This window comes from Caulobacter sp. AVps18, assembly GCF_058681425.1.
On the sequence record NZ_CM178737.1, the window covers coordinates 621,387 to 733,186 of the forward strand.

The window sequence follows — 111,800 nt, forward strand, 5'->3', positions numbered from 1 at the left end:
GAGGCGAGAGGGTCCCTGCCCTCCGCGCCTCACCAGATGATCGGGACCGAACGTCAGGTCTGCTCTTCGGTCACGGGGTCTGCGGCCGAGACCGCGCCGTCCTTGTTGCTGTCGTGGGTCACGAACATCCGCCAGCCCGAATATTCGAACTCGGCCAAGGTGATCCCGCCGCTCTTGTCGGTGTCGAGCACACCGAATCGAACCTCGGCCTGGCGCAACTGACGGACGCGCTCCTCTTCCTTTTTCTCGGCCGTCTGGGTCGAGGCGGCCAGGCGCTGGGTCAGCCGGGCGGTGAACTCGCCGACATATTCGTCATGCGACAGGGCGCCGGACGTGTCGGTGTCGATACCGGCGAACTGCTTCGCGCGGCCGGTCTTGAACTCTTCCTTGCTGACCGAGCCGTCGCCGTTGAGATCCTGCTCCTTGATGAAGGTGTCGCGGGCGTGCGAGGCGGCGAAGGCGGGCGCGGCGATGCAGAACATGGCGGCGGCGAGGAGGGTGATCTTGGTCTTCATCGGGCAGGTCCTTAGCGCAGGGATTCGAAGGTGAGGGCGTAGGTGTAGGAGTGGCCGACCGGATCGGCGGAGCTTGGCGCGACGCGGTAGCGAGCCTGGATCTGGTAGATGCCCGAGCGCTCGACCTTGATCGCGAAGCGGCCCTGGTCGTCGCTGACCACGGTGGCCGGCGGGGTCTTGGTCTCGGCGTAGCGGTCGTCGCCGGCGTGCAGGGTGACGGCCTGACCCTTCACCGGCTTGCCGTCGAACAGCACCACGAACCTGGCGTCCTGGCCGGTGAACACGCTGCTGGGATGGGTGACGGCCACGAACTCAAGGCCCCTGCCGATCGGGGACAGGGCAGCGGCGCTGGGCGCGCCCCGGGTGACATAGACGTCGGCCAGGGTCAGGCTCTGCATGTCGACAACGGTCGTTCCGGCCGGAGCCTTGCTTGGATCCTCCAGAAACTCCCACTCGCCCTTGACCAGGACCGCCTTGGCGGTGCGACCCACGCGCTGGCCGCTGGTGACGCGATAGGTGCCGGCCTGCTCGGTCGAAACCTCAACCAGGGCCAGCTCGCGCAGATTGGTCGCGGTCAGGGGTTTACGGACGCCGTCGGGTCCGATCACGGCCCAGGCGTCAGACTTCATCACCACCTCGGGGCTGAAGAAGCTCTCGGTGAAGGCGCCCTGCACCGTCACCAGCCTGCGGTCGCTGACGTCGAAGGCGCTGGGCAGCAAATAGGGCGAATGGGCCTGGGCCACGCTCGCAAGAGCCAGCCCTGCAAACAAGGCGGTTGAAAGGATCGAGCGGCGCATGGCGGTCTCCGGATCGGGGTAAAAGCGACCCCGCCTCTCTATTGATAATGATTCTGCGAATCAATCTCAAATAAGCTTGACCAAGCTCGCCAATATCCCTAGCTCGGCGGCGAAAGATGCGAATGGTTCGCATATTCTGCCGGCCCCGGGGTCTCGATGTCTCGTTCCAAACTCGCCTGTTTCGCTGCCGCTTCGGCAACCGCCGTGCTCTCCGCAAGCGCAGCCTTCGCCACCGAGGTCACGACCGACGCCACCGAGATCGACAAGGTCACGGTCACCGCCACCCGCTCGGAGAAGGCGCTGGGCGACGCGCCGGTGACGGCCAGCGTCATCTCCAGCGACGAGATCGAGGACGGGCTGGTCAAGGACATCAAGGATCTGATCCGCTTCGAGCCTGGCGTCTCGGTGCGTCGCGCTCCGGCCCGCTTCACCGCCGCTGGATCCTCGACCGGCCGCGACGGCAATGCAGGCTTCAACATTCGAGGCCTGGAAGGCAATCGGGTGCTGCTGATGGTCGACGGCGTGCGTGTGCCTGACGGCTATGCCTTCGGGGCTCAGAACATGGGGCGCGGCGACTATGTCGACCTCGACCTGCTGAAGTCGGTCGAGGTCGTGCGCGGCCCGGCTTCGGCCCTCTATGGCAGTGATGGCCTGGCCGGTTCGGTCAGCTTCTTCACCAAGGATCCGTCTGACCTGCTGAAGGGCGGGCAGGCCTTCAGCCTGAGGGCCCGCACCGCCTATGCCTCGGCCGACGAAAGCACCACCGGCAGCCTGCTGGCCGCCGGTCGGCAAGGCCGCTGGGAAGGCCTGCTGGCCTATACCCGTCGCGACGGCGAGGGCCAGGAGACAGCCGGAACCAACACTTCCGCCAATACCGATCGCACCACCGCCAATCCTGAGGACAACCACTCCAACGCCGTGCTCGCGCGAGCGGTGTTTCACTGGAACGACCAGAACCGCGTCCGCCTGACCTACGACCACCTCGACAGCGGGACAGAGTGGACTGTGCTCAGCGCCATCGCCAAGCCGCCCCTGGCCTCGACCAGCGTCGTGGGCCTGACCGCCTTCGACAAGATGAGCCGCGATCGCCTTACCCTTGATCACCGCTTCAGCGGCGGGGAGGGATTGATCCGTTCAGCGACGACCACCCTCTACTACCAGGACAGCGAGACACGGCAGGTCTCGGCCGAGGACCGCAACACCGCCGTCGATCGCACCCGCAACGCCACCTTCGACAATCGCGTATTCGGTGCGGCCCTGGAGCTCAACAGCCAGGCCACCCTGGGCGGCCTTGTCCATAAGCTGGTCTGGGGCGGCGACGCCTCGATCACCCGCCAGGAGGGGCTACGCGACGGCACGGTCCCGCCGGCCGGCGAGGTCTTCCCTGCCCGCGCCTTTCCAACCACCGACTACACCCTGGCCGGTGCCTATCTGCAGGATGAAATCGCCGTCGGCCCGGTGACCCTGTATCCGGCCGTCCGCCTCGACTATTTCAAGCTGGAACCCAAGCGCGACGCCCTCTTCACCGCCAATGTCCCGGCGAGCCAGAGTGATTCCCATCTGACGCCCAAGCTGGGCGTGGTGTGGAAGGCGACCGACCTGGTCACCCTGTTCGCCAACGCCGCCGCAGGCTTCAAGGCCCCGGCGCCCTCGCAGGTCAATAACGGCTTCGCCAACCTGGCCTCCAACTACATGTCGATCTCCAACCCCGACCTGAAGCCCGAGACCAGCCAGACCTTCGAGGCCGGGATCCGGTTGCACGGCCCGACCTGGCGGATCAGCGCCACCGGCTTCACGGGCCAGTACGACGACTTCATCGAGCAGGTTCAGGTGCGCGGTGCCTTCACCCCGACCAATCCAGCCGTCTACCAGTATGTGAACCTGTCGCGCGCCGAGATCGCCGGCGCCGAGGCCACGGTCGCCGTCACCCTGGGCAGGGGCTTCACCGCGCGGGGCGCAGCCTCCTACGCCCGTGGCCATTCGGAGAGCGCCGGCGTCCAGACGCCGCTGACGTCAATCGATCCGGTCAAGCTGACGGCGGGTCTGGCCTATCGCGATCCCAACGGCCGGTTTGGCGGTCAACTCAGCGCCGTTCACTCTGATCGCAAGTCCGCCGGGCGCGCGGGTGTCAAATGCTCGACGACCGGCACGACCGTCACCGCGTCGGACTATTGCTGGATGCCGGCGGCGTTCACCGTCTACGACGTCACCGCCTATTGGAACCTCACCGAGGCGGTCACCGTACGCGGCGGGATCTTCAACCTGACCGACGAGACCTATGCCTGGTGGAGCGACGCGCGAGGGCTGGCCGACAACTCGCCGGTCAAGGACGCCTACACCCAACCGGGCCGCAACTACGGCGTTTCGCTAGCCGTGAAGTTCTAAAGCGCGTTCCGAAAAGTGGGGACCGGTTTTCGAAATGAAACGCGCGTGAAAACGAAAGACTAGAGCGGGCGATCTGATTCCATCAGATCACCCGCCCTAGTCGACAATACCCCTTGATCGGTTCGAGGTGCGGACCGTGACTGTTGTCGGCGGTTGCGGTCTGCATTTCTAGAGCTATGCGCCGCTATGGTGGGTTGCAGCACAATTCCAATATTTCAATCCGGCCAGAGGTCCTGCACATCGCCCTTGCGGTTGAGCATGTGCGTGGCGCGCTTGATCACGGCCAGCAGGCGGTCGCGGCGGCCGTCGGCGTCGTAGGTCAGGGTCGAGCGGGCCAGGCCTTCCAGCATGAAGCGGGCCAGGTCGCGGCTGGCCTGGAAGCGGGGGCCGGCGCCGGCGTGGAGGATCTTCAGGAAATGGTCGCCGGCCTGGGCGCGGTCGAACTCGGCCTGGGCCGGGGCCAGCAGGGCCTGGATGGCCGGGTCGGTGCGGCCGGCGGCCTCCAGCTCGGCAAAGGCCAGGAAGGGGATGCTCTGCAACAGCTCAAAATAGCTGTCGATGGCGTGCTCGGTCACGTCGGCCCCGGGCGGCAGGGTGTCGGCGGCGGCGCGGAACAGGGCCGAGCGCTCGGCCTGGACATGGGCCACGGCGGCCTCGACCAGGGCCTCACGCGTCGGGAAGTGATAGAGCATGGCACCGCGGGTCAGGCCCGCCGCGTCGGCGATCACCGGATTGGCGGCAGCGTGATAACCGATCTGCGCGATCAGCTGCATGGCGCAGTCGAGAATCCGCGCCCGGGTCTTCAGGGATTTGGGCGTGTCTTTGGCGAGGCGGGCGGCGTCCATGACTCTGATCTAGTGCGCCCCATGTTGCGTCGCAACAGCAGTTCGCCCCGCGAGCAGGCCCGGCGGGCGCTCGCAGGGTGTGTCGGCCAGCCGACATGCCCGATCACCGGGCACCCTGCGCGCTTTTGCGGCTGACCCTTGGGGAACCCTGAAGGGGCGGCTTGCCGGGTGAGGCGAGGGGCGGTCTGAAGGGCCCGGTTTCATCAAAGCGACACGCAATCAGCCTAATCCCCCGTGCATTCGCTTCAGGTCGCGACCAATCCGGGGGCGGATCGATCAGGCGAACAACCGGGGGCCCGTATGAGCGCCGAAATCGCCGTCCGCCACTATCGCAGCATCTTCATCAGCGACCTGCACCTGGGCACACGCGGTTGCCAGGCCGAGCTGCTGCTGGACTTCATCCGCCATGTGGAATGCGAGCGGCTGTATCTGGTGGGCGACATCATCGACGGCTGGAAGCTGCGCAGTGGCTGGTACTGGCCCCAGAGCCACAATGACGTGGTGCAGAAGATCCTGCGCCTGGCCCGCAAGGGCACCGAGGTGATCTATGTGCCCGGCAACCACGACGACCGCATCCGCGATTTCTGCGGCGTGCATTTCGGCGGGGTGGTTGTGGCCCGCGACGTGATCCACGAGGCCGCCGACGGCAAGCGCTATCTGGTCGTGCACGGCGACGAATTTGACGGCGTAGTGCAACAGGCCAGGTGGCTCGCCTTCCTGGGCGATTGGTCCTATAGAACCATCCTGATGCTGAACACCTTGCTCAACCGGGCGCGCCGGCGCATGGGGTTTGGCTACTGGAGTCTGTCGGCCTATCTGAAGGTCAAGGTGAAGAACGCATTGCATTTCATCGAAGACTTCGAGTCTGCGGTCGCCGACGAAGCCCGCCGGCGCGGCGTTGACGGCGTGATCTGCGGCCATATCCACAAGGCGGAAATGCGCGATATCGACGGAATCACCTATGTGAACGACGGGGACTGGGTGGAAAGCTGCACCGCCCTGGTCGAACATAACGACGGCCGCCTCGAAATTCTGGAGTGGGCCAAGACCCGCTCGTGGTCCGTGATCGACCGCGCGATCGCCGCGCCCCGTGAACAGCCCCTGCCGGAGCCTGCCGCCGCCTGATGCGGATACTTCTCGCCACAGACGCCTGGGAACCTCAAGTCAACGGCGTGGTTCGCACCCTCACCCGGGTGGTCGACGAACTGCGCGCCATGGGCCACGAGGTCGATGTCGTCAGCCCTGACCAGTTCCCGACCTTCCCCCTGCCGACCTATCCCGAGATCAAGCTCGCGATCGGGGCCTATGAGCCGGTGCAGGACCGCTTCAAGTCGTTCGAGCCCGAGGCGATCCATATCGCCACCGAGGGGCCGATCGGCCTGGCCGCGCGCCGCATCTGCCTGGAGTGGAAGCTGCCGTTCACGACCAGCTATCACACCAAGTTCCCCGAATATGTCTCGGCCCGCCTGCCTTTGCCGCTGGCCGCCGGCTACACCTATATGCGCTGGTTCCACAAGCCGTCGGGCCGGCTGATGGTGGCCACGCCGACCATGCGCGACGAGCTGACCAAGCACGGGTTCCGCAACCTGTCGCCCTGGTCGCGCGGCGTCGACACCGACATCTTCAAGCCCCGCGCCGAGGGCGAGCCCGACCTGTTCGAGGGCCTGGCCCGGCCGATCTTCCTCAATGTCGGCCGCGTGGCCGTCGAGAAGAACATCGAGGCCTTCGCGTGCCTCGATCTGCCCGGCACCAAGGTGGTGATCGGCGACGGCCCCCAGCTTGAAGAGCTGGCCGAGAAATATCCCGAGGTGAAGTTCCTGGGTGCCAAGTTCGGCAACGAACTGGGCCGCTATTTCGGCTGCGCCGACGTGTTCTGCTTCCCGTCCCTGACCGACACCTTCGGCCTGGTGATCCTGGAGGCCATGGCCGCCGGCGTGCCGGTGGCGGCCTTTTCGGCCCCCGGCCCCATCGACATCATCCCCGGCTCCAACGCCGGGGCGCTGGCGCCGGGCCAGACCGACGGCCTGCGCGAGGCGTGCCTGGAGTGCCTGGATCTCGACAAGGCCGTGGTGCGCAAGTTCGCCGAGGGCTTCTCCTGGCGGGCCTGCGCCGAGGAGTTCTTCCGCAACCTGCAGCCCTATCCCGAGCCGGAAAAGACGAGGTTCTGGCGGCGGCTGCGGCGGCTGGCAAGGCTGCGCGGACGGACGGCAGCCTGACCTGACTTTCCATTCTGGAAACTTGTCACTTGACGATATGGAAAGCCATCCTCTAACTTTCCAATATGGAAAGTGAGAGACCCCACATGAACAAGTTCGACCCCGAAGCCGTCCGCATGCTGGCCGAGGTGGAGGCCGCCAAGGCCGAACTGGCGCGGCGCGCCGTGGCGCCGCTCTGGTACCACCCGGCGCTTGGACTGCTGATCGGCGGCCTGGTGGCCGTGCAGGGCGCGCAACTGACCTTCATCGGCGCCTACTACGCCGCCTTCAGCATCGGCCTGGTCCTGCTGGTCGCGGCCTACAAGAAGCATACCGGCCTGTGGGTCAGCGGCTATCGGCCGGGACGCACCCGCGTGGTCGCCTTCGGGCTGGCGGCGACGGTCACGCTGATCGTGCTGGGCTCGCTCTGGCTGCAGCGGACTGCCGGCGTAGCCTGGATCATGCCGCTCGCAGGCGGGATCGTCGCGGTGATCACCACCATCGGCGGCTTTGTCTGGGAGGCGGCCTTCCGCCGCGACCTGCGCGAGGGCGGCGAGCTGTGAGCGCATCCCTCGACCCTGTGATACACGCCCCCAGCCGCCTGAAGATGTGCTGCATGCTGGCGGGCGTCGACACCATAGACTTCCCCACGATCCGCGAGGCCCTCGACGTGAGCGAGTCGGTGCTGAGCAAACACATCAAGCTGCTGGATGAGGCCGGCTACCTGAAGGTGCGCAAGACGCCCAGCGAGGGGCGGGTCCGCACCTGGCTGGCCCTGACGGCGACGGGCCGCAAGGCGCTGAAGGGGCATCTGGCGGCGCTCAAGGCGATGATGGCGAGCGCAGACGGACTGGAAGGCTGAACCCCATGACCCCACAACTTCTTGGCCACATCGCCGCTGTCGCCTGGCCGATCCCGATGGTCGCCGCGCTGCTTCTGGTGGCCTCGACACGGGCGCTGCGGTTTCGCGTCCTGTGGTGCCTGGTTAGCCTGATCGGCGTCGGCGCGTTCTGGATGGAGATCAGCACGGGACGCTGGGGCTTCATCCCGCTGGCGATCAACCTGCTCGGGCCGGGCCACACCCCCGGCTTTCACAAGGCGGTCCTGCCGCTGGGCGCCGTGATCGCCGCTGTGGCGGCGCTGCGGGCCAGAAAGGCCAGACCCGCTAAAACAAAACGCGCGGGTTCATGATCCGCCGCGGGTCGAGGGCGTGGCGGATGGCGCGCAGGGCGGCGACCTCGACAGGGTCCTTGTAGCCCAGGGCCTCGGCGGTCTTCATCGCGCCAAGGCCGTGCTCGGCGCTGATCGAGCCGTGCATGTCGGCGGTAATGTCGTGGACGATCTTCGCCCCCGCCTCGCGCAGGGCCTCATGGGCGTCCTCGTCGCCGCCCACGGGCCGGAGCACGTCATAATGCACATTGCCGTCGCCCACATGGCCGAAGGCGACGATGCGGGTGCCGGGATAGGCTTTGGCGATGGCCGCATTGGCCCGTTCGATGAAGACCGGGATCTTGGAGACCGGCACGCTGACATCGTGCTTCCAGGCCGCGCCCTCGGGCTTCTGGCCGGCCGAGTGGCCCTCGCGGATATGCCAGAAGGCCTTGATCTGGGTGTCGGTCTGGGCGACGGCCGCGTCGCTGATCAGGCCACGCTCCAGCGCCCCGGCCAGTAACCGCTCCAGCGCCGCCTCGGCCGCGCCGGGCTCGCCGCTGGCGATCTCGATCAGCACATACCAGGGATGGATCGACGACAACGGATCGCGCAGGCCCGGGACATTGCGCACCGTCAGCTCAAAGCCCAGCCGGCCCATCAGTTCGAAGGCCTCAACCGCCCCGCCCGTCTCGTCCTTGGCGCGGGCCAGCAGCTGGATGGCGTCTTCGGGCGAGCCCAGACCGACAATGGCCACGGCGCGCGAGGCCAGCAGCGGGTGCAGTTTCAGGCTGGCGGCCGTGACCACGCCCAGCGTGCCCTCGGCCCCGATCAGCAGTTGCTTGAGGTCGTAGCCGGTATTGTCCTTGCGCAGGCGTTTCAGGCCATTCCAGATCTCGCCATTGGGCAGGACGGCCTCGATGCCCAGCACCTGCTCGCGCATCATGCCATAGCGCAGCACCGCCGTGCCGCCGGCATTGGTCGAGATCAGCCCGCCGATGGTGCAGGAGCCTTCCGAGGCCACGCCCACCGTAAACCGCCGCCCGACCTTGGCCGCCTCCTCATGGGCCTGGGACAGGGTGACGCCGGCCTCCAGCACCATGGCGTCGTCCAGGCCGTCGACATCGCGCACGGTGCGCAGCTTTTCGGTGGACAGCAGGATCTCGCCCTGCGGGATCTGGCCCGCCACAAGCCCGGTATTGCCGCCCTGCGGGGTGATCGCCACGCCGTCGGCGGCGCAGATGCCGACCACGGCGGCGACCTCTTTGGTCGTGCGCGGCAGCACCAGCAACGGCGTCTGGCCCCGCCAGCGACCGCGCCACTCCACCAGCTTGGGTTCGAGGCGCGCGGGGTCCTGGCTCCATCCGCCCTCGCCGAGCACGGCTTTCAGGCGGGAAACGACGTCTGCGGGAACGGGCTTGGTCATGGGGGCGGAGGATACGCTTTTGCGAGGCCCCCTGTCAGTATATACTGCGATCTATACGGAGACCGACATGGGCATCCTGATCAAGAATCCCGAAGCCGAACGGGTCGTGCGCGAACTGGCACAGCTGACCGGCGAGAGCCTGACCACAGCCGTTGAGATCGCGGTGCGGGAACGGCTGGCGGCGAAGCGCGGCGAGGAGCGCCCGCATAAGCCTCGTAGCGTCGCGGAGATGAAAGCCATCACCCGGAAATACCTGACCCCCGCCGCCCGCGCCGGACAGCTGCCGCCGATCACAAAGGCGGACTTTGACGCGCTTTGGGAAATCCCCGGCGTCACTGATATCGATTCGTGAAAACGATCATCGTCGACACCTCCGCCCTGGTCGCCATCGCTCTTGAGGAACCCGAGTGCGACACATTCATCGACGCTCTGGAAGCAGGGGGTGAGCTGCTCATCTCGCCGATCAACTATGTCGAGCTCGGCACGGTGCTCGTCGGACGCGACCACTTCCCGTCTCGAGATGTGCTGGACGAGTGGCTGGGCGTTTATCGGATTGAGACGGCCCGAGATCAGGCCATCGACGCCACAGCGCTCGAAGCCTATCTGCTCTATGGCAAAGGTCGGCATCCAGCCCGCCTGAACCTTGGCGACTGCTTCGCCTACGCCCTGGCGAAAACGCTTGATGCGCCCCTGCTCTATAAGGGCAACGACTTTCCGTTGACCGACGTCCGCTCAGCCCTGGGCTAGGTCCGGATCGGGCACGCCACGGATCACGCGCCAATATTCCTCGCGCACGTCCTCATCGATCACCGCCGGATCGCCCGCGCCCTTGTAGAGCCGGTCACCGCCGTCCTTGCGGGCCTTGGCGATCCAGAAGGGCTGGCCGGTTTCCAGGTCGCGGAAATTGGCCTTCAGACCCGAATTGCGCAGGGCCTCGAACGCGCGGCCGGCATAGTAGAGGGTCTCGCCGGTCTTCGACGACCCCACCCTTCCGATGCGGGCCGGGCCGTTCAGGCCCTTGGACTTGTCCTCGAGGTACATGATCTTGAATTTCATCGGCCTCTATCCCACGAACCCGGCCGCGCGTCTCAGCCGGTCATTGATCGCCTCGCCCAGGCCTTCCTGGGGAATGGCCGCTACGGCGATACCGACGGGTTTGGTCCGATCGGCGGCGCGCAGGAACGAAAAGAGATTGGCGGCAGCTTCGCTCAGAGACCCGGCAGGGCTGAGATTGAACACGCCCTCCCCTTCCGGCCACGGCCCAAAGGCCAGAAACGCCTCGCCGTTGAGGGGCGCGGCGGCATCGATGCGCACCGGCGCGTCGGGGGCATAGTGCAGGGCCAGGCGGCCGGGCGAGCGCTTGGCGTCGTCCTGAGCTTCCGCCAGCGGGCCGACCACGGCCTCCAGCTGGGCGCGGGTGACGGCGCCGGGCCGCAGCAGGCGGGGCGGGCCGTCGAGCACGGCCACCACGGTGGATTCCAGCCCCACCGCGCACGGCCCGCCGTCCAGCGTCGCGGCGCAGCGGTCGCCGGTCTCGCCCATGGCGTCGTTATAGGTGGTCGGACTGGGCCGGCCCGAGCGGTTGGCCGAGGGTGCCACCACCGGCCCGCCGAACGCCGCCAGCACGGCGTGGGCCAGCGGATGGCCCGGCACGCGGATGGCCACGGTGTCGAGTCCCGCACGGGCCAGGTCGCAGACGGCGGCCGCGTCGCGGATCGGGGCTACCAGGGTCAGAGGACCGGGCCAGAACGCCTTGGCCAGGGCCAGGGCGCGCGCGTCCAGCACGGCGATGCGGGCGGCCGCCTCGACGTCGGCCACATGGGCGATCAGCGGATTGAAGCGCGGCCGGCCCTTGGCCTCGAAGATCGCCGCGACCGCCGCTGCGTTGGAGGCGTCGGCACCGAGGCCATAGACGGTCTCGGTCGGCAGCAGCACCAGCCCGCCGGACGCCAGGGCCCGGGCGGCCTCGTCTATTTCGTCCTGGCGGTCAGGGCGAAGCTGACCTTCACCTTGGCCGCGATCTGATCCGTACTCGCCCATTCGCCCTGTCCAACCCCGAACACGGTCCGGTCCAGGGTGGTTACACCGCGCGCCGTGGCCGTGTCGCCGTCGATCTTGAGGCTGAACGGCAGGCTGAGCGGCTTCTTGACCCCGCGCAGGTCCAGGGTCCCGTCGGCGATGTAGCGGCCCTCGCCGGTCTTGCGGAACTTGCTGGCGCTGAACACGGCCTTGGGATAGGCGGCGGTGGCGAAGAAATCATCGCCCGGCAGGCTGGCGTCGCGCTGGTCATCGCCCGTCTTGGCCGAGGTCATGTCGATGGAAACGGTCAGTTTCGAGCGGTCCAGAGCCTCTGGCGAGAACAGGATGTCGGCGGTCCAGCGGCTGAAGCTGCCCTCCAGAGCCTCGCCCCCCCAGCTGGCCGTGAAGCCCAGGGTCGAACCCTTGCTCACCGACCAGACGACGGGGTCTTTGAGCGCGCTATCGGCAACAGGTGCCGCCTCGGCAGGCGCCGGGACGTTGGCGGGCATGGCCGCAGCGGCGACAGGTGCAACGGCGACGGGCGCAACCTCGGGCGGCGCAGGGTCCTCGGCCACAGCCGGTGCGGCCTTGGGCTTGGCGGCCGGCATATAGAGATAGCCGGCGGCGACCACAGCCACGAAGCCGGCGGCGGCCAGCCAGGCGCGAGGCTCCTTCAGGCCCGGCTTGGCACCCGGGGCCATGTTTCCAAACACGCCGTCCTTGTCGAGCACCTGATGCTTGGCCACCGCGCCCAAGTGCAGCAGCAGCAGCAGATAGGTGAACTTGACCAGCACCTCGTGACCGATCTCGCCGATCTGGTGCCAGACATGTTTGGCCCCGGCCGCCAGCTCAGGCAGCACGGGCAGATGCGGCCACGGGATCGCCCCGTAAAGCAGGGTCGGGATGCTGGTTGTGCTGGTCGAGACCAGGATCCAGCCCGTCAGCGGCAGGCCGATCATGATGACATAGAAGCCCCAGTGGACCAGATGCGAAGCGGTCTTTTCCCACTTCGGCTGCCCCTCGGGGGCGGGGGGCGGCGGGTTGAACAGCCGCCAGGCCAGCCGTGCCACACTGAGCAGCAGGATGGTGATACCGATGGACTTGTGCAGCTGGTAGAGCGCGAAGGTGGTCGCGCCCTTGGGGCCGTCGCCCGCCCGCCAGCCCAGAATGATCTGGAAGATGATGGCCGCAGCAATCAGCCAGTGAATGACGATCGCTACCGTGGTGTAGCGGGTCCGCGACGCAGCCATGCGGGTCTCCAGACGTCGTGTGATCGAAACGAGGCGGCCGCCGCACGGACGACCGCCTCGCCTTCAGCTTAGGATGGAATGGCCCGGCTTGCAGCCCGAACCGTCACCGGCCCGGCCCGCAGCCCTGCAGTCCTACTTCTTGTCGAACTCGACTTCGATGTTCAGCGTCACGTCGTCGCCGACCAGCGGGACGTACTTGGCGACGCCGAATTCCGAACGCTTGATGGTGGTCGAGGCCGAGAAGCCGGTCTTGACGCTGCCCGGCGCAAAGCCCGAACCCACGCCATTGAAGGTGACATCCAGCACGACTGGCTTGGTCACGCCGTGGAAGGTCAGGTCGCCCGTCACCTTGCCCTTGCGGCCGTCACCGACATCAACCTTGGTCGAGACAAAGGTGATGGTCGGAAACTTGTTGGCTTCAAGCCAGCCGTCGCCGGCCAGTTCCTTGTTGAACTTCAGACCGAAGGCGTCGGCGCCGGTGGACGTGTCGACCGAGGCCGGGTCAACCGTGACCGTGATCTTGGCCGCTTCCGGCGTCTTGGGGTCATAGGTGAAGCTGGCGTCCAGCTTGGTGAAGCGCAGGGTGTAGCCCGAGAAGCCCATATGGCTGAGCTTGGCGGTCAGCGAAGCATGGGTCTTGTCGAGCATATAGTTGCCGGCCGGCAGGTCGGCGGGCTTGGTCGAATTGACACCCGGCGCAGCCAGGGCGGCGGGCGCCGAAAGGAGCGCGGCAGCGAGTGCGGCATAGGCGAAGGGACGGGCCATCAGAAGAAGTCTCCAAACTGTCATAGCAGCGGTTACGGTTTCAACGACTTAGGGCGTCTTCGGTTCAGATAAAGAGGCGCGCGATCACGAAAGCGTGAGACGCAGCCCCTCTCGCCCTCTTCGCCGCCGGTCCGGGGGGCGGCTTGGCGGACGGGGCGACCGCGCCTACAGAGGGGACCGGTACCCTGGAGTTTCGTCGGTCATGACCTTCCGCGCCCCCGTCCGCGACATTGCCTTCTCGCTGCGCCACGCCGCCGGCTTTGACCGCCTGGCAACGGCCTTCCCCGAGGCGGACGCCGATACCGTGGACGCCGTTCTGGAGGCGGCCGGCCAGCTCGCAGCCGACGTGCTGGCCCCGCTGAACCGTCAGGGCGATCTGGTCGGGGCGCGACTGGAAAACGGCGTGGTCCGCTCTGCGCCGGGTTTTGCCGATGCCTATCGCCAGTTTGCGCAAGGCGGCTGGACCGGGCTGGCGGCTGCGACCGAGCATGGCGGTCAGGGCCTGCCCAAGACCCTGGAAGTCGCAACATTCGAGATGGTGCACGCCGCCAACATGGCCTTCGGCCTGTGCCCCATGCTCAGCCTGGGGGCCATCGAGGCCCTGGCCCAGCACGGCACAGACCGCCAGAAGGCCCTCTATCTGCCGCGTCTCGTCTCCGGCGAATGGACCGGAACCATGAATCTGACCGAGCCGCAGTCTGGCTCGGACCTGGCCTCGATCACCACCCTGGCGACGCCGGACGGCGACGGCGGCTGGGCGATCACCGGCCAGAAGATCTACATCACCTGGGGCGATCACGATGTGGCCGACAACATCGTCCACCTGGTGCTGGCCCGCACGCCTGATGCCCCTCCCGGGGTGAAAGGCATCTCGCTGTTCCTGGCCCCCAAGATCCTGGTCGACGAAAACGGCGGTCCAGGTGAGGCCAACGCCCTGCGGGTCGGGGGGCTGGAGCACAAGCTGGGCATCCATGGCTCGCCCACCTGCGTGATGCTGTTCGAGGGCGCAAAGGCCGAACTGGTCGGCGAACTGGGCAAGGGCCTGGCCCACATGTTCACGATGATGAACGCCGCGCGCCTGCAGGTCGGCACCCAGGGCGTGGCCATTGCCGAGCGGGCCTATCAGCAGGCCCTGGCCTTTTCGCTGGAACGCCGCCAGGGCCGCTCGGCCTGGACCGGCGAGGCGTCTGCTCCGCTGTTCGACCATCCCGACATCCGCCGCACCCTTATGCTGATGAAGGCGAGGATCGAGGCCGCACGCGGCATCTGCCTGTCCACCGCGGTCGCTGCCGATCTGGCCGGCCACGGCGCGACCGAAGAGATCCGGGTCGCGGCCAGGCTGCGCGAGGAACTGCTGACCCCCATCGCCAAGGCCTGGTCCACCGACATCGGCGTGGCCGTCGCCTCGGACGGCCTGCAGATCCACGGCGGCATGGGCTTCATCGAAGAGACCGGCGCGGCCCAGCACTATCGCGACGCCCGCATCGCCCCGATCTATGAGGGGACCAACGGCATCCAGGCCATCGACCTGGTCGGCCGCAAGCTGATGCTGGGCGAAGGTCAGGCGATCGGCGACCTGATGGACGACATGCGCGACACAGTGGACCTGCTAAAGACGGCCGGCGGCGACCTGACCGGTTTCGCCCTGCGCCTCGACGCGGCCCTGGACGCGGCCAGCGCCGCCACCGCTTGGCTAATCGAGCGGCGGGCCCGCGCTATGCCCGACGCCCTATCGGGGGCCACGGCCTATCTGAAGCTGCTGGGCGACACGGTCGGCGCGTGGATGCTGGCCAAGGGCGCCCTGGCCGAGCCCCATGGCCTTCGGCTGGCGCTGGCGCGGGTCTATGCCGAGAACGTGCTGGCCACTGTGCCCGGACAGGTCGCGGCGGTGACGGCGGGCGGGGCGGATCTGGAGAGCGTTACTGCGGAGATGCTGGGGGCCTGATACGTCCCCAATGGAAGACAACGGCCTAAAGGTTGAGCTCGAAATCGGTCACCCAGCGATATGCACGGGCTTCAACTCGACCTGGTTTGAAAGTCATGAATTTCACCTGCTTCGCGACATTGCCTATGGCATCATTCCAGCCCCGTTGGGCCATTTCTGTCGCGTGAGCTTTACCCTCCTGAATGATCAGGTCCTGGGCATCTTGCTGGCCACATTTAGGACAGCGCCATACGCCTTCGCCAAGCTCTGGAGCTGGAATAGGCTGCTTCTTGCAAGAGGAGCAAAAGATCATAGCGGTTTGCTCGGTCATTCTCGATCCTGTCTCCGCCGACCAATCCGACGGTTGCGTAGAAAGCTTGAGCGGGTTGAGCGTTAACTTAGGCTCTCTACCATGAACTGATTCTTGGTTTGTTCCATGGGCGGCAAATGACCTGAGCGGGCGCGCAAAGAAAAGGCGGTGGATTGCTCCACCGCCTTTCATTTTGCTTGTCATCCCGGGCGGCGTAGCCGACCCGGGACCCAGGGGCCGGCGCATCGCGGTTGCCCCTGGGTCCCGGCTCTCCGCTTCGCTGCGGCCGGGATGACAAGGCTTTTTGGATCTTTGAACCCTACAGCTGTTCCAGCATGTAGTCCGCCGACGAAACCTTGAATTCCCCGCCTTCTTCGACGTTCAGGGTCTCGACGACGCCGTCCTTGGCGATCAGCGAGTAGCGCTGCGAGCGCAGGCCCATGCCGAACTTGCTGCCGTCGAATTCCAGGCCCAGGGCCTTGGTGAACTCGCCATTGCCGTCAGCCAGCAGCAGCACTTCGCCGTCGATGCCCTGGTCCTTGCCCCAGGCCTTCATGACGAACAGGTCGTTGACCGAGACGCAGGCGATGGTGTCGACGCCCTTGGCCTTGAACTCGGCGGCGTGCTCCTTGAAGCCCGGCAGGTGCTTGGCCGAGCAGGTGGGGGTGAAGGCGCCGGGCACGGCGAACAGGGCGACGGTCTTGCCCTTGAACAGCGCGTCGGTGGTCATCGGCGCAGGGCCTTCGGCTGTGCTGGTCATGAAAGTGGCCGCGGGAAGCGTATCGCCAACCTTGATCGTCATGGGCTTGGTCCTGTTCGTTGAGAGTGCGCAAATCGAATATAGCTCCGGGGACAACGCGCCAACCCCAAGGTTCGACTTGAAACCGTCGCGTTCTGTCACGATCCTGCGGTCATGGACCGCGTGACTCATGAAGAGCCTGATTTCCTGGCCGGGCGGCTGCTGGTCGCCATGCCCGGTATCGAGGACGAGCGCTTCGAGCGGGCGGTCCTCTATCTGTGCGCCCACGACGCCGAGCAGGCGATGGGCATCACCGTCAACCGCCCTGTCGAGGGCCTGACCGTGTTCGAACTGCTCGACAAGCTGGGCGTGCGTTCCGAGATCAAGACCCTGGACGACCTTGTCCTGCTGGGCGGGCCGGTGGAGCTGGAGCGGGGCTTTGTGCTTCACACCGACGACTTCAACTCGCCTGATTCGACCATCCACCTGACCGACGGCCTGGGCCTGACGGCGACCCGCGACGTGCTGGACGCCATCGGCAGCCGCATCCGCCGCCCCCGCCGCTCGATCCTGGCCCTCGGCTATGCCGGCTGGGGTCCTGGCCAGCTGGAGCAGGAGGTGCGCGACAACATCTGGCTGATCTGCGAGGCCGACGAAGGCCTGCTATTCGACGACGACCACGCGCAAAAGTGGACCCGGGCCCTGGCCAAGCTGGGGGTTTCGGCCGATCACCTGTCAAGCCAGGCCGGGCGGGCTTGAAATCCTCTCCCTGAAGGGAGAGGTGTCGGCGAAGCCGACGGAGAGGGTCGTTTGCAAAGGCGGGATGACCTCCCCCTCCGGTCGCTACGCGACCACCTCCCCCTTCAGGGGGAGGATCACCCCCGCGCCTTCACCGGCGCGGCGCCGTCCACATAGGCTTCGTTGAGATAGACCTCGGCCTCCTGCGGCGACAGGGCCGGCGCATAGCCGAAGCCCTGGCCGTAGTCGCAGCCCAGGGCCTGCAGGGCGTGGGCCATCTCGGCGTTCTCGACGCCTTCGGCGACGACCTCGAGATCGAGGTCCTGGCCCAGCTTGACCACCGAGCGGACGATCTTGGACGAGCCTTCGTTGGCCCCCATGGTGCGCACGAAGTAGCGGTCGATCTTCAGGGTGTCGAAGGGCAGGCGCGTCAGATATTGCAGGGACGAGAAGCCGGTTCCGAAATCATCCAGCGCCAGACCCGCACCGGCGTCGCGCAGGGTTTGCAGGATCACTGCCGCGCGCTCTGGGTCGCGCATGATGTCGTTTTCGGTGACTTCCAGCTTCAGGGCGCCACGCGGCAGTTTGTTGACCCGCAGCACCTCGGCCACGTCATCGACCAGGCCCGGACGGTCGATCTCGCCGGTCGACAGGTTGACGCTGACGGTCAGGGCACCGACGGCCGGATGGCTGTGGCGCCAGGCGGCCAGCTGAGCGCCGGCGGTGCGCATCATGTGCTCGCCCAGCTCGCTCATCAGGCCCATTTCGTCGATCAGCGGCAGGAACTCGTCGGGCGGCAGCATGCCCCGGCGCGGGTGCAGCCAGCGGGCCAGGGCCTCGAAGCCCGACAGGGCGCCGGTCGACAGGCGTACGACCGGCTGGAAATAAGGCGTGATCTCGCCGCGGGCGATGGCGCCGCGCAGATCGGCTTCCAGCGCCAGCCGCGACAGGCCGTCGGTCTCCATCGCGCGGCCATAGGCCGCCGCGCCGCCGCGCCCTGCGGCAGACGCAGCCTCGACGGCCAGCTCGGCGCGGCGCAACAGTTCGATGGCCTCAGGCGCATCCTCGCCGCCCTGGGTGGACGCCGCCCCGATCGACAGGGTGGGATGGATGTCGAAGCCGGCCACCCGCAGGGGCTGCTCCAGCGCTGCGCGCAGTATCTCGGCCGGCGCAAAGCCCTTGGGCTCGCACAGCACGGCGAATTCGTCCTCGCCGATCCGGCCCATGATCGAGCCCGCCGGGAAGGCGGCCGCCAGCCGCGAGCCCAGGGCGGCCAGCACCAGGTCGGCGCGCTCGTGGCCCAGGGCCTCGTTGAGGCGGCGCAGGCGATCAACGTCGGCGACGACCAGTTCATGGACGCCGTCCTGGCCCAGGCGCGTTCGGGCCTGGGCGATAAAGCTCTTGCGGTCCAGCAGGCCGGTCAGGTCGCAGCGGCCCGACGCCGTGAACTTGACCTCGGGGGCCACCACGCCGGCGGCGCGCACGCCCTCTTCCAGCCAGACGCCGCGCCAGATACAGGTTTCGGAGTCGCGCATGCGCAGACGCGCCACCACCTCGGAGCCCGGCTCGCGCAGGCGCAGCACCTCTTCGGCCTGCGCCCGGTCCTGAGGCAGGGCCAGGGCCCGGAAGGCGGCCGACGAGCATTCGGGAGCAAGGGGACCAAGGCCGAGCGTTCGGGCCGCGCCATTGACGCGCAGGCGATCAGCTTCGGGCTCCCAGATCCACAGGGCCACGTCAGCGCCCCCCAGCGCCTCCAGGGTCGCTGTGGTGTCCCATATCCTACGGTCCGTAGCCCGAAACGACATAATCAATCCTACGCCGCAGTGGCGTCTTGCGCCGGCTTGTTCACGAGAGGCGCGAAACAAGTCCGAACAGACGATGATCTCGCCACTCGCCGTTAATTTTCAAATAAGCGCGAGCATAACCTTCTTCCAAAAACCCGCTTTTCAGCAACAGCGAAGCCGAGGCCGTGTTCTCGGGCATGCAGGCGGCTTCAAGGCGGTGCAGGCCCAGGCCTTCGAAGGCGAACCGGACCACAGTGGCGACGGCGTCGCTCATATGGCCCTGGCGCGCGTGGCTCTGGCCTACCCAGTAGCCGATGGTGCCGGTCTGGGCCACGCCCCGGCGCACATGGAACAGACGCACCGCGCCGATCAGGGCGTCATCGGATTTTCTGAACACGAAGAAGGGCCAGGCCTCGCCGATCTCCAGTTCCCGGGCATAGGCGCCCAGCCGCGCGCGGAAGGCGGGACGGCCCAGGTCGCCCTCGGGCCAGGTCGGTTCCCAGCGCTCCAGGAAGCTGCGAGAGGTGCGACGAAGCTCGGCCCAGGCCCGATAGTCGGCCAGGCGCGGGGGACGCAGATAGACGCCGCGGCCTTGCAGTTTCAGACCAGGACGGGGGCGGAAGATCGGAAAAAAGGTCGACACAAGCATCCCCGGTCGCGACGCTTTGTCGCGACGTTCGAGCATAACAATCGGCAGGCCACGCCGGTTTCAAACCCCGCCGCGAGCCAAACGGATCACAAGGCTTTCTGTCTAGCAGACCGATGCGAGATCGTCAGTGTGCGCCGAACAGCGCCTTTTCAAACGCCGGACCGGCCTTCAGCGCCCCCTTGGCCCCCAGCACCGCCGTGGCGCACTGCTTGCCGTCCAGCATCCGCTGGCCCAGCCGCACGATGTCGGCGGGCGTCACCGCATCCACCTCGAAGGCCAGCTCGGGCGTGGGATACAGGCGGTCGAACAGCAACACCTGGCCGGCGGCCTGTTCGGCCCGCGACAGCGGCTGCTCGCGGGCCATGAACATGTGGGCCTTCAGCTGGGCCTTGGCGCGCGCCAGCTCGCCCGGCTCGATCTGCCGGGCCAGGGCAAGCAACTGCTCGGCGCAGACCTTGGCCGTCTCGACGGCGTCCTTGGCCGCGCAGCCGGCATAGATGCCCAGCGCGCCGTGGTTGGCATAGGTGTCGGAATAGGCGTCGATATTATAGGCCAGCCCCCGCTTCTCGCGGGCTTCCTGGAACAGGCGCGACGACATCCCGCCCCCCAGACATTCGGCAAAGATGCGCAGGGCGAAATAGTCCTGCTCGCGCGAACCGCAGGCCGGCAGCATGAACACCAGGTGCGACTGCTCCAGCTTGCGCACCTCGCCCTCGTGGCCACCGACGAAGGGCGCGCCGGCCGGTTCGGACGGCCCGGGAACGGCGGGCATGTCGCCAAAGGCCGCGCGGGCGGCGTCCAGCAGTTGCGCCTCGCTCACGGCGCCGGTGGCGCTGACCAGCAGGCGGTCGGGGGCATAGACCGCGCCCCGCCAGTCGGACAGGGCCGCCGTGGTCGCGGCATTGACGCTGTCGGCCGAGCCCAGAATCGGGCGGGCCACCGAATGGTCGCCCCAGGCGGCCTTCTGGATCAGGTCGAAGACATAGTCGTCGGGCGCGTCGGCCGCCTCGGCGATCTCCTGCAGCACCACCTGCTTCTCGCGGGTCAGGTCGGCCTCGTCCAGGGTGGGGCGCAGCAGCAGGTCGGCGATGACCTCCATGCCCAGCTCCAGCCCGCCCTTGAGGGCCCGGACCTGGAAACTGGTCCGCTCATAGCCCGTGGCAGCGTTGATCGAGCCACCCTGGCCTTCGATCACCTCGACGATATCGCGCGAGGAGCGCGCGCCGGCCCCCTTGAAAACCATGTGCTCCAGCAGGTGCGACCAGCCTGACCGGGCCGGATCCTCATAGGCCGCGCCACGCCCGGCGACGACGCTTAGCGCCAGGGTCTCGAGCCCCGGCATCGGATCGCAGACGACCCGGACGCCGTTGGGGAGGGTGTGGAGGGTGGCGGTCATCAGCGATCCTCCCCCTGAAGGGGGAGGCGACCGAAGGTCGGTGGGGGTAGTCGGCAATGAGTCGTCAGACCTTCCCCCTCCGTCGGCTTCGCCGACACCTCCCCCTTCAGGGGGAGGATTTGCCATGACGCCCTCACGAGGTCGCCGCGAAGGTCCGGACATAGGCCTTCACCGTCTCGCCGCTGGCGGGCAGGCGGTCGAAGCGTTCGGGCTTTTTCGACAGGTCGGGCGTCGTGCGCGGGGTGGCGGGAACCAGGCCGCAGGCTGCCGAGACGGCTTCGGGGAACTTGGCCGGATGGGCGGTGGACAGCACCACGATCGGCGTCGTGGCGTCGGCCAGCCTGACGCCGGCAGCCGCCGCCACGCCGACGGCCGTATGCGGGTCGATGACTTCGCCGGTCTCATTGAGGGTCGAGAGCATGGTCTTGGCGGTGTCGGCCTCGCTGACCGACGCACCGCGGAACAGCTCGCGCATCATCGCAAAGGCGCTGGGCGGGATGTCGATCACGCCACTGTCGGTGAAGCCCCGGAAGGCGCGGCCGGTCTCGACGCCGTCGCGGCGCACGGCCTCGAAATAGAGGCGCTCGAAATTGGAGGCCACCTGGATGTCCATGGCTGGGCTCTGGGTCGCGGCCACCGCGCCCTTGGCATAGCGGCCCTCCTCGAAGGTGCGGGCCAGGATGTCGTTGGAATTGGTGGCGGCGGTGATCTGGACGATGGGCAAACCCAGCTTGCTGGCCACGAAGCCGGCATAGGCGTCACCGAAATTGCCCGTCGGCACCACGAAGGCCACGGCCCGCTCAGGCGCGCCGAGCGCCACGGCGGCGGTGAAGAAATAGACGCTCTGGGCCGCGATCCTGGCCCAGTTGATCGAGTTGACGCCCGACAGGTCGACCGCGTGACGGAACTGGTCGTCCTGGAAGGCCTGCTTGACGATGGCCTGGCAGTCGTCGAACGAGCCCTGGATCGAGATGCAGGCCACATTGTCGTCGGTGGCCGTGGTCATGAACCGGCGCTGGACCTCGCTGATCCGGCCTTCGGGGAACAGGGCCACGATGCGGGCGTTCTTGCGGCCCCGGAAGGCCTCGACTGCCGCGCCGCCGGTGTCGCCCGAGGTGGCGCAGATGATGGTCATCTTGCGCGACTGCCGCTCCAGCACATAGTCGTACAGCCGCCCCAGCAGCTGCATCGCCACGTCCTTGAACGCCAGGGTCGGGCCGTGGAACAGCTCCAGCAGGAAGCGGTTGGGGCCCAGCTGCTTCAACGGCGTCACGGCGGTATGGGCGAAGGTGGCATAGGCCTCCTCGCACATCTGGGCCAGGTCTTCGCGCGGGATGTCGTCGCCCACGAACTTGCCGACCACCTCGGTCGCCACCTGGGCATAGGTCATGCCTGCAAAGGCGGCGATCTCGCCCTTGGTGAAGCTGGGCCACTCGGCCGGCACATACAGGCCACCGTCCGGGGCCAGGCCCGCCAGGACAGCGTCGAGGAATCCGATCGGGGCGGCCTCGCCGCGGGTCGAAACGTAGCGCATCAGGGTCTCAGTCTCCGCCAGAGCATGGCGGCATAGATAAACAGCAGGGTTACGGCAAGACCGAACCACGTCAGGGCGTATTCCAGGTGCCGATTGGAAATTTCTGCCGGAAGCGGTGCGGGGGTGATCCCGGCGGGAGCCGGCGCTTCACGCTCGGCCATCAGGGCCAGGGGCGCGGGCGTGCGGCCAGCCAGGCCCGCCACCGCCTTGGCGCGGTCACCACCCAGCTGGGCCAGGGGGATCAGGATGCCCGTCACCTGTCCGGGCTCGGCGAACACCCGTGCGGGTGCCTCAACCTGCCCCGTCAACTCGGGAACCACGCCGCGATCGATCAGAATCAGGCCGTAAGGGCCGTCCGCGAGCCCGCATAGCGCCTGGGCGCGCCAGACCACGTCACCGTCGCGGATGCCATAGGCCAGGGTCAGGGGCGGCAGGCCGGCGGGGCGGCAATCTACCGATACCCGGGTCCAGGCGAGGTTATCACCCTTGGCGGCCGCGCTCAGGGCCGTGGCCAGGGGAACGGGCGGCGCGGTCTTCAGGGTCTCGATCCGCGCCAGCAGATCGTCCTTCCAGGCCATGCGCTGCAACTGCCAGCCGCCCAGGAAGGACAGAATGCCAAAGGCAATGGCGACGGCGACCGTCAGCCCGAACGGAAAGCCCGCCTTCTTCACGGGAGGAGCCGGCTCAGACATCGCGGCCGCCCGCTTCGGAGGCTTTATTGGCGATGGCGGCGGCCACCATCAGGCCCTTGGCCGGTCGCATCAGGCCAAGGCTGAGGAACAGGGTCACCGGCAGCCAGACCAGCAGCAGCAGCCACACCGGCCAGTTCCAGGCGAACATCGAGAACAGGGCGCCGAACGCGCCGACGCTGCCGCCGATCAGGATGATGAAGGTCGAGGCCCCGTCGCCGGTCTCGTTGCGACCCAACTCAAAGCCGCAGGCCTCGCACGTCGGCGCGATCTTCAGAAAGCCGTCGAACAGGAACCCCTCGCCGCACTTGGGGCAACGTCCGGTCGCGCCGGCGAGATAGGGGTTCACATGGGCCATGGGAGTATCCCGAAAATGAAAAAGGCCCGGAACGCTGGTCTGCGTTCCGGGCCCCCTTGAAGCTTATGACCTAGTGCGTCGAAGCGCCGAAGATCACATAGACGAAGGCGAACAGGAACAGCCAGACCACGTCCACGAAGTGCCAGTACCAGGCGGCAGCTTCGAAGCCGAAGTGCTGCTTGGGTGTGAAGGCGCCGTTCATCAGGCGGATCAGGCAGACGATCAGGAACAGGGTGCCGACGAACACGTGGAAGCCGTGGAAGCCGGTGGCCAGGAAGAAGGTCGAACCATAGAGGCCCGAGTTCACGGCGGCTTCCGAATAGAACAGCTGCTCGTGATTGATGTGGGCGTATTCATAGAACTGGATGGCGGTGAACAGCGCGCCCAGCACGACAGTCAGGATCAGACCCCACTTGGCGCCCTTGCGGTCGCCCACCTGCAGGGCGTGGTGCGCCCAGGTGACGGTGGTGCCCGACAGCAGCAGGGTCAGGGTGTTGACCAGCGGCAGATGCCAGGGCGAGACGGTCTCGACACCGGCGGGCGGCCAGGCGGCCCAGGCGGTGCGGACTTCCTCGATGGACGAGAGGGTGCGGTGCTCATGGAACAGCGCCATCTCGAAGAACATCCAGAACCAGGCCACGAAGAACATCACTTCCGAAGCGATGAACAGGATCATGCCGTAGCGCAGGCCGATGGAAACGACCGGGGTGTGGTCGCCCGCATTGGCTTCCTTCACCACATCGCGCCACCAACCGAAGAAGGTGTAGAGGATGCCGGCCATGCCTGCGGCGAAGATCGCCCAGTTGCCTTTTTCGATGCCCAGCACACCGCCCTTGAGCCAACCGATCAGGCCGATGGCCATGACGGTCGCGGCGGCCGAACCCACGAAGGGCCACGGGCTGGGCGGCAGGATGTGATAGTCGTGTTTGACGGCGCCGTGGGCCATGGTGGTGCTAACCCTTTATCCCTCGAGACGCACGGCCGGTCCCCCCGCCGTTGCGCATTGTGTTGTACGCTATAGCCCCCTAGACGGCGCGCCGCCAAGGGGTTGCTCGATACGCGGCGTGGTCGATGCCGCCAGTTTACGCCCGGAATCGTCCACGACCGCCGGGAAGAAGGTATAGGACAGCGTAATTTCGCCCTTGCCCTTGGTCTCGGGATCGTCGGCATATTGCGGGTCGACGAAATAGACGACCGGGAATTCCACGGTCTGGCCGGGGGCCAGGGTCTGGTTGCTGAAGCAGAAGCACTCCAGCTTCTGGAAATAGGGCCCGGCCTGCTCCGGCACCACATTGTAGATCGCACGGCCGGTCATCGGCTTGTCGCTCTTGTTGGTGACCTTGAAGAACGCCAGGCCGGTATCGCCGATACGAACCTGCTGGCTGACCTGCTCGGTAGAAAAATCCCAGGGCAGGTCGCGGATGTTCGAATCGAATCGGATGGTGACCTTGCGGTCCAGAACCTTGGTCGGCGCCAGCTCGGCCTTGCGCACCGTGCCGTCAAAGCCGGTCATCTGGCAAAACAGCTTGTAGAGCGGCACCGAGGCATAGGCCGCGCCGACCATGCCGAAGAATGCCGCTGCACAGATCAGACCGACGCGCACATTGCGCTTTGCGGCCAGGGCCTTGACGGGATCAGAAGGGACGATGCGCGACATTGCTGCCAAGCCTCACAAGAGTGACCACGAAAATCAGAATGACAAAGGCCACCAGGCCCAGGCCCAGGGCGATGTTTCGCCCCTTGCGTGCGCGGGCGACGGCGTCGTCCTCGACCAGCTTGTTCATGACAGAAGCTCCAGGGCTTTAACGCCGACGACCGCCTCGCCCAGCAGGGCGGCGAACATGGCGAACAGGTAGAGGATCGAAAAGGCAAACAGGTTACGGGCGGCCTTGGCGCCGGCGGCTTTCGCATCCTCGCTGACCTCATAGAGGTCGCGGTCAGCGGCCCGTGGATCAGCGGCGTCGCCGGCCTTGCTGAGATAGACCCGCACGGCCAGCAGCAGGAACACCGCGCCGCCCAGGCCGGCAACGGCCAGGTACAGCGGCCCGCCCAGGCCGGTCAGCACCGGCGACAGGCAGATGGGGACCAGCACCAGGCTGTAGAGCAGGATCTGCAGGCGGGTGTGCTTGGCGCCCTTGACCACCGGCAGCATGGGCACCCCGGCCTTGGCATAGTCGGTGGTGATGTACAGCGACAGCGACCAGAAGTGCGGCGGCGTCCAGAAGAAGATGATCGCCACCATCAGCCAGGCGTTCAAAGGGGCCGAGCCCGTGGCCGCAGCCCAGCCGATGGCCGGCGGCAGGGCCCCGGCCAGACCGCCGATGACGATGTTCTGGGTCGTCCAGCGCTTCAGCCACATGGTGTAGACCACGGCATAGAAGACGATGGTGAAGGCCAGCAGGCCCGCCGCCAGCCAGTTGATGGCCATGCCCAGCAGCATCACCGACAGCAGGGACAACACCACGCCCAGGGCGGCCGCATCGTCGCCGCGCACCTTGCCTGACGGCACCGGGCGGCCGCGCGTGCGGCGCATCAGCCTGTCAATATCGGCGTCAAACCACATGTTCAGGGCGCCCGAGGCCCCTGCCCCGACGGCGATGCACAGCACCGCGACGGCGGCCAGGATCGGATTGATCGGTGCCCGCGCCGCCACCAGGCCGGTCAGGCCGGTGAAAACCACCAGCGACATGACGCGGGGCTTGAGCAGCTGGAAGAAATCCTGCCAGCGCGCCACGGCGGGGCCCGTGTCGGCCTGGTCGGTTTCAGGGGTGATTGCGGCGATCTTGGGCATCGAGGTTTTGATTATAGCGATCTTGATGGGCGAAGGGCGCGGCCCGGACCCTTAAGTGGTCCAGACCGCGCCCCCGCGTTTCAGGTCAGATAAGTCAGGCGATCAGTGGTGATCGTCTTCCTTGATCACCGGCGGTTCGCTGAACTGGTGGAACGGCGGCGGCGAAGACAGGGTCCATTCCAGGGTGGTGGCGCCTTCGCCCCACGGATTGGCCTCGGCCTTGCGGCGACGGATGGCGGCTTCCAGCAGAAGCACCAGGAACACACCCACGCCGACCACGGTGACCATGTAGCCGATCGTCGAGACATAGTTCCAAAGGGCGAAAGCGTCCGGATAGTCGACATAGCGACGCGGCATGCCTTGCAGACCCAGGAAGTGCTGCGGGAAGAAGATCAGGTTGACGCCGATGAACATGATCCAGAACTGCAGGCAGCCCAGGAACTCGTTGTACTTCACGCCCCACATCTTCTCGAACCAGTAGAAGAAGCCGGCGAAGATGGCGAACACGGCACCCAGCGACAGCACGTAGTGGAAGTGGGCGACGACGTAATAGGTGTCATGCAGGCTGTAGTCGATGCCGGCGTTGGACAGGACCACGCCGGTGACGCCACCAACCGTGAACAGGAAGATGAAGCCGATCGCCCACAGCATGGGCGTCTTGAAGCTGATCGAGCCGCCCCACATCGTGGCGATCCACGAGAAGATCTTCACGCCGGTCGGAACGGCGATGATCATCGTCGCGGCCACGAAATAGGCGCGCAGGTTGATGCTCATGCCGACGGTGTACATGTGGTGAGCCCACACGACGAAGCCGACGAAGCCGATGGCGACCATGGCATAGGCCATCGCCAGGTAGCCGAAGACCGGCTTCTTGGAGAAGGTCGAGACGATGTGGCTGATGATGCCGAACCCTGGCAGGATCAGGATGTAGACTTCCGGGTGACCGAAGAACCAGAACAGGTGCTGGAACATCACCGGGTCGCCGCCGGCCGCCGGGTCGAAGAAGTGGGTGCCGAAGTTGCGGTCGGTCAGCAGCATGGTGATGGCGCCGGCCAGAACGGGCAGCGACAGCAGCAGCAGGAAGGCGGTGATCAGCACCGACCAGGCGAACAGCGGCATGCGGTGCAGGGTCATGCCCGGCGCGCGCATGTTGAAGATCGTGGTGATGAAGTTGATCGCGCCCAGGATCGACGAAGCGCCGGCCAGGTGGAGCGACAGGATCGCCAGGTCCATGGCCGGACCCTTGTGGCCCGTGGTCGAAAGCGGCGGATAGATCGTCCAGCCGCCGCCGAAACCGTGGCCAGGCCCGCCGTCGACGAACATCGAGGTGCAGAGCAGGATCCAGGCGGCGACCAGCAGCCAGAACGACACGTTGTTCATGCGCGGGAAGGCCATGTCCGGCGCGCCGATCATGATCGGAACGAACCAGTTGCCGAAGCCGCCGATCATGGCGGGCATGACCATGAAGAAGATCATGATCAGGGCGTGGGCGGTGACGACGGCGTTATAGCCGTGCTTGCCCTTGAAGACGCCCCACTGGGCCAGCAGGCCGGTGTCCGAGAACACCTGGATGCCCGGCTCCATCAGCTCCCAGCGGATCAGGCCGGAAAGCGCGCCGCCCACCAGGCCCGCCATGATGGCGAAGATGATGTAGAGCGTGCCGATGTCCTTGTGGTTCGTCGAGAAGAACCAGCGCTGGAAGAAGGGCGGCTTGTCGTCAGCGCCATGGGCGTCGTCGTGATGATCAATGTCTGCGGCGTGAGCCATCGGACTAATCCTGCAATCGTATCTTAGACCGCGGGCGCGGCGGGAGCCGCGGCCGGGGTGGTTGCGGGGGCGGCGACCGGGGTCGCGACTGCGGCAGCCGGGGCTGCGGCGTCAGCGACAGGAGCGGCGGCGGCCGGCGGAGCGGTCTTGGACTGGACCCAGGCGTCGAAGTCAGCCTGGCTGACCACGTGGATCTCGATAGGCATGTTGGAGTGTTCGCTACCGCACAGCTCCGAGCACTGGCCGTAATAGACGCCGGTCTTCTCGGCCTTGAACCAGGTTTCGTTCAGCCGGCCGGGGATGGCGTCGGTCTTCAGGCCGAAAGCCGGAAGGGCGAAGGCGTGGATCACGTCGGCGGCGGTCACCTGTACGCGGATCACCTGATTGACCGGAACCACCATCGGCTTGTCGGCGGCCAGCAGGTAAGGAACCTTCTTGGCCACGGCTTCAGCCTGGGTCAGCGGCAGAGAGGTGATCTCGCTGATCTTCTGGTCAGGGTATTCGTAACCCCAGTACCATTGGTAGCCCGTGGCCTTCACCGTCAGATACGGCTTGGGCATGTCGTTATAGGCGAACAGCAGCCGGAACGAGAAGATCGCGATCACCATCAGGATGATCACCGGCACCACGGTCCACACGATCTCGATGGTGGTGTTGTGGCTGAACTTGGCCGGAACGGGGTTGGACTTGGCGTTGTAGCGGATCACGATCCAGATGATCAGACCCAGCACGAACAGGGTGATAACCGTGATGATCGGCATCAACACGATGTTGTGGAACCAGATCGCTTCGTGCTTGAGCGACGAAGCGGCCGGCTGAAGATCGATGGCCCCCGGCGTCGGCTGACCCATCAGATCCTGCGCGAGCGCCTGTCCCGCGAACATCATCGTGGCGGCGAGGGCGCTAACGCCCGTCAACATCCGCCGCATCCCCTGAAATTGCGCCTTCATATTCCTCACGGCCCGTTTCGACGACGATTTGACGTAGAATACCGTCACGTCGCGCCGACATGCAGATTAAAGCCAAGCCTGCGGTTTCGCGCAATCAACTCCCCCTGAGGAGTCGCGGTCGCACCCGCCCCTTTGACCATTCTGTTGGCTGCATACGCGCATCGCCAGCGGTTGCCAAGCGCCTGAAACCCCCGCCAAACCCATCCGCGCAACGGCTCCGCAGTCTAGCTGAGAACGACTTTCAACAAGCCGTGCCCGACGCCTCAGGATCATTACGTATCGTTCATTGACAGCTACCTTGCGTCGCTCAGTACCGTGCGATAGAAGAGTGCATCAACCGCGGCGAGGACAACGTGCCGGAAGCCATTGAAATTCAACTGAAGAAGGGCGTCCTGGCGCTCTGCGTGCTGGCCCTGCTGTCACGTGGCGACAGCTACGCCTACGAAATCGCAAGCAAGCTCGCGAGGGACATCGATATGGGGGAGGGAACAATTTATCCGCTCATGCGCCGCATGCAGTCGGACGGCCTGGTGGAGACCTATCTGGTCGAATCCCAGAGCGGCCCGCCGCGCAAGTATTACCGCCTGACCTCGGCCGGACAGGCCAGCTTCACGCAGCAGAAGGCCGAATGGGCCGCCTTCACCACCGCCGTGGAAGACATTCTGGGAGCCGCCGCATGACCCGGCACGAGTTCATGACGCGGCTGCGTCGCGGCCTCTCGGGCCTTGCGCCCACCACAATCGCCGACATCGTCGCCGATCACGAGGCCCACTTCGCCGACGCCATCGCCGAGGGCCGCACGGAGGCGCAGGCCGCCGCCGCCCTGGGCGATCCTGACCGTCTGGCCCGCGAACTGCGGGCAGATGCCGGGCTCAAGCGCTGGGAAGAGACCAAGAACCCCGCTGCAGCCGGCGCAGCGATCATTGCCCTGATCGGCCTGGGCGCCATCGACATCATGTTCCTGCTGCCCATGCTCATGGGCGTGCTGGCGGCGCTGTTCGGCTTCCTGGTCGCCGTGGTGGTCCTGTTCGTGTCCGGCGGCTTCGTGTTCGCCATGGGCCCGCTGGCGGCGCCTCCGGGCGGCCCGATGACCGCCTTCCTCGCCGGCGTGACCCTGATGGCCGGCGCGACCTTCCTGGGTTCGCTGCTGACCATCGCCACGGTCGGCCTGTTCAACGCTGTGGTCTGGTACGGCCGCCTGCACTTCCGGCTGCTGAAGCCGGCCATCGACAATCAAGGCTGAGGGGCCCGTCATGATCCGTAATGCGCTCATCATCGGCGGGGCCAGCTTCGTGCTGATGCTCGGCTGCGCCGCCGGCGTCGCCGCCCTGGCCGGCCCCGTCATCCTGAAGAACGGCTGGACCATTCCCATCAAGCAGGAGTCCAGCTTCGGTCGTACCCATACCCATGTCGGAACCCGGACACCTTCACCGGATGTCTCGCGTGAACTGGCCTGGTCAGGTGAATCGCTGAACGTCGAATTGCCCTTGGACGTAACCTACATCCAGGGGCCTGCAGCCAAGGTCGAGATCACCGGCCCCAAGGCCTATGTAGATCGGCTGCGCCTCGAGAATGGCCGTCTCAGCCTGATCGATGACGGTGACAACTGGGAGGAAGAAGGGGCCCTGACGATCGACCGCAACGGCATCCGCCTTCAAAGCCATTCCGATCGGGTGAAGATCATCGTCACCGCGCCCAAGGTCAGCCGCTTCCAGCTGGATGGATCCGGGGATCTCGTGATCCAGGGCTATAACCAGCCGACCCTGACCCTGGCGATCAATGGCAGCGGCGATGTTACCGCCGAGGGCCAGGCCGCGGTCCTGTCGCTGGCCGCAGCCGGATCGGGCGAAGCCCAGCTGGAAGACCTGGCCGTCAAGAATGCCGACCTGGCGATCTCGGGCAGCGGCAATGCCGTGGTGACGGCGCGAAACGTGGTGTCGATCGCGCTTTCGGGCAGCGGCGATGTCAGCCTGCAGGCCCAGCCGGCCAGTCTATCGGCCAACACCAGCGGCTCGGGCACGGTGCAGCACGACTACGAGTAAAGCCCGCGACCAAGGGGCGGGGTGACGGACGCGCTTCGAACGCTTACCTGTAGGCGCATGAACGCTCCCATCTCCGCCCCTTCCCTGCTGGACGCCGCCGGCGTCGATCCCGAACGCGCCCGCAAGATCCTCGGCGAGGCCCTGGCCGGCGCCGATGACGGCGAACTGTTCCTGGAGAAATCCGAAAGCGAATCCTTCGTCTTCGACGATGGCCGGCTGAAAAGCGCCTCCTATGATTCGGGCGAGGGCTTTGGCCTTCGTGTCGTGGCGGGCGAGACGGCGGGCTATGCCCACGCCGCCGAGATTTCCGAAGCGGCCCTGGGCCGGGCGGCGTCTTCGGCCAGCCTGGCCAAGCGCGGCTATGCCGGCGCCGCAGCCGAAGGGCCGCGCGCCACCAATGAGCGGCTGTATGGCGAGGATGATCCGATCACCTCGCCTGCCTTCTCCGACAAGATCACGCTGCTGCAGGAGATCGACGCCTTCGCCCGGGGCCGCGATCCGCGCGTCGTCCAGGTGATGGCCTCGATGGCCGGCGAGCGGCGGGTGATCGAGATCCTGCGGGCCGACGGCAAGCTGGTGCGCGACGTGCGCCCCCTGGTCCGCGTCAATGTGCAGGTCACGGTCGAGAAGGACGGTCGCCGCGAAAGCGGCTCGTCCGGCGCCGGCGGCCGGGCGGGCTTCTCGGCCTGGATCAGCCCGGACAAGTGGCAGGACCAGGTGGACGAGGCCCTGCGCATGGCCCTGGTCAATCTGGACGCCGTCCCCTGCCCCGCCGGCGAGATGGACGTGGTGCTGGGCTCGGGCTGGAACGGCGTGCTGCTGCACGAGGCGGTCGGCCACGGCCTGGAAGGCGACTTCAACCGCAAGGGCATTTCGGCCTTCTCGGGCCGCATCGGCGAGCGGGTGGCGGCCAAGGGCGTCACCGTGTTCGACGACGGCTCGCTGCCCGGCCGGCGCGGCTCCCTGACCATCGACGATGAGGGCACCCCGACCGAACGCACCATCCTGATCGAGGACGGCATTCTGGTGGGCTATATGCACGACCGCATGAGCGCCCGACTGATGGGCATGAAGGCCACCGGCAACGGCCGCCGCCAGTCCTATGCCCACATGCCCATGCCGCGCATGACCAATACCGGCATGCTGGCCGGAAACGACGATCCGGCCGAGATGATCGCCTCGATGAAGCGCGGCCTCTACTGCGCCAATTTCGGCGGCGGTCAGGTGGACATCACCAACGGCAAGTTCGTCTTCCAGTGCACCGAGGCCTATCTGGTCGAGGACGGCAAGATCACCGCCCCGGTCAAGGGCGCAACCCTGATCGGCGACGGCCCCAGCGCCCTGACCCGCGTGACCATGATCGGCCACGACTTCGACTTTGATCCAGGCATCGGGGTGTGCGGCAAGTCGGGCCAGGGCGTGCCGGTCGGCGTGGGCCAGCCGTCGCTGAAGATCACCGGCCTGACGGTGGGTGGCACGGCGGTCTGATCAGGTCGCCGCAGCAACGGCCACGACGCCCCCGCTGATCGCCGGCCAATCCGGCGCAGGAGCTCGCGGCAATCCCCCAAAAAAGAGAACCCCCGGCCCTGCGGCCGGGAGTTCAAAGTCGGGGGGTTAGTTCGGTTTGAGGTCTGGACCTCAGTACTGGGCGCGCCACCCGATCAGGATGGACCGGCCTGGGCTCTGATAGCTGTAGGGCACGTTCTCAAAGCCGAGATAGCCCTTGAAGCCCTGGTCATCGAGGTTGGTGGCGTCGAGCGTAATGCTCTGCTCGAAGCCGAACGCCTTGAACTTGTAGGACGACGAGAAGTCGAGCTGGTGACGCGCCTCGCCGTACCAGTCGTACGGCACGCTGTTGGGCGAAGGCAGCAGGCCGACCGTGGTCTTGCCGACCTTGGCGTAGCTGAGACGCACCGAATAGGCGTCCCGCTCGTAGTAGCCGGTCAGGTTGTAGGTGTAGTCCGGAACGCCGGTCGCCAGGGTGACCTGATCGAATTCGAACTTGGTATAGTTGAAGGTATAGCCCAGGCCTTCGAGCAGCTTGTCCAGCGGCTGAACCCAGATGAACTCCACACCCTTGAGCTCCAGCTTGAGCTTCGAGTTGTCCGGGCGCGACAGATTGATCTGGGCGCTGTCGGCCAGGGAAGGATTGGCCAGCAGGGCCGCCGTGGTCGTGCCCAGATTGACGGCCATCGACGATTGCTGGGTGGCGCTCAGATTGGCATAGCCAATGCCCAGCGTGCTGAACGGCACGACGGCATTGACCCGCGCCGTATAGTTCTCGATCTCTTTCTTGAACCAGGTCAGACCGACATAGCCCGTCTCGCCGGTATAGTACTCGCCACCCAGATCAATATTGTTCGAGTAGAACGGCTTGAGGTTCGGATTGCCCTGGCTGGCGCTTTGCGCCGACGGGTCGCTGAAGCCCAGTTGCGAGGACATGTCCGACGGATTGGCGCGCGTCATCGTCTTGGACGCGGCAAAGCGCAGGTTGAGCTTCTCCGTCGCGCTGACAGCCACGTTCAAGGCCGGCAGCAGGTCATCATATTTGCGCGTGGTCGTAATATAGACGACCTGGCTGTTGATGATCGACGGCGAGGTGATGGTCTGCTCGGTCTTCTGCAGGCGATAGCCATAGTTGGCCCGCACCGGGACGGAGAAGACATCGCCGTTATAGGCGGCCATGGCATAGGCCGAGCTGATGTCTTCCTTGATGTTGGTCGAGCCCGCACCGTTCGTGGTGTTGCTGGTCGTCACCGAGCCGGGCGCGGTGACCAGCGCCTGGTAGTTGATGGCCGCCGCCACCTTGCCAAAGTCCGGCGTAACCCACCTGTCGAAGCCCGCGCCCGACACGCCGCTTCCGCCGTAGACCGAGCCCGTCATCGGGACCAGAAACTGGCTCAGGTTCGCGTCGGGGATGGCGGCGGCATAGGCGGTCCGCAGGGCTGCGGAGTTGTCGCGGATGTCCATCTTGCGCGAAAACTGGTCCGTCGCCAGACCGCTCTTGAACGTCCAGTCGCCGAGGGTCTTGGTCAGGTTCAGGCGAATGGCAGAGGTGTCTACCTGGCGCATATCGCGCTGTAGGATCATCTGCCCGCCCGAGAACACCCGCCAGCCCAGCGTGGTGCTGTTGAGGTCGAGGTTGGACTTGATGGTCGGGATGTCATTGCCCGGATCGTTGACATAGGTGGCCGTCGTCTGGACCTGGAAGGGCGTGCGATACTTCAGGAACAGAACGCGGCGTTCGTACTCCGAGGTCATCGCGCCGACCTGACCGTCGACGGTCCAGGTGTCGCCGGGCGTCCAGGTGAAGCCGAGGTTGGCGTTCTGGAACGAGGCGTCGTCCTTGTAGAAGTTGTTCTCCAGGAAGAAGCTCGAATTGGCGAAGGTTCCTGCGGTCACGACATTGTTGCTGTCGACCTTCATGTTCAGCGGGATCATGCCGCCGTTGTAGTCGTCGCCCGGTCCGGTGCCGCGAACAGCCCACATCATGTTGGTCTTGAGGGCGTCGCGCTTGGCGTCGCCGGCCAGGAAGTCCAGCGTGAAGCGCAGGTCATCGGTCGGCCGATATTCCAGCGCCAGCAGGCCCACCCGGTTCTTGGTGTCGCCATTGAGCAGCGAGTTGCGGCCCAGACGCGGCAGCAGGGCGCCCTTGAGCTGATCCTCGGACAGGCCGGGGTTCAGCGCCTTGAGGCCCGCCATGTCCAGCGTGCCGGGCGTCAGGCCGTTGCCGGTATAGCCAAAGATGGTGTTGCCGAAGCGGAACTGGTTTGACCCGCCCGGATTGACCACCACCCCATTTCCGGGGAACTGGGCGGCCGGGTCGCACGAGGCGCAGAAGTTGCCGAGGTTGGCGTCGCCCCAGCCGACGGTTTCGAAACCAGCCGTGTAGATCTTGCGATCGCTCTGGCTGTATCCGGCCAGCACGCCGAACTTGTCCCAGGTCTTGGATGCGACGGCGGTGACGCGCGGGGCCCATTCCTTGATGTTGCTGTTGTAGTTGCCCTGAACGGCCAGCACGACGTGATCGCCCTTGCGGTCGAAGGGCCGGGCGTTCTGGACATTGACCGTACCGGCGATACCGCCTTCCAGAGTTTCCGCCGTCGGGGTCTTGGCGACATCCACGCGGTTGAACAGGCCGGTGGGGAACATGTCGAGATCGACGCTACGGTTCGGAGTCGACCCGGTAAAGCCGAAGTCGGAAGCGACCATCACCCGATTGCCGTTCATCGTCACCTGGGTGAAGCTGGGCGGCAGGGCGCGGACCGAGATCTGGGCGCCCTCGCCGGTCAGGCTGTCGCGCTGGACGACCATGCCGGGCACGCGCTGCATCGACTCGGCCATGTTCAGGTCCGGGAACTTGCCCAGATCTTCGGCGAAGACGGTCTCGGTAAAGCTGGTCGCCGCCTTCTTGGCGAGCGTCGCGCTCCGAAGCGAGCCGCGATAGCCCGTGACGACGATGGCGTCGAGTTCAGTGACGGCCTCGGCCTGGGCTTCCTGCGCGCGCGCGGCGGCCATGGGAAGACCGGCTAGGACTGTTGCGCCCAGCAGCGCCGCTCTGACGCAATTCGCGCCCTGGTTTGACTTAGACATTTCCCGCTCCCTGCCATGAGGCTTGGCTTGGCCTCATCTTGCTTGTTGGCCCCGGGACGCCTGCCAGCCTCCCAGAGCGATTAGAGGGTGCTTAGTTCAAAGGTCAGACCACGTCAATGTGGCCTGACCACCTAACCTGACACCGAAGCCCGGCGCGAGAGACTCCCTGCCACCGACCGTAACAGGCCACTTAAGGCACAAGCCTATATTTTATATGGGAAAATGGCCGGCCATTCGTCAAAAACGCGCCGATAGCTCGGCGATGAAATCCTGATCTGCCACCCCTCGGAAGTCATTTGACCATGTTAGATCACCCCAGATTGGTCAGATGATTGGCACCAGTGAAACGGGATCGGCCTGATTCCGAGCGGGCGGGTACGAAGCCTTCAAACACGACTCCACTCCGCCCGCTTGCCTGTGGCCGCGTACGGTGGTCCCGCCCCAATGCGGCGATGGGGATCGTGGCCGCATGAGACAGGTAGACTCAAAGGACGCCCGGCCATCTCGCCCGGCTCGATGCCGCCGGCCCTGTCGTCGTTCGCGGACCTGCCCCGCTGAACGCCGGGAGGCGTGGATGGACACCGCCACAAAAAAGGCCCCGGATCGCTCCGGGGCCTTTGTCGTTTCAGGGGCCGTGATCAGTGAACTGTCGTGGACGCCTGGGTGTCGTCCGAACCGTGCGACCACTTCTTCAGCCAGGGCGACAGGATCAGGAAGATCACCCCGATCGCGATCGAGATCAGGCCGATGACGGTGAACACCTGCAGCGAAGCCGCCAGGGCCGCGCCGGGGTCCAGCACCTGGCCGCCGACGGTTTCGGTGGCGGTCAGGCCGGCGATCTTGCCGCCCACCCATTGGGCGATGGCCACGGCCAGGAACCAGACGGCCATCATGAACGACACCACCGAGGCGGGCGACAACTTGGTCATCTGGGACAGACCCACCGGGGAGAGGCACATCTCGCCGGTCGTGTGCAGCATGTACATCAGCACCAGGAAGACCAGCGGCATGCGGAAGGCACCGTCGGCAAAGGTGGCCCCCCATTGCAGTATCAGGAAGCCCGCTCCGACCTGGGCCAGGGCCAGACCGAACTTGACGACGGGATTGAGATCCCGGCCGCGCTTGCCCAGGAAGGTCCACAGCGCCGCGAAGATCGGCGCGAAGATCAGGATCCAGCCGGCGTTCAGGGCCTGGGTCTGGGGCGCATTGAAGCTGGTATTGACCCAGAAGGTCGAGGCCTTGTCGATCCCGGCCGCCACCAGTTGCTCGGACGTGGCCAGGGTGACTGCGCCGCCGAACCATTGAACCGGTGCCTTGACCAGATCCAGCTGGACATTGGTGGCCGCAAACAGGCTGAGCGACGATCCGGCCTGTTCGAACAGGGTCCAGAACACCACCGCGCCGAAGATCAGGAACACAGCCAGGGCCAAGCGCTCGCGCTCGGCCTTCTCGCACTTCTTGACCATGAACCAGCCGATATAGCCCAGCGACGCCAGGATGCCGACGTTCAGGGCCAGGCCGACGATGTTGTTGAACTGCACCAGGAAGAACACGCCCAGCACGCCGACCAGCGTCAGGCCATAGATGGCCAGTTCGAGATTGACGGGGCCTGCGACCTTGGCCTTCAGGACCTTGGGCTCGGGCGGCTCGCCCTTGCCCATCAGCCAGGGCTTGCCCAGCACGAAGACGACGAAGCCCGCCGCCATGCCGATGCCGGCCAGGCCGAAGCCTGCCCACCAGCCGACCGTGACGCCCAGCAGACCGCACAGGATCGAGGCCCAGAACGAGCCCAGATTGATGCCGTAATAATAGAGGTTGAAACCGGCGTCGCGACGCGGGTCGCCCTGCGGATACAGCTGGCCGACGATGGTCGAGATATTGGGCTTGAGAAAGCCGACGCCGACGATGATCAGCGACAGGGCCAGCCAGAAGATGTTGAGATACAGCGGATCGCGATCCTTCACGTCCAGCTTGTAGTCAGCCTTGGGCAGGACGGAAGGCAGCGGGGCCGCGGCCGGCAGGTTCTTGATCTCGAAATCGCCCGTCTTGGTGGCCGAAACGTCATAGGGCTTGCCCTCGACGATCAGCTTGGCGACCAGCTCCTGGCCTCGGCCTTCGGCCTTGAACTCATAGGTCTGGCCCGCATAGGTCAGGGTCTGGACGGCGGGCTTGCCCTCGACGGCCATGGCCAGATGGCCGGCCACCAGCAGGATGGCACCGAACGCCACGGCCTTGCGCGTACCCAGATACTTGTCGGCCAGGAAGCCGCCGATCAACGGCAGCAGATAGACCAGCGAGGTATAGGAGCCGTAGTGCGCCGAGGCGGTCTTGGGATCAAACAGGAAGTGCTGGGTGAGGTAGAAGATCAGGATCGCCCTCATGCCGTAGTAGGAGAAGCGCTCCCACATCTCGGCGAAAAACAGGATGATCAGGCCCCTGGGATGTTGTCGGAGCAGCTGGATAAGCACGGGAATGCCGGTCACCAGCGTGACCAGAATACCCAGGGCAATAACGATATTCATTCACAAACCTTGACGTGTTGACGGCCTTGACGTGTTGACGGATCGGGGCGGCCATCATGGTTGTTTCGCCCTCGCCTCCCCCGGTTGGCGGGGAGAAGATCACGCGTCACCGCGTTGCACAAGCAAAGCCCTGCCTGACTGGACCCCGCAATCGATCTCGCGCGTTTTGGAGGCGAGAGTTTCAACATCCCGGGAGATGTTCCAATGAAGACCCCCGACCAGAGCCACCCCATCACCCTCGAACGCGAGGCCGCGCGCGTCAGCGTTCTGTTCGAAGGCCATGAGATCGCCGAGAGCGACGACGTCATGCTGCTGCGCGAGGCCGGCTACCCGCCGGTGCGCTATTTTCCGCGTCAGGACGTGCGGATGATGTTCCTGCGCCGCACCGACAAGATCACTCACTGCCCCTACAAGGGCGCGGCCTCGTATTTCACGATCAACCGCGACGGACAGGTGATCGACAACGCCGTCTGGTCCTACGAGGATCCGTTCCCAGCAGTTGGTGCCATCGGCAACCGCGTCGCCTTCTATCCCCAGCATGTCGAGTTCAAGATCGGCCAGCTGACGGCGGCCCAGACCCAGGCCGTCGATGTCGACGCCGTCGTGCTGCACACCGACAGCGGCTCGGGAACCAGCCAGGCCGAGCCCTGGCCCGCCAACGTACAAGGTCCCAAAGACGACGCATAACCGGGTTGCGCCCGGTTCCAGGCTGGGTCGCCGAATGGGGCGGTTTGACGCGCCCGGTCCGGGCGAAAGGTAAGGTCGCGTTAACGCTATAGGGTGCTGCATGGCCTTCGGCGCTCACGCGTCCAGCCCCCGCAGAGGGGCAATGGAGGAAGCCATGGCCTATGTCAGCACGAACCACGCGCCGTCTCATGGCGCCCATCGCAAACTGCACCTGCCGGTCTCGCATATCACCTTGACGCGCATCGCCGTGCTGGCCGCCTGCGGGGCGTTCTGGCTCGGCGTCGCCCTGATCGCCGCCGCCGTCTTCGGGTAGGATTTCAGGCGGGGCGGCGTGCCCGCAGGGCCTGGGCGATCGTGCCGTCGTCCAGCCAGTCCAGATCGCCGCCCACCGGAACGCCGCGCGCCAGCATGGTGACCGACACGCCCGAATTTGAGGCGGCCAGGCGGTCGGCGACATAGTGGGCAGTCGTCTGGCCATCCACCGTGGCCGGCAGGGCCAGAATCACTTCGCTGACCTGACCATCCCCGGCCCGCGCCAGCAGCTCGCCGATCCGCAGCGCTTCGGGCCCGATCCCGTCCAGGGCCGACAGCAGGCCGCCCAGCACGTGATAGCGGCCCTTGAACTGGCCGCCGCGCTCCATGGCCCACAGCGATCCCACCTCCTCGACCACGCAGATCAGCCGGCCGTCGCGGGTCTCATCGCTACAGACCGCGCAGGGGTCCGAGGTATCCAGCGAGCCACAGGTGGAGCAGGTGCGCACCTTGGCCTGGGCGTCGACCATGGCGGCCGTCAGCGGGGCCAGCAGGGTGTCGCGCTTCTTCAACAAGGCCAGCGCCGCCCGCCGGCCCGAGCGCGGACCCAGCCCCGGCAGCTTGGACAGCAGAGCGATCAGACGCTCGATTTCGGGTCCTGCGGAGGCGGCCAATGGATTTCCTTTAACTCACCACAATTCTTGTCATCCCGGCCTTAGCGCTTGCGCGGAGCGCCGGGACCCAGGGGCGGTGCGCTGAGCCCCTGGGTCCCGGATAGCCTCTTCGAGGCTTCCGGGATGACAAGGATTTTGCAGCGCTAAGAAACGTCCGAAATCAGAAATTCATTCCCGGCATGCCGCCCATCAAACCCGCCATCGGCCCGGCGGCTTCCTGCATCAGCTGGGCGCGCTTTGCATCGAGCTTCTTCTTGGCATCGGCGTGGGCCGCGATCACCAGGTCGGCGATTACTTCGCCCTCGCCCGGCTGCACCAAGCTCTCGTCCATCAGCACGCGGACCAGCTCGCCGTCGCCCAGCAGGGTGACGGTGACCATGCCGCCGCCCGAGGTGCCGTCAACCGTAGTCTCCGCCAGCTTCGCCTGGGCGTCGGCCAGTTTCTGCTGCATCGCCTGGGCCTGCTTCATCAGGCCGCCGAGGTCTTTCATCGCAAATCTCCAACTGAACTTGTCATCCCGGCGAAAGCCGGGACCACGGCAGGCACCGGCGTTTCCGGCGGTCCCGGATCTTCGCGCTGCGCGCTCGTCCGGGATGACAGTTTTAACGGATCAGTCCTCAACCTCGTCCGGCTCGATCGGCGCGGGTTCGGGGCCGGGAATCTTGCGGACTTCCAGTTCCGAACCGGGGAAGGCCGCCAGCAGGGAGGCCACGAAGGGGTCGGCCTTGATCTGGGCCATGGCCTCGCGGTCTTCGCGCTTCTGGCGCTCCATCAGGGTCTCGGCCCCGCCGCCGCCCTCGGCCGCGACCAGCCAGGGCTGACCGGTCCATTCCTTCAACGCGCGAACCAGGCGTCCGGCCAGGTTGCCGGGCGCGCCGGGCGCGGGCTCATAGGTGATGGCGCCGGGCCGGAAGCTGATCGGGCGCACAAATTGCTCGACGTCCAGCCGCAATCCGATGTCGCGCTTGGCGGCGATCAGGGCCAACACATCGTCGAACGAGGCCAGCACGGGCATGGCCTGGGCGGCGGGCGAGGCCATCGAGACGACCTGGGCGCTGACGCCGCCGCCCGATCCGCCACCACCGCCCAGCGAACCGCCACCGCCAGGCGCACCGCCGACGGGATTACCGTCGCGCAGCGCCTTCAGCGCCTCTTCGGGACCGGGCAGGTCGGCGGCATAGCACAGGCGGATCAGGGCCATTTCGGCCGCCGCCATGGCGTCAGGCGCGCGGCGCACCTCGTCATGGGCCTTGAGCAGCATCTGCCATAGCCGCGACAGCGTCCCGGCCGAGGTGTGGGCCCCGATGGCGGCCAGGCGCGCGGCCTGTTCCTTGGGCAGGGTCAGGGCGTCGGGCCCCAGGGCCTTGGCCACGGCCGCGCCATGGCAATGGTCCAGCAGGTCCAGCATCACCACCACCGGATCGGCGCCGAACCCCCACAGGGCGCGGAAGCCTTCCAGGGCGTCGCCCGGCTTGCCGCTCATCACGGCCTCGAACAGGGCGATGGTCTGGCCCCGGTCGGCCAGGCCCAGCATGTCGCGGATCACGGCGGCAGAGACGGTGGCACCCCGGTCGGCCTGGACGATGGCCTGGTCCAGCAAGGAAAGGCCGTCGCGTACCGAACCCTCGGCGGCCCGGGCGATCAGGGCCAGGCCATCAGCATCGACCCGCGCGCCTTCCTTGGCGGCGATGCGGTCGAAATGCTTGACCAGAACGTCGGGCTCAACCCGGCGCAGGTCGAAGCGCTGGGTCCGCGACAGGATGGTCACCGGCACCTTGCGGATCTCGGTGGTGGCGAAGATGAACTTGGCGTGCGGCGGCGGCTCTTCCAGCGTCTTCAGCAGGGCGTTGAACGCCGCCGTCGACAGCATGTGCACTTCGTCGATGATATAGACTTTATAGCGCGCCTCGACCGGGGCGTAGCGAACCCCGTCCAGCAGCTCGCGCATCTCGTCGACCTTGGTGCGACTGGCGGCGTCCAGCTCCAGCACGTCCATGTGCCGGCCTTCGATGATCGACTTGCAGTGGAAGCCGTCGACGGTGAGGTCGACCGAGGGCTGGTGAACCGTCTCGGTCTCGTAGTTCAGGGCGCGGGCCAGCAGGCGGGCGGTCGTGGTCTTGCCCACCCCGCGCACGCCGGTCAGCATGAAGGCATGGGCGATACGGCCGCTGGAGAACGCATTGGCCAGGGTGCGGACCATGGCCTCCTGGCCGATCAGGTCCTCGAAATTGCGCGGCCGATATTTGCGGGCCAGCACGGTATAGGCCGCGCCAGGATCGGACGGAGGGTCAGCCAAGACGGGCAGAGGCGCAGCGACGGGGGTAGCCGCCGGCGGCGCGCCGAAGATGTCGGCGGTGTTCGCGTCCCGCTCAGCGGGTTCGTCGTCCCACGGCGGCGCGGAATCGGCGGTGAGGTCGTCGTGGTCGGCCATGGAGTGGAGTGTAGAGCGCCCAAGCGTCCAGCAAAAGGCTGCGTCGCACTCGGCGGCCATCTGCTGACAGATTTAGGGAAAAGGTGGAGACCGGCAGACGACCCGGAGCGAAACTCGTTGTGGCTGCTGCCTCTCGGCCCTGACCAGATTGGCGAGGACTCCGCCCGTCGCCGATCTCCGAGGCCTATATCGCGACTCACGCGCCCGGATGCAAGACGCCTTGCAAGTCCGTGCGACGTCGTGACGACTCTTCCGTGCTGGGTTAGAGCTTTCACATGGCCCTTTCGATCATCACCAACATCTTCGCCGGCAACCCCCTCGACCGCGCCAGCGAACGGCGCGGCGACGAGGCGTGGATCGCCGAAAAGCTGGCTGACGCCGGCTCCCTCGCCGTCGCCATCTGGAACGGCAAGCCGCTCGTTGAGGATCTGGCGGGCGAGGAGGGCAAGCCTGCAGGCGCCCAGATTGCCTATCTGCGCGCCGACATGGCCCAGGACCTGGCCGGCGGCGCCGAGAAGCTGCTGTTCCTGGGCCTGTGGAAAGACATCGCAGTCTTCGCGGTCGATCTGGACGGCGCGGCCGATCCGGCCGAGGGCCCGCTGCAGGGTCTGGGCCGGTTCGAGGAACTGCGCGGCATCGCCGCCTCCATGCCGCCCGCCGACGCCGGCATCCTCGCGACCGCCCGCTCGATGTTCGAGTGGCGGCGCCGCCATCGCTGGTGCAGCGCCTGCGGCCAGCCCTCCGAGGTCGGCGACGGCGGCTGGAAGCGGGTCTGCCCGTCGTGCAAGGCCGAGCACTTCCCGCGCACCGACCCGGTGGCGATCATGCTGGCGGTGCATGAAGACAAGTGCCTGCTGGGCCGCCAGGCCCTGTGGCCGGCCGGCATGTTCTCGGCCCTGGCCGGTTTCCTCGAACCCGGCGAGACCATCGAGGAGGCCTGCGCCCGCGAACTGAAGGAAGAGGCCGGCCTGACCGCCACCAGCGTCCGCTACCACTCCAGCCAGCCCTGGCCGTGGCCGTCATCGCTGATGATGGGCCTGATCGCCCAGGTCGACAGCAACGACGCCCGCCCTGACCAGACCGAACTGGAAGAGGTGCGCTGGTTCAGCAAGGACGAGGCTGCGGCGCTGATTCGGGGAGAACTGGAGGGGGCCTTCGCCCCGCCGGCCCTGGCCATTGCCCATCAGCTGATCAAGGCGTGGGTGGAGGAGGTTTAGGCGGCAGATGCTCCCCCTTTGGGGGAGCTGTCGCGTAGCGACTGAGGGGGCCATCTGGGCTTAGGCCGCGCTGCCCCCTCCGGCCCTCTGGGCCACCTCCCCCAGAGGGGGAGGATCTTGATCAAATCACCTGAACGGCGGCTCATCGAACGCCCGCAGCTTGCGCGAATGCAGGTTGGGGCCTTCTTCCAGCAGCAGCTTGCAGGTCAGGATGCCGATCTGCAGGTGCTGGCTGATGGCCCGCTCGTAGAAGGCGTTGGCCTGGCCCGGCAGCTTGATCTCGCCGTGCAGCGGCTTGTCGGAGACGCACAGCAGGGTCCCGTAGGGCACGCGGAAGCGATAGCCCTGGGCCGAGATGGTGGCGCTTTCCATGTCGATGGCCACGGCGCGGCTCTGATTGAAGCGCAGGGCCGACAGGCTGTGGCGAAGCTCCCAGTTGCGATCGTCGGTGGTGACCACCGTGCCGGTGCGCAGCCGCTTCTTCAGCTGGTCGCCGCTGTCGCCGCTGATCTGTTTGGCGGCGTCATAGAGGGCGCGCTGAACCTCGGCGATCGAGGGCACGGGGATTTCCGGCGGCAGCACGGCGTCCAGCACATGGTCGTCGCGCAGATAGGCGTGGGCCAGCACATAGTCGCCGATGGTCTGGGTATCGCGCAGGCCGCCGCAGTGGCCGATCATCAGCCAGGCCTGGGGCCGCAGCACGGCCAGGTGGTCGCAGATGGTCTTGGCATTGGAGGGACCCACGCCGATATTGATCAGGGTGATGCCGTTCCCGTCGGCGGTCATAAGGTGATAGGCGGGCATCTGGTGCTTGCGCCAGGTCGACTCGGCTACCGCCTGTTCAGGATTGACGGTGTCGGCGGTGATCAGCAAACCGCCCGAGCAGGACAGACCCGTATAGGGGGTGCCCGGCTGGCTGAGCTGCTCGATGCCCCAGCGCACGAACTCGTCGACATAGCGGTGGTAGTTGGTGAACAGGATGAACTGCTGCACATCCTCGGCCGGCGCGCCGGTATAGTGCTTCAGCCGGGCCAGCGAGAAGTCGGTGCGCAAGCCGTCAAACAGGGCCAGGGGCCGGGTTTCTGCCAGCGCCGCATCCCAGACGCCGTCGGCGATCTCGTCGCCGATGAAGGCCAGGTCGGTCGTGGGGAAGAAGCGGGCGATGTCTTCAGAGCGCACATCGGCCTGGTTCAGGTCGATGCTGGCGTCCAGCACATAGGGATAGGGAATCTCCTGACGCGAGCGATCGACTTCGATCTCGACGTCAAAGTCATTCATCAGCAGGGTCAACTGCTCGACCAGATAGGCCTTGAACTGCAGGGGCTTGGTGATGGTCGTGGCATAGACCCCCGGGCGGCTGACCCGGGCATAGGAGCGCGCCAGCTTGGGCGGCAGGGCCTCCGGATCATAGGTCAGGCGCAGTTCGGGATAGGCGAAGGCCCCGTTGAAGCGATCCTGCGGATCGGGCCGGGTGCCCGTGTCCAGATAGGCCTTGAGGGCGGTGCGCAGCGCGCTCACGGCGCGCTCGTAGTCTTGATTCAGCTGCTCGACGACAGCGATGGCTTTTTCTTGGTTCGACATGGCGTCTTATAGCGCTGTTTTGTGACCTTGGCGAGACGTCCACGCCGCTAAATAATAATCCTATTACTTGCCCGACAGCCGCGAACCCGAGGCGCTGCGGGGCAAAGCGCGCCCGGAGACCCGCCGGCGGCGCACAGGACCTCGGGCCCGATCGCGGCCGCACTCGCCCCGCGCCGGAACGGCAGGCATCGGGCCCGCGCCCCTCAAAACCGCTACGGGCCGCCAGGCGCACAGCTGCTGCGCGCCTGCTGACCGCATTGCAGCCGTGGGCCTTTGTGTCGTGGCCGGCAGCGCGAAGGGCATGGACGAACCCGCGCCTGTCGGCCACAAGGGCGAACAGGCTCAAGATCAGGGCAAGCCATGGCGGGTTCATGCCCCGGCTTCGTCAGAACGGTCAGGACCAGAAGACTACCAAAGCCGGGGGCGTCCCAGGGGAGTGTCATGAACAAGCGTTTCGCCTATCTGATCATCGGATCCATGATCCTCGGCGTGACCGTGGGCTGGGCTTGCAACCAGTTCCTCGACCCGACCCAGGCCAAGGCTGCGGCCGGTAACCTGTCGATCATCACCGACATCTTCCTGCGCCTGATCAAGATGATCATCGCCCCGCTGGTGTTCACCACCCTGGTGGCGGGCGTGGCCCACATGGAAGACGCCGCCGCCGTCGGGCGCATCGGCGCCAAGACCATGACCTGGTTCATCGGTGCCTCGGCGGTGTCGCTGGTGCTGGGCCTGCTGATGGTTCATCTGCTGGATCCCGGTGCCGGCCTGAACATGGCCCACATGGACATCGTCGGTGCCAAGACGACGGCGACCACCGAGGCCTTCACCCTGAAGGGCTTCATCACCCACCTGGTGCCGACCTCGATCTTCGACGCCATGGCCAAGAACGAGATCCTGCAGATCGTCGTCTTCTCGCTGTTCGTCGGCACCGCCGTCGCGGCCCTCGACGACAAGGCCCCCAAGGTTCTGGAGCTTGTCGAACAGGCCGCCCAGATCATGCTGAAGGTGACGGGCTTTGTCATGAAGCTGGCCCCTCTGGCCATCTTCGCGGCCCTGGCCTCGACCATCGCCACCCAGGGCCTGGGCATGCTGGCCACCTATGGCAAGTTCGTGCTGGGCTTCTACGCCACCATGGGCGTGCTTTGGGCGCTGCTGTTCCTGGCCGGTGCCGCCGTGCTGGGCAAGCGGGTGATCCCGCTGTTTGGCGTGATCCGCGACCCGACCCTGCTGGCCTTCTCGACCGCCTCGTCGGAAGCCGCCTATCCGCGCATCCTCGACAGCCTGCCCAAGGTGGGCGTACGCCGTCGCATCGTCAGCTTCGTCCTGCCGCTGGGCTATTCGTTCAATCTCGACGGCTCGATGCTGTATTGCACCTTCGCCACCATGTTCATCATGCAGGCGCACGGGGTGGAGCTGACCGTGGCCCAGCAGATCTTCATGTTGCTGCTGCTGATGGTGACGTCCAAGGGCATCGCTGGCGTGCCGCGCGCCTCGCTGGTGGTGATCATGGCCACCCTCACCTATTTCGGCCTGCCCGAGGCCTGGATCGCCCTGGTGCTCGGCGTCGACCACCTGCTGGACATGGGCCGCAGCGCCACCAACGTCGTCGGCAACAGCGTCGCCGCCGCCGTGGTCGCCAAGTGGGAAGGCGAACTGGACGATATGCCCGAAGAGGACGAACAACCGGCCAAGGCCTGACATCAGGGCGCCCGGCCGTTGACAAGGCGGCCGGGCGAGCCAATCTGATGTGGGGGACGACTGTGAGGACGATGTCGATGACAAGGATCACAACATTTACCCGCGCCGGCCTGATGGGCCTGGCCTTCGCTGGCGGCCTCGCCGCCTCGGCCGTCCAGGCGCAGGAGGCCGCACCCGCCGCTCCGGCCAAGCCGGCCCGCACCTGCTTCTCGCTGTCAGACTGGAACGGCTGGAGTGCCCCGGATCGCGACACCCTCTATCTCAAGGTCCGGGCCCGCGACGTTTATCGCCTCGACCTGGCGCGCGGCACGCACCAGCTGCAATCGCCAGGCTCGCACCTGGTCAGCGTCGTGCGCGGCAACGACCGGATCTGCACGCCCATCGATCTGGATCTCCGGGTCTCCGACGGCTTTGGCATCGCTATCCCGATCCGCGCCAAGACCATCACCAAGATGACGCCCGAGGAAATCGCGGCCATCCCCAAAAAGTATCGGCCCTGATCCAGGCGCACGCTTCGGCCTGTATGCTAAGGCTGAACTCTGCGCGCCCCTGAACGGGCGCGCCTCGCCTTAACCGGAGCAAGACACATGAGCCTGCTGGATAATCTGATGGGCACCCTGGGCGGCCAGGGCGCGAGCGGTGATCTGGCCGACATCGTGCAGAGCCTGGGTGCCGCTGGCGGCGTCGGCGGGCTGGTCGATGCGTTCCAGAAGGGCGGCCTGGGCGAAGTGGCCCAGTCGTGGGTGTCCAGCGGCGCCAATCTGCCGATTTCGGCCGAGCAGATCCAGGCCGTACTGGGCTCGGGCATGGTCGGGCAATTCGCCGAAAAGCTGGGCGTCGATCCGCAGGCCGGCGCGGCCAAGCTGGCTGAACTGTTGCCGGGCCTGGTCGACAAGCTGACCCCTGGTGGCCAACTGCCCACCGAAGGCCTGGGCGGCGCTGTCGGCGACCTGCTGGGCGGCTTCCTGAAATCCTAGAGCATTTTCCGATAAGTGTGAAACGGTTATCGGATCGAAAAAATGCTCTAAACTTCTGATTTAGAGCCCTTTTCGCCCGACCCTGATGAAGCCATCAGGTCGGAAAGGGCTCTAGACTGAAGCTACGGCCGCGCCGAGCAGCGCCACGATCATGGCGTTAGCCGGCGTGGCGATGCCGTGCGCGGCGCCCCGGCGGACGATCACCCCGTTGCGGGCGTCCAGCTCCATCGGACGGCCGGCCAGGCGGTCGGCGTGCAGGGAATTGATCCCGTCGGGCGCGGCGGCGCGATAGCCTTCGATCACCGCGTCGGCCAGGCCATCGGGCAGGTCCGCGCCTTCCGCCCGACCCACCGCCACGCATTCAGCCACCAGGGTCCGCATCACCTGGGCCGCGCCCTCGTCATGGGCGATCCCCGAGGGCTTGAGGATCAGGGCGTTGACCGCCCCTGCGCAGTTGAGGGCCAGCTTCTTCCAGGCCTCGGTGGTGAAGTCGGCCACGACCTCCAGCTGGATCGGCGTATGGGCGAACAGGACCGCGAAGGCCTGGCCGGCCTCGCTCGCCGGAACCTTGATCCAGCCGTTGCGCCGCTGCAGCACCCGGCCCGGCGCCGAGCGCTCCGCCGGAATGTCGACCACCGCCGGCACAAGGTTTTCAGCCGCGATCTTTCCCACGAACGGGTCGGTGTGCTCGACACCGTTGCGCAGGATGGCCACCCGCGTGTCTGGCCCGACCAGGGCGTCCAGCCAGACCCAGGTGGCGTCAGTGTCATAGGTCTTGGTCGCCACCAGCACCCAGTCGACCGCAGACAGTCCCTCGGCGGAGGTCGCCACGCGCGGCGTGGCCGAGATCGCGCCCTCCGGCGTCTCGACCGCCAGCCGCTCGAACGGAGTGCGCACGCAGACGGTCACGGCATGGGCAGGGTTCTGGGCTAGCCAGGCGGCCACGGTTCCGCCGACGGCACCCGGGCCGATCACCGCGATGCTGGTCATGTCGAAGCTCCGTCCGTGAAGGTCGGGCCCCTCCTAGAGCGCGTTCCGAAAAGTGGGAACCGGTTTTCCGCGCGATGCTTTTTTGCGCCATCGCTACAGAGGCACCCGCTTCCTGACGGCGAGCCCGGCCGGCGTCAGGTGGGCGTCATTTCCTCCAGTGTGAGGAGGCCGTCGCGATCAAGGTCCAGCACTTCAAACCGCGCCTCGGCCTTCTTGCGCATCCCCGCGACGGCGACCTCGACCAGCGCTGCGGGCGCCGTCGCCTTCATCTGGGCCAGGGCCGCATCCGGGATCGTCGAGCCCGCGATATATTCGGCCCGCGTCAGCCGCTTGTCCGCGTTGCGGTCGCCCAGACGGACGATGGCCATCGCCGCCCCGACCCGCATCAGTCGATATTCCTGGAAGCTGAGCTTGCCGTCGCCATCGGCGTCGAGGCGCGCAAATTGGTCGGCGGACCCGCCCTTGGTCACCCGCCACCCCTTCTCGGCGGGCTTGGACACGGCGGGGCCCGTTCGCTGGGAGTAGGTCACCCCATCCTCAGGCACCCGGTACTCGGCCTGGACGATGAAACCGTCCTTGTCGGCGTCCATGGCGGCGAAGTCGCCGCGCAGACTGGTCGCCTGGCTGGTCTGGGGCGTCAGCAATACGATGGCACCCAACAGGGCCGCTGCGGCGGCGACGGGATAGACGAAGGTTCTGCGGATCATGACGGCTCTCTCCGATGTGAGCATTTCCACCGGACCCGCCAGATAGCCTTCGATGAAGTTGCGCAGGACGTCGCTCGCCGGCCGGTTCTCGTCCTCGCACCGCTGCATGAAGTCGCGCTTCATGCCGTGGGGCAAACGAACCTGCAGGGTCTCCGACTTCTTGGGTTTGCGCTTCATCATCCTAGGGTCTCCGGCGTTCCGGAGCCGCAGGCAAGCTCTGATCGCCGCCAACCGAAACAAGGAAGCCGTCCTGACGCCAGCGCCTTTTTGTACGTACACGCGTTTCGGCTACGCGCCCGGGGCCGGCCCGGAACGAAAAAGGGCGAGACCTGGCCCTCGCCAAGTCCCGCCCCTCATCAGGTCCGTTTGAAGGACCTATTCCGCCGGCAGCGCATTCTCCGAGCGCTTGGCCATCAGCTGATCGAAGCTGGACCAGACGCCTTCGCCACCGTGCCACTGACCGCGGGTGGCCGCCTTGGAATATTCCGTGGCGCGGGCTTCGAAGAAGTTGGCATGCTCGACGCCCGACAGCAGGCTTTGCAGCCAGGGCAGCGGGTTTTCCTTGATGCCATACACTTCCGGCAGGTGCAGCTGGCGCAGGCGCCAGTCGGCGATGAACCGGATGTACTGCTTGATGTCGTGCGGCGTCATGCCCTGGATCTCGCCGGCCTCGAAGGCCAGGTCGATGAAGGCGTCCTCCATGATCACCACGCTCTTGCAGCACTCGACGATGTCGGCCGCCACTTCCGGCGTCACGCACTGCGTCTCGGCGTTGAAGGCGTGGTACAGCTTGATGATGCCTTCGCAGTGCAGGCTCTCGTCGCGGATCGACCACGAGACGATCTGGCCCATGCCCTTCATCTTGTTGAAGCGCGGGAAGTTCATCAGCATCGCAAACGACGCGAACAGCTGCAGACCCTCGGTGAAGCCCCCGAACATGGCCAGGGTGCGGGCGATGTCGGCATTGGTCTCGACGCCGAACTTCTGCATGAAGTCGTGCTTGTCGCGCATGGCCTGGTATTCCATGAACGCGCCGAATTCGCTCTCCGGCATGCCGATGGTTTCCAGCAGCAGGGCGTAGGCCGCGATATGGATGGTCTCCATATTGGCGAACGACGACAGCATCATCTTCACTTCGGTGGGTTTGAACACCCGGCCGTAGCGTTCCATGTAGTTGTCGGCGACCTCGATGTCGCTCTGGGTGAAGAAGCGGAAGATCTGCGTCAGCAGGTTCCGTTCCTTGTCGTTCAGCTTGACCGCCCAGTCCTTGAGGTCCTCGCCCAGCGGCACCTCTTCGGGCATCCAGTGGACCTGCTGCTGCTTCTTCCAGAACTCGTGCGCCCACGGATAGCGGAAGGGCTTGTAGGCGGCGGACGGGGTCAGGAGGCCGGGTAGGGTGATCAGCTTGGCGGACATCGCAGGCGGCTCCAGGGGCGGGCGGACACGAATCGGACGGGTCGGTTACAGTCGTTTGGTAGCGCGGCGCGAACAGGCGCATCTAGTGGGCACTTGGTCGCAGCACACAACATGTTGTGGGTAGATTGCTAATCCATGGTTAACGCAGCATACACCATCTATGGCGCGCTTGGCTCGGGTTCCGTGCCTATTGAGGCCACTTTGGCGCTTCTGGGGCAGCCCTATCAAGTCATAGAGGCGCCGACCTGGGAAGGCGAGGCGCAGCAGGCCAAGGTGGCCGCCGTCAACCCGCTGCGCCAGATCCCGGCCCTGGTCACCCCGACCGGCGAGACGATCACCGAAAGCGCCGCCATCCTGATCTGGCTGGCCGACCGCCATCCGCAGGCGGGCCTGTCCCCGGCGCTGGATTCGCCGGAACGCGCGCAGTTCCTGCGCTGGATGACCTTCATCCCGGCCTCGATCTATTCGCTGTTCTGGGTGCGGGATGATCCCTCGCGGCTGGTGGGCGACGATGCGGCGATGCAGGCCCGGGTCAAGGCCGCCACCGCCGAGCGCATCCTCGACTGCTGGGCGATGATGGAGAGCCAGCTTTCGCCGGGGCGGTACCTGCTCGGCGACCAGATGACCGTGCTCGACCTCTATGTCGCCGTCGTCAGCCGCTGGGGGCCGAGGCGTGTGCGGTTCTATGAGGCCGCACCGAAGATGGCGGAGGTGGTGCGGCGGGTGGACGCTGATCCTCGGCTGACGGCGTTCTGGGCGGAGCGGTTTCCGTTTTTCGACGGGTGGGAGCGGTTGGGGCAGCAGGGGTCTTAGGCAGTTCGCTAGAGTTCCCTACCGCAAGGAGGCTCCAGTCTGTATTCCAAGCACGATATGTGCGGCGAACGCGAAGCGAGAGCGATGCCAAAAGCGAACAATCCGCTGAAGTGGCAGGGTGTTGAAGCCTTGACCGCTCTTGGTCTCAGCCAATTCAAACTGCCGGGCAAGTTAGGCGGATCGCCCGTGTTGGTCGTGTCCCATCGCGTGGTGTAACTGCGTCGGCGTGATCACCGCGCTCTCCGGCTGAGCCGGATTGGTCAGGCCGCCATGATGGGCAGGCTGACGATGGGATCATCGCTCAAGGGAGCGACACTTTCCAGGGTCATGTAGCGGCATCGTTGGACGGCCCATTCGTCGTTCTGCTCGAGCAGAATGGCGCCGACGAGCCGGATGATGGCGGCCTCGTTGGGGAAGATGCCTACGACCTCTGTCCGGCGTTTGATCTCGCCATTGAGCCGCTCCAGGGAGTTTGTGGAGTGCAACTTGGTGCGGTGGGCGGCGGGGAAGGTCATGTAGGCCAGGACATCGGTCTCGGCCTGGTCGAGGAAGCCGGCCAGCTTGGGGAGTTTGGGCCGCAGTTGGTCGGCGACGCCGCGCCATTGGGTCTTGGCGGCCTGGGCGTCGTCCTGGGCGAAGGCCGTGCCGATGAAGGCCGAGACCATGGCGCGACCGCTCTTGCCGGCGTGAGCCATGACATTGCGCATGAAGTGGACGCGGCAACGCTGCCAAGTGCAGTTCATGATTTTGGAGACCGACGCCTTGATACCCTCGTGGGCGTCGGAGGTCACCAGCTTGACGCCCCGCAGGCCGCGCCGGGCCAGGCTTCTGAGGAAGTCCGTCCAGAACGTCTCGGCCTCGGAAGGGCCCACCGCCAGGCCCAGCACCTCGCGCCGGCCATCGGCGTTGACGCCCACGGCGACGATGACGGCCTTGGACACGATACGCCCGGCGGTGCGGTCTTTCACATAGGTGGCGTCGATCCACAGGTAGGGCCAGTCGCCCTCGATCGGCCGGGTCAGGAAGGCCTGGACGCGCTCGTCGATCTCCTCGCAGAGCCGCGAGACCTGGCTCTTGGAGATGCCGCTCATGCCCATCGCCTTGACCAGGTCATCCACCGAGCGGGTCGAGATCCCCTGGATGTAGGCCTCCTGGATCACCGCGGTCAGTGCCTTCTCGGCCAGCCGCCGCGGCTCCAAGAAGCCCGGAAAGTAGGAGCCCTTGCGAAGCTTTGGGATCCGCAGTTCCACCGTGCCCGCCCGCGTCTCCCAGTCGCGATCGCGGTAGCCGTTGCGCTGCGCCAGCCGCTCGGGGCTCTTCTCGCCGTGCGCAGCCCCAGTCAGGCCGCCCACCTCCAGCTCCATAAGGCGTTGGGCGGCGAACCCGATCATCTCGCGTAGAAAATCGCTGTCGCCGCTCTTCTCCATCAGCCCGCGAAGGGCGATTGTGTCTTCGGTCATCTTCGGTCCTTGGTTCAGGTTGAGCTTCGCAACCCAACCCTACCGAAGATCGTGGATGACCACCGCTACGCCGCTCGCTCGCTACGGCGCCATGGGGAAGGCGCGCGTCGCGAGCGGCTACGCTATCGCCAACGAGCTACACCACGTCCCGGGACACGACCCCCGTGTTTCATCGGGGACTTTCCGAAATCACCCCTTTCTTCGTGTTCACGCCCTATTTGAAATGGGGCGCTGTCAACGTGGCGGGCCTTCTTGGCTTAAGTTTCACGGGTGTCGATGAGTTTGTGAGCCGCTTTGGAAAAGGCGGCGCCTGGCCATCATTTTCGATTTATACCGCTAATTTTCCAGGGGGCTTCTGGCGCTACATCAATACCGACCAAGCGGAGAACGGAGCATTCAAAGATTGGGCTGCCTCTATAGACCACTGCTTGAAGACCTACCCGACCTCGGCTGAGGAATTGGCAATTCAAATTCGAGAGGGCCGCCTTGGGGGCTTTCGTGCAGATCAGCAATTTGGCATCCGACCTCCCGATGAAGCTTTGGCGGCCTGGCTAGCGGATCGTGGTATTCTGGTTCCTCCGGCGGCACCTTTGCCTATCGAGGCAGTGGAAACCCCGACTGCCGCTCTCCAATAGCACAGCCCATCCGCCCCGGATGCGGCCACGCCTTAAATCCTTGGTGGATCGGAGCTCTGGCGCCTGACCGTGTCAAGGACGACGGCTCCGCGTCGCCGCGACGCGGCCGCCGGAGGCGGTCCTTGACACGGTCAGGCGCCAGAGCAGGCTCGCCAGCAAGGTTCTAAGGCGCGGCCTCGCCGACGCGGGCGGTTCTTCGACAAACTCCATCCCCTCTCCCGCAAGGGGAGAAGGAAGCAAGCCCACTCGGCCATTGAGACGCCCGCCTCGAACGCTCTAGAACCTCTCACCCGCCCACCGCCCCACCGGAGCCCCATGGACCTCAGCCAGCTGGACGTGATCGTGCGAGTCGCGGGAGCCACCCTGCTGCTGTTGCTCGCGGCGCTGCTGGCCCGCGATCCACGCACGCGGCAGCTGGCCGTCTATTTCGCGCCCATGGCCCTGTGCCTGGGAGGGTTCCTAGCCGGAAACACGCCCGAACCGGCGCTCCGCCTCTCCGGGCCGCTGAGCGCGACGGCCGCGCTGATCGCCGGCTACGCCGCCGTCTTTCTGTGGTGGTTCTGCCTGGCGAGCTTTGATGCCACCTTCCGGCCGCGTGGCGGGGTGCTGGCCGCGGGTCTGGCCTGGCTGGCCCTCGCCAGCGCCGATCGCGGCCTGCTGGGTCCGGCGCTGGAGAGCCGGGGCCTGTCGTGGGCGCTGATCGCCCTCGGCCTTTGGATGATCAGCTATCTCGCCTGGCGACTGGTCCGCGACCGCGCGGGCGATCTGGTCGACGAGCGGCGGCGCGCGCGGGTCCTGGTCGTTGCGCTCCTGGCGGGCCAGCTGGCCGCCGACTTCCTGGTCGACCTGATCATGGGGCTGGACTGGGGGCCGCAGGGCTTCACCATCGCCCAGAACGCCGCCCTGCTGGCCTTCGCCGCCTGGCTGGCGCTGCGTCTGCTGCCGGTGTCCGCCCCGGCCAGCACCCCGACGCCCGCCGCCCTGCCCGCCCAGGGCGAGGAAGCGCGCCTGACCGAGCGCCTGCGGGTGCTGGTCGAGGTCGAGAAGGTTCACATTGAGCCCGACCTCACCTTCGCCGACTTCGTGCGCCGGATGGGCGCGCCCGAGCGGACGGTCCGCCGGCTGATCAACCACCGCCTGGGCCACGACCACTTCCGCGCCTTCCTGAACGCCTGCCGCGTGGCCGAGGCCAGACGGCTGCTGACTGATCCGGCGCGGGCCGGCGACAAGCTGATCGCCATCGCGCTGGACAGCGGCTTTGCCTCGCTGGCCTCGTTCAACCGCGCCTTTCAGGCGGTGGAGGGCCGCCCGCCCAGCGCCTTTCGCGCCTTGCAGGCTTCTGAGGAACGCCCCGTCGTCTTCTGAGGAGCGGGTGCCCCCTTGGCCGCCTTAAGGCCAAGCCTCGATCTGAACGCGAGGCGATTTCATGGACGGCATCTTGAGCATCAGCGCGATCGTGGCTCTGCTTCTGGCGGCGGGCGGGGCGATCGCGCTGATGGGTGAGCGTCAGGGCGTCTCGCTGCGATGGCTGCTCGTGGCGGCGGGACTGGTCCTGCTCAATGACGCCCTGCTGACGCGCGTCTATCGGCTGGTTCCGGATCTGATCCCCGGCGACTGGAACTGGCAGGGCAAGCTCGCGGCCCTGGTCGCCACCCTGGCGGTGGCCGCCCTACCCGTCTTCGGCTGGCGCGCCAGCGGCCTCACCCTGCGCCAGTCCGGCCTGAAGGGGCCGCTGATTGTCGCCGGCCTCTATGGCCTGCTGTTCGTCGGTCTGGCCCTGGCCCTTCCCAATGAACCCGCGTCCGCCGAGACCATCGCCTTCCAGCTGACGATGCCCAGTCTGGAAGAAGAGGCCTTCTATCGCGGTGTCCTGCTGCTGGCGCTGGACCGCGCCTTTACGGGCCGAGCGCGCTTTCTGGGCGTCGACTGGGGCTGGGGCGCGGTGCTGTCCTGCGGCCTGTTTGGCCTGGCCCACGCCTTCGGAGTGTCGCACGGCAAGGTCTCCTTCGACGTCCTGACAATGGCCCTGACCGCCGGCCCGTCGTTCATCGCCGTCTGGATCCGCCTGCGCACCGGCAGCGTGCTGCTGCCCATGGCGATGCACAGCGTCGGCAACGCCGCCTCGCTGTTTCTCTAGCGCAGGCTTTACCTTGCCACCCCACCCCGCTAGAAACCCCGCCGATGCACATCGCCGCGACCACTATTATGACCCCAAAAACGACCCGCTTCGGTGGGGCGTCTTCGGGTCTGTGCGCGGTCTAGCCGGCATCCCGAACTCAGCCCCGCCGATGCGCGGGGCGGCTCTCACTTTCCAAGAGATCTGAAACTCCCCCGCGCCTCCGCTCTTTCCAGGAGACGTACCCCCGTGAGCTTCAAGTTTTCCAGGTCCAATCCGCCGCATGTCGGCGTCGTCGGCGCCACCGGTCTCGTCGGCGGCATGATGCGGCAACTGCTGGCCGAGCGGGACTTCCCGCTGGCGTCCCTGCGCCTGTTCGCCTCGGCCCGCTCGGCCGGCACGAAGATCGCGTTCGGTGACGGCGAGATCACGGTGGAAGACGCCGCCACCGCCGATTTTGCGGGGCTCGACATCGTGTTCTTCTCGGCCGGCGGCGACACCTCGCGCGAACTGGCCCCCAAGGCCGCTGCAGCCGGTGCCATCGTGATCGACAATTCCTCGGCCTGGCGCAGTGATCCCGACGTGCCGCTGGTGGTGTCGGAAGTCAATCCGCATGCCCTGAACCACATCCCCAAGGGCATCGTCGCCAATCCCAACTGCACCACCATGGCCGCCATGCCGGCGCTGAAGCCCCTGCACGACGCGGCCGGCCTGACGCGCCTGACGGTCAGCACCTATCAGGCCGCCTCGGGCGGCGGCATGGAGGGTATCGAGGTTCTGGCCCGACAGCTAGCCGCCGGCCTGGGCGGCGACCTGGCGGGTCTGGCCGCACGGCCCGACGCCGTCGCCCTGCCCCCGCCCGAGAAGTGGGCCGTGCCCCTGGCCTTCAACGTCGTGCCGCTGAACTATGTGCTGGGCGAGGACGGCTATACCGAGGAAGAGCTGAAGCTGCGCGACGAGAGCCGCAAGATCCTCGAGATTCCCGGCCTGCCGGTCAGCGGCACCTGCGTGCGGGTACCGGTCTTCACCGGCCACGCCCTGTCGATCAATGCGCAGTTCGAGCGGCCGATCTCGGTGGAGCAGGCTACAGCCCTGCTGGCCGCCGCGCCGGGCGTGGTGCTGGACGCCGTGCCCAACCCGCTGGCGGCGACGGGCCAGGACCCGGTGTTCGTCGGCCGCATCCGCCCCGACCCCACCGTGCCCCACGGCCTGGCCCTGTTCGTCACCGGCGACAACCTGCGCAAGGGCGCGGCCCTGAACGCCGTGCAGATCGCCGAGGTGATGCTGGATGCCTAGAGATGCTCCCCCTCTGGGGGAGCTGTCGCGAAGCGACTGAGGGGGCCTTTCCGGCAAAGGCCGAGCTGGCCCCCTCCGGCCCTCCGGGCCACCTCCCCCTAAGGGGAGGATCACCTCGGAGGGGGCCTGTGGTTCAGCCACACCCGACCTGCTAAGGCTCCACCCCATGCTCACCGATCCGTTCTTCTACGCCGTCGCCATCCCGGCCGTGATCCTGCTGGGCCTGGCCAAGGGCGGGTTTGCGGGGATCGGGGTGGTGGCGACGCCGCTGATGGCGCTGGCGATTTCGCCGGTTCTGGCCGCCGCCATCCTGCTGCCGATCCTGATCGTGCAGGACGTGGTCAGCGTCTGGGCGTTCCGCAAAAGCTGGGACAAGGGCCTGCTGAAGCTGATGCTGCCGGCCGCCGCCGTCGGCATCTTCCTGGGATGGGCCCTGGCGGCCCTGGTCTCGCCCGCCGCCGTCGAACTGGCGGTGGGCGCGATCGCCATCGTCTTTTCACTCCAGCGCCTGTGGGCCGAGCGCGCGGTCAAGGCGGCCGAGCAGATCGAGACCACGGCGGGTCGGCCCTGGCTGGGGGCTCTGTGCGGCCTGGCCGCCGGTTTCACCAGCCAGATCGCCCATGCGGGCGGTCCGCCCTTCCAGATCTATGTGCTGCCCCGCCGCCTGCCGCGCGACACCTTCATCGGCACCAGCGCCATCTTCTTCGCCGTGGTCAACTGGATGAAGGCCCCCGCCTATCTGGCCCTGGGGGCCTTTACGCCCCAGGTTCTGGCCACCGCCGGGGTGCTGCTGCCGCTGGCCATCGCCTCGACCTGGGCAGGGGTCTGGCTGGTGCGACGGGTTCCGGCCGAGGGCTTCTATCGGGTGATCTATGTCCTTTTGGTCGCGGTCGGCGCAAAGCTGGTGTTCGACGGCGTTCACGGTCTGATTTCCTGACGACCGCCTGCCTTTTCGGCGCCATGATTGTCGTCGTTCTTACGTCATCCTCTGCGGTTAGACTGGGCCCATGACCGAGATTCCGACCCATTATCCGACCCCGGGTGCCAAGCGCGCCGACCTCGTCGTGCATCTGACCGGCCTGGCCTGCGCCCTGCTGGGCGGCGGGATCCTGCTGGGTCTGGCCTTTGGCCTGGGTTCGCTGGGCCAGGTGGCAGCCGTCTCGGTCTATACGGTGGGCCTGATCCTGATGCTGTCGCTGTCGACGGCCTACAACTTCGCCAAGGCCCGCTGGCAGCCCCTGCTGCGCCGGTTCGACCATGCGGGCATCTTCATCATGATCGCCGCGTCCTATACCCCCTTCACCACCCAGAACCTGCACGGCTGGTGGGCCATCGGCATGACCACGGCAGTCTGGACGGTGGCGGGCATCGGGGTGCTGGCCAAGCTGTTCCTGCCGGGTCTGGACAAGCGCTTCTGGGTCGGTCTGTACCTGGCCCTGGGCTGGCTGGTTCTGGTGGCCATCAAGCCGATGATCAACGGCATGTCGTGGGTGGCCCTGCTGCTGCTGGCGATCGGCGGCCTGGTCTATTCCACCGGCACGGTCTTCTATCTGATGCGCCGGCTGAAGTTCCGCCGCGCCATCTGGCACGGTCATGTGATCGGCGGAGCCGGTCTGCACTACGCCGCCGTTCTGGTGGGCGTGGTCCTGTCTGGCGCGCGAGCTTAAGCCGGCCTTGAGCAAGGCACCCGACAGCAAGATCTCCATTCAGGGGCTGTTTCGCGACCGCAAGATGCCCGACCCTCTGCGCGGCAAGCGTCTGAGCGCGCCGCCGGCTGACATCATGGCCGAGGCTGTGGGCTTTCCCGGCGTACGCCTGACCGTCGACCAGGCTGATCAGGCGCTGAACGCGGTGGCCGACCGGCTGGCCCCTACCCGCTCACTGCTGGGCCGCGACGAGTTCAACATCCTGGCCCTGTCGGGCGGGGCGGCCGGCGGGGCCTATGGGGCCGGCGTGCTGACCGGCCTGACCAAGGCTGACAAGCGACCCGAATTCGCCATCGTCACCGGCGTCAGCACCGGGGCCCTGATCGCGCCGCTGGCCTTTCTGGGCCCGGCGTGGGACGCGCGCCTGGCGGACGCCTATGTCGGCGGCCACGCGGCGGAACTGCTGAGCCTGAAGAGCTTCGCCGGGGCCCTCGGGACAGGCCTCTTCAAGGGGGAAGGCCTGGACGCCCTGGTCGCGCCGTTCATCGACGAGATCGTCATCAATGCCGTGGCCCGCGAACACGCCCGCGGGCGGCGCCTGCTGATCGCCACCACCAATCTCGATAGCCAGAAGGCCACCATCTGGGACATGGGCGCCATCGCCTGCAAAGGCGGCGAGGCGGCGGTGAAGCTGTTTCGCGACGTGCTGGTGGCCTCGGCCAGCGTGCCGGGCCTCTTCCCGCCCAAGATGTTCGAGGTCGAGGCCGACGGGGTCCGTCATCAGGAAATGCACGTCGACGGCGGCGTGGCCGCGCCCCTCTTCCTGATGCCAGACGCGGTGCTGCACTGGCGCAACCTGGGCCAGCGCCTGCGCCGGGGCCGGGTCTATGTGATCGTCAACACCGTGCTGGAGCCCTCGACCCGCTCGACCCCGCCGGGCGTGGCCTCGATCATGGGCCGCAGTTTCGAGACCATGCTGCGGTTCTCGTATCGTCAGGCCCTGAGCCTGGCGTCAGGCTTTTGCGCGCGTCACAACCTGCCCTTCAGCGTGGCCTCGATCCCGGCCAGCTTCGACCATTTCAACATGCTGAAGTTCGACACCGCGACGATGCAGGAGATCTTCGACGCCGCCGAGGCCCTGGCCCAGACCGACCACCTGTGGTCCAGCCCCTCCGCCGAGCCCACGGGCTGGCGCGGCCTCTTCAAACGCCCCCTGCCCCGGCCCTCGATCTCGCCGGATCTGGAAGAGCCGCAGGGCTAAGCCCTCAGGCCTTCTTCAGGTGACGGGCGCGCAGTTTTTCGACATTGGGCGGATCAGCGCGGAAGTCCGAGGCCAGGCCCAGCCGGGCGTTGCACGAGGGGCAGCGCACGAAATCGGTATCCGCCAGCTCGGGCGCCGGGTCAAAGCGGGTACCGCACGGTTTGCACTTCCAGTCCCCCACGACGGGCGGAGGCGGCGGCGGCGGTTCGGGCATGACGTGTCGCGCCGGGCGAGCGATGCGCTCCAGCGGCGGTGGGCCTCCAGGGGCGGCGACGCCGCTCTTGAGGCTCAGGATCTTGCGGCGCGGGGGCTCGCTATCGCTCATGTCGGCAGACGGCTGTTGGAGAAGGGGCGCTAGAGCCCTTTCCGACCTGATGGCTTCATCAGGGTCGGAAAAAAGGGCTCTAAATCAAAAGGTTAGAGCATTTTTCGATCCGATAACCGTTTCACACTTATCGGAAAATGCTCTAGTGCATGATCGCGGCGCGAAACTCAAGCACCGATAGCCGCACTTACCAGTGCGGCTTGAGGCTGAAGGACAGGGCCACCATCGAGTCTTGCTGAGTCGCCAGGCCCATGATGATGTCCTTGGCCTTGATCTCACGATGGATATAGCCGACCGAGGCCTGCATCGGGCCCTTGCGCCAGGCCACCCCGGCTTGCGCATCGCCGATCAGCTTGCTGTTGACGTCAGAGGTCAATCCGGCCCGGCTCCAGTCGCCGTCCTGGCCACGCAGCATGTTCAGGCCCACAGCCCGGCCGCTGGCTGCGGCGAACACATACCAGCGTCCCCGACCACCGAAGGCCTCGCCGCCGTCGCGCAGGCCCAGCGAGTCGCTGACCCGGTCCTCGACCGACTTGCCCAGGCGCACCGTGGCCCCGGCCTCGGCAGACCCACCGGCGTCACCAAAGCCGAAACCGGCATGGGGGCTAAAGTCCAGGGCGAACTTGCCGGCCGCCAGCTTGACGGCCGAGGGCCAGCCGCGCGTCAGGGTGACGTCGACGTCGCGAGCCTCGTAGATGTCGCTGTCAGGGCGCACCAGTCGCAGCGGCGCGAAGGCGGCGTTGCGCGCCACACCGGCGATCGACACGCGAACCAGGTCCACCGTCCCTTCGCCCTGCTTGACCACGAAAGCGTTGGACCGCCAGGCCACCGGGCCGCGACCGTCATAATAGCGGTCGGCCTCGAGCAGACGGGCGTCGCCGAACGCAGCGGCTGGCGACAGGGCGAAGTCGCCTTCGACGCTGGCTTGCGGCGAGGCCACTTCGCGCGGCGCGAAACCCGTCGTGGAGGGTGTGGCTTCGGTCCGGCTGAGATTGATTCCCTTGGGCGTCGGCGTGGCGAGATCAAATCCAATGGGCGTGGCCTTGTCAGCGGCCAGATTAACCCTATCTGCGGACTTGAGGGCCTTGGCGGCCTTCGAAGCCTTGACGGATTTCAGGGCGGACTTCTGCGCGGCGAGCGCAGCGGTCGGGCAGGCTTGCGCCAAGGCGATCGCCAAGGCGGTAAGGCAGAGCGCGGAAATCTTTATTCCACCGACCCGCATCGCGGACCCCCATCCCAATCGAATCCAACGTATCTCGTAAATCGCGCCTGTCCAGCGCGACCCTTCCCCGCATGGTGAACAACGTGGGGCCGACTTGGTTCCGAACACGTAAACGCCGGCGCGAACAGGTTCGCGCCGGCGTCTGAATGCTTAGAGCAGTATTGCGACACCCTATTGGCAGGCGAGGCATTCCTCGTAGTCGGTCTTGACCATCTGGTCGAAGCCGCCGGTCGAGGCCACGGCAACATCTGCGCCTGCATAGGAGGCCCGCTGCACCGACTTGGAGCGCAGGTAGTAGAGCGACTTCACGCCCCGCTCCCAGGCCTGCCAGTGCAGCATGTGCAGGTCCCACTTGTCGACATCGCCGGGCAGGAAGATGTTGACCGACTGGCTCTGGCAGATTTCCGGGGTGCGGTCGGCGGCCAGTTCAACCACCCAGCGCTGGTCCAGTTCGAAGGCGGTCTTGTAGACGTCCTTGTCGTCCTGGCTGAGGAAGTCCAGATGCTGGACCGAGCCCTCGTTCTCCAGGATCGAACCCCAGACGGCGTCGGTGTTCTGGCCCTTCTCCTCGAGCAGCTTCTCCAGATAGGGGTTCTTGACCGCGAACGAGCCCGACAGGGTCTTGTGCGTATAGATGTTGGCCGGGATCGGCTCGATGCCGGCGCTGGTGCCGCCGCAGATGATCGAGATCGACGCGGTCGGCGCAATGGCCAGCTTGTGCGAGAAGCGCTCCATCGAGCCCCTGTCGGCGGCGTCCGGGCACGGGCCCTTTTCCTCGCCGATGGTGATCGAAGCCTTGTCGGCCTCGCGGCGCAGGTGCTTGAACATCCGCATGTTCCAGCTTTTGGCCAGGGCGCTCTCGAACGGCACGTTCTGGCTCTGCAGGAAGCTGTGGAAGCCCATCAGGCCCAGACCCACCGAACGCTCGCGCATGGCCGCATAGGCGGCGGTGGCGGCGGCGTCGGGCGCGCGGTCGATGAAGTCCTGCAGGACGTTATCGAGGAAGCGCATGATGTCCTCAATGAACATCGGCTCGTCGCGCCACTCCATGAAGGTCTCGGCATTGACCGACGACAGGCAGCAGACGGCCGTGCGGTCATTGCCCAGATGGTCGACGCCGGTGTGCAGCATGATCTCGCTGCACAGGTTGGACTGGCGCACCGTCAGACCCAGCTCGCGCTGGTGCTGGGGCATGGCGCGGTTCACGGTGTCGGAGAAGATCAGATAGGGCTCGCCGGTCTGCAGGCGCAGTTCCAGGACCTTCTGCCACAGGGCGCGGGCATCGACCTCGCGCAGGACTTCGTTGGTCTTGGGCGAGCGCAGGCCAAACTTCAGGCCGTCGCGGACGGCGTGCATGAACTCGTCGCTGATCGAGATGCCGTGGTGCAGGTTCAGGGACTTGCGGTTGAAGTCGCCCGAGGCCTTGCGGATTTCCAGGAACTCTTCGATCTCCGGGTGGTGGATGTCGAGATAGACAGCCGCCGAGCCGCGGCGCAGCGAGCCCTGCGAAATCGCCAGGGTCAGGCTGTCCATCACGCGGATGAAGGGGATGATGCCGCTGGTCTGGCCCTGGCCCTTGACCTTTTCGCCGATCGACCGGACGCCGCCCCAGTAGGTGCCGATGCCGCCGCCGTTGGCCGCCAGCCAGACGTTCTCGTTCCAGACGCCCAGGATGCCGTCCAGGCTGTCGGAGACCGAGTTCAGGAAGCAGCTGATCGGCAGGCCGCGCTCGGCGCCGCCATTGCTGAGCACCGGGGTCGAGGGCATGAACCACAGTTTGCTCATGTAGTCATAGACGCGCTGGGCGTGGTCGGCGTCGTCGGCGAAGGCCGTCGACACGCGGGCGAACATGTCCTGATAGGACTCGCCGGGCAGCAGATAGCGGTCTTCCAGGGTGGTCTTGCCAAAATCGGTCAGCAGGGCGTCGCGCGAGCGATCCACCTGAACCTTGCGCACCAGCGACAGCTGGGGACGCTCTGAAGTCCGCATCCCGCCGGTGCGGGTCTGCGAGGTCGCAATCTTCGCCGCTTCACTGCCGTTCATGATCAAAATCCATAATCAATCAGCGTGTTCCGGAGAAGGAACTACCTCACCCAGCCGCTACATCTTGTGGCCGAGGAGCCCCCTCAGCCCACATATGGGGCCACAGTGGCTAATGACTCGTCAACGCCCCGGAGGCGAGTTTTTCGTTAACAAGCTGTGAACGGGAGCAAGTTCACAGGCAGGATCAAGGGGTTGCTCCCCCGAACTTTTTTCACCTGCGACAGAGCGCCACAAGGCCGCTGCGGTGATCCGCCCCCGGACTTCGACATCCGCCCACAGGCTGACCACAAAGCCCGCTGCCGGGGCTGCAATCGGACGCTGGGAGGTCTCGCCAGCGATCGACAGCGCAGGGCGCGGGGTGTTGCGCAGCGCGCAAAAGAAAAGGGCCCGGCGTCGCCGCCAGGCCCTCTCCCGATCTTGGTGGATCGCGATCTTTAGAAGTTGATCGAGATCGTGGAACGGCGGTTCAGCGGTTCCTTGACGCCATCGCCCGTGGCGACGGCAGGAGCGCTTTCGCCCTTCCAGTCGACAGCCAGGGCGTCCTGGGCAACGCCCAGACCGACCAGGGCGTCGGCGACGGCCTTACCACGACGCTCGGACAGGCGAGCATTGTACTTGGGCGAACCCGAGGTGTCGGTGTGACCGACGACCACCAGCTTCGTCGCCTTGCCGGCGTTGGCGTAGTTCGCAGCTTCCGAAACCACCGACTGGGCTTCCGGCGTCAGGACCGATTGGTCGAACGGGAAGTAGACGATGAACTCGCGAGCCTCATACGCCGGCGGAGGCGGCGGGGGAGGCGGCGGGGGCGGGGGCGGCGGGGGCGGCGGGGGAGGAGGCGGGGGCGGGGGCGGCGGCGGGGGCGGCGGGGGCGGGGGAGCCGCGAAGGAATAGCGCAGACCCACGGTCAGCGACTGATCCTTGTATTGGCCTTCGAACGCGCCGGTTTGCAGAGCGCCCGAACCCTGGGCTTGCCATCCGTGATCGACACCCGCGAGGTAACGATAGGTCACGTCGAGCTTCAGCTTGTCGGTCGCCTTGATCGAGGCACCGGCGATCGCTTGCCAGGCCACGGCCAGATCGTTGTCGTCGACGGTCAGGTTCTGGATCGCGACATTGGTCGGGGTGATGGCACCGACGCCGCTGAACTGGCCGAGAGTCTTGATGTCCAGACGGTTCAGGCCGACACCGGCACCCACGAAGGGGTTCAGCCAGGCGTCAGGCGCAAAGTCGTACAGGACGTTGGCCATCACGGTCCAGGAATCGATCGAACCGTCCGGCGAGCCGCAGGTCGGAGCGGCGGCGGTGCGCGTCACGCCCGGGGTGCAAAGACCGCGGGGTTGCTGGCGCACGGCGTTGCCGCGAACCGAGGTCAGATCGCCGGGGCGATAGCCGCCTTCAAGTTCAGCGCGCCAGTTGGGCGAGAACTGATAGCCGAGACGGACGAAGCCGGTCCAGTCGCGGTCCGAAGCCCACTGCCAGTGATAGTGCGCGCCGTCCGGCGCGTTCAGGTCGGACTCTGAACCGACGCTGGTCGGGAAGTGGTAGCCAAGATCGACCGCGCCGTACCAGCCGGTCTCTTGAGCGGAGACGGCCGACGCGGTGCAAACCGCAGCCAGAGCCACTCCCGCCAGGAGTTTGAATTTCATATCAAGAGCCCTCTATTGCCCTGCTCCGGCCGAAAACGACCGGGCATCGTTATACCAAGGCGAACGTCCCGGGAAAGTGTCAGCAAAGCCACACTCGTCAGGTTTCGCTGACCTGGATATTTCGTCCAGGACGCTAAACAAGACCGCCCCAAGAATCAACTTCCGAGCGTACCGGCTGATTTTTCCGCAGAGCGCGCCATCAGGTATGGGTTCGCACGTGAATCCGTATCGCGCAAGGCCCGTCAAGTCAAAAGAATGGACTTCCCAGCCCGCCGCTGCCCTTTCAGGGGCAAGGCGCCTCACTGCTCAGCGTAATGTGGCGTCTCGCAGGCGGCGACGCTTGCCGCCCAAAGCGTCAGGACGATTCAGGACCTTGCGATATTCATCGCGGCGCTCGTGAATCGAGGCGATGACCAGGCCCATCGGCACACCGATATCGACCAGCACAGCTTCTGAAAGTTGCAGGCTGGCCTCGATGGTCTCGGGCACGGCGTCGGTGGCACCCAATTCATAGAGGCGAGCCGCATGCCGGGCGTCACGCGCCCGGGCCACGATGGCCAGATCGGGCCGGGCCCCGCGTGCGGCGGCGACCACCGCCTCGACACCTTCGGGCGAGTCCATGGTCACCACCACTGCCCGGGCGGTGGCCAGACCGCAGCGCTCCAGCAATTCCAGGCGCGAGGCGTCGCCATAATAGATGCGGCTGCCGTCGCGGCGGCCCTGCTCGACCAGCCGGGCGTCGCGCTCGACGGCGATCCATGGCAGGTCGTGCCGGCTCAGCATGTCGCAAACCAGCTTGCCCACCCGGCCATAGCCCACCACCAGCACCTGGCCCGAGGGCTCGGGGCCGACGCGATCAGGCTCATCGGCCGGCGCCTCAGCGGTCTTGGCCAGCGCCGTCTTGCGCCCGAGCCGCGCGCCCAGCGCCGCCAGGGCCGGGATCAGGAACATGGTCAGGGTCGCCGAGACCAGCACCGCCTGCCCCACCGGACGTGAGACGACGCCGGCCCCCATGGCGTTGTCCAGGATCACGAAGGCAAACTCGCCGCCCGCCGCCAGGATCAGGGCCGCCTCGGCCGAGGCCCGCGAGCCCAGGCGCATGGCCAGGCCCAGGCCAAAGACCATCGCCGCCTTCACCGCCAGCAGGCCCAGGGCGACCCCCAGGATCAGAACAGGCTTGGCCACCAGCAGAGACAGGTCCAGCCGGATGCCCAGCGACACGAAGAACAGGCTCAGCAGCAGCCCCTTGAAGGGCTCGATCTTGACCTCGACCTCATGGCGATACTCGGTCTCGGCCAGCAGCACCCCGGCCACGAAGGCCCCCAGGGCCATCGACAGGCCCGACAGGGCGCTGACCATGCCCGCGCCGATGATCACCAGCAGGCAGGCGGCCATGAACATCTCTTCGCTCTTGGCCTTGGCGACAGACTTCAGCATGGGCCGCAGGGCCAGGCGCCCCACCAGCACGATCGCGCCCAAACCCAGGGCGGCCGGCGCGAGTGCGACCAGATCCTTCAGGGCGAACGATCCGTCGCCCCGGCCCAGTATGGTCAGGGTGATCAGGATCGGCGCGACGGCCAGATCCTGGAACAGCAACACCGAGAAGGTCGCACGGCCGCCTTCGGAATGCAGACGCCGTCGCTCGGCCAGCACCGGCACGGCGATCGCGGTGGACGACAGGGTCAGGGCCGCGCCGATGGCCAGGGCCGCGACCGGCGGCTGACCCAAGGCCATGGCCACCAGGCCCAGGGCGACCGAGCAGCCGATCACCTGGGCCGCGCCCAGACCAAACACCAGCTTGCGCATCAGGCGCAGCCGTTCCCACGACAGTTCAAGCCCGATCATGAACAGCAGGAACACCACGCCGAACTCGGCCAGCTGGGCGATTTCGTCGGGATTGTCGACGGTCACATAGTCCAGCCACGGCGCGATGGGGATCAAGCGGCCCAGGCCGTACGGCCCCAGGATCACCCCGGCCAGCAGAAAGCCCAGAATGGGATTGAGCTTCAGGCGCTTGAAGATCGGCGCAACGACGCCCGCGGTGGCCAGGAACAGGACCAAGTCCTTGTAGTCCGCTGGTGAAACCTCGTGCTGCACGCGCCCTCCCCTTCCTCTCTAGTCCGGTTGCTTGAGCCTGACGCCCGCTCCGGCGTCGCCGGCTGCAATCAACGCGACACCGCCCGCCTCGATCGCCTCGATCAGAAGACGTTCGGTGCTATGGTGCAACGCATGACGCTCGGTTTCGAAGTCCTTGACCGTACTGCGCGACACACCCGCCCGGTCGGCGAGCTCGCCTTGCGACCAGCTGAGCAGGCCGCGGGCGCCCCGACACTGGGCCGGCAGGAGAATTTTTGCGTGGGGCATGTGGAAAACCTAGGCAACATCACCCATATTGGTTGATTACGGCCAAAAATACCGACCGTCAAGGAGAGCGTTTGCACCATACCTCGCTGATCGTCACCATCGTCGCGGGCCTGGGGCTGGCCTTTGTCTTCGGCGCCCTCGCCAACCGTCTGAAGCTGCCGGTGCTGGTCGGCTATCTGGTGGCCGGCGTGATGGTGGGGCCGTTCACGCCTGGCTATGTGGCCGATCAGGAGCTGGCGCCGCAGCTGGCCGAAATCGGCGTGATCCTGCTGATGTTCGGGGTCGGGCTGCACTTTTCGCTGAAAGACCTGATGGCGGTGCGCAGGATCGCCATCCCGGGCGCCATCGTACAGATCGTCGCCGCCACGCTGATGGGCCTGGGCCTGGCCCTGGCTCTGGGCTGGACCGTCGGGGCGGGGATCGTCTTTGGCCTGGCCCTGTCGGTGGCCTCGACCGTGGTGCTGCTGCGGGCCCTGCAGGAGCGGCGGCTGGTCGAGACCGGGCGCGGCAAGATCGCGGTGGGCTGGCTGATCGTCGAGGACCTGGCGATGGTGCTGGCCCTCGTTTTGCTGCCGGCCCTGTCAGGCATGCTGGGCGGAGAGGCTGCCGCCCCCGGTCCCGGCGGCGTCGCCGGCACCTTCGCCATCACCATCGGCAAGGTCGTGGCCTTCGTCGCCTTCATGCTGATTGTCGGCCGCCGCGTGATCCCCTGGGTACTGCACCGCGTCGCCCACACCGGCTCGCGCGAACTGTTCCGGCTGGGCGTACTGGCCATGGCGCTGGGCGTCGCCTTCGGCTCGGCGGCGCTGTTTGGCGTCTCCTTTGCGCTCGGAGCCTTCTTCGCCGGCATGATCATGGCCGAGAGCGAGCTGAGCCAGCAGGCCGCTAACGAGACCCTGCCCCTGCGCGACGCCTTCGCGGTGCTGTTCTTCGTCTCGATCGGCATGCTGTTTGATCCGATGGTGCTGCTGCGCGAGCCGCTGGCCGTGCTGGCCACCCTGGCGATCATCGTGGTGGGCAAGTCGATCGCCGCCCTGATCATCGTACTGGCCTTCCGGAGGCCGATGAGCACCGCCCTGACCATCTCGGCCAGCCTGGCCCAGATCGGCGAGTTCTCGTTCATCCTGGCCGGCCTGGGCGTGAGCCTGAAGCTGCTGCCGGAAGCGGGCCGCGACCTGGTCCTGGCCGGGGCCATCCTGTCGATCCTGCTCAATCCGCTGCTGTTCGTGATCCTCGACCGCTTCCTGCCCAGGATGATCGCCGACGAGCGCGAAGCGGCCGGCGAGCCGCCGCTGGTCGCCGCCACCAAGCCCCACGCCCTGCTGGTCGGCTATGGCCGGGTGGGCAAGCGGGTGGCCGAGGGCCTGAAGGGCCGCACGCCGCTGGTGGTGATCGAGGCCGACCCCGAACGCGCCGCCGAACTGCGCGCCGCCGGCTTCGAGGTGGTCAACGGCAATGCGGTGCTGTCTGAGGTGCTGCTGAAGGCCGGCCTGGCCAGGGCCACCCACCTGTTCGTCGCCGTGCCCAGCCCCTTCGAGGCCGCCCGGATCATCGAGCAGGCCAGGGCCGCCAACCCCAAGGCCGAGATCATCGCCCGCGCCTATACCGACGCGGATGTGGTGCTGCTGAAAAGCATGGGTGCCAGTCACGCCCTGATCGGCGAGGACGAGATCGCCCGGGGGATGCTGGCGCGGGCCCCGAAGAAGAAGCCGGTGGCAGCGGCGGGCGGACATTAGGGGAGCCGGATTTGACTCTTGGGCGAAGTTTGGAAGGTCCACTCAGGACCAGTGGCCATCGCGTTCGTAGTGATGAGGTCAGATGTTCGGGTCACCCGAGCACCACCTATCCTGAGTAGCGCCAGATCGGGAGCCGATCCCGCGTGGCCGCAGTTGCACTCAAACCTGACAGCCCCTTCCCTTGAGGCACCAGTTCGCCGGGACACACGGCTGTTCACCGATCAAGGCAGGCCATTGACCGAGCCTGCGTTGACGAACCTGCAGCGAACGGGTCAACCGACGCCATGGCCAGCCCATCCCTCCGTCAACGCGCCGTTGCGCCCGATCCGCACTTGCGGCCACTCCCTCCCAAGCTCTGGATAAACAAAAGAATGCTGAAGACAATTTCCGCCGCCATCGGCCTGATTGCGGTCATGGGCGGCCTTGCCCATAGCGCAAACGCCCAGACGACGCAGATCGCAGACGCCGATAGCAAGACCGCGGCAATTGAACGCCTGGTTCAAAGCGAGATGGCGGCTCGCCGTATTCCCGGGCTCCAGCTGGCGATCGTGAAAAACGGCAAAATCATCTTCAAGGGCGCTTACGGCCAGTCCGACCTCGAGACCGCCAAGCCTGTCACGGACCGCACGGTTTTCGGCATCAATTCGATCAGCAAGGCCTTCACCGGCGTCGCGGCGATGCAGCTTGTCGAGGCCGGAAAACTCGATCTCGACGCCTCGGTGACGCAATATCTCCACGAGCTTCCGCCGGCGTGGAAACCGATCACGGTCCGCCAGATCCTGACGCACACATCAGGCCTGCCCGAGATCATCGACGACAATACCCGGCTGATCGACGGCGCCGAGCCCGACGCCGCCTGGGCCAAGGTCCAGACCCTTCCCCTGAGATATGCGCCCGGCACGCAGTATGCCTACAACCAGACGGGCTATGCCCTGATGGGCAAGATCATCGAGAAGCTCTCGGGCAAGCGCTTCGTTGATGTCGTTGGCGAGGGGCAATTCAACGCGGCGGGCATGGCGCAAGCCCGCTTTGGAAACACGGCCGATACCGTGCCCGAGCTGGCCCGGCTCTACACCTATCTGACGCTGCAGATTACGGACATGAGGACGGTCGGCGTCGAGCGCAGCGAGACCCCGCTTGCGCGCCAGGAGGTCTGGCCGGCCTACATGCATCCCACCGCAGGCGTTCAGGCCACGGCCACAGACCTGGCCGCATGGGTTATCGCGCTGCAGAAGCGGCAACTGGTCAGCGAAAAAGGCCTCGAACAGCTCTGGACCCCGCAGCAACTGCCCGACGGAAGCTATCGCGGCTTCAACAAGACCATCAATGGCTATGGACTGGGCTGGCCGGTCATTCGCCGCGCGGAACACCCCGCGATCACGCCCACGGGCGGCAATCGCGCGGCCATCTTCATCTACCCCAAGGATGACCTTACGGTGATCGTCCTGACGAACCTGCTGGGCGCTTCACCCCACAGTTTTGTCGACAAGATTGCGTCGCAATACATCCCCGATCTCGCGGTCGAAAACTGACGAAAGCGTCTCGTCGCGAGGGCGGCCGGATGGGCGGTTGGCAAAAGCCGATCGGTTCAAGGCAGGGTGCCGTCACTCTGACGCCCGGTGGCGGGACCCTTCAGGTTTGGGTCCCGAGAACGCCTATGCACTCGCGGCGAAATTGTTGGAGGAACGTGGTGCGCGTGGCGTAGTCGGGAACGCTTATGGCGCCCTGCCCGCGCGACCGTGGCCCGCTGTCACAGCCCCGGCGGCGGCTCGGCTGTGTCATGGCGCAATTGCAGGCCCAACGCCCAACGGTTCTGAAAGCCCGGCCAGTAGCCGGCGCTCGCCGGATCCGACGGGGAGGCATAGAGGCCCTCTGTGGGCGCGCCTTGGCCGACGCGCCAGACGCCGTCCGCCGCCTTGGGCGTCGGCACCGTCAGATAGCTTCCATGGGCCTTGTCGCCCTTCAGACGCGCGTCGAGGAAGGCGGTGATGAAGTGGCGGTTGATCGCCAGGATTCGATCGCGACGCCAGACCGGCTCTTCGAAGCGCACGACCGATTGATAGTCGCTGATCAGGCTGGGCGGCGTGCCGTCGCGAGCGATATTGTGCCGCGCGTTCTCGTAGACGAGGAGATTGCGGTCGGCGCCCCGCATGGCGCCGTACAGCCAGGCGACGCCATCGGCGTATCCACTGACGTCGTCACGATCACCAACGATCAGCAGGCTTGGGACCGTGATCCTGGCCAGGCTGTCGGCCGTCCAGGCGCGCAGCGGCGGCGCGCCGCCCCAGGGCGCGAAAGCCACCATCGCCTTGACGTCCTTGGGCGTGTTCGCGGTGAAGTCCCGATTGTCGGTGGTGAAGGGTTGGAGCAGGCCCCCAGGCGCGACCTTGGCGAGCGGGCCGTTCGGATCCAGCCCCGCGCCCATGGTCGCCAGCGCTCCGAAGCCGCCCATGGAATAGCCGATCAAGGCGATGTTGCCCGGATCATAGACGTTTCGCAGGGACCCTTCTCCGGCGGTCTTGGTAAGGGCTTCGATGACGAACCTTTGGTCGGCGACGCGCGTGATCACCGTCGTGGCGAACGACAGCTGCGGCGCGGCCAGCGTGACCGGCTCAAGATCGTGATGGTCGATCGAAGCCACGACATAGCCCTTGGAGGCAAGGTTCTCGGCCAGGTCGCTGAAGCTGGTCGCCCAGTTGCGATAGCCGTGCGAGATCACCACCAACGGAAAGGCCTGGCCGCGCACCGGCTTGGCGTCAGGATAGGCCCCGCCGATCTTGTAGGGGACCTGGGCGGCGACTTCGCCCGCCGCAGGCTTGTCTGGCATGGTGTAGCGCACGGTGGCGGTGCCGGCCGTCGGGCGGGTGGCGGGGTACCAGATGGTCAGCGGCAGGACGCGATCACCGCGCACCAGCTTACCGGCCGCCAGATCGCTGGCCACAAGGTTCGGCTGGTCCTTTTCCGTCAGGGTCTGGGTGATCACGCCGACTGGGTAGGCGCCGGCCGCCGCCAAGGCGGGACCATCGGAGACAATCTCCCGGGCCAGGGCCGCGCTGGGCGCGGAGAACAGGAGGAAAAGCAGCAGGCCCGTCGGGAACTTCATAATGGTGCCTCTCGTACCGTTACTGGCGGCGCGATTCGCCGGCTCGGTTCGCGAAGCGGCATAGCCGAAGGCCAAGACAGGTTTGTCACGGTTACCCGGTGATCGATTGACCCCGCACACGCCAGCGCCTAGTCACCCACCGCAATGACCGCCCGTCGCGCCAGATCCGGCTCTACCCTGCTCGTCGCCCTGCTGGCGGCGTTTGCGGTGCTGGCCCAGACCCTGGTGCCGGCCGTCGCCATGGCGCGCTCGACCAGCGCCGGCGAGGCGATCATCATCTGTACGGCCGACGGCGCCAAGCTGGTCAAGGTGGGCGGCGAAGAGCCAGTTCCCGCCAAGATCTTCGGCGGCTTCAAGTGCGGCCAGTGCCTGGTCGCCAGCCTGGCCGCCATCACCCCCGATCCCGCCGCGACCGTCGTTCCCGTGCGCTATGCCGTCCGTCTGGAGGTCGCCGTCGTGCGCACCCTGGGCGTGCGCGGTCATGCCCGTGCGCCGCCTCGTCCGCCCGGACAGGGACCACCCGCCAACCTGAACGCCTGACCCAAAAAGCCTGCGCAGCGGCTGGTGCCGCCTGCGCGTCTCGTCACGTTTTCAGGACTGCAATTTCCATGACGCTCACCTTCCGCCGCGCCCTCCTGCTGGGCGCTGCCGCCCTTTGCCTGTCTTCCGCAGCTCACGCCGCCGAGACCGACCAGACCCATATCGACTCGGTTCTGGTCACCGCCCGCCCCGATCCCGAAGACCCGCCCGCCGTCGCCCAGGCCCGCAAGCGCCTGTCGGAAACCCCCGGCGCGGTGGCGGTGATCTCGTCGGAAGCCTATGCCAACCGCTTCGCCCTGGGCCTCAACGACACCGTCCGCGACGTGCCCGGCGTCTTCGCCCAGAAGAAGTTTGGCGAAGACACCCGCCTGTCGATCCGGGGTTCTGGCCTGGGCAATAGCAATCACAATCGCGGAACCCTGCTGGCCCAGGACGGTGTGCCCCTGAACGAGGCCGACGGCTTTGGCGACTTCCAGCTGATCGACCCGCTGCTGGCCCGCTATACCGAGGTCTACAAGGGCGGCAACGCCCTGCGCTTCGGCGGGGCCCTGCTGGGCGGGGCGATCAATTTCGTGACGCCGACGGGCAAGACGGCCGGGGCAGACAACCTGATCCGCGTCGAGGGCGGCTCGTTCGGCACGGCCCGGCTGCATGGCGAGGTGGCACGCCAGTTCGGCGACAATGACGTCTTCGTCGGTGCCACCCTGATGAACGCCGACGGCTGGCGCCAGCAGAGCAACGCCTCGGCCGCCCGCCTGTCGGCCAATATCGGCCACAGCTTCGGCGAGGACCGCGAGGTTCGCCTGTATGTCAGCGGCGCAGACCTGCGCCAGCAGATCGCCGGCTCCCTGACCCTGGCCCAGGCCCTGAACAGCCCGGAAAAGGCCGCCGCCGCCAATCTGGCCAACAACTACGGCCGCAACATGCGCAACGCCCGGGCCAGCCTGCAGACCACCTGGCGACTGTCTGACAGCACCGTGTTCGAGGGCGGCGTCTATGGTGCCTGGAGGGACCTGGACCACCCGATCTTCCAGGTCATCGACCAGGAAAGCCGCAACTTCGGGGCCTTCGGTCGGCTGGACTGGACCGGCGAACTGGCCGGCCATGCCTCTGACCTGTTCGCGGGCGCTTCCTACCGGATCGGCGATCTGGACGCCCGCCAGTGGCTGAACCTGCGCGGCTCCAAGGGCGCGGCCCAGGCGTTCTCGCGGCAGAACGCGGAAGCCCTGGACGTCTTCGCCGAGGGCCGGTTCTTCGTGACCCCGCGCGTCGCCGTGGTGGCCGGTGCCACCTACGGAACCGCCCAGCGCGACTATCGCGCCTACAGGCTGGCGGGCGTGGCCTCGACCTTCGACCTGACCGCCAGCCGCGACTATGACTGGCTGGCCCCGCGCGTGGGACTGCTGTTCCAGGTCGATGCTGACAGCCAGATCTTCGCCAACCTGACCCGCTCGGTCGAGCCGCCAAATTTTGGAGCTTTCTCGCCGACCGCCGCCGCCGGCTTCGCCCCGGTGGTGCCGCAAGAGGCCTGGACCGGCGAGATCGGCGCGCGCGGCCGCAAGGGCGCGTTTGCCTGGGACCTGGCCCTGTACCGCGCCGAACTGGACCATGAGCTGCTGAGCTTCGTGGTCGACGCCGACCATCCGGCCAGCACCTTCAACGCCGACCAGACGATCCACCAAGGCATCGAGGCGGGGCTGGACTGGCGCTTCTCGCCGCGCCTGCGGCTGCGCCAGACCTATGCCTGGTCGGATTTCAGGTTCGACGGTGACGCCCAGTATGGCGACGCCACCCTGCCGATCGTGCCCGAGCACCTGTACCGCGCCGAGCTGAAATACGAGCACCCGGCCGGCTGGTTCGTGGCCCCGTCGGTGGAGTGGACGCCCAAGGGGGCCTTTGTCGACTATCGCAACAAGGTCCGCGCGCCCGACTATGCCATCGCCTCGCTGGGGGCCGGCTACACGCGAGACGGGGTGACGCTGTTCCTGGATGCGCGCAATCTGCTCGACAAGCGCTATGTGGCCACGGTCAACGCCCAGGCCAATGCGGCTTCGGTCACGGCGGCGACCATCAAAAACACGGCCGCCTACTGGCCGGGCGAGGGACGCGGCGTCTTCGTCGGCGTCTCGGGCAAGTTCTAGGAGAGATGCAGATGCGCAAGATCGCCCTTACCCTCCTGGCCCTGGCCGCGCCCCTCCCGGCCCTCGCCCCCATGCCTGCTCTCGCCCACGTGGTGGCCGCGCCCGATACGGCGCGGGCGGGGTCATATGCCGCCGTCGCCTTCCGGGTGGGCCATGCCTGCTCGGCGGGCGATACCACCCTGAAGGTCCGCATCGAGATCCCGCCCGGCGTGGTCTCGGCCCGGCCCCAGCCCAAGCCGGGCTGGACCTATGAAATCGAGCGCGAGGCGGGTGCCGATCCCAAGGCCGCGCCCTCGGCGATCACCTTCAGCGGCCGCTTGCCTGACGAGGCCTTTGACGAGTTCAGCCTGCTGATGAAACTGCCCGCTACGGGCGAGGCCCTGGTCTTTCCCGTGATCCAGACCTGCGAGAAGGGCGAAAGCCAGTGGACCCAGGTTCCCTCGGCCGGTGCCCCGGACGAGCGCCTCTCTCGCCCCGCCGCCATCCTTCGCCTGACACCGGCCGTGCCCGCCGGCCACCAGCATTGACCCGGAGATTTCCGATGCGCACCCCGACCCTGATCGCCCTGGCCGCCGCCGTTGCCACCGCCCTCGCCCTTCCGGCGACGGCGGCCGACTACAAGCTCGGTGCCCTGACCATCCAGTCGCCCTGGAGCCGCCCGGCCATGGCCGGCATGAACGGCGTGGGCTTCATGACCATCGCCAACGCCGGGACCAGGCCGGTGAAACTGCTGTCGGCCCAGAGCCCGGCCGCCACGTCGGTGGAGATCCATCTGTCGGCCATGGCCAATGGTGTGATGACCATGCGTCGCCAGGACGCCGGGGTCGAGATCCCGGCCGGCGGGGCCGTGGCCTTCGCCCCGGGCGGCTATCACTTCATGCTGCTGGGCCTGAAGCAACCTCTGGCGGCGGGGCAAAAAGTACCCGTCACGCTGGTCTTCGAAAATGGCCGGCGCAGCCTGGTGGAGCTTGCAGTGCAGACGGCGGCGCCCAAGGCGGCGCAAGGCCCGGCGTCGGAGCACCAGCACCACTAGGCCCTGGCCGAGCGGATAGATGACAAATTTGTAAGGGAGCGTTTTTTCCACCGCGAGGCAGATTGCGGCCAGCTCACACCAACGGATGCCCATTTCCATGAAACGAGTCTGGTTCGCAGCTGCCGCCGTCGCGGCGCTGTCCCTTTCCGCCTTCGGCGCGCAAGCCGACGACAAGCACCAGTGCCTGGACGAACTGTGTACGATCCAGGCCCTGTTTTCGGCCCCCGCTGAAGGCGCCGCCGCCGAAACCGCGACGCTCGAGTCGCCCCGCTATGGAACCTGGGGTTTCGACCTCTCGGGCATGGACACGTCGGTCAAGCCCGGCACGGACTTCTACAAGTTCGCCAATGGCGCCTGGGATGCCAGAACGGCGATTCCGTCGGATCGCACCCGCTATGGCAATTTCGACAAGCTGGCGGAACTGTCCGAGGCCCGCACCCGCGCCATAATCGAGGCCGCCGCCGCCAACACCGCCGCGACGGGCGATACCGCCAAGGTCGGTGCCGCCTACCGCGCCTTCATGAACGAGGCCGCCATCGAGGCGCTCGATGCCAAGCCGATCGCGCCCTATCTGGCCCAGATCAAGGCGGTCAAGACCAAGGCCGACTTCACGGCCCTGATGGGCAAGAGCAGCACCACACCCTTTGCCAGCCTGATCGGGGCGGGCATCCAGACCGACGCCAAGAACCCCAAGGCCTATGCGGTCTATGTCGGCACGGGCGGAACCTCGCTGCCGGATCGCGACTACTATCTCGACCCCAAGTTCGCCGACAAGAAGGCGGCCTATCTGGCCTATGTCGAAAAGATGCTGACCATGGCCGGCTGGGACAAGCCCGCTGAAAGCGCCAAGGCCGTCGTCGATTTCGAGACCCTGCTGGCCGAAGCCACCTGGACCCGCGCCGAGCGCCGCGACCGCGACAAGACCTATAATCCCGCCACCCTGGCCGAGCTTCAGACCCTGACGCCGGGCTATGACTGGAACCGCTATCTGGCGACCTCGGAACTGCCCAAGGTCGACCGGTTCATCGTCACGACCAACACCTCGTTCCCGAAATACGCCAAGATCTATTCCGAAACCCCGCTGGACACCCTCAAGGCCTGGCAGGCCTTCAAGGTCACCGATGACTCGGCCTCGCTGCTGTCCAAGCGCTTCGTCGACGCCAATTTCGAATTCCGGGCCAAGACCCTGTCGGGCCAGCCCGAGCAGCGCCCCCGCTGGAAGCGCGGCGTCAGCGCCGTCAACGGCATGCTGGGCGAAGCGGTCGGCAAGGACTATGTCGCCGCCTACTTCCCGCCCGAGTCCAAGGCCAAGATGCTGGACCTGGTGGCCAATATCCGCTCGTCGATGAAGGTGCGGATCGACAATCTCGACTGGATGAGCGCCCCGACCAAGGTCATGGCCCAGGACAAGCTGGCCAAGTTCACCGTCAAGATCGGCTATCCCGACGTCTGGGAAGACTATTCCAAGCTCGAGATCAAGGATGACGATGCCTTCGGCAACGCCCAGCGGGTCGGCGTCTGGTCCTGGCGCAAGGATGTCGAGCGCCTGTTCAAGCCGGTCGACAAGACCGAGTGGGGCATGACCCCGCAGACGGTCAACGCCTACTACAACTCGGTCAATAACGAGATCGTCTTCCCGGCCGCCATCCTGCAGGCCCCGTTCTTCCATCCGGACGCGGATCCGGCCGTCAACTATGGCGGCATCGGCGGCGTGATCGGCCACGAGATCGGTCACGGCTTCGACGACCAGGGCCGCAAGTCCGACGGCGACGGCGTGCTGCGTGACTGGTGGACGGCGGAAGACGCCGCCAAGTTCAAGGCCCAGGCCGACCGCCTGGGGGCCCAGTACGGCGCCTTCGAACCCCTGCCCGGCATGAAGCTGAACGGCGCCCTGACCATGGGCGAGAACATCGGCGACATGGGCGGCCTGGCCTTTGGCCTGGATGCCTATCACGCCTCGCTGGGCGGCAAGCCCGCGCCGGTGCTGGACGGCTTTACCGGCGACCAGCGCGTCTATCTGGGCTGGGCCCAGGTGTGGCGCGGCAAGCAGCGGGACGAGGCCCTCAAGCAGCAGATCATCGCCGGTCCCCACTCGCCGGGCTACTACCGCGTCAACGGCACCATTCGGAACATGGAAGGCTGGTACAAGGCCTACGACATCAAGCCGGGCGACCCGCTGTATGTCGCGCCGGAAGATCGCGTGAAGATCTGGTAGTCGCCAGACACCACAGCTGAAACGCACGAAGGGCCGCCGGGAAACCGGCGGCCCTTTTTGCTGGCCCGGGGAGCGGTCGCGAGCCCCGGTTGACGTCGGCGATGACAAGTGTCAACGTCAGTTCGTTGACAACTGTCATCGAGGGCAGACCATGAAGATCAGCGCGGCCGAAAGCGTGGTGATGGAGGCGTTGTGGCGAGAAAGCCCGCGAACCTCCGAGTCGATCATGTCCGAGGTCAGCGGGCCTCAGGACTGGACCGAGGGCACCGTGAAAGTGCTGATCAGCCGCCTGGTCAAGAAGAAGGCCGTCGCGGCCAAGGCCGATGGCCGGCGTTATCTGTACACCCCGCTGCTCAGCCGCCAGGCCTATGTGCAATCCGAAAGCCAGGGCCTGCTGGACCGGCTGTTCGACGGCCGGCTGGCGCCGCTGGTCATGCACTTTTCGGACGGCGACAAGCTGAGCGACGAGGACGTCGCGGCGCTGAAGGCCCTGGTCGACAGGATCGGCAAATGAGCGCGGCGCTGCTCTCCACCCTCGCCGCCGCCAACCTGGCCCTGGCCGGCGGCGTACTGGCGACCCTGGCCTTGCGCGGCCCTGTGCGGCGCCGGTTCGGCGCCGGGCCCGCCTATCTGTTGTGGCTGACCCCGCCACTCTGCGCCCTGGCCTCCCTGATCCCCGCGCCCCCGGCGGCGCCCGCCCTGGCACCGATCGTCATCGTCGCCGGCCGGGCGGTCCGCGCGGCCTCGCCCGAGGCCCTGACGACGCCGACGGTCCTGGCGTTGATCGCGCTGGCCTGGGCCGCTGGCGCATTGCTGAGCGCCCTGATGTTCGCCGTGCGTCAGGTCCGCTTCACGCGCTCACTGGGCCGTCTGTCGCCGCATCCCGACGATCCGGCGCTGCTGCGGGGCGAGCACCAGGGCGCTGGTCCGATGGTGCTGGCCGCGCCCTGGCCGCGCATCGTCACGCCCGCCGACTTCGACGCCCGTTTCCAGGGCGAGGCGCGCGACCTGGTCCTCGCCCATGAGCGTGTCCACCTGGCGCGGGGTGACGCCCTGATCAACGCGCTCGCCGTCGCCCTGCAGTGCCTGTGCTGGTTCAATCCGCTGGTCCATCTGGGCGCCCACCGCCTGCGCCTGGATCAGGAAATGGCCTGCGACGAGGCCGTGCTGGCCCAGCGTCCTGAAGCTCGGCGGCTCTATGCCGAGACCCTGCTCGACACCCTGCTGGCTCCCCGCGTCGTTCCGTTCGGCTGCCATTGGCCGGCCGGCGGCGCTCATCCCCTGAAGGAGAGACTCATGATGCTGAACATTCCCGCGCGAAGCCCGGCGCGCCGCCTTGCAGGACTGGGACTGGTCTGCGCGGTCAGCCTGCTCGGCGGCTGTGCGGTCTGGAACGCCCAGCCCTCGCCGGCGGTCCAGATCGTCAAGCCTGACTGGGCAGTTAAGCCCACCGGTGCCGACATGGCCCGCTTCTACCCTGCCTCGGCCCAGGCTGCGAACGCTGGCGGCCGTGCGACCCTGGATTGCCGGGTCACGCCCGAAGGGCGGCTGGCCAAGTGCAAGGTCCTGAGCGAAAGCCCCGGTGGCCACGGCTTCGGGACGGCCGCCCTGCAATTGGCGGAGATCTTCCAAATGCGTCCCAAGACATTGGACGGAAAGCCCGTCTCCGGCGGAACCGTCACCATTCCGATCCTGTTCGCGCCCAAGGCCTGAAACCAGACGGAAACAAACGACCTGGGGACCGCCGGTCATCCGGCGGTCCCTGCCTGTGTTTCGGCGCCGCGAGGGGATGCGCGGCGCCGGGGCCTCGCCTATTCCAGCTGCACCTTGGTCACGTAATAGGGTTTCACGGCCTCGGCCTGGGCTTGCCAGGCGAAGCCGTCGACGGTCTGGTTGTCGGCGCCGATATCCTTCAGCGGCACCTCGACCACGGCCCAGGTCTTGAGCTTGGGCTGGAAGACGAAAGGCTTTTCCACCAGCTTGCCGCCGACCGACGCCTTGACCATGATCGTCTGGCCGCCGTCGACGCCGCCATTGACATAGAAGGTCAGCTTGCTGAACCCGGCGGTCGACATCGGCGCATGGTGCAGCAGCAGGGCGCTCCAGGGGCCGCCTTCAACCTTGATCGGCTTGACCGAACCGGCCGGCGCCGCCAGCTGGACCGTCGCCCAGCTCCAGTTCTGCCAGTCGTTCTGCAGGCCGTCATCATACAGGACCAGCGGCTTGACCTGCGCCTGTGCCTGCCCGGCCACTGCGGCCAGCGACAGCCCCGCCATCACGCCACGACGTGTCAGTTTCATCTTTCTCCTCCCAGGGATTATCAATGCGTTTTCCGGGCGACGATGATCAGCCGCCGGATTTTCCAAGCAGGGCGTCGCGGATCGGCGTGACCCAGACCCGCTTCTGCTCGTCCCAGACCCCGAAACCGCCGTCCCAGTACCAGTAGGCGCGGGCAAAGCCGCGGCGGTCGGCGGCGTCGGCCACGGCCTTGGTCCAACGAGCCCGGTCCTCGAGCTTGCCGTGCAGGTTATAGGCCCCGAACTCGCCCAGCAGGATCGGCCGGTCCTGCGCCTTGGCCCAAGCGCTGACCTTGTCGAAATCGGTCTCGATGGCCGCGATCTCGGCCGGCTGGCCCAGCCAGCGCACGCCGCTGCGCTTCTCCATCTCCGGCCCGGCCCAGCTGGCCCCCTGGTGGGTGAAGTCGAACGGGCTGTAATAGTGGAAGGTCGCAATCAGGTGGCGATCCGCCTCAGGCAGCTTGAGATTGGGCAGCTCCGCCAGGTTATTCCAGCCGACCGGCCCGACGATCAGGTTGCGGGTGGGGTTGGTCTTGCGAACGATGCCGATCAGGTCCGGCAGCCAGCCGTTCCAGATCACCGCATCGATCTTGCCATGCGGCTCGTTCAGCAGTTCGAACACCACCTTGTCGGATGCGCCCTGATAGCGCTCGGACAGTTCGTACCAGGTATTGGCCAGCTTGACGGCGCAGGCATCGACATCGGCCGCGCAGGCCTCGAAGTCATGCTCGTCAATGATGACGGTAAAGCCCTGGGCCTCGGCCTCGGCGATGACGGCATCGAGGCGCTTGAGCCAGGCCGGATCCAGACGCCCCTCGGCGCTGAGAAACGGGAAGGTGAAGACCGCGATCCGGGCCGTGGTGAAGCCCGCCTCGCGCGCCAGGCGGAAGTCCTCCTTCAGCCGGAAGGTCGTCGGCTCGCCGCGCCAGTAGGGATCATAGCCGCCGAGGATATTGATGCCCGGCCCCATCGCCGCGACCTGAGCCCTGGCAGAGATCTCGGCCCGGGCCGGGGTCGCCGGCACAAGGCCGGCCAGAGCCAGAAGCCAGAGGCTCACAAGCCATGCACGCCCCATACCGTTTCCCCCGCTCGCCTTTACTGGATGCGGCAGACAGCAGCATCCGGGACCGCTCGTGGCGGCTCCGGATTAAAGAAACCATTTTTTGTTTATGTCGGCAACGCCCTCGGGATCGTCGGCGCTAATTTTTGATGACTTCGTCAATTTTGGAAGCCAGGGCCCAGATACACCAAACCCGCCGCGGGGGATAATCGCGACGGGCTGGCTATTTTCTCGATCATTCGATCTAGGCGGGCGTTTCCTCCCCGAAACGCCGAAGAGATTGAGCACTCTGTTGGGCTCGTTTGTCTCTTGCATCCCGTAGAAACGTCAAAATCGTGGCGCTGTCAACGACACAAAGCCCATTTCCGCAAAGGGTTCCGCTCTTTTTGACGAAAGCGACGTAGTTTGGACGCCCGGGTCAAACTTATCAGTGATCTCTCAGGCTATTTTTGACGCAATAGTCAAATATTACCATTCAGGCGAGCGGCCAAGGCGTCCAGAACCTTCGAGCGGGATTCGAAAACATAGTCGGGACGCGAGACGGTCACCGGCTCGACCCCGGCCTGGGCCAGGGCGGCGGCGGCGTCGAACAGATCACCCGTCGCCAGCAGGGCCCCGTTGGCCCGGCGCGAGCCACCCCTGGCCACGAAGCCGGCGACGGCGGCCTGGGCGGTCTCGTCCTGCTCGGCCGGCCAGACCAGGGTGGCGAGCGTCCGCGCCCGGCCCTTGGCCTCGACCACCGCCAGCAGCCTTTGCAGGGCGCCCAGCTGCTCGTCAGACCAGTCGGCGATCAAGGATGCGGTCAGCTGGGCCTGGCTTTTCAGGATCACCCCGTCGGACAGGATCTTCAGGCCGTTGGCGGCCAGGGTGGCGCCGGTCGTGGTGATGTCGACGACCAGTTCGGCCGCGCCTGCGGCGGGGGCCCCCTCGGTGGCGCCGCTGCTCTCGACGATGCGGTAGTCGGCCACCCCGTGGCGGGCGAAGAAGGCCCGGGTCTGGGTGACATACTTGGTCGCCACCCGCAGGCGGCGGCCGGTGCGGGCCAGGTGAGCGTGACCCACCTCGTCGATATCGGCCATGGTGTCGACGTCCAGCCAGCTCTTGGGGGCTGTGACCACCAGATCGGCGCGACCAAAGCCCAGGGCGCGCAGCAGCATTACCCGGCTGTCCATGTCGTCGCCGCGCTCGCGCAGCAAATCCTCGCCCGTGACGCCCAAGTGCAGCTCGCCCGCATCGAGGCCGGCGGCGATGTCGCCGGCCGACAGCAGGCGCACCGACACGCCGGGCAGGCCCGATAGCTCAGCGCTATAGCCGCGCGCGCCGCCGGTCATCTCCAGCTTGAAGCCGCACTCGGCCAGCCAGGCCTCGACCTGGTCTTTCAGGCGGCCCTTGGAGGGGATGGCAAAGATCATCTGAGCCGTCATTCGCCCGCTCCCGCATAGGCTCGCGCCGGGCGGACCATGCAGCCCACCGCGCCTGTCTGTCGTTCAGCGCTCACCCTCTCCGGATTGAGCCGCGTCGGCAGGCCGTCATAGCGACCGCCGGCCGCCACCGGACGGTCATCGCCCAGGGCCGCGCTGCGGGCCTCGAACAGGAAGCCGTCATAATAGCCAAAGGCCCGGCCAAACGCGGCGGCCAGGGTCATGCGATCCTCCGGCACGCCACGCGCCACCAGACCGGCCAGGCGCGTGCGCCAGCCGTCCAGAGCCGCGTCCAAGGCCGCGCGCTGCGGGCCGGCCAGGGCGGCGATGGCGTCCAGGGCTGCGCCCGGACGATCGCTGATGGCCAGGAAGGCCCGCACGGCGTCGGCCTGCTCCGTCGTCAGACGACCGGCCCCGGCGGCTTGCGCGCGCTCGACCAGCCGGTGGGCGATCTCGGCCGGGCGACGCCCGCCGACCGGCTCGATGCCCGCCAGCGACCACAGCTCCTGCAACACCGCCGAGGCCTCGCCCTCGGGCAGGCCGGCCAGCAGCGTGGCAATCTTGCTTTGCCCATCGCCCGAAACCTCGACCCCGCCCTCAAGCTCAGCCTTCAACTGGCGCGGCCGGGTGAAGGCGCGCTTGAGCCGGGCGGCCAGGGGGGCGGGCAGGTCGAGGCTGTCGACGAAGGCCCCGAACAAACCGACGTCGCCCAGCATCAGGCTCAGATCGTCGCGCCCCCCGGCGCAGACCGAAGCCCAGGCCAGGGCGGCGATCTCGGCGTCGGCGGCCACGGGGTCGCCGGCTTCATAGGCCTCGATGCCGATCTGCAGGAACTCCTCGGCCCGGTCGCTGCCCCGCGGGGCGACGCGGAAGGCCTTGCCGTCATAGAGATAGCGCCCGGACGCCGCGCCGCTGTCCAGGTGGACGCGGGCGATGGCCACGGTGAAGTCGGGCCTAAGGCACGCCTCCTCCCCCGCATCGCCCGAGACCACGAACAATCGCGAGCGCATGGCCTCGCCGGTCAGGTCCAGCAGCAGGCCCAGAGGCTGAAGCACCGGTGCGTCGGTCAGCACGGCCCCGGCGGCGGCGAAGGGGGCGCGGATGGCCTCCAGCGCAGCGGCGGGAATGGAACGCTCAAGTCTCATTGGCCACCTGAAAGGATCTTGCGGACAGCGGCCACCAGCTCGCCGCGCGGCAGGGTCTGCTGGCCCGGACGCTCGGCCTTCCAGGCGGCGTTGTCGGCCACCCCGGCGGCCAGTTCGCGACCCAGGTCCAGATCCTTGATCGTCACCGTGCCGGCCGCGATCTCGTCGCCGCCCAGCATGATGGCGGCCGGAGCCATGCGGCGGTCGGCATATTTCATCTGCGGCCGCATGCCCGAGGTTCCCAGATAGACCTCGGCGGCGATCCCCGCATTGCGGAGTTCCGAGGCCACCGCGAAATACTCGCCCATGTGGGCCTGGTCGAAATTGATGATCACCACAGGCCCGCGCGCCGTGCCGCCCGGCTCGCGCCCGGCCGCCCGCAGGGCCGCCGCCAGCCGCGACACGCCGAACGAGAAGCCCGTGGCCGGTACCGGCTGGCCGGTGAACCGCGCGATCAGGTCGTCATAGCGCCCGCCGCCGCCGATTGAGCCGAACGAGACCTTGTTGCCCTTCTCGTCGAGGGTGGACAGCAGCAGCTCGGCCTCGAACACCGCGCCGGTGTAGTATTCCAGCCCGCGCACGATCGAGGGCTCAAACATCGCCTGGTCGTCGGCCACGCCCAGGCTGGTCAGGGCCGCGTCGATCAAGGACAGCTCCTTCAGCCCCTCGTCGCCCTCGGCCGAACCGCCGATGACATTGGCCAGATTGGCCAGGGTCGCCGCCCGGCCACCGGCTCCGGCTTGAACGAAGTCGACCACCGCATCGACGGCCTTGCCGACCAGACCCGCGCCCTTGGTGAAGGCGCCGCTCTCGTCCAGACGCCCCTCGCCCAGCAGCAGCCGCACGCCCTCGACGCCCAGCCGGTCCAGCTTGTCGACGGCGCGCAGCACGGCCAGCTTCTGGCCGCCCGTCTCGACCCCGGCGGCGGTCAGCAGGCCATTGAGCAGCTTGCGGTTATTGATCCTCAGCACGGCCGAGCCGCGCGGCAGACCCGCCGCCTCCAGCCCCGCCACGGCCATGGCGATGATCTCGGCGTCGGCCTCGGGCCGGGCCGAGCCCACAGTGTCGGCGTCGCACTGGATAAACTCGCGGAAGCGGCCGGGGCCGGGCTTCTCATTGCGCCACACCGGCCCATAGGCATAGCGGCGGAACGGCTTGGCCAGGGTCTCCCAGTTCTGGGCCGCAAACCGCGCCAGGGGCGCGGTCAGGTCATAGCGCAGGGCCATCCATTGGTCGTCGTCGTCCTGCAAAGCAAAAACGCCCTCATTGGGACGGTCGCTGTCGGGCAGGAACTTGCCCAGGGCGTCGGCATATTCAAAGGCCCCGGTGTCCAGCGCCTCAAAGCCGTGCCGCTCATAGACCGCCGACACCGCCTCCAGGATGGCGCGCTCGGCGCGCAGGTCACGGGCCCGCTTGTCGGCAAAGCCACGCGGGGCGCGGGCTTCGGGGCGGAAGGTCTGGGTTTCGGAGGTCGTGGAAGAGTCGGGCATCGTCGGTCCTTAGGCAATCAAGGCTTCGACGGATGGCGCTTGGCTCAAGCCCCATCCGCTAGGCGGGGCTCAGGCAGGGGGCTGGCTGTTTAGAGCGAGCGGACCCGGCCGATCCCGCGAGGCGAGGTCGGATGGTGGTGGCGGCCGTGATGGTGCGGCGTGCGGGTCATCGGCGGGGGCTATAGCCTAGCGGGGCGGGCGGGGGAAGGGGTGAGGGCGTGAGGGAGGCCAGCGTTGGTGCAGACTACAAGGATCACCATGGCTCTGCCGCAGAGAAGTTGCAGTCAATAAAGATTCGCCAAAAACGCGACTTGAAGTTAAACTTGAGGCGACCTCAGCAACGAACGAGTGACTCGCTTGGCAAAGAAAAAGCTCCAAGTTTTTGTATCGAGCACCTTTACTGACCTCATTGAAGAGAGGCAGGCAGCCGTCGCGGCCATCCTCAAGGCGGGCCACATACCGGCCGGCATGGAATTATTCAAGTCTAGCGATAAATCTCAGATGGAAACCATCAAGAGATGGATAGATGAATCAGACGTTTACATGCTCATACTGGGCGGACGGTATGGATCAATAGATGCCGCAAGCGGCATGAGCTACACAGAGCTCGAATATGATTATGCTGCGCAAGAGGGAAAACCTCTATTTTCCGTCGTTATTGATAGCGATTACCTTGAAGGTAAAATACGAAAATTTGGATCATCAGTTACAGAAAGCGAAAATCCCAAAGAATTAAAAGCTTTTAGAGAAAAGGTTCTATCAAATATATCGTCATTTTTTTCCGACCTGAAAGACATCAAACTTTGCGTTCACGAGGTGATGTCTGAATTCAACAACGACGCGAAATTGACCGGATGGATTTCTGGCTCTGAGTTGGCAGAAGTGAGCTCCCTCCAAGAGGAGAACCGAAAGTTACGCGAGGAAAATGCTAGGCTTTTATCACTACCACCGGCGGTAAAGCAGCAAAGATCGGGAAAAACAAACAACGCACGAGAACCGGATTTTGAAGAAATAATAAAACTTATGAAATCCGTTCAGGTTGAGATGCCCACGAGCAATGACGACGATCAGACTGAGATCATTTCCCTTTATAATGTAACAAATATATATAGAGACGCTTTAGTAAATGGAATTCAAAATACTTATAATATGTCTAAAATGAGTAGATACATTTACTTTACGATCGCTCCGAAGTTACAAGTTTATGGAATAGTAGATAGTGAAAAGGTAAATGGAAATATAAGGAGAGTATTTATGAACGATTTCGGAAAGAGATTACTTTTGGAAATGGAGAAGATATCTTCAAGCGAGTAGCAGGTGTTCGCCCCAGATGCATCCAATTCGCGGAGATTTTCTCTTGCTAGGGGGTGGAAGGCAGTGCCTCAGTTTTCGAGAAGCCCCCTCCGCCGAAGGGAAACCCCTCCTTAAATCCCACGGCGAGACGATCGCGGGTCTGGTCAGGTCACTCAAGGACGGCCCTGCGGGCCGCCGCCTCGCGGCGACGCGAGAGCGTCGTCCTTGACTGACCTGTCCAGACCCGCACGCTGCAGCCTCCAAGGGATTTAAGGATGGCTCCGACCTGGGGCGGTCGGGGCGAGGGCGGGAAACCCTCTCTCATAGAGAGAGGGAGGGGCCCGCCGCGAAGCGGTGGGAGGGTGAGAGGTTTCACCGCTGGCCGGCAAACCCCTTGCGCGGAAAGCCTTCAAGGATCGGGTCAGGGCTATGCGTGTAGCGTCGGCGACGTCGTGCCGGCGCTTCGTTCGGTGAGGGTGTACCCTCTCACCCTCCCACCGCCTGCGGCGGCGGGCCCCTCCCTCTCTCCATGAGAGAGGGGTTCCGGGTGCGGGCGGCAAATGGGTGGGGAGCCCCCCAATCCCCGTTCTCGCACGGGCATACACCCTTCCCGCCCCCAGCCAATTCAACGCCTTAACCGCCGCACCCAGCGTCACGATGGAAAATCGACGCAGCCCCCCTGTGAACTACCCCCATACTAGGCCTCGCCCCGCCTCCGGGGAGGACGTCCAGCTGGCGATCTGACGAGGGGGTGGGGGCGGTCGAGCGGGTAGCGCCCCCGGCCGTCGTTTCAGGGCCCGGCGGGGTCTGGCGGAGCGGAACGGTCCCTGCGGGAGACTGACCGTGTTGAAGCCAGGCCCGGACCGCCGGGAGCCCCCTGGGCGACGCCCGACGATGCGCGCCAGGCGCGGGCTGAAATCGCCCGCGCGGTCCGGATCGGGGGTCGCCTCCTGGTCCGCCCGCCGGAGGCCTAACGTCGGGAGCGGGTTAAAACCCCGCGCCCCGAGGGCTTTCGTCCACCGGCCGCGCGGAGCGCCCGTACGTGTCGAAACGGTATTCTCCAATCCATCCTCCGGGCGCGCCCGGACGCTCCGCCGCCTCCCCACCCCCGCCGGGCCTTCGTCCGGCGGTCGTCGCGAACCCGTGCCTGAAGGCCGGGCGCGCGTCGGCCTCCCCTTAACCTTCGGAGTTCCAGGACCGTGAGCAAGCACAGAGAACCCCCGCCCCCGACGGGAAGCGACAAGACGGTGATCCCTTTCCCCGGCAACGAGGCCATGTCGCCCCAGCGCCTCAGGGCCGAACTGGACGCGCTGAAACGCGCGGCCGACGCCGAGTTCATGCTGCGGCTCGAGTACAAAGCGTTGCTGTCCAGCCTTGACGACGTCGAACGCCTGCCGCCGGTGCCCGACGATTGGCGGGCTCGCGTGCAACAGCGCGCCGGGCCGGACGAAACGGACTAGCCCCGCCCGTCGCGGGGCAGCAGGGCTATCGCCTGTAACGCATTGGCGCTCTAGCCCCTGAAAACGTTCCGGAAATCTGCCTTCCTGGGCACAAGGCTCAGGAAGACAGGAATTTTCCGGCCAGCACAGGCGACAGCCCGCCCCCACGGCCGGGGCGGCGTTTTTGGAGAAAGCCCCGGCCTCTGCTATATCCTCCCCTCGATCCTCACACATCTCATGCCCCCGGACCGCCCCTTGAGCGTCACCCTCGATCTGTCGCGTATTTCCAGCCCCGGCGCTGCTCCGGCTGCCAAGCCGCTGGTCAACCTGTCGGGCCTGACCCGCGCCCAGCTGACGGCGGCCCTGGTCGAGTCGGGCGCGGCCGAGCACGGCAAGGCCAGGATGCGGGCCACCCAGGTGTTCCGCTGGATGCACCATCGCGGCGTCACCGACTTTGCCCTGATGACCGACGTGGCCAAGGAAACCCGGGCGCGGCTGGCGCAGGCCTTCACCATCGCCCGGCCTGAAGTGGTCGAGCGGCAGGTGTCCAAGGACGGCACCCGCAAGTGGCTGATCCGCATGGGCCCGGGCATCGAGGTCGAGACCGTCTATATTCCCTCGGTCGGCCGCTCGGGCGCCCTGTGTGTGTCCAGCCAGGTGGGCTGCACGCTCAATTGCAGCTTCTGCCACACCGGCACCCAGGCCCTGGTGCGCAACCTGACCGCCGCCGAGATCGTGGCCCAGGTGCAGATCGCCAAGGACGATCTGGCCGAATGGCCTTCGGACAAGGACGACCGGCTGCTGAGCAACATCGTCTTCATGGGCATGGGCGAGCCGCTCTACAATCTGGGCCAGGTGGCCGACGCCATCGAGATCATCAGCGACAATGAGGGCATCGGCATTTCGCGGCGGCGGATCACCGTCTCGACCTCGGGCGTCGTGCCGCAATTGCAGGCCCTGGGTGAGACGACCCAGGCCATGCTGGCCATCAGCCTGCACGCCACCAACGACGCCCTGCGCGACGTGCTGGTGCCGCTGAACAAGAAATATCCGCTCGACCAGCTGATCGCCGGCATCCGCGCCTATCCCGGTATCAGCAACGCCCGGCGGGTGACGTTCGAATATGTAATGCTCAAGGGCGTCAATGACAGCCCGGCCGAGGCCCGCGCTCTCGTCAAGCTGATCAAGGGCATCCCGGCCAAGATCAACCTGATCCCGTTCAATCCCTGGCCGGGCAGCGACTATCAGTGCTCGGACTGGGCGGCCATCGAGGCCTTCGCCGCCATCGTCAACAAGGCCGGCTATTCCTCGCCGATCCGCACCCCGCGCGGCCGCGACATCCTCGCCGCCTGCGGCCAGCTGAAGAGCGAGAGCGAAAAGGTCCGGGCCAGCGCGCTGCGCAAGCTGTCGATGGCGGCGATGGCCGGCGTGCTGGATGATGAGGACGACGAGGGGGCGGAATAGAGATCCTCCCCTCCTGGGGGAGGTGGCCCGAAGGGCCGGAGGGGGCTAGCTGGGCGCGGGCCGCGAAGACCCCCTCAGTCACTGAGTTCATCCTCGGGCCGGCCTAAGGCCGGACCCGGGGAACAGCTCCCCCAGAGGGGGAGCATCTGCCCCCTACGCAAGCCTTGCCCACCCGTGTTAGTGATTCCAACCTGTACACGCCCCGGGGGTTATCGCGTTCATGCCGTCCCAGCTTCAGTCGCCCGAGGTTCAGGCCTTCGCCACCGGCTTCCCCGTCACCCTGATGCATGCCGGGGTTACGCTGATCATGCTGATCATCGGCACGGCGCTCTATGCGATGCTGACCCCGCACCGCGAGATCAAGCTGATCCGCGAGGGCAATTCAGCCGCCGCCCTGTCGCTGGGCGGCGTGATGGTGGGCCTGGCCATTCCGCTGGCGGTGTCGCTGATGGCCTCGACCTCGGTGATCGAAATCGTCATCTGGGGCGCGGCGACCATCGCCGTGCAACTGCTGGTGTTCCGCGTCACCGACATGGTGCTGCAGGGCCTGCCCGAGCGCATCCATGAGGGCGAGGTCGCCGCCGCCGCCCTGCTGGTCGGGGCCAAGCTGGCCACCGCCCTGATCCTCGCCGCCGCCGTGGCGGGCTGATCGGGAAAGGCGAGGGCGAAGTCCCGTGCATTTCCCCAAGCTTCCCGACTGGCTGGTCTATGCCGTCGCCGTCAGCGCCCTGCTGGTGGTCGCGGTCGGCCGGCAGGAGCGCTCCGACGCCCCCACCCCGCCGCCGCCGGTGCCGGGCGAAGAGGGCCTGCCCCTGGGCCCGGCCTCGCCGTTCGATCCCGCCATCGTGGTGCAGGTGCCCGACAAGGCCGAGCCGGGCTCGGGCACAGCCTTCTCGATCAGTGATGACGGCACCTGGCTGACGGCCCGCCACGTGGTCGACGGCTGCAAGTCCGCCGCCATCGTCGTGGCTGACGGACGGGGCGTGGCGGCCAAGATCACCATCGACCCACGCGCCGACGCGGCCATCCTGACCACCGAGGGCGGGGCACCGTCGGTGCCGCTGGGCCTCAGCGAGCCCCTGCGGCGCGGGGCGCGGGCCTATCATCCGGGCTTCCCCCAGGGCCATCCGGGCGAGGCCGCCTCACGCCTGCTGGGTCGCGAGACCCTTGTCGTGCGGGGACGCGGGGCGCGCACCGAGCCGGTGCTGGTCTGGGCCGAGGTGGGTCGCACCGACAGCCTCAAGGGCACGCTGGCGGGCCTCTCGGGCGCTCCGGCCCTCGACAGCGCCGGCCGGGTGATCGGCGTCACCGTGGCCGAAAGCCCGCGCCGGGGCCGCATCTACACCACCGCCCCCGAGACCTTGAAGACCCTGCTGGGTCCCTCCCGCCGCCGCGGCGCCGACATCGCCATGGGCGAATCGATCACCACCGAGAACTACGGCCGCGTCGCCGACGGCCTGCGCCGCGACCTGCGGGTGGCCCAGGTGGTTTGCCTGAGGGTTTAGAGCGCGCTTTGGAGCAAAGAATGAAGACGCTTACGATCTTGGCTTGCGCCGCCACCTTTGCGCTTTCGGGCTGCGACCGGGCGATCTCTAACATGCAGACCCTGGTGTCCGACGATTGTGGCGTCTCTTGGCAGCTTATCGCCCCCGGCGATGCCGTTCCGGCTCGGGTGGGCGTCTGTGCCCTCAAGGTGACCGTGCCGAACTACCCGATGACAGGAGAGGCGGGGTTTCGCACCGCCTTCGCCAACAAGGTGCTGGTCAATGTCTCGGTCGGCTATGAATACACCATCATCGACGCCAAGAAATTCCTGCTTGAGGCCCGCTACCTCGGCCGTCAGAACTCGGATGGCGACGGCAAGGAAAACAGCGTCGGCAACTACGAGAGCGCCGAGAACACCATCATCGACCGCCGCATCCGCGAGGCAACCTCGGGGATGTTGCTATCGCAGGACATTGTCGATTTTGACCAGGGGCGATTTGAAGACGTGCTGCTGACCGAGGTCAACAAGCGGTTGGGTCAGCGAGGCGTTGAACTGGCCTCAATCGCCTTTGTGGTCACTCCAGACAATCAGACCCGCCAAGCCATGGATGTCGCCTCCGCGCGACGAATCTACAAATCAGTCGGCATTGAAGAGTTGGGAGACCGGATCATCGTGGCGCGGTCCGGTGCGGCGCAGCAGACCGTGACGGTCGGCCCAGCCTCCAAGACGCCCGAGGGCAATTAGGCTGGAGATTTTTCCGTCTCCGCCCGCTGCTCAATCTCCCCCTGCCGCGCCGCCACCAGGAACGACAGCGCAATTGCCACCACCCCGATCAGGGCGGTGTAGAGGAAAAACGCCGTATAGCCCGCCGCCATGGCCGGGGCGCTGACGCCCAGCTTGGCCCCGGCAGCGGTGAAGCTTTCGGGTGGCAGGCGGGTGAACAGGCCCTTCAGCGTGCCGATGGGGCCGCCGGCTTCGGCCGCGATGGCTGAAGCCTCGACGATCCGGCCCGACTGCGAGGCGATCAGCTTGCCCGGCAGCGCGTAGAGCGACGAGAACAGCGCATACTGCGTCGCCGTGAACCCCGCCGTGGTCAGGCTGGACATGTAGGCGATCAGGGCCGTGCCCGCGACGCCGCCGGCGATATTGTCGATACAGATAGCCGCAAACAGCACGCCGGTATTGTGGCCGCTCATGGCCAGCCAGGCGAAGACCAGGTTGCTGATCGGCTGGGCGAAGGCCCCGACGATCAGGGCCTTCATCAGGCCAAACCGCGCCACCACCACACCGCCCAGGAACACCCCGGCCATCGAGGCGATGATCCCGAACACCTTGCGGATCTCGGCGATCTCGGTCAGCGAAAAACCCATGTCGCGATAGAACGGGTTCATGATGTTGAGCACGAAGTCCGACACCCGATAGACGCAGATGGTCGCCAGGATCAGGCCAGCAACACCCGAAAAGCGGGTCAGGAAATCCTTGAGCGGCGAATAGAGCGCGGTCGACAGATAGACGCCGGGCTTGGTCGGAACCTTGGGGATCGGCCAGGCGGCGACCACGATGACGGCCAGACCCGCCAGCACGCCGGCCAGTTGCAGCCAGATGCCGTTGGGCTTGGCCTTCCAGGCCGCCTCCAGTGCCTCGCCACCCGCGAACTTCGACAACAGGCTGGCGTCGCCCGACAGGCCGGACCCGACCAGTAGGGCGCCGATCAGCAGGATGCCAAGTCGCACCAGCCACTCGCCGATCTCCAGCGCCTTGGGCTGGTTGACGCCTTCGGTATGGATGGGACGGACGGCGTGAGCGACCTCGCGCGGGGCCAGCAGGGTGGAGATCACGCCCACCGACATGATCGCGGCCATGGCGAGATAGGAGATGTTCCAGCCGAACCGCTCCGCCAGCAGCAGTGGCACCGCGCCAGCCATGATCATCGCGCCGCGATAGCCCCACTGGACGGCGACCGCCATCTGGCCCTGGCGTTCGGTGTCGACCACCTCGATCCGCCAGGCGTCGATGACGATGTCCTGACTGGCCGTGGCGAAGCCGACGACCACGGCCACGGCGGCCATCAGGGGGAGATTGGCGGCAGGGTTGATCCCCGAGATCAGCAACAGGCCCGCGATGATCACCGCTTGGCACACCAGCATCCAGGCCCGGCGGTGGCCGACCAGCCTGTGCAGAACCGGCACCTTGGTGCGGTCGATCAGGGGGGCCCACAGGAACTTGAACGAGAACGACAGGGTCGCCAGGCTGAAGAAGCCGATCACCGCCAGCGACAGCCCCGCATCGCGCAGCCATAGCGACAGGGTGTCGAAGATCAGCATGTAGGGTAGGCCCGAGCTGAACCCCAGGCCCAGCATCACCAGGCTGCGACGCTCGCCGAAAAAGGCCAGGGTCTGCAGAAGCGATTTCTTCTGCGGCGCGTCGGGCTGGTCGGTCATGCGGCGGCGGTCCCCCTTGGCGGGGAAAAGCCCGCCTAGCCGGCGACCTTGGCGCGCGTCGGGGTTTTCGTCCAGCCGGAGGCGGCTGCGCCCTGGGTGGCCTGAGGACCTGTCCAGCGGGTCAGCACATCGCGCAGCGAGCCGTGGGTCAGGGGCTTGACCAGGAAGTCGTCCATGCCGGCCGCCAGACAGGCGCGGCGGTCCTCGTCGAAAGCGTCGGCGGTCAGGGCGACGATGGGCGCGACCACGCCCTTGGCGCGTAGGGCCTGAGCCGCTTCGATACCGCTCATGCCGGGCATGCGCAGGTCCATCAGGATCAGGTCATAATTGTCGCTGGAAAGGGCCGCCAGGGCCTGGTCGCCGGCCGCCACGCGGTCGACCTTGCAGCCCTCGCGCTCCAGCAGGGTGCGGGCCAGCAGGGCGTTGATCGGATTGTCTTCAGCCAGCAGCACCCGCACGCCAGGCGCGGCGGCCAGGGCGATGCGGTCATCTTCGGCCGGGCGCTCGGCGGGAGCCGCCGGGCTATGAGCCGTCGCCTGCAGCACCTGGGCGACAATGGAGGCGGCCCGCAGGGGTTTGATCAGATAGCCGCTGAAGCCGGCGGCCCGCAGGCGCTCGATCCGGCCGCGCTGGTCGGGGGTCAGCAGCACCACGGCGCGGCGACCGGCCGGCGGTCGCAGGGTGCGGCGCGGGCTGGCCAGGGCGGCGTCGATCAGCAGCACGGCGTCCAGCGGCGCGGCGGCGACCACCCCCGCGACGTCATCGGCCACATAGGCTCGGCCGCCGGCGGCCTGGATCTGTCGACTGGTGGCGGCGCGGACAATGGCGTTGGGCGAGGCCACGGCGACGGCGCGACCGGCCAGGGAACGGTCCTGCGTGGGAAGGAATACGGCCTCAAACGGGGCTTCGAACCAGAAATCAGCGCCCTGCCCCACGGCGCCCTCGACCCCGGCTTCGCCGTTCATGGCGCGAGCCAAGCGGGCCACGATGGCAAGGCCCAGGCCCGCTCCGCCCAACTGGGTGCGGTGCGAGGCGTCGGTCTGGACGAAGGCCTGGAAGATCTTGGCGCGGGCCTCGGGCGCGACCCCCGGCCCGGTATCGGTGACGGTGAAGCGCACGCGGCCGGCCTCAATCACGCTGGCCGACAGCAAGACGCCGCCCACATCGGTGAACTTCACGGCGTTGCCGGCATAGTTCAGCAGGATCTGCCGCAGACGGCCCTCGTCGGCCAGGATCACCGGCACGTCCTGGGCGACGGCCCACGCGATCTCGATGCCCTTTTCATGGGCGCGCGGGCTCATCAGTTCGGACACCTGGCGCAGCAGGTCGCCCACATCCACCGGCGTGGGGCTCAGTTCGATGGCGGTGGCGCCGAGGCGCGCGAAGTCCAGCACGTCATTGACCAGGGCCAGCAGGTGGTCGCCGCTTTCGCGCAGGGCGTTGACATAGGCGCGCTGCTCGCCGGTCAGGCGCGTGCCTTCCAGCAGGCGGGCCATGCCCAGCACGCCGTTCAGCGGGGTGCGAAACTCATGGCTCAGCGTGGCCAGTTGCTCGGGCGTGACACCCGTTGGGCGCGAATTTGTCATGCGAGCATCCTAGCCCCTACGGCTTAACACCCGGTCAAAACGCCGGTTGGCCAAACACCGCTGCTTGCTCTTCGCCCGGCGTCGCCGTGCGGCGATGGGCCAGGGCCTCGGCCACATGCACGCGGCGCACGCCGTCGGCACCCTCAAGATCGGCAATGGTGCGCGACAGACGCAACACCCGCGTCCAGCCTCTTGCGCTGATCTTGCCCGCCTCGGCGGCGCGGGCCAGCAGGCTGCGCCCGGCCTCGTCGAGATCGGCGATCTTTTCCAAAAACGCGCCCTCGGCTCGGCCATTCAGGGTGTCGGCGCTGCCCATCCCCTCCGCTCGCTCGATCTGGCGCGCCCGGGCGCGGGCCACACGCGCCGCGACCTCGGCCGTGCCCTCGACCGGCGGCGGCAGGGCCAGGTCGGCGGCTGTGACGGCGGGCATGTCCACAGACAAATCGATACGGTCGATCAGAGGTCCGGACACCCGGCCCTGATAATCACGCTGACAGCGGGGCGCCTTGCCACAGGCCCCGCGACCGGCCCCGCCATGGCCACAGCGACAGGGGTTCATCGCCGCCACCAGCTGAACCTTGGCCGGATAACGCACATGGGCATTGGCTCGGGCCACCATTACCTCGCCGGTTTCCAGCGGAGCCCGCAGGCTATCCAGCGCCTGAACCCCGAACTCCGGCAGTTCGTCCAAGAACAGCACGCCGTTATGAGCCAGCGACACCTCGCCCGGCTTGGCCTTGTGCCCGCCGCCGGTCAGGGCCGCCATGCTGGCGCTGTGATGAGGCGACCGGAACGGCCGCGCGCGGGTCAGGGCACCGCGCGCGATCAGTCCCGCCACGGAATGCACCATCGAGGTCTCTAGAAGTTCGGCTGAGGTCAGGGGCGGCAACAGGCCCGGCAGGCGCTGGGCCAGCATCGACTTGCCCGAGCCCGGCGGGCCGCAGAACAGCAGATTGTGCCCGCCGGCCGCCGCGATCTCCAGCGCCCGCTTGGCGTGCTCCTGCCCCTTGACGTCGCGCAGGTCCCTGGAACGCTCTCCCTCGATCACCGGACCGGGCGAAGGCGCGCCCAGCACCTGGCTACCCCGGAAGTGGTTGATCAGCGCCACCAGCGAGCGCGGTGCCAGGATGCGCGTGCCGCCGGCCCAGGCCGCTTCTGGCCCGCTGGCCTCGGGACAGATCAGGCCCAGCCCCATGGCCCCGGCCGCCATGGCCGCCGGCAGGGCCCCGGCGGCGGGCACGATGCGGCCGTCCAGGGACAGCTCGCCCATGGCCGCCCAGCCATCGAGCGCATCCAGCGGGATCACCCCGATGGCTACCATCACCGCCAGGGCGATGGGCAGATCAAAGTGGGCGCCTTCCTTGGGCATGTCGGCCGGAGCCAGATTGGCGACGATGCGCTTGCCCGGCAAAGACAGACCCAGCCCGGCAAAGGCCCCCCGCACCCGCTCGCGGCTCTCGGCCACGCCCTTGTCGGCCAGGCCGACAATGACGAAATGCTGCTGGCCCGTGGTCAGCTGCACCTCGACATCGACGCGACGCGCTTCGACGCCCTCGAACGCCACGGTGACGACCTTCGCGGCCATGTCCGCCTCATGGATCGGTTTGACTTATCCACAAGACAACCATGGCGCGCGGGGCGGAGCAAGAACAAAAAACGAACGTTTCAGGAAATCCCGTGCGTTCAGTCGCCTAGCCGCCCCACTTCATCCACCGCTAGCCCCGGGCGCGGATCGCCTCGATACGGTCCCAAAGCACGGCCGATGCATCTATCCCGCTGAAACGCTTGAGTTGTTGCGCGCCCGTCGGCGATGTGACGTTGATCTCAGTCAGGTACTCGCCGATCACGTCGATGCCCACGAACAGCAGGCCGCGCCGCTTCAACTCAGGCGCGATGATCGCGCAAAGCTCCAGATCCCGCGCCGTCAATTCGACCGCCTCGGCCCGCCCCCCGACACGGAGATTGGAACGCACCTGACCGGCCGCCGGCACGCGGTTGATCGCGCCCACCGGCTCGCCGTCGACCAGCAGCACCCGCTTGTCGCCCTTGCTGACCGCCGGCACGAACTTCTGGGCGATGACCTGCTCGCGGCCGATCATGGCGTGCAGTTCCAAAAGGGCGTCGAGATTGGGATCGTCCGCCAGCAGCCGCGCCACGCCCGACCCGCCGCCGCCGTAGAGGGGCTTGAGCACGATATCGCCGTGCCGGGCGCGGAAGTCATAGATCGCCTCATAGTCCGAGGTGATCAGGGTCGGCGGCTGCACGCCGGGAAAATCGGTGACGAACAGTTTCTCGGGCGCATTGCGCACCTCGGCCGGATTATTGACCACCAGGGTGTGGGGATGGACCTTCTCGAGGAAGTGGGTGGCGGTGATATAGGCCATGTCGAACGGCGGATCCTGGCGCATCAGCACCACATCGACATCGTCCTTCATGTCCAGCAGCACGGTCTCGCCCAGGGTCGCATGGGCGCCCTTGTCGGCGGTCAGCACCAGCGACTGGGCGCGGGCAAATACCCGGCCGTCCTCCATCGACAGCTTGTCGGGCGTATAGACCCACAGCCTGTGACCCCGGGTCTGGGCTTCCATCATCATCTGGAAGGTGGTGTCGGTGTCGATATTGATCCCCTGGACGGGATCCATCTGGACGGCAACTCTCAGCGACATGACGACTCCGGGTCAGCTTGGCGCGGCGACGTAAGGCGTCCCGCGCCGCGACTGCCTAGTTAAGGCGGCGAGGGGGGGAATGCGAGGGGGGAGTTGGGCGCGTGAGCGGGCGAGGACTCCAGGCGGACGTCAGTCGCACCCGTCGACCAGCACCAGTTTGCTTTCGGTCGTCTTGTGGCGAAGGTCGAAGAGGGCCTGAGCGTCGGGATCCGCCAGAAACGCCTTGGCGTGCTGGCGAGAGGGAAATTCGAGGATGACCATCCGCTCCGGTGCCCAGCCGCCTTCCATGACGGTCGGCTCGCTGCCCTGAACGATATACCTGCCGCCATGCTTGTCGATGAAGGCAGGAATCTGGGCGGCGTAGGGCAGGAAGCCGGGCAGGTCGCGAATGGCAAAGTCGAGTACCAGATAGGCTTTCATCGTTTCTTCCGAGCTTTGCCGCGAGTGGGGACGATAGCACCGTCGACGTGTCTGTCGTCGGAAACCCGCCGCAACCATGGCGGACATGGGCCACAGCGTTCGCGGCGCTGCAGACCTCCGGCTGTGACAGTTGCGCCAGCCTCGCGGCTACGCTCACCTAGGGTGGCAGCAGTGAGGGACTATCATGGCTACGACGTCCAACCACACCAACGTGGAAAAGCTCAACAAGGCGAACGACGGCAAGCTGCCAGGCTGGCTCGGCCTGGAGATCACCAACGTAGAGGATGGCCTGGTCGAAGGCCGGATGCCTGTGCGGACCGAGCTGATCGCCCATACAGGGTATCTTCTCGCAGGCGCGCTACTGTCGGTCGCGGACATCCTTTGCGCCTATGGTGTTTCCACGGTGTGGCCAGAAGGGGCCAGCGGCTTCACTACGGTAGAGGTGAAATGCAACTTCGTCGGCACCACCCGGGACGGCGCGGTGCTTTGCCGGGCGAAGTTGCTGCACGGTGGGCGAACGACCCAGGTCTGGGACGCGGAAATGACGAGCGAGACGACGGGTAAGCTGATGGCGGCGTTTCGATGCACCCAGATCATCCTCTATCCGCCCGTTAGGGGCGGCGCCGCATGACAATCGTCGCGGCGCTGGGCTCAACGTCCGCTGGCCATCCCCGCCTGACGGTCGATCCAGCCGCCCCCCTAGTTCAGCCTCAACCGCACCCGCTCCCGCGCCGCCCGGGCGGCGATGGCCGCGCCGCCGTCGAGGATCTGGGCTCGGGTCAAGGCCTGCAACGCTCCCGCCAGAGCCCCCTGCCCCTCGCGGGCGGCCGCCACGTCGAGCCACGGCCGGTGATCGGACGGGTTGAGCAGAGCCCGCCTCAGGGCCGAGCGCTCGGCGCGGGGCCAATCGCGGGCCTGCTGGGCGCGGGCGAAGATGTTGTTCTGCAGGCGAATCAGGACGGCGCGGTCCGAGATCGGAGCCATAAGCAACTCCAGCTTGGCGGCCACGTCAGGCATCAGTCCGGTGCGCAGGGCGCGGCGCGACAGCTCTGACGGCAGCACCACGCGGCCCTCGCTGAACGGATCGAGCGCCAGAGGGCCTTCCTCTGTCTCGATGCGCAGCAGGAAGTGGCCGGGAAAATCCACTCCAAACAGGTCGAGTTTCGCCTGCCGCGCCGCGTGCAGATAGAAGACACCCAGGGCGACGGGCAGGCCCTTGCGCCGCTCGGCGATGGCGATGATGTCGGCGTTGTCGGGATGGTCGTAGCTGAGCAGGTCGCCATTCAGGCGCAGGTCGCCGGCCAGGGCCTCGGCCACGGCCTCTTCAGGCGACTCGGTCTTCAGGCGCGCGATCAACCGTTCGACGGCCTGATCGGCCAGGGTCAGGGCGGGCTCGGTGTCGCGGTCGGGATCATCATGAATGGCGCAGGCCAGGGCCGCCTCGAACAGCGGGAAATCGTCATCCGCGCCTTCGCCGGCCCGGGTCAGGATCGCTTCGGCTTCCTCGCGGGTCATGACCCCTCCTGCCAGGCGTCGCGAAGATGACGCGGACGGCAGCCGGGCGCCAGGGCGATAAGGTCCAGCCGGACCTCGATGTCCTTGAGCCCCCGACGATGGGCGACCAGATGGGCCGCCGCCCGCCGCAACCGTCCCCGCTGTTCTGCCGTCACCGCATCCAGCGCCGCCTCCAGGGTGGCGCGGCGCTTGACCTCGACAACGGCCAGAACCCTTCCGCGTTGCGCCAGCAGGTCGATCTCGCCCAGTGGCGTGGGCAGGCGAAAGCCCAGGATGCGATAGCCCTTCAGCATCAGCCAGACGGCCGCCATAACCTCGGCGCGGCGGCCAGACAGCCGAGCGGCGGCGCCACGGGCCTGGCGGATGCCGGTCATCCCGCGGCGTCCTCGGCGGCAGCATCCTTCAGCGCCAGGGCCTGACGATAGAGGTCGCGGCGCGGCAGGCCCAGGGCCTTGGCGACTTCAGACGCAGCCTCGCCCAGGGGCAGGCGGGCCATGGCCTCGCGCAGGGCGCTCTCGGCGTCGCCGGCCTGCACCGGCGCTTCCGAACCCGGCCCCACCAGAATGACAATCTCGCCCTTGGGGCTCTCGAAACGCGGGTCGGCGGCGAGCACGTCGAGCGGGCCGCGAATGCAGGTCTCGTAAAGCTTGGTCAGCTCGCGGGCCACGGCGGCGTCGCGCGGGCCGAACACGGCGGCCATGTCGGCCAGGCTGTCGGCGACCCGCGAGGCGCCCTCATAGAAGATCAGGGTGGCGCGCACCGGGGCCAGTTCCTGGAAAAAGGTCCTGCGGGCGGCGCTCTTGGGCGGCGGAAAGCCGGCGAACAGGAAGCGGTCGGTGGGCAGGCCGCCCAGGGTCAGCGCCGCCAGGGCCGCCGAGGCACCGGGGATCGGAAAGACCTGATGGCCGGCGGCGATGGCTTCCCGGGCCAGGCGGAAACCCGGATCGGAGACCATCGGTGTACCGGCGTCCGAGACCATGGCCACCCGCTCGCCGGCCGCCAGACGCTCCAGGATCTTGGGCGTCACCCGGTCGGCGACATGTTCGTCATAGCGCTCCAGGCGCTTGGAGATCTGGTAGGCGGCCAGAAGCTTGCCCGAGACGCGGGTATCCTCGGCCAGCAGCACGTCGCAGGCGTTCAGCACGTCCAGCGCCCGCAGGGTGATGTCGCGCAGGTTGCCGATCGGCGTCGCCACCAGATAGAGGCCCGGCGCCAGGGGCGCGTCGGACAAGGCAGGGGGATCGGGCAGACGGCTCAAGGGTGCGAATCCTTCTGCGCGGACGGCGCAACGAAGCGTTGGGAGCCACTCCTATCAGGTCGCGAGCGCGCCTGTCAGCCGATCCAGCAAAAGCCTTCCGGCGCGGGTGGCGCGCAGCCGTTGCGGATCGTCGACCAGCAGGCCCAGCTCGACGTGGCGGCGCACCTTTTCGGCCTCGCGGGTCAGGCCCAGAACGGCCACCTCGTCAAAGGCTACACCATCGTCGATGCGCAGGCCCAGCAGCAGGCGCTCCTCGGCCGCCTCAACGGCGCTGAGGGCCTCGCGCTCGAAACCGACACCGGTCTGGCGCACAGCGGCGATATAGTCGGCGATCTTGCGATGAGCTGTGGTGGCGACGCGGCCGCCCGCCAGCGACAGCCGGCCATGGGCACCCGGGCCGACGCCGACATAGTCATGGCCGCGCCAGTAGACGAGGTTGTGACGCGAGCGGGCCGCCTCGCCCCGGGCGTGGTTGGAGACCTCGTAGGCGTCAAAGCCGGCGGCCTCCAGCACCGCCTGAGTCGTCTCGAAGAGGGTGGTCGCCAGATCCTCGTCGGGCACGAGCAGCTTGCCGCGCCCCACCGCACGGTCAAAGGCAGTGCCGGCCTCTATCGTCAGTTGGTAGGGCGAAACATGTTCCGGGCCAAAGGCCAGGGCTGCCTCAAGCTCGTCGCGCCAGGCGGCGGCGGTCTGGTCGGGGCGGGCATAGATCAGGTCGATCGACAGGCGCGGAAAGGCGCGCGCCGCCACCGCCATGGCCCGCCTTGCCGATCCCGCATCGTGATTTCGCCCCAGCAGGGCCAGGGCCTCGTCGTGCAGCGACTGGACCCCAAGCGACAGTCGCGCCACGCCCGCCGCCGCCAGGGCTTCAAAGCGTCCGGCCTCGGCGTCGGTGGGGTTGGCCTCCAGACTGATCTCAAGATCGGGCGCAGCGTCCCACAGACGGCAAGCGGCCTCGATCACGCGGGCCACCTGGGCCGGGTCCATCAAGGATGGCGTGCCACCGCCGAAGAAGATCGACAGCAGGGTGCGTGGTCCGGTCAGGACCCGCTGGGCTTTCAGGTCGGCGACAATGGCGTCGGCCAGGTCCTGCTGCTCGGCGCTCCGGCCCCGGTCGCGCACGACGTTGAAGTCGCAATAGGGGCAGATGCGGGCGCAATAGGGCCAGTGGATGTAGAGGCCGAGGGGCGGGACGGCCTCACTCAAACAGCGCCACCTTCAGCTTGGCGAAGGCCCGGGCGCGGTGGCTCATGGCATCCTTGGCGGCCGGCTCCATCTCGCCGAAGGTCATCTGGTGGCCCTCGGGGACAAAGATCGGATCATAGCCGAAACCCCGCGTTCCGCGCGGCGGGAAGGTCAGCTGGCCGTGAACCTCGCCTTGCACCACCACGGCCGGGCCGTTGGGCCAGGCGACAGCGAGGGCCGAGGTGAACCAGGCCGAGCGATCGTCCGAACCCGTCTCCAGCAGCCGTTCCTCGACCTTGGCCATGGCCAGGGCGAAGTCCTTTGTCGGCCCCGCCCAGCGCGCCGAATAGACGCCGGGCGAGCCACCCAGCGCCGTCACCGACAGGCCCGAGTCGTCGGCCAGGGCGATCAGCCCCGAGAGGTCGGCGGCGTGGCGGGCCTTGAGCAGGGCGTTGCCGACGAAGGTCGTCTCGGTCTCGTCCGGCTCGGGCAGGCCCAGCTGTCCGGCGGTGAGGATCTCGAACCGTCCCTCCAGCAGGGCGGCGATCTCCGGCACCTTGCCAGGATTGTGCGTCGCGGCCACAAGCTTGAGGCCCGGCTCCAGTTTCAGCGCCATGCGCGGCTCCTCCAGGAAAACACCATGCGGCTCCTTTACTCTGCCCTGTCGCCCTTTGCGCGCAAGGTTCGCATCGTCGCCCATGAAAATGGCCTGACCGACCAGATCGTCCTGGAGACCGTCAGCCCGTTCACCGACGAGAGTCTGCGGGCGACCAATCCCCTCAGCCAGGTGCCGACCCTGATCCTGGAGGACGGCGAGATCCTGTTCGATTCCTCGGTGATCTGCGACCATCTGGACGCTGTTGGCGGGGCCGGACTGATCCCGGCGGACGGCATGATTCGCCGTCGCGCCCTGACGCTGCAGGCCCTGGCCGACGGCATGGGCTCTGCCGCTGTCGCCGTGGTGCGCGAACGGATGCGGCCCGAAGACGACCAGCGTCCCGAGTTGATCGAGCGCCAGCTGAAAGCCATCGTCGCCGGGCTGGACCTGTTGGATGCCGAAGGCTTCACGGCTGCGCGCTTCCTGATCGGCGAGATCGCGGCGGCCGCCCAGCTGGCCTATTTCGACGCCCGCAAAGTAATCGACTGGCGCGAGGGGCGGCCCGCCCTGTCGGGCTGGTTCGAGGCCGTCACCCTGCGCGAAGCCATGGTTGTGACATCCGCGCAACTAGCCTGATGCCTATCCGCCAGGATTGCAAAAGTTTAATATCGTTTGTCGATAATCGACATTGGCGGAACCCAAATCGGGGCCTATCTGTTGAACATGGACGCGGACGATTCTCCGACCGTCGCCCAGCCACCTCAATGGACCCACCCCCATGGCCGCCTCGAAGTTCTTCAGCATCGCCGACAAGGTCATCATGACCGCGATCACCGCCGCCCTGATCGTGGGCGTGCCGGTCTCGGCGATCACCTTCGTGGTCCAGTCGCTCTAGGGGTTTTGACGCCCCGCTTTCACGCGGGGCTTCCATGAGACGCCCTGGGGAGGGCGGGGGGAAACAGCCATGCGCGCCTTGGGGCCAGGCTCGGTATCGAGCTTCCTGAAGATCATCCTCGACGTGATCTATGTCGGGCTTTGGATCTTCGTCAGCCTGCTGTCGATCTTCACCCTTGTGGCGCTGCTGTTCAGCTTCAATCCCGAGCTGCTGGCCAGGATGGTGCCGATCAGTGACGCCGTCGAGATCGTCAGCCGCGACGGACCGCTTCTGGCCGGTGCCTTGGCCGCCTGGGCCCTGCTGCTGGGCGGTTGGATGGTGATTGTCGAGAGGCTGCGGCGCATCTTCGCCACCCTGACGGCAGGTGACCCGTTCCATCCGGACAATGTCCTGCGCCTGCGGGTGATCGGCCTGATCCTGGCGGGGCTCGAGGTCGGGCGCTACATCTTCTCGGGCATGGCCCGCTGGCTGGCCCCCGACAGCAAGGTCATCGACGACTCGTTCACGCTCACAGCCTGGTTTTCGGTGCTGGTGGTGTTCGTGCTGGCCGAAGTCTTCCGCGAGGGCGCCCGCCTTCGTCGTGAAGCCGAACTCACCATCTGATCGCGGAGATCCCTGCCATGCCCGTCCGCGTAAACCTTGACCGCGTGCTGCTGGAACGCCGCATGTCGCTGACCGAACTGTCAGACCGCGTCGGGGTGACCATCGCCAACCTGTCAATCCTGAAGACCGGCAAGGCGCGCGCCATCCGTTTCTCGACACTGGACGCCCTGTGCCGCGAACTGGCCTGCCAGCCTGGCGACCTGCTGACCTTCGAGGGCGGCCCGCCCGACAGCGACGACTGACGCCTACCGACCGTCCGCGACGCGGGACGGCCGGCGGCGACCTGGGTGCTATTTCTTCTTGAAGAGCGTCGCCATGTCGCCCTTCACGCTGGGATTGGAGGCATTGGCCTTCGGCGGGGCCGGCTTCTTTGACTTGCCCTTGGTTTCTTTCATGGTGGGTCATTCCCGTGGCCAGGACCGGCTCGGCATGACGCCGCCGATCAGGGCCGCCCGCGCGCCGCAAAGGGTGGCGGACACGCAGTGTCGCATGTCCTGGGCCGGGGCGGGGCTTAATCGGCGCGACCCTTCAGTTGAACCTCGGTTTCTTCAGCAGTGACCCGCGATCCATCGACCGCACTTCCATCTCGAACGCATCGTGCTCGCGCAGCACCTTGAGCGGAATGCTTGTCCCGGCGTCGCCCATCGCCCAGAGGCGGGTGTAGAACTCGGCCAGGTCCGCGACGGGCTGGTCGCCCACGGCCAGGATCACGTCGCCGGGCTTGAGTTCGGCGCGGGCGGCCGGCCCCTTGGGCGAGACGCCGACGATCACGACATGGTCCTCGATCTCCTGGGCGAAGATCCCCAGCCACGGACGCGGCGGATGTGGAGCCTGGCCGCGCGCCAGGTCGTCAAGGATCGGCGGCAGCAGCTCGGCCGGCACGAACATGTTGATCGGCTTGGCGGCGCCGTCCGGGGCGCGGGTTTCCAGGCTCAGATAGCCCAGCCCCACTAGGTCGCCCTTGGGACCGATCAGCGCCGCGCCGCTCCAGTGCGGATGGGCCGGCTCGGTCATGATCGCTTCGTCCAGCAGATATTCCCAATAGCCGGCGAACGGCATGCGGGTGATCACCTGGCCGGCGGCGGCATGGGTGCGCCCCCCGGCTCCGGCCACGATCACACCGGCCCCGCCGATCAGTCCCTGCGAGGTGCCGATCGGCATGACCGGCAGGTCCAGCGGCTCCAGGGCCTGAACCAGGCCAAGACCTGTGCGGGGGTCGAAGCCCAACACGTGGGCGGCCACCCGGCGGCCTTCGTTCAGGGTCAGGATCACCTCACGCGCCTCGGTGATCAGATAGGCCATGGTCAGGACCAGCCCCGTGGGGCTGACCACCACGCCATTGCCGATCCGCTCGGTGCCCAGAATGCCCGCCGTATAGGCGTCGGCGGGCACGCGAGCCTCCAGCGCCACAACCGCAGCCAGCACGCGGTCCAGGTCGAAGGGATAGGCCTCGGCGGACGGCCGCAGGCGGGCCTCGACTTCATAGCCCTGGAACGGTGTCGGCACGTCGATCTCCTCTCGAAGCTCGAATCTGGGGCGCGCCCCGCCCAGCGGCAAGAGGACGGGGCGTCGCGGAGGCGTTTAGCCCCCGATCGCCGCTTTCTGGAACGCGAACAGCTCGCCGATGCCCTTTTCGGCCAGGCCATACAGGCTTTCGAACTCAGCGCGGGTGAAGCCGCGCTTTTCGCCGGTGGCCTGGATCTCGACGATGTCGCCGCTTTCGGTCAGCACGAAGTTGCTGTCGGCCTCGGCATTGCTGTCTTCCTCGTAGTCGAGGTCGAGAACCGGCACATTGTTGAACACGCCGCACGAGACGGCCGCCACCTGGCCGACGATCGGGTCGGTCTTCAGCACACCCTCGTCGAGCAGGTACTTCGTGGCCAGGCGCAGAGCGACCCAGGCGCCGGTGATCGCAGCGGTGCGGGTGCCGCCGTCGGCCTGGACGACGTCACAGTCGAGCGTGATCTGGCGCTCGCCCAGGGCCTTCAGGTCGACCACAGCGCGCAGGGACCGGCCGATCAGGCGCTGGATTTCCTGGGTGCGGCCGGTCTGCTTGCCGGTGGCGGCCTCGCGGCGGCCCCGAGTGTGGGTGGCGCGGGGCAGCATGCCGTACTCGGCCGTGACCCAGCCGGCGCCCTTGTTCCGCATCCAGCCGGGCACGTTTTCTTCAACGGTGGCGGTGACCAGCACCTTGGTGTGACCAAAGCCGATCAGGCACGAGCCCTCGGCATAGCGGTTGACCCCGGTCTCCAGCGTGACGGCGCGCAATTGATCGGGGGCGCGATTCGAGGGGCGCATGGGGAACTCCGGGGCTTGGAAAGGGTGATGGGGCTTTGAATGCGAGGTGGGGCCGCTTATCCTCTCTGGAGCGGGAACTTGGAAGAGCGCCCGCCGCTTTTGTGAACCCAGCGAGGTCGCCGGCAGGCCCCCATGACGCAGTTGTTTGGTCGCACGCCCGGCCTGACCGAGTTGGACGCCCGGGCCCGCGACATCTTCCGCCGGGTGGTCGAGGCCTATCTGGAGACCGGAGAGCCGGTGGGCTCGCGCACCCTGTCGCGGGGCGGCCCCCTCTCGCGCGGCGGGACGCCGCTGTCGCCGGCCTCGATCCGCAACACCATGCAGGACCTGGCGCAGCTGGGCCTGCTGGACTCCCCCCATACCAGCGCCGGCCGGATGCCGACCCATGCCGGCCTGCGGATGTTCGTCGACGGCTTTCTTGAGGTCGGTGATGTCGGCGAGGATGAGCGGCGGGCCATCGAGGCGCGGCTGTTCGCCCGTGGTCGCTCATTCGAGGAGGCCCTGGCCGAGGCCGGCTCGATCCTGTCGGGCCTGGCCGGCGGGGCCAGCATCGTCGTCACCCCGGTGCGCGAGGGCGGCGTCAAGCACGTGGAATTCGTGGCCCTGGGCGGCGACCAGGCCCTGGCGGTGATGGTCTTCGAAGACGGCACGGTCGAAAACCGGCTGATGAAACGCGCGCCGGGCATGACGCCCTCGGCCTTTCAGGAGGCGTCGAACTTCCTCAACACCCGTCTGCGCGGCCGCACCCTGAGCGAGGCCAAGGACGAGGTGAGGGCCGAGCTGGAAACCGCCCGTCGGCAACTGGACGAGACCACGGCGCGTTTGGTCGAGGATGGTCTGGCGGCCTGGGGCGGCGGCGAGGGTGATGCCCGGGCGCTGATCGTGCGGGGCCAGGCCAACCTGCTGGGCGACGGCTTGAGAGAGACCGGGGCCCGCGAGGATCTTGAGCGCGTGCGGATGCTGTTTGACGACCTGGAACAGAAGGGACAGCTGATCGGCCTGCTGGATGACGTGCGCGAAGCCCAGGGCGTGCGCATTTTCATCGGGGCTGAAACGCGACTCTTTTCGCTTTCGGGTTCCTCCGTGATTGCGGCGCCCTATATGACGGGCCAGAGGAAGGTGCTGGGCGCGATCGGCGTGATCGGACCCACGCGCCTCAACTATGCCCGGGTGATCCCGCTGGTGGACTATACCGCCCGCGTGCTCGGCCGGATGATGGATGGATAAGGACTGTACGAGATGAGCGACGAGCAAGCGCCGGTTGAAGACATGATCCAGGATGGCGAGGACGCCGCCCAGGAAATCGAGGCGCTGAAGCTGGAAGTGGCGGCCCTGAAAGATCAGGCCCTGCGCTACGCCGCCGATGTGGAAAACACCAAGCGCCGGGCCGAGCGCGAGATGAACGACGCCCGCGCCTATGCGATCCAGAAGTTCGCCCGCGACCTGCTGGGCGCAGCCGACAACCTGTCGCGCGCCACGGCCATGAGCCCGCGCAACTCGCAGGATCCGGCGGTGACCAACTATATCATCGGCGTCGAAATGACCGAGAAGGAGCTTCTGGCGGCCTTCGAACGCAACGGTCTGAAGAAGATCGAGCCGGCCAAGGGCGAGAAGTTCGACCCCCACCTGCATCAGGCGGTGATGGAACAGCCCTCGACCGAGGTCGCCGCCGGCGGCGTTCTTCAGTTTCTGCAGGCCGGCTATGAGCTGCAGGGCCGCCTGATCCGTCCGGCCATGGTCGCCGTGGCGGCCAAGGGCTCGACCGCGCCGGGTTCGGCTGAACCGACCGCCGCCGCCAACCCCTATGCCGGGACCGGCAGCGAAGGCTCGGGCGGTTCGGTCGACACCAAGGCCTGACGCCGCTTCTGGTCGCGGGCCTTGTCGGCTCGCGACCATGCCCTTTCGTGCAGGTTGAAGAACACCGTCTGGACCAGGGGCTCGACGATGCCCACAGCCAGGGCCACCCGCCAGTCGCGGGTCAGGGCATAGGCCACGACCACGGCAACGGTCAGGTGCATTGCGGCGTAGGTGAGGGTCTTGAGGGCGAGGCGCACAGCGCACGATCCTTGTTGCGAATTGTTCGCAAAAGATAGGTGTCGTTTCCGTCGAGACAAGAGGCCCCGCCCCCTTCCCCAACCGCGCGATTGCGATAATGTCGGCGGTCCATTCACTACGGAGCCTGGCGCGCGACTCAGCCGCGCCGGCTGCGCGATCCGGACCTGATTTATGAAGCTTACGATCGAACGGGCGGCGCTGCTGAAGGCGCTGGGGCATGTGCAGAGCGTCGTCGAGCGCCGCAACACCATCCCGATCCTGTCGAACATCCTGCTGTCGGCTGAGCGCGACACGCTGAGCTTCTCGGCCACCGACCTGGACATGGAGATCATCGACGAGGGCCTGGCCCAGATCGACGTGCCCGGCCAGATCACCGCGCCCGCCCAGACCCTGTACGAGATCGTCCGCAAGCTGCCCGACGGCTCGGACGTGTCGCTCAGCTTCAGCGGCGATGATCCGCGCCTGGTGATCCAGGCCGGTCGCTCGCGCTTCAACCTGCCGGTGCTGCCGGCCGGCGACTTCCCGGTGATGAGCAGCGACGGGCTCTCGAGCCGCATCGCGGTGGACACCAACGAACTGATCCGGCTGATCGACAAGACCCGCTTTGCGATCTCGACCGAAGAGACCCGCTACTATCTGAACGGCCTGTATCTCCACACCGTCAATGAAGGCGGCGTCACCAAGCTGCGCGCCGTGGCTACCGACGGCCACCGCCTGGCCCTGGCCGAGATGGAGGCCCCCGAGGGTGCCGCCGGCCTGCCGGGCATCATCGTGCCGCGCAAGACCATCCAGGAGGCCCGCCGCCTGATGGAATCGGCCGGCGAGCAGGTCGACCTGCAGGTTTCCGCCCAGAAGGTGCGCTTCGAGTTCGGGGCCGCCGCCCTGACCTCGAAAGTCATCGACGGCGCCTTCCCCGACTATCTGCGGGTCATTCCGCGCGACAACGCCAAGATCCTGACCCTGGACAACGACCTGTTTGCCAAGGCCGTCGACCGGGTGGCCACCATCTCGGCCGAGAAGAGCCGCTCGGTGAAGCTGGCCATCGAGCCGGGCCGCATCACCCTGACCGTCCGCAACATGGAAGCCGGCCAGGCCGTCGAAGAGGTCGAGGTCGATTATGACGGCGAGCCCTTCGAGATCGGCTTCAACGCCCGCTACCTGCTGGACGTCTGCGGCCAGATCGGCGGCCCGATCGCCGAATTCCGCTTCGCCGACCCGGCCAGCCCCACCCTGGTGGTCGATCCGACCGATCCGGGCGTGAAATATGTGCTGATGCCGCTGCGCGTCTAAAAAGACGCGTACTTCAAGGCCATGAGCGACGGGTTGAGCGACGAGCGCTTCGACGACCTGTTCGACAGGATGCTGACCCTCTGGGACGCGACCGATTTCGAAGGTTGCGTCACCTGGTTCGACCGCTCGCAGCGGGTGGAGGCGGTGTTCGGCGCGGTCGAGCACCGGGTCGATCTGGTGGCCATGAACTATGCCGTCCATCGCGCCATCGCGCCCGACGCTGCCTTCGATGTCCCGATCCGCGCCCTGGTCGACCGCGCGGCGGCCCGCGCCACCTTCCAGGCCAGTCTGATGCGGGTGCTGATGGGCGCGGCGGGGATCTGGCAAAAGGACAACCTCGAAATCGCCCGGCGCTATTTCGTCTGACGGCCTGCGCATGGCTTCGCCGCCTCACGCGGTTTGACCGCTGAAGGGATGGGAAGGGTCGCGGAGCGCCCGGGCCTCGCCCGGATGTGAGTTTGTAGTAAGTACCGTTTCGACGAAGACGAGCGCTCCGCGTGGTCGTTCTTTCAGAGGCGCGCGGCGCTTGAGCCCTGTTAGAGCCTCGCCGCCTTGAAGCCTCCGACGGGCGGACCGGGGCGCGACCCCGTCCCGGACTGTGAACCCTCCCAGGTCCACCTGCTGCTCGCGCGACCCCTGACGTGACGTCGTTTTAGTGTTCCACGGCCGACCGCCGCCAGACACGAAAGGGTTGGCGGCCCAGAGCACGCTGTACTCCTCCCGCCATCGTTTGAACTTCCCGCTCGACCACCCCTGACAGCCGCAACGGTCGCCGTACGTGCGCCCTTCCCGTGCTGTCAGGTGGGATCAGTATGGGGGGCATTTTGAGCGCGTCTGACAGGCGCGCTCGTTCTTTTTTCAGAGCTTTGAATTTGCTGGGGTTTGTAGGCGATGCGCCGGGGATAGAGCGGGCTCGATCCCCGTTCTCCAGGCCCACAAGACGTCGTCGCCCCAGACAGTCGCGGCAGCCATACCAACGGCCGCTGAGCTCGACGCCTTGCGCCCTATACATCTCGTCACCCCGGGACTTGTTCCCGGGGCCCATCGTTCCACCGCAGGTGCGGCGCCAAATAGAGCTCTCACGATGAAGCTGACCCATGGGCCCCGGGAACAAGTCCCGGGGTGACGGGGTATCTTCAGAGTTTGGCCCTCTGAGGTCAGGACCAACGGCCGCTGGTATCAGAACTTCCCGCTCTGGAAATCCTCAAAGGCCTGTACGATCTCGTCGCGCGAGTTCATCACGAACGGCCCGTGCCAGAACACCGGCTCGCCGATCGGACGGCCGGCCAGCAGCAGCACGCGCGCGTCGGTGATCGCCTCGACCAGCACCCGGTCACCGGCGCCCAGGAACACGCCCGACAGCGCGTCGACCTTGCCGCCCGACACCCGCACCTGACCCTCATAGACCGCCAGCATGGCGTTGCGGTCGGCGCCGACCGGCTCCTCAAAGCGGGTCCCCGCCGGCAAAACGACGTCGAAATACAGGGCGTCGACCGCCCCGCCGCCGATGGGTCCAGAGGTTCCCGCATCGGTGA

General features: G+C 66.8%; 110 protein-coding genes, 1 other RNA gene and 1 pseudogene (1 of these 112 only partly in view). 52 read left to right on the forward strand and 60 right to left on the reverse strand.

Annotated features, from left to right (window positions below):
• Positions 1 to 53 precede the first annotated feature (53 nt).
• Together ACW179_RS02855 and ACW179_RS02860 are read right to left on the reverse strand one after the other, a co-directional pair.
• Complete coding sequence (locus ACW179_RS02855; protein WP_492062768.1) at positions 54 to 515, reverse strand: EF-hand domain-containing protein; 462 nt, start codon at positions 513 to 515, stop codon at positions 54 to 56.
• An 11-nt stretch (positions 516 to 526) separates the two neighbouring features.
• Complete coding sequence (locus tag ACW179_RS02860) at positions 527 to 1,312, reverse strand: DUF4198 domain-containing protein (protein WP_492062770.1); 786 nt, start codon at positions 1,310 to 1,312, stop codon at positions 527 to 529.
• A gap of 156 nt (positions 1,313 to 1,468) precedes the next feature.
• On the opposite strand from ACW179_RS02860, the gene ACW179_RS02865 reads away from it, so the two are divergent.
• Positions 1,469 to 3,697 carry a TonB-dependent hemoglobin/transferrin/lactoferrin family receptor gene (locus ACW179_RS02865; protein WP_492062772.1) on the forward strand — a complete coding sequence of 743 codons (2,229 nt, stop codon included), beginning with the start codon at positions 1,469 to 1,471 and terminating at the stop codon, positions 3,695 to 3,697.
• Between the two features lie 215 nt (positions 3,698 to 3,912).
• Here the strand turns inward: ACW179_RS02865 and ACW179_RS02870 are convergent, their stop codons facing one another.
• The gene (locus tag ACW179_RS02870; protein WP_492062774.1) at positions 3,913 to 4,542 is read right to left on the reverse strand and encodes a TetR/AcrR family transcriptional regulator; all 630 of its coding nucleotides are present in this window, start codon (positions 4,540 to 4,542) and stop codon (positions 3,913 to 3,915) included.
• A 300-nt stretch (positions 4,543 to 4,842) separates the two neighbouring features.
• Between ACW179_RS02870 and ACW179_RS02875 the strand changes: the two genes are divergently transcribed.
• The 5 genes from ACW179_RS02875 to ACW179_RS02895 all read left to right on the forward strand — a co-directional run bounded on the left by ACW179_RS02875 (position 4,843) and on the right by ACW179_RS02895 (position 7,928).
• Positions 4,843 to 5,667: a UDP-2,3-diacylglucosamine diphosphatase gene (locus ACW179_RS02875; RefSeq protein WP_492062776.1), complete on the forward strand. Its 825-nt coding sequence runs from the start codon at positions 4,843 to 4,845 to the stop codon at positions 5,665 to 5,667.
• Entirely contained in the window at positions 5,667 to 6,758 is a 1,092-nt protein-coding gene (locus tag ACW179_RS02880) for a glycosyltransferase family 4 protein (protein ID WP_492062780.1), read from the forward strand. Before ACW179_RS02875 ends, ACW179_RS02880 begins: the two co-directional genes overlap by 1 nt.
• 86 nt (positions 6,759 to 6,844) lie before the next feature.
• Complete coding sequence (locus ACW179_RS02885) at positions 6,845 to 7,300, forward strand: hypothetical protein (protein WP_492062782.1); 456 nt, start codon at positions 6,845 to 6,847, stop codon at positions 7,298 to 7,300.
• Positions 7,297 to 7,599, forward strand: coding sequence for a transcriptional regulator (locus ACW179_RS02890; RefSeq protein ID WP_492062785.1), 303 nt, complete (start codon positions 7,297 to 7,299; stop codon positions 7,597 to 7,599). The genes ACW179_RS02885 and ACW179_RS02890 overlap by 4 nt, the downstream gene beginning before the upstream one ends.
• A 5-nt stretch (positions 7,600 to 7,604) precedes the next feature.
• Positions 7,605 to 7,928 carry a hypothetical protein gene (locus ACW179_RS02895; RefSeq protein WP_492062787.1) on the forward strand — a complete coding sequence of 108 codons (324 nt, stop codon included), beginning with the start codon at positions 7,605 to 7,607 and terminating at the stop codon, positions 7,926 to 7,928.
• Here ACW179_RS02895 and ACW179_RS02900 read toward each other — a convergent pair.
• Positions 7,903 to 9,312 carry an FAD-binding oxidoreductase gene (locus ACW179_RS02900; protein WP_492062788.1) on the reverse strand — a complete coding sequence of 470 codons (1,410 nt, stop codon included), beginning with the start codon at positions 9,310 to 9,312 and terminating at the stop codon, positions 7,903 to 7,905. The two genes, ACW179_RS02895 and ACW179_RS02900, sit on opposite strands and share 26 nt — an antisense overlap.
• Positions 9,313 to 9,379: 67 nt before the next feature.
• Between ACW179_RS02900 and ACW179_RS02905 the strand changes: the two genes are divergently transcribed.
• Positions 9,380 to 9,664, forward strand: coding sequence for a type II toxin-antitoxin system VapB family antitoxin (locus ACW179_RS02905; protein ID WP_492062790.1), 285 nt, complete (start codon positions 9,380 to 9,382; stop codon positions 9,662 to 9,664).
• A complete protein-coding gene (locus ACW179_RS02910) occupies positions 9,661 to 10,059 on the forward strand; it encodes a type II toxin-antitoxin system VapC family toxin (protein WP_492062792.1) in 399 nt (132 codons plus the stop codon). The genes ACW179_RS02905 and ACW179_RS02910 overlap by 4 nt, the downstream gene beginning before the upstream one ends.
• Here the strand turns inward: ACW179_RS02910 and ACW179_RS02915 are convergent.
• The 4 genes from ACW179_RS02915 to ACW179_RS02930 all read right to left on the reverse strand — a co-directional run bounded on the left by ACW179_RS02915 (position 10,045) and on the right by ACW179_RS02930 (position 13,346).
• Positions 10,045 to 10,368: a 1-deoxy-D-xylulose-5-phosphate synthase gene (locus ACW179_RS02915; RefSeq protein WP_492062794.1), complete on the reverse strand. Its 324-nt coding sequence runs from the start codon at positions 10,366 to 10,368 to the stop codon at positions 10,045 to 10,047. The two genes, ACW179_RS02910 and ACW179_RS02915, sit on opposite strands and share 15 nt — an antisense overlap.
• Positions 10,369 to 10,374: 6 nt before the next feature.
• Positions 10,375 to 11,352, reverse strand: coding sequence for an L-threonylcarbamoyladenylate synthase (locus ACW179_RS02920; RefSeq protein WP_492062796.1), 978 nt, complete (start codon positions 11,350 to 11,352; stop codon positions 10,375 to 10,377).
• A complete protein-coding gene (locus tag ACW179_RS02925) occupies positions 11,283 to 12,581 on the reverse strand; it encodes a cytochrome b/b6 domain-containing protein (protein ID WP_492062800.1) in 1,299 nt (432 codons plus the stop codon). The genes ACW179_RS02920 and ACW179_RS02925 overlap by 70 nt, the downstream gene beginning before the upstream one ends.
• Positions 12,582 to 12,713: 132 nt before the next feature.
• Complete coding sequence (locus ACW179_RS02930; RefSeq protein ID WP_492062802.1) at positions 12,714 to 13,346, reverse strand: YceI family protein; 633 nt, start codon at positions 13,344 to 13,346, stop codon at positions 12,714 to 12,716.
• A 202-nt stretch (positions 13,347 to 13,548) separates the two neighbouring features.
• On the opposite strand from ACW179_RS02930, the gene ACW179_RS02935 reads away from it, so the two are divergent.
• Positions 13,549 to 15,291 carry an acyl-CoA dehydrogenase family protein gene (locus ACW179_RS02935; RefSeq protein WP_492062804.1) on the forward strand — a complete coding sequence of 581 codons (1,743 nt, stop codon included), beginning with the start codon at positions 13,549 to 13,551 and terminating at the stop codon, positions 15,289 to 15,291.
• Between the two features lie 25 nt (positions 15,292 to 15,316).
• Here the strand turns inward: ACW179_RS02935 and ACW179_RS02940 are convergent, their stop codons facing one another.
• The 3 genes and pseudogenes from ACW179_RS02940 to ACW179_RS02950 form a co-directional block, all read right to left on the reverse strand.
• Positions 15,317 to 15,601 (reverse strand): PHD finger domain-containing protein, encoded by a 285-nt coding sequence (locus ACW179_RS02940; RefSeq protein ID WP_492062806.1) that lies wholly within the window; start codon positions 15,599 to 15,601, stop codon positions 15,317 to 15,319.
• Positions 15,602 to 15,796: 195 nt separating this feature from the next.
• Positions 15,797 to 15,886: pseudogene (locus ACW179_RS02945) on the reverse strand (hypothetical protein); the annotation flags it as partial.
• Positions 15,887 to 15,899: 13 nt separating this feature from the next.
• Positions 15,900 to 16,382, reverse strand: coding sequence for a peroxiredoxin (locus tag ACW179_RS02950; RefSeq protein WP_492062809.1), 483 nt, complete (start codon positions 16,380 to 16,382; stop codon positions 15,900 to 15,902).
• A gap of 111 nt (positions 16,383 to 16,493) precedes the next feature.
• On the opposite strand from ACW179_RS02950, the gene ACW179_RS02955 reads away from it, so the two are divergent.
• The gene (locus ACW179_RS02955; RefSeq protein WP_492062811.1) at positions 16,494 to 17,078 is read left to right on the forward strand and encodes a YqgE/AlgH family protein; all 585 of its coding nucleotides are present in this window, start codon (positions 16,494 to 16,496) and stop codon (positions 17,076 to 17,078) included.
• Between the two features lie 116 nt (positions 17,079 to 17,194).
• Here the strand turns inward: ACW179_RS02955 and ACW179_RS02960 are convergent, their stop codons facing one another.
• The 12 genes from ACW179_RS02960 to coxB all read right to left on the reverse strand — a co-directional run bounded on the left by ACW179_RS02960 (position 17,195) and on the right by coxB (position 28,975).
• Complete coding sequence (locus ACW179_RS02960) at positions 17,195 to 18,862, reverse strand: putative bifunctional diguanylate cyclase/phosphodiesterase (RefSeq protein ID WP_492062813.1); 1,668 nt, start codon at positions 18,860 to 18,862, stop codon at positions 17,195 to 17,197.
• Positions 18,863 to 18,902: 40 nt separating this feature from the next.
• Positions 18,903 to 19,484: a GNAT family N-acetyltransferase gene (locus ACW179_RS02965; RefSeq protein ID WP_492062815.1), complete on the reverse strand. Its 582-nt coding sequence runs from the start codon at positions 19,482 to 19,484 to the stop codon at positions 18,903 to 18,905.
• A gap of 130 nt (positions 19,485 to 19,614) precedes the next feature.
• Complete coding sequence (locus ACW179_RS02970) at positions 19,615 to 20,886, reverse strand: M16 family metallopeptidase (RefSeq protein WP_492062817.1); 1,272 nt, start codon at positions 20,884 to 20,886, stop codon at positions 19,615 to 19,617.
• Between the two features lie 133 nt (positions 20,887 to 21,019).
• The gene (gene thrC / locus ACW179_RS02975; RefSeq protein ID WP_492062819.1) at positions 21,020 to 22,420 is read right to left on the reverse strand and encodes a threonine synthase; all 1,401 of its coding nucleotides are present in this window, start codon (positions 22,418 to 22,420) and stop codon (positions 21,020 to 21,022) included.
• The gene (locus tag ACW179_RS02980) at positions 22,420 to 23,112 is read right to left on the reverse strand and encodes an SURF1 family protein (RefSeq protein ID WP_492062821.1); all 693 of its coding nucleotides are present in this window, start codon (positions 23,110 to 23,112) and stop codon (positions 22,420 to 22,422) included. The genes thrC and ACW179_RS02980 overlap by 1 nt, the downstream gene beginning before the upstream one ends.
• Positions 23,105 to 23,467 carry a DUF983 domain-containing protein gene (locus ACW179_RS02985; protein WP_492062822.1) on the reverse strand — a complete coding sequence of 121 codons (363 nt, stop codon included), beginning with the start codon at positions 23,465 to 23,467 and terminating at the stop codon, positions 23,105 to 23,107. Before ACW179_RS02985 ends, ACW179_RS02980 begins: the two co-directional genes overlap by 8 nt.
• A gap of 70 nt (positions 23,468 to 23,537) precedes the next feature.
• On the reverse strand, positions 23,538 to 24,413 hold the full coding sequence (locus ACW179_RS02990) for a cytochrome c oxidase subunit 3 (RefSeq protein ID WP_492062823.1): 876 nt from the start codon (positions 24,411 to 24,413) through the stop codon (positions 23,538 to 23,540).
• 69 nt (positions 24,414 to 24,482) lie between these two features.
• Complete coding sequence (locus ACW179_RS02995) at positions 24,483 to 25,124, reverse strand: cytochrome c oxidase assembly protein (RefSeq protein WP_492062824.1); 642 nt, start codon at positions 25,122 to 25,124, stop codon at positions 24,483 to 24,485.
• Entirely contained in the window at positions 25,102 to 25,251 is a 150-nt protein-coding gene (locus tag ACW179_RS03000; protein ID WP_492062825.1) for a cytochrome c oxidase system small membrane protein, read from the reverse strand. Before ACW179_RS03000 ends, ACW179_RS02995 begins: the two co-directional genes overlap by 23 nt.
• On the reverse strand, positions 25,248 to 26,258 hold the full coding sequence (gene cyoE, locus ACW179_RS03005) for a heme o synthase (RefSeq protein ID WP_492062826.1): 1,011 nt from the start codon (positions 26,256 to 26,258) through the stop codon (positions 25,248 to 25,250). The genes ACW179_RS03000 and cyoE overlap by 4 nt, the downstream gene beginning before the upstream one ends.
• 102 nt (positions 26,259 to 26,360) lie before the next feature.
• Positions 26,361 to 28,025: a cytochrome c oxidase subunit I gene (ctaD, locus tag ACW179_RS03010; protein ID WP_492062827.1), complete on the reverse strand. Its 1,665-nt coding sequence runs from the start codon at positions 28,023 to 28,025 to the stop codon at positions 26,361 to 26,363.
• 23 nt (positions 28,026 to 28,048) lie between these two features.
• Positions 28,049 to 28,975, reverse strand: coding sequence for a cytochrome c oxidase subunit II (coxB, locus tag ACW179_RS03015; RefSeq protein WP_492062828.1), 927 nt, complete (start codon positions 28,973 to 28,975; stop codon positions 28,049 to 28,051).
• A 353-nt stretch (positions 28,976 to 29,328) separates the two neighbouring features.
• Between coxB and ACW179_RS03020 the strand changes: the two genes are divergently transcribed.
• Genes ACW179_RS03020 through tldD form a run of 4 tightly spaced genes read left to right on the forward strand, consistent with a single transcriptional unit; the run spans position 29,329 to position 32,505 of the window.
• Positions 29,329 to 29,655 carry a PadR family transcriptional regulator gene (locus tag ACW179_RS03020; RefSeq protein WP_492062829.1) on the forward strand — a complete coding sequence of 109 codons (327 nt, stop codon included), beginning with the start codon at positions 29,329 to 29,331 and terminating at the stop codon, positions 29,653 to 29,655.
• Positions 29,652 to 30,218, forward strand: coding sequence for a DUF1700 domain-containing protein (locus ACW179_RS03025; protein ID WP_492062830.1), 567 nt, complete (start codon positions 29,652 to 29,654; stop codon positions 30,216 to 30,218). The genes ACW179_RS03020 and ACW179_RS03025 overlap by 4 nt, the downstream gene beginning before the upstream one ends.
• 10 nt (positions 30,219 to 30,228) lie before the next feature.
• Positions 30,229 to 31,017, forward strand: coding sequence for a GIN domain-containing protein (locus tag ACW179_RS03030; protein ID WP_492062831.1), 789 nt, complete (start codon positions 30,229 to 30,231; stop codon positions 31,015 to 31,017).
• A 57-nt stretch (positions 31,018 to 31,074) separates the two neighbouring features.
• Positions 31,075 to 32,505, forward strand: a complete 1,431-nt coding sequence (gene tldD / locus ACW179_RS03035) for a metalloprotease TldD (RefSeq protein WP_492062832.1) — start codon at positions 31,075 to 31,077, stop codon at positions 32,503 to 32,505.
• Positions 32,506 to 32,655: 150 nt separating this feature from the next.
• On the opposite strand, the gene ACW179_RS03040 is transcribed toward tldD, so the two are convergent.
• Positions 32,656 to 35,610 (reverse strand): TonB-dependent receptor, encoded by a 2,955-nt coding sequence (locus ACW179_RS03040; protein ID WP_492062833.1) that lies wholly within the window; start codon positions 35,608 to 35,610, stop codon positions 32,656 to 32,658.
• 638 nt (positions 35,611 to 36,248) lie between these two features.
• Positions 36,249 to 38,132, reverse strand: a complete 1,884-nt coding sequence (locus ACW179_RS03045; RefSeq protein ID WP_492062834.1) for a peptide MFS transporter — start codon at positions 38,130 to 38,132, stop codon at positions 36,249 to 36,251.
• Positions 38,133 to 38,336: 204 nt separating this feature from the next.
• Between ACW179_RS03045 and ACW179_RS03050 the strand changes: the two genes are divergently transcribed.
• Together ACW179_RS03050 and ACW179_RS03055 are read left to right on the forward strand one after the other, a co-directional pair.
• A complete protein-coding gene (locus ACW179_RS03050) occupies positions 38,337 to 38,819 on the forward strand; it encodes a DUF427 domain-containing protein (protein WP_492062835.1) in 483 nt (160 codons plus the stop codon).
• Positions 38,820 to 38,973: 154 nt separating this feature from the next.
• Positions 38,974 to 39,132, forward strand: a complete 159-nt coding sequence (locus ACW179_RS03055) for a hypothetical protein (RefSeq protein ID WP_492062836.1) — start codon at positions 38,974 to 38,976, stop codon at positions 39,130 to 39,132.
• Positions 39,133 to 39,136: 4 nt separating this feature from the next.
• Here ACW179_RS03055 and recR read toward each other — a convergent pair whose 3' ends face one another.
• The 4 genes from recR to ffs all read right to left on the reverse strand — a co-directional run bounded on the left by recR (position 39,137) and on the right by ffs (position 42,353).
• Complete coding sequence (recR, locus tag ACW179_RS03060) at positions 39,137 to 39,745, reverse strand: recombination mediator RecR (RefSeq protein ID WP_492062837.1); 609 nt, start codon at positions 39,743 to 39,745, stop codon at positions 39,137 to 39,139.
• 160 nt (positions 39,746 to 39,905) lie between these two features.
• Complete coding sequence (locus ACW179_RS03065) at positions 39,906 to 40,235, reverse strand: YbaB/EbfC family nucleoid-associated protein (RefSeq protein WP_492062838.1); 330 nt, start codon at positions 40,233 to 40,235, stop codon at positions 39,906 to 39,908.
• Positions 40,236 to 40,355: 120 nt separating this feature from the next.
• Complete coding sequence (locus tag ACW179_RS03070; protein ID WP_492062839.1) at positions 40,356 to 42,176, reverse strand: DNA polymerase III subunit gamma/tau; 1,821 nt, start codon at positions 42,174 to 42,176, stop codon at positions 40,356 to 40,358.
• Positions 42,177 to 42,260: 84 nt separating this feature from the next.
• An RNA gene (gene ffs / locus ACW179_RS03075) (signal recognition particle sRNA small type) lies at positions 42,261 to 42,353 on the reverse strand.
• A 98-nt stretch (positions 42,354 to 42,451) separates the two neighbouring features.
• Here ffs and nudC point away from each other — a divergent pair.
• On the forward strand, positions 42,452 to 43,393 hold the full coding sequence (gene nudC, locus ACW179_RS03080) for an NAD(+) diphosphatase (protein WP_492062840.1): 942 nt from the start codon (positions 42,452 to 42,454) through the stop codon (positions 43,391 to 43,393).
• 126 nt (positions 43,394 to 43,519) lie between these two features.
• On the opposite strand, the gene ACW179_RS03085 is transcribed toward nudC, so the two are convergent.
• Positions 43,520 to 44,974: an AMP nucleosidase gene (locus ACW179_RS03085; protein WP_492062841.1), complete on the reverse strand. Its 1,455-nt coding sequence runs from the start codon at positions 44,972 to 44,974 to the stop codon at positions 43,520 to 43,522.
• A 441-nt stretch (positions 44,975 to 45,415) separates the two neighbouring features.
• On the opposite strand from ACW179_RS03085, the gene ACW179_RS03090 reads away from it, so the two are divergent.
• The 3 genes from ACW179_RS03090 (at position 45,416) to ACW179_RS03100 (ending at position 47,652) form a co-directional block, all read left to right on the forward strand.
• On the forward strand, positions 45,416 to 46,675 hold the full coding sequence (locus ACW179_RS03090; RefSeq protein WP_492062842.1) for a dicarboxylate/amino acid:cation symporter: 1,260 nt from the start codon (positions 45,416 to 45,418) through the stop codon (positions 46,673 to 46,675).
• A 77-nt stretch (positions 46,676 to 46,752) separates the two neighbouring features.
• Complete coding sequence (locus ACW179_RS03095) at positions 46,753 to 47,175, forward strand: DUF6491 family protein (RefSeq protein WP_492062843.1); 423 nt, start codon at positions 46,753 to 46,755, stop codon at positions 47,173 to 47,175.
• A gap of 87 nt (positions 47,176 to 47,262) precedes the next feature.
• Positions 47,263 to 47,652, forward strand: a complete 390-nt coding sequence (locus ACW179_RS03100) for a YidB family protein (protein ID WP_492062844.1) — start codon at positions 47,263 to 47,265, stop codon at positions 47,650 to 47,652.
• 111 nt (positions 47,653 to 47,763) lie between these two features.
• Here ACW179_RS03100 and ACW179_RS03105 read toward each other — a convergent pair whose 3' ends face one another.
• The 3 genes from ACW179_RS03105 to ACW179_RS03115 form a co-directional block, all read right to left on the reverse strand.
• Complete coding sequence (locus ACW179_RS03105) at positions 47,764 to 48,642, reverse strand: 2-dehydropantoate 2-reductase (RefSeq protein ID WP_492062845.1); 879 nt, start codon at positions 48,640 to 48,642, stop codon at positions 47,764 to 47,766.
• Positions 48,643 to 48,776: 134 nt separating this feature from the next.
• A complete protein-coding gene (locus tag ACW179_RS03110) occupies positions 48,777 to 49,529 on the reverse strand; it encodes an EF-hand domain-containing protein (RefSeq protein ID WP_492062846.1) in 753 nt (250 codons plus the stop codon).
• A 195-nt stretch (positions 49,530 to 49,724) separates the two neighbouring features.
• Positions 49,725 to 50,765, reverse strand: a complete 1,041-nt coding sequence (locus tag ACW179_RS03115; protein WP_492062847.1) for a ribonucleotide-diphosphate reductase subunit beta — start codon at positions 50,763 to 50,765, stop codon at positions 49,725 to 49,727.
• A 135-nt stretch (positions 50,766 to 50,900) separates the two neighbouring features.
• On the opposite strand from ACW179_RS03115, the gene ACW179_RS03120 reads away from it, so the two are divergent.
• A complete protein-coding gene (locus ACW179_RS03120) occupies positions 50,901 to 51,578 on the forward strand; it encodes a glutathione S-transferase family protein (RefSeq protein WP_492062848.1) in 678 nt (225 codons plus the stop codon).
• Between the two features lie 260 nt (positions 51,579 to 51,838).
• Here the strand turns inward: ACW179_RS03120 and ACW179_RS03125 are convergent, their stop codons facing one another.
• The gene (locus tag ACW179_RS03125; RefSeq protein WP_492059584.1) at positions 51,839 to 53,038 is read right to left on the reverse strand and encodes an IS256 family transposase; all 1,200 of its coding nucleotides are present in this window, start codon (positions 53,036 to 53,038) and stop codon (positions 51,839 to 51,841) included.
• Positions 53,039 to 53,202: 164 nt separating this feature from the next.
• On the opposite strand from ACW179_RS03125, the gene ACW179_RS03130 reads away from it, so the two are divergent.
• The 7 genes from ACW179_RS03130 to ACW179_RS03160 all read left to right on the forward strand — a co-directional run bounded on the left by ACW179_RS03130 (position 53,203) and on the right by ACW179_RS03160 (position 59,992).
• On the forward strand, positions 53,203 to 53,673 hold the full coding sequence (locus ACW179_RS03130; RefSeq protein ID WP_492062849.1) for a hypothetical protein: 471 nt from the start codon (positions 53,203 to 53,205) through the stop codon (positions 53,671 to 53,673).
• Between the two features lie 315 nt (positions 53,674 to 53,988).
• Complete coding sequence (locus ACW179_RS03135) at positions 53,989 to 55,038, forward strand: helix-turn-helix domain-containing protein (RefSeq protein WP_492062850.1); 1,050 nt, start codon at positions 53,989 to 53,991, stop codon at positions 55,036 to 55,038.
• Between the two features lie 61 nt (positions 55,039 to 55,099).
• Positions 55,100 to 55,810 (forward strand): CPBP family intramembrane glutamic endopeptidase, BDIM_20840 family, encoded by a 711-nt coding sequence (locus ACW179_RS03140; protein ID WP_492062851.1) that lies wholly within the window; start codon positions 55,100 to 55,102, stop codon positions 55,808 to 55,810.
• Between the two features lie 228 nt (positions 55,811 to 56,038).
• The gene (locus ACW179_RS03145; protein ID WP_492062852.1) at positions 56,039 to 57,085 is read left to right on the forward strand and encodes an aspartate-semialdehyde dehydrogenase; all 1,047 of its coding nucleotides are present in this window, start codon (positions 56,039 to 56,041) and stop codon (positions 57,083 to 57,085) included.
• 166 nt (positions 57,086 to 57,251) lie between these two features.
• Positions 57,252 to 58,022 carry a sulfite exporter TauE/SafE family protein gene (locus ACW179_RS03150; protein WP_492062853.1) on the forward strand — a complete coding sequence of 257 codons (771 nt, stop codon included), beginning with the start codon at positions 57,252 to 57,254 and terminating at the stop codon, positions 58,020 to 58,022.
• A 70-nt stretch (positions 58,023 to 58,092) separates the two neighbouring features.
• On the forward strand, positions 58,093 to 58,752 hold the full coding sequence (trhA, locus tag ACW179_RS03155) for a PAQR family membrane homeostasis protein TrhA (RefSeq protein ID WP_492062854.1): 660 nt from the start codon (positions 58,093 to 58,095) through the stop codon (positions 58,750 to 58,752).
• 7 nt (positions 58,753 to 58,759) lie between these two features.
• Positions 58,760 to 59,992 (forward strand): patatin-like phospholipase family protein, encoded by a 1,233-nt coding sequence (locus ACW179_RS03160; RefSeq protein ID WP_492062855.1) that lies wholly within the window; start codon positions 58,760 to 58,762, stop codon positions 59,990 to 59,992.
• Between the two features lie 4 nt (positions 59,993 to 59,996).
• Here the strand turns inward: ACW179_RS03160 and ACW179_RS03165 are convergent, their stop codons facing one another.
• The 6 genes from ACW179_RS03165 to ACW179_RS03190 form a co-directional block, all read right to left on the reverse strand.
• Entirely contained in the window at positions 59,997 to 60,317 is a 321-nt protein-coding gene (locus tag ACW179_RS03165) for a hypothetical protein (protein WP_492062856.1), read from the reverse strand.
• 187 nt (positions 60,318 to 60,504) lie between these two features.
• A complete protein-coding gene (locus ACW179_RS03170; protein ID WP_492062857.1) occupies positions 60,505 to 61,482 on the reverse strand; it encodes a lipid A-modifier LpxR family protein in 978 nt (325 codons plus the stop codon).
• Positions 61,483 to 61,710: 228 nt separating this feature from the next.
• Positions 61,711 to 63,588 (reverse strand): ribonucleoside-diphosphate reductase subunit alpha, encoded by a 1,878-nt coding sequence (locus ACW179_RS03175; RefSeq protein WP_492062858.1) that lies wholly within the window; start codon positions 63,586 to 63,588, stop codon positions 61,711 to 61,713.
• Between the two features lie 428 nt (positions 63,589 to 64,016).
• Positions 64,017 to 65,228, reverse strand: a complete 1,212-nt coding sequence (locus ACW179_RS03180) for an outer membrane beta-barrel protein (RefSeq protein ID WP_492062859.1) — start codon at positions 65,226 to 65,228, stop codon at positions 64,017 to 64,019.
• 306 nt (positions 65,229 to 65,534) lie between these two features.
• Positions 65,535 to 67,325: a cation:proton antiporter domain-containing protein gene (locus tag ACW179_RS03185; RefSeq protein ID WP_492062860.1), complete on the reverse strand. Its 1,791-nt coding sequence runs from the start codon at positions 67,323 to 67,325 to the stop codon at positions 65,535 to 65,537.
• A gap of 18 nt (positions 67,326 to 67,343) precedes the next feature.
• The gene (locus tag ACW179_RS03190; protein ID WP_492062861.1) at positions 67,344 to 67,592 is read right to left on the reverse strand and encodes a helix-turn-helix domain-containing protein; all 249 of its coding nucleotides are present in this window, start codon (positions 67,590 to 67,592) and stop codon (positions 67,344 to 67,346) included.
• A 71-nt stretch (positions 67,593 to 67,663) separates the two neighbouring features.
• On the opposite strand from ACW179_RS03190, the gene ybaL reads away from it, so the two are divergent.
• Complete coding sequence (gene ybaL / locus ACW179_RS03195; RefSeq protein WP_492062862.1) at positions 67,664 to 69,328, forward strand: YbaL family putative K(+) efflux transporter; 1,665 nt, start codon at positions 67,664 to 67,666, stop codon at positions 69,326 to 69,328.
• Between the two features lie 284 nt (positions 69,329 to 69,612).
• On the forward strand, positions 69,613 to 70,860 hold the full coding sequence (locus tag ACW179_RS03200; RefSeq protein ID WP_492062863.1) for a serine hydrolase domain-containing protein: 1,248 nt from the start codon (positions 69,613 to 69,615) through the stop codon (positions 70,858 to 70,860).
• A gap of 218 nt (positions 70,861 to 71,078) precedes the next feature.
• Here the strand turns inward: ACW179_RS03200 and ACW179_RS03205 are convergent, their stop codons facing one another.
• Entirely contained in the window at positions 71,079 to 72,431 is a 1,353-nt protein-coding gene (locus ACW179_RS03205; protein ID WP_492062864.1) for an alpha/beta hydrolase family protein, read from the reverse strand.
• A gap of 144 nt (positions 72,432 to 72,575) precedes the next feature.
• Here ACW179_RS03205 and ACW179_RS03210 point away from each other — a divergent pair, with 144 nt between their 5' ends.
• The 7 genes from ACW179_RS03210 (at position 72,576) to ACW179_RS03240 (ending at position 80,073) form a co-directional block, all read left to right on the forward strand.
• Complete coding sequence (locus ACW179_RS03210; RefSeq protein ID WP_492062865.1) at positions 72,576 to 72,971, forward strand: DUF2946 family protein; 396 nt, start codon at positions 72,576 to 72,578, stop codon at positions 72,969 to 72,971.
• Between the two features lie 68 nt (positions 72,972 to 73,039).
• A complete protein-coding gene (locus tag ACW179_RS03215; protein ID WP_492062866.1) occupies positions 73,040 to 75,112 on the forward strand; it encodes a TonB-dependent receptor family protein in 2,073 nt (690 codons plus the stop codon).
• Between the two features lie 11 nt (positions 75,113 to 75,123).
• Positions 75,124 to 75,639, forward strand: a complete 516-nt coding sequence (locus ACW179_RS03220; RefSeq protein WP_492062867.1) for a YcnI family copper-binding membrane protein — start codon at positions 75,124 to 75,126, stop codon at positions 75,637 to 75,639.
• A 14-nt stretch (positions 75,640 to 75,653) separates the two neighbouring features.
• Positions 75,654 to 76,145, forward strand: coding sequence for a copper chaperone PCu(A)C (locus ACW179_RS03225; RefSeq protein ID WP_492062868.1), 492 nt, complete (start codon positions 75,654 to 75,656; stop codon positions 76,143 to 76,145).
• A 97-nt stretch (positions 76,146 to 76,242) separates the two neighbouring features.
• Entirely contained in the window at positions 76,243 to 78,360 is a 2,118-nt protein-coding gene (locus ACW179_RS03230; protein ID WP_492062869.1) for a M13 family metallopeptidase, read from the forward strand.
• A gap of 151 nt (positions 78,361 to 78,511) precedes the next feature.
• Positions 78,512 to 78,874 carry a BlaI/MecI/CopY family transcriptional regulator gene (locus tag ACW179_RS03235; protein WP_492062870.1) on the forward strand — a complete coding sequence of 121 codons (363 nt, stop codon included), beginning with the start codon at positions 78,512 to 78,514 and terminating at the stop codon, positions 78,872 to 78,874.
• Positions 78,871 to 80,073 (forward strand): TonB family protein, encoded by a 1,203-nt coding sequence (locus ACW179_RS03240; protein WP_492062871.1) that lies wholly within the window; start codon positions 78,871 to 78,873, stop codon positions 80,071 to 80,073. The genes ACW179_RS03235 and ACW179_RS03240 overlap by 4 nt, the downstream gene beginning before the upstream one ends.
• Before the next feature lie 98 nt (positions 80,074 to 80,171).
• Here ACW179_RS03240 and ACW179_RS03245 read toward each other — a convergent pair whose 3' ends face one another.
• From ACW179_RS03245 to hisS, 5 genes are all read right to left on the reverse strand, one after another.
• On the reverse strand, positions 80,172 to 80,660 hold the full coding sequence (locus ACW179_RS03245; protein WP_492062872.1) for a hypothetical protein: 489 nt from the start codon (positions 80,658 to 80,660) through the stop codon (positions 80,172 to 80,174).
• Positions 80,661 to 80,706: 46 nt separating this feature from the next.
• Positions 80,707 to 81,714 (reverse strand): glycoside hydrolase family 5 protein, encoded by a 1,008-nt coding sequence (locus tag ACW179_RS03250; RefSeq protein WP_492062873.1) that lies wholly within the window; start codon positions 81,712 to 81,714, stop codon positions 80,707 to 80,709.
• A gap of 464 nt (positions 81,715 to 82,178) precedes the next feature.
• Positions 82,179 to 83,141: an ATP phosphoribosyltransferase gene (gene hisG / locus ACW179_RS03255; protein WP_492062874.1), complete on the reverse strand. Its 963-nt coding sequence runs from the start codon at positions 83,139 to 83,141 to the stop codon at positions 82,179 to 82,181.
• Positions 83,138 to 84,283: an ATP phosphoribosyltransferase regulatory subunit gene (locus ACW179_RS03260; protein WP_492062875.1), complete on the reverse strand. Its 1,146-nt coding sequence runs from the start codon at positions 84,281 to 84,283 to the stop codon at positions 83,138 to 83,140. Before ACW179_RS03260 ends, hisG begins: the two co-directional genes overlap by 4 nt.
• Complete coding sequence (gene hisS / locus ACW179_RS03265; protein ID WP_492062876.1) at positions 84,280 to 85,773, reverse strand: histidine--tRNA ligase; 1,494 nt, start codon at positions 85,771 to 85,773, stop codon at positions 84,280 to 84,282. The genes ACW179_RS03260 and hisS overlap by 4 nt, the downstream gene beginning before the upstream one ends.
• A 357-nt stretch (positions 85,774 to 86,130) precedes the next feature.
• Between hisS and ACW179_RS03270 the strand changes: the two genes are divergently transcribed.
• The 6 genes from ACW179_RS03270 to ACW179_RS03295 all read left to right on the forward strand — a co-directional run bounded on the left by ACW179_RS03270 (position 86,131) and on the right by ACW179_RS03295 (position 92,199).
• Complete coding sequence (locus ACW179_RS03270; protein WP_492062877.1) at positions 86,131 to 87,087, forward strand: DUF4062 domain-containing protein; 957 nt, start codon at positions 86,131 to 86,133, stop codon at positions 87,085 to 87,087.
• A gap of 1,226 nt (positions 87,088 to 88,313) precedes the next feature.
• Positions 88,314 to 88,526, forward strand: a complete 213-nt coding sequence (locus ACW179_RS03275; RefSeq protein ID WP_492062878.1) for a hypothetical protein — start codon at positions 88,314 to 88,316, stop codon at positions 88,524 to 88,526.
• A 234-nt stretch (positions 88,527 to 88,760) separates the two neighbouring features.
• Positions 88,761 to 89,969: a dual-specificity RNA methyltransferase RlmN gene (gene rlmN, locus ACW179_RS03280; protein WP_492062879.1), complete on the forward strand. Its 1,209-nt coding sequence runs from the start codon at positions 88,761 to 88,763 to the stop codon at positions 89,967 to 89,969.
• Between the two features lie 220 nt (positions 89,970 to 90,189).
• The gene (locus tag ACW179_RS03285) at positions 90,190 to 90,618 is read left to right on the forward strand and encodes a DUF350 domain-containing protein (RefSeq protein ID WP_492062880.1); all 429 of its coding nucleotides are present in this window, start codon (positions 90,190 to 90,192) and stop codon (positions 90,616 to 90,618) included.
• Positions 90,619 to 90,643: 25 nt separating this feature from the next.
• A complete protein-coding gene (locus ACW179_RS03290; RefSeq protein WP_492062881.1) occupies positions 90,644 to 91,474 on the forward strand; it encodes a S1 family peptidase in 831 nt (276 codons plus the stop codon).
• Positions 91,475 to 91,566: 92 nt separating this feature from the next.
• A complete protein-coding gene (locus ACW179_RS03295) occupies positions 91,567 to 92,199 on the forward strand; it encodes an SPFH domain-containing protein (RefSeq protein WP_492062882.1) in 633 nt (210 codons plus the stop codon).
• Here the strand turns inward: ACW179_RS03295 and ACW179_RS03300 are convergent.
• From ACW179_RS03300 to ACW179_RS03320, 5 genes are all read right to left on the reverse strand, one after another.
• Positions 92,196 to 93,896 (reverse strand): AmpG family muropeptide MFS transporter, encoded by a 1,701-nt coding sequence (locus tag ACW179_RS03300; RefSeq protein ID WP_492062883.1) that lies wholly within the window; start codon positions 93,894 to 93,896, stop codon positions 92,196 to 92,198. The genes ACW179_RS03295 and ACW179_RS03300 overlap by 4 nt on opposite strands.
• A gap of 35 nt (positions 93,897 to 93,931) precedes the next feature.
• Entirely contained in the window at positions 93,932 to 95,482 is a 1,551-nt protein-coding gene (locus tag ACW179_RS03305) for a response regulator (RefSeq protein ID WP_492062884.1), read from the reverse strand.
• 34 nt (positions 95,483 to 95,516) lie between these two features.
• Positions 95,517 to 97,067 carry a YifB family Mg chelatase-like AAA ATPase gene (locus ACW179_RS03310; protein ID WP_492062885.1) on the reverse strand — a complete coding sequence of 517 codons (1,551 nt, stop codon included), beginning with the start codon at positions 97,065 to 97,067 and terminating at the stop codon, positions 95,517 to 95,519.
• Between the two features lie 130 nt (positions 97,068 to 97,197).
• Positions 97,198 to 98,148 carry a glutathione synthase gene (gene gshB, locus ACW179_RS03315; RefSeq protein ID WP_492062886.1) on the reverse strand — a complete coding sequence of 317 codons (951 nt, stop codon included), beginning with the start codon at positions 98,146 to 98,148 and terminating at the stop codon, positions 97,198 to 97,200.
• Positions 98,149 to 98,277: 129 nt separating this feature from the next.
• Positions 98,278 to 98,568 (reverse strand): DUF1330 domain-containing protein, encoded by a 291-nt coding sequence (locus ACW179_RS03320; protein ID WP_492062887.1) that lies wholly within the window; start codon positions 98,566 to 98,568, stop codon positions 98,278 to 98,280.
• A 184-nt stretch (positions 98,569 to 98,752) separates the two neighbouring features.
• Between ACW179_RS03320 and ACW179_RS03325 the strand changes: the two genes are divergently transcribed.
• Positions 98,753 to 99,199 (forward strand): PaaI family thioesterase, encoded by a 447-nt coding sequence (locus ACW179_RS03325; RefSeq protein WP_492062888.1) that lies wholly within the window; start codon positions 98,753 to 98,755, stop codon positions 99,197 to 99,199.
• A 68-nt stretch (positions 99,200 to 99,267) separates the two neighbouring features.
• Here ACW179_RS03325 and ACW179_RS03330 read toward each other — a convergent pair whose 3' ends face one another.
• Genes ACW179_RS03330 through rdgB form a run of 5 tightly spaced genes read right to left on the reverse strand, consistent with a single transcriptional unit; the run spans position 99,268 to position 103,142 of the window.
• Positions 99,268 to 100,083 carry a SirB1 family protein gene (locus ACW179_RS03330; RefSeq protein WP_492062889.1) on the reverse strand — a complete coding sequence of 272 codons (816 nt, stop codon included), beginning with the start codon at positions 100,081 to 100,083 and terminating at the stop codon, positions 99,268 to 99,270.
• Positions 100,080 to 100,457 (reverse strand): YraN family protein, encoded by a 378-nt coding sequence (locus ACW179_RS03335; RefSeq protein WP_492062890.1) that lies wholly within the window; start codon positions 100,455 to 100,457, stop codon positions 100,080 to 100,082. Before ACW179_RS03335 ends, ACW179_RS03330 begins: the two co-directional genes overlap by 4 nt.
• On the reverse strand, positions 100,454 to 101,341 hold the full coding sequence (gene rsmI / locus ACW179_RS03340) for a 16S rRNA (cytidine(1402)-2'-O)-methyltransferase (RefSeq protein ID WP_492062891.1): 888 nt from the start codon (positions 101,339 to 101,341) through the stop codon (positions 100,454 to 100,456). Before rsmI ends, ACW179_RS03335 begins: the two co-directional genes overlap by 4 nt.
• 54 nt (positions 101,342 to 101,395) lie before the next feature.
• Positions 101,396 to 102,547 carry a radical SAM family heme chaperone HemW gene (gene hemW, locus ACW179_RS03345; protein ID WP_492062892.1) on the reverse strand — a complete coding sequence of 384 codons (1,152 nt, stop codon included), beginning with the start codon at positions 102,545 to 102,547 and terminating at the stop codon, positions 101,396 to 101,398.
• A complete protein-coding gene (gene rdgB / locus ACW179_RS03350) occupies positions 102,540 to 103,142 on the reverse strand; it encodes an RdgB/HAM1 family non-canonical purine NTP pyrophosphatase (protein ID WP_492062893.1) in 603 nt (200 codons plus the stop codon). The genes hemW and rdgB overlap by 8 nt, the downstream gene beginning before the upstream one ends.
• A gap of 24 nt (positions 103,143 to 103,166) precedes the next feature.
• On the opposite strand from rdgB, the gene ACW179_RS03355 reads away from it, so the two are divergent.
• From ACW179_RS03355 to ACW179_RS03370, 4 genes are all read left to right on the forward strand, one after another.
• A complete protein-coding gene (locus tag ACW179_RS03355) occupies positions 103,167 to 103,760 on the forward strand; it encodes a glutathione S-transferase family protein (protein ID WP_492062894.1) in 594 nt (197 codons plus the stop codon).
• A 142-nt stretch (positions 103,761 to 103,902) separates the two neighbouring features.
• Entirely contained in the window at positions 103,903 to 104,019 is a 117-nt protein-coding gene (locus ACW179_RS03360) for a hypothetical protein (protein ID WP_492062895.1), read from the forward strand.
• 69 nt (positions 104,020 to 104,088) lie between these two features.
• On the forward strand, positions 104,089 to 104,622 hold the full coding sequence (locus ACW179_RS03365; RefSeq protein ID WP_492062896.1) for a DUF2975 domain-containing protein: 534 nt from the start codon (positions 104,089 to 104,091) through the stop codon (positions 104,620 to 104,622).
• Between the two features lie 17 nt (positions 104,623 to 104,639).
• Positions 104,640 to 104,864: a helix-turn-helix domain-containing protein gene (locus tag ACW179_RS03370; RefSeq protein WP_492062897.1), complete on the forward strand. Its 225-nt coding sequence runs from the start codon at positions 104,640 to 104,642 to the stop codon at positions 104,862 to 104,864.
• A gap of 286 nt (positions 104,865 to 105,150) precedes the next feature.
• On the opposite strand, the gene ACW179_RS03375 is transcribed toward ACW179_RS03370, so the two are convergent.
• Positions 105,151 to 106,128: a S1C family serine protease gene (locus ACW179_RS03375; protein WP_492062898.1), complete on the reverse strand. Its 978-nt coding sequence runs from the start codon at positions 106,126 to 106,128 to the stop codon at positions 105,151 to 105,153.
• A 75-nt stretch (positions 106,129 to 106,203) separates the two neighbouring features.
• Positions 106,204 to 106,920, reverse strand: a complete 717-nt coding sequence (rph, locus tag ACW179_RS03380) for a ribonuclease PH (RefSeq protein ID WP_492062899.1) — start codon at positions 106,918 to 106,920, stop codon at positions 106,204 to 106,206.
• A gap of 132 nt (positions 106,921 to 107,052) precedes the next feature.
• Here rph and hrcA point away from each other — a divergent pair, with 132 nt between their 5' ends.
• Positions 107,053 to 108,147, forward strand: coding sequence for a heat-inducible transcriptional repressor HrcA (gene hrcA / locus ACW179_RS03385; protein WP_492062900.1), 1,095 nt, complete (start codon positions 107,053 to 107,055; stop codon positions 108,145 to 108,147).
• A gap of 12 nt (positions 108,148 to 108,159) precedes the next feature.
• Positions 108,160 to 108,777: a nucleotide exchange factor GrpE gene (gene grpE / locus ACW179_RS03390; RefSeq protein ID WP_492062901.1), complete on the forward strand. Its 618-nt coding sequence runs from the start codon at positions 108,160 to 108,162 to the stop codon at positions 108,775 to 108,777.
• On the opposite strand, the gene ACW179_RS03395 is transcribed toward grpE, so the two are convergent.
• Entirely contained in the window at positions 108,723 to 108,974 is a 252-nt protein-coding gene (locus ACW179_RS03395) for a DUF2061 domain-containing protein (RefSeq protein ID WP_492062902.1), read from the reverse strand. The two genes, grpE and ACW179_RS03395, sit on opposite strands and share 55 nt — an antisense overlap.
• A 172-nt stretch (positions 108,975 to 109,146) precedes the next feature.
• On the opposite strand from ACW179_RS03395, the gene dnaN reads away from it, so the two are divergent.
• Both dnaN and ACW179_RS03405 read left to right on the forward strand, forming a co-directional pair.
• The gene (gene dnaN / locus ACW179_RS03400; RefSeq protein WP_492062903.1) at positions 109,147 to 110,265 is read left to right on the forward strand and encodes a DNA polymerase III subunit beta; all 1,119 of its coding nucleotides are present in this window, start codon (positions 109,147 to 109,149) and stop codon (positions 110,263 to 110,265) included.
• Positions 110,266 to 110,286: 21 nt separating this feature from the next.
• A complete protein-coding gene (locus tag ACW179_RS03405) occupies positions 110,287 to 110,631 on the forward strand; it encodes a hypothetical protein (RefSeq protein ID WP_492062904.1) in 345 nt (114 codons plus the stop codon).
• An 813-nt stretch (positions 110,632 to 111,444) separates the two neighbouring features.
• Here the strand turns inward: ACW179_RS03405 and ACW179_RS03410 are convergent.
• Positions 111,445 to 111,800, reverse strand: partial view of a pirin family protein gene (locus tag ACW179_RS03410; protein ID WP_492062905.1) — the end only. The gene runs 475 nt beyond the window's last position; 356 of the gene's 831 nt are visible here — the last part of the coding sequence; its start codon lies beyond the right edge, outside the window; it ends in the stop codon at positions 111,445 to 111,447.

Coding starts and splice junctions, on each gene's coding strand:
- ACW179_RS02900 (WP_492062788.1), bottom strand. CDS start 9,312: ATGACCAAGCCCGTTCCCGCAGACGTCGTTTCCCGCCTGAAAGCCGTG.
- tldD (WP_492062832.1), top strand. CDS start 31,075: ATGAACGCTCCCATCTCCGCCCCTTCCCTGCTGGACGCCGCCGGCGTC.
- ACW179_RS03140 (WP_492062851.1), top strand. CDS start 55,100: ATGGACGGCATCTTGAGCATCAGCGCGATCGTGGCTCTGCTTCTGGCG.
- ACW179_RS03210 (WP_492062865.1), top strand. CDS start 72,576: ATGACCGCCCGTCGCGCCAGATCCGGCTCTACCCTGCTCGTCGCCCTG.
- ACW179_RS02870 (WP_492062774.1), bottom strand. CDS start 4,542: ATGGACGCCGCCCGCCTCGCCAAAGACACGCCCAAATCCCTGAAGACC.
- ACW179_RS02880 (WP_492062780.1), top strand. CDS start 5,667: ATGCGGATACTTCTCGCCACAGACGCCTGGGAACCTCAAGTCAACGGC.
- ACW179_RS03240 (WP_492062871.1), top strand. CDS start 78,871: ATGAGCGCGGCGCTGCTCTCCACCCTCGCCGCCGCCAACCTGGCCCTG.
- hisG (WP_492062874.1), bottom strand. CDS start 83,141: ATGACGGCTCAGATGATCTTTGCCATCCCCTCCAAGGGCCGCCTGAAA.
- ACW179_RS03030 (WP_492062831.1), top strand. CDS start 30,229: ATGATCCGTAATGCGCTCATCATCGGCGGGGCCAGCTTCGTGCTGATG.
- ACW179_RS03365 (WP_492062896.1), top strand. CDS start 104,089: ATGCGCGCCTTGGGGCCAGGCTCGGTATCGAGCTTCCTGAAGATCATC.
- ACW179_RS02990 (WP_492062823.1), bottom strand. CDS start 24,413: ATGGCCCACGGCGCCGTCAAACACGACTATCACATCCTGCCGCCCAGC.
- ACW179_RS03040 (WP_492062833.1), bottom strand. CDS start 35,610: ATGTCTAAGTCAAACCAGGGCGCGAATTGCGTCAGAGCGGCGCTGCTG.
- rph (WP_492062899.1), bottom strand. CDS start 106,920: ATGCGCCCCTCGAATCGCGCCCCCGATCAATTGCGCGCCGTCACGCTG.
- ACW179_RS03405 (WP_492062904.1), top strand. CDS start 110,287: ATGAGCGACGGGTTGAGCGACGAGCGCTTCGACGACCTGTTCGACAGG.
- ACW179_RS03115 (WP_492062847.1), bottom strand. CDS start 50,765: ATGTCCGCCAAGCTGATCACCCTACCCGGCCTCCTGACCCCGTCCGCC.
- ACW179_RS03335 (WP_492062890.1), bottom strand. CDS start 100,457: ATGACCGGCATCCGCCAGGCCCGTGGCGCCGCCGCTCGGCTGTCTGGC.
- ACW179_RS03100 (WP_492062844.1), top strand. CDS start 47,263: ATGAGCCTGCTGGATAATCTGATGGGCACCCTGGGCGGCCAGGGCGCG.
- ACW179_RS03300 (WP_492062883.1), bottom strand. CDS start 93,896: ATGACCGACCAGCCCGACGCGCCGCAGAAGAAATCGCTTCTGCAGACC.
- ACW179_RS02970 (WP_492062817.1), bottom strand. CDS start 20,886: ATGACCGCCACCCTCCACACCCTCCCCAACGGCGTCCGGGTCGTCTGC.
- ACW179_RS03150 (WP_492062853.1), top strand. CDS start 57,252: ATGCTCACCGATCCGTTCTTCTACGCCGTCGCCATCCCGGCCGTGATC.
- ACW179_RS03050 (WP_492062835.1), top strand. CDS start 38,337: ATGAAGACCCCCGACCAGAGCCACCCCATCACCCTCGAACGCGAGGCC.
- ACW179_RS03120 (WP_492062848.1), top strand. CDS start 50,901: ATGGTTAACGCAGCATACACCATCTATGGCGCGCTTGGCTCGGGTTCC.
- cyoE (WP_492062826.1), bottom strand. CDS start 26,258: ATGCCCAAGATCGCCGCAATCACCCCTGAAACCGACCAGGCCGACACG.
- ACW179_RS02995 (WP_492062824.1), bottom strand. CDS start 25,124: ATGTCGCGCATCGTCCCTTCTGATCCCGTCAAGGCCCTGGCCGCAAAG.
- ACW179_RS03065 (WP_492062838.1), bottom strand. CDS start 40,235: ATGAAAGACCTCGGCGGCCTGATGAAGCAGGCCCAGGCGATGCAGCAG.
- ACW179_RS02930 (WP_492062802.1), bottom strand. CDS start 13,346: ATGGCCCGTCCCTTCGCCTATGCCGCACTCGCTGCCGCGCTCCTTTCG.
- ACW179_RS03320 (WP_492062887.1), bottom strand. CDS start 98,568: ATGAAAGCCTATCTGGTACTCGACTTTGCCATTCGCGACCTGCCCGGC.
- ACW179_RS02960 (WP_492062813.1), bottom strand. CDS start 18,862: ATGTCGTTTCGGGCTACGGACCGTAGGATATGGGACACCACAGCGACC.
- ACW179_RS03260 (WP_492062875.1), bottom strand. CDS start 84,283: ATGAGACTTGAGCGTTCCATTCCCGCCGCTGCGCTGGAGGCCATCCGC.
- coxB (WP_492062828.1), bottom strand. CDS start 28,975: ATGAAGGCGCAATTTCAGGGGATGCGGCGGATGTTGACGGGCGTTAGC.
- ACW179_RS03330 (WP_492062889.1), bottom strand. CDS start 100,083: ATGACCCGCGAGGAAGCCGAAGCGATCCTGACCCGGGCCGGCGAAGGC.
- dnaN (WP_492062903.1), top strand. CDS start 109,147: ATGAAGCTTACGATCGAACGGGCGGCGCTGCTGAAGGCGCTGGGGCAT.
- ACW179_RS03055 (WP_492062836.1), top strand. CDS start 38,974: ATGGCCTATGTCAGCACGAACCACGCGCCGTCTCATGGCGCCCATCGC.
- ACW179_RS03310 (WP_492062885.1), bottom strand. CDS start 97,067: ATGGCCGCGAAGGTCGTCACCGTGGCGTTCGAGGGCGTCGAAGCGCGT.
- ACW179_RS03220 (WP_492062867.1), top strand. CDS start 75,124: ATGCGCAAGATCGCCCTTACCCTCCTGGCCCTGGCCGCGCCCCTCCCG.
- ACW179_RS02875 (WP_492062776.1), top strand. CDS start 4,843: ATGAGCGCCGAAATCGCCGTCCGCCACTATCGCAGCATCTTCATCAGC.
- ACW179_RS03370 (WP_492062897.1), top strand. CDS start 104,640: ATGCCCGTCCGCGTAAACCTTGACCGCGTGCTGCTGGAACGCCGCATG.
- ACW179_RS03205 (WP_492062864.1), bottom strand. CDS start 72,431: ATGAAGTTCCCGACGGGCCTGCTGCTTTTCCTCCTGTTCTCCGCGCCC.
- ACW179_RS03105 (WP_492062845.1), bottom strand. CDS start 48,642: ATGACCAGCATCGCGGTGATCGGCCCGGGTGCCGTCGGCGGAACCGTG.
- ACW179_RS02865 (WP_492062772.1), top strand. CDS start 1,469: ATGTCTCGTTCCAAACTCGCCTGTTTCGCTGCCGCTTCGGCAACCGCC.
- ACW179_RS02895 (WP_492062787.1), top strand. CDS start 7,605: ATGACCCCACAACTTCTTGGCCACATCGCCGCTGTCGCCTGGCCGATC.
- ACW179_RS03070 (WP_492062839.1), bottom strand. CDS start 42,176: ATGGCCGACCACGACGACCTCACCGCCGATTCCGCGCCGCCGTGGGAC.
- ACW179_RS03090 (WP_492062842.1), top strand. CDS start 45,416: ATGAACAAGCGTTTCGCCTATCTGATCATCGGATCCATGATCCTCGGC.
- ACW179_RS02855 (WP_492062768.1), bottom strand. CDS start 515: ATGAAGACCAAGATCACCCTCCTCGCCGCCGCCATGTTCTGCATCGCC.
- ACW179_RS02985 (WP_492062822.1), bottom strand. CDS start 23,467: ATGGCCCATGTGAACCCCTATCTCGCCGGCGCGACCGGACGTTGCCCC.
- ACW179_RS03165 (WP_492062856.1), bottom strand. CDS start 60,317: ATGAGCGATAGCGAGCCCCCGCGCCGCAAGATCCTGAGCCTCAAGAGC.
- ACW179_RS03095 (WP_492062843.1), top strand. CDS start 46,753: ATGACAAGGATCACAACATTTACCCGCGCCGGCCTGATGGGCCTGGCC.
- ACW179_RS03135 (WP_492062850.1), top strand. CDS start 53,989: ATGGACCTCAGCCAGCTGGACGTGATCGTGCGAGTCGCGGGAGCCACC.
- ACW179_RS03305 (WP_492062884.1), bottom strand. CDS start 95,482: ATGACAAATTCGCGCCCAACGGGTGTCACGCCCGAGCAACTGGCCACG.
- ACW179_RS03215 (WP_492062866.1), top strand. CDS start 73,040: ATGACGCTCACCTTCCGCCGCGCCCTCCTGCTGGGCGCTGCCGCCCTT.
- ACW179_RS02980 (WP_492062821.1), bottom strand. CDS start 23,112: ATGTCTGAGCCGGCTCCTCCCGTGAAGAAGGCGGGCTTTCCGTTCGGG.
- ACW179_RS02935 (WP_492062804.1), top strand. CDS start 13,549: ATGACCTTCCGCGCCCCCGTCCGCGACATTGCCTTCTCGCTGCGCCAC.
- ACW179_RS03110 (WP_492062846.1), bottom strand. CDS start 49,529: ATGATGAAGCGCAAACCCAAGAAGTCGGAGACCCTGCAGGTTCGTTTG.
- ACW179_RS02940 (WP_492062806.1), bottom strand. CDS start 15,601: ATGACCGAGCAAACCGCTATGATCTTTTGCTCCTCTTGCAAGAAGCAG.
- ACW179_RS03325 (WP_492062888.1), top strand. CDS start 98,753: ATGGCTACGACGTCCAACCACACCAACGTGGAAAAGCTCAACAAGGCG.
- ACW179_RS02905 (WP_492062790.1), top strand. CDS start 9,380: ATGGGCATCCTGATCAAGAATCCCGAAGCCGAACGGGTCGTGCGCGAA.
- ACW179_RS02950 (WP_492062809.1), bottom strand. CDS start 16,382: ATGACGATCAAGGTTGGCGATACGCTTCCCGCGGCCACTTTCATGACC.
- nudC (WP_492062840.1), top strand. CDS start 42,452: ATGGCCCTTTCGATCATCACCAACATCTTCGCCGGCAACCCCCTCGAC.
- ACW179_RS03355 (WP_492062894.1), top strand. CDS start 103,167: ATGCGGCTCCTTTACTCTGCCCTGTCGCCCTTTGCGCGCAAGGTTCGC.
- ACW179_RS03245 (WP_492062872.1), bottom strand. CDS start 80,660: ATGAAACTGACACGTCGTGGCGTGATGGCGGGGCTGTCGCTGGCCGCA.
- rdgB (WP_492062893.1), bottom strand. CDS start 103,142: ATGGCGCTGAAACTGGAGCCGGGCCTCAAGCTTGTGGCCGCGACGCAC.
- ACW179_RS03230 (WP_492062869.1), top strand. CDS start 76,243: ATGAAACGAGTCTGGTTCGCAGCTGCCGCCGTCGCGGCGCTGTCCCTT.
- ACW179_RS02955 (WP_492062811.1), top strand. CDS start 16,494: ATGGACCGCGTGACTCATGAAGAGCCTGATTTCCTGGCCGGGCGGCTG.
- hisS (WP_492062876.1), bottom strand. CDS start 85,773: ATGCCCGACTCTTCCACGACCTCCGAAACCCAGACCTTCCGCCCCGAA.
- hrcA (WP_492062900.1), top strand. CDS start 107,053: ATGACGCAGTTGTTTGGTCGCACGCCCGGCCTGACCGAGTTGGACGCC.
- grpE (WP_492062901.1), top strand. CDS start 108,160: ATGAGCGACGAGCAAGCGCCGGTTGAAGACATGATCCAGGATGGCGAG.
- ACW179_RS03045 (WP_492062834.1), bottom strand. CDS start 38,132: ATGAATATCGTTATTGCCCTGGGTATTCTGGTCACGCTGGTGACCGGC.
- ACW179_RS03200 (WP_492062863.1), top strand. CDS start 69,613: ATGGCCAGCCCATCCCTCCGTCAACGCGCCGTTGCGCCCGATCCGCAC.
- ACW179_RS03360 (WP_492062895.1), top strand. CDS start 103,903: ATGGCCGCCTCGAAGTTCTTCAGCATCGCCGACAAGGTCATCATGACC.
- ACW179_RS02885 (WP_492062782.1), top strand. CDS start 6,845: ATGAACAAGTTCGACCCCGAAGCCGTCCGCATGCTGGCCGAGGTGGAG.
- gshB (WP_492062886.1), bottom strand. CDS start 98,148: ATGTCGCTGAGAGTTGCCGTCCAGATGGATCCCGTCCAGGGGATCAAT.
- ACW179_RS03190 (WP_492062861.1), bottom strand. CDS start 67,592: ATGCCCCACGCAAAAATTCTCCTGCCGGCCCAGTGTCGGGGCGCCCGC.
- ACW179_RS02860 (WP_492062770.1), bottom strand. CDS start 1,312: ATGCGCCGCTCGATCCTTTCAACCGCCTTGTTTGCAGGGCTGGCTCTT.
- ACW179_RS03000 (WP_492062825.1), bottom strand. CDS start 25,251: ATGAACAAGCTGGTCGAGGACGACGCCGTCGCCCGCGCACGCAAGGGG.
- ACW179_RS02920 (WP_492062796.1), bottom strand. CDS start 11,352: ATGGGCGAGTACGGATCAGATCGCGGCCAAGGTGAAGGTCAGCTTCGC.
- ACW179_RS02925 (WP_492062800.1), bottom strand. CDS start 12,581: ATGGCTGCGTCGCGGACCCGCTACACCACGGTAGCGATCGTCATTCAC.
- ACW179_RS02915 (WP_492062794.1), bottom strand. CDS start 10,368: ATGAAATTCAAGATCATGTACCTCGAGGACAAGTCCAAGGGCCTGAAC.
- ctaD (WP_492062827.1), bottom strand. CDS start 28,025: ATGGCTCACGCCGCAGACATTGATCATCACGACGACGCCCATGGCGCT.
- thrC (WP_492062819.1), bottom strand. CDS start 22,420: ATGCGCTACGTTTCGACCCGCGGCGAGGCCGCCCCGATCGGATTCCTC.
- ACW179_RS03085 (WP_492062841.1), bottom strand. CDS start 44,974: ATGTCGAACCAAGAAAAAGCCATCGCTGTCGTCGAGCAGCTGAATCAA.
- ACW179_RS03285 (WP_492062880.1), top strand. CDS start 90,190: ATGCCGTCCCAGCTTCAGTCGCCCGAGGTTCAGGCCTTCGCCACCGGC.
- ACW179_RS03025 (WP_492062830.1), top strand. CDS start 29,652: ATGACCCGGCACGAGTTCATGACGCGGCTGCGTCGCGGCCTCTCGGGC.
- trhA (WP_492062854.1), top strand. CDS start 58,093: ATGACCGAGATTCCGACCCATTATCCGACCCCGGGTGCCAAGCGCGCC.
- ACW179_RS03235 (WP_492062870.1), top strand. CDS start 78,512: ATGAAGATCAGCGCGGCCGAAAGCGTGGTGATGGAGGCGTTGTGGCGA.
- ACW179_RS03225 (WP_492062868.1), top strand. CDS start 75,654: ATGCGCACCCCGACCCTGATCGCCCTGGCCGCCGCCGTTGCCACCGCC.
- ACW179_RS03125 (WP_492059584.1), bottom strand. CDS start 53,038: ATGACCGAAGACACAATCGCCCTTCGCGGGCTGATGGAGAAGAGCGGC.
- ACW179_RS03295 (WP_492062882.1), top strand. CDS start 91,567: ATGCAGACCCTGGTGTCCGACGATTGTGGCGTCTCTTGGCAGCTTATC.
- ACW179_RS03180 (WP_492062859.1), bottom strand. CDS start 65,228: ATGAAATTCAAACTCCTGGCGGGAGTGGCTCTGGCTGCGGTTTGCACC.